General features: G+C 69.1%; 112 protein-coding genes and 1 riboswitch (1 of these 113 only partly in view). Of the genes, 44 read left to right on the plus strand and 68 right to left on the minus strand.

Annotated elements, in window-relative coordinates:
* Window positions 1-123 precede the first annotated feature (123 nt).
* The 12 genes from gshB to AVME950_RS22905 form a co-directional block, all read right to left on the minus strand.
* The gene (gshB, locus tag AVME950_RS22850; RefSeq protein WP_284431574.1) at window positions 124-1,077 is read right to left on the minus strand and encodes a glutathione synthase; all 954 of its coding nucleotides are present in this window, start codon (window positions 1,075-1,077) and stop codon (window positions 124-126) included.
* Window positions 1,078-1,100: 23 nt separating this feature from the next.
* The gene (locus AVME950_RS22855; RefSeq protein WP_284431575.1) at window positions 1,101-2,288 is read right to left on the minus strand and encodes a benzoate/H(+) symporter BenE family transporter; all 1,188 of its coding nucleotides are present in this window, start codon (window positions 2,286-2,288) and stop codon (window positions 1,101-1,103) included.
* Window positions 2,289-2,405: 117 nt separating this feature from the next.
* Window positions 2,406-4,274: a potassium transporter Kup gene (locus tag AVME950_RS22860; RefSeq protein ID WP_284401544.1), complete on the minus strand. Its 1,869-nt coding sequence runs from the start codon at window positions 4,272-4,274 to the stop codon at window positions 2,406-2,408.
* Between the two features lie 165 nt (window positions 4,275-4,439).
* A complete protein-coding gene (gshA, locus tag AVME950_RS22865) occupies window positions 4,440-5,735 on the minus strand; it encodes a glutamate--cysteine ligase (RefSeq protein ID WP_284431576.1) in 1,296 nt (431 codons plus the stop codon).
* 127 nt (window positions 5,736-5,862) lie between these two features.
* On the minus strand, window positions 5,863-7,329 hold the full coding sequence (locus tag AVME950_RS22870; RefSeq protein WP_272566776.1) for a TrkH family potassium uptake protein: 1,467 nt from the start codon (window positions 7,327-7,329) through the stop codon (window positions 5,863-5,865).
* 43 nt (window positions 7,330-7,372) lie between these two features.
* Window positions 7,373-8,863, minus strand: a complete 1,491-nt coding sequence (gene trkA, locus AVME950_RS22875; RefSeq protein WP_284431577.1) for a Trk system potassium transporter TrkA — start codon at window positions 8,861-8,863, stop codon at window positions 7,373-7,375.
* A gap of 45 nt (window positions 8,864-8,908) precedes the next feature.
* Entirely contained in the window at window positions 8,909-10,189 is a 1,281-nt protein-coding gene (locus AVME950_RS22880) for a glutamate-5-semialdehyde dehydrogenase (RefSeq protein ID WP_284431578.1), read from the minus strand.
* 160 nt (window positions 10,190-10,349) lie between these two features.
* A complete protein-coding gene (locus AVME950_RS22885; RefSeq protein WP_284431579.1) occupies window positions 10,350-10,952 on the minus strand; it encodes a nucleotidyltransferase family protein in 603 nt (200 codons plus the stop codon).
* Between the two features lie 8 nt (window positions 10,953-10,960).
* Window positions 10,961-11,710, minus strand: a complete 750-nt coding sequence (locus tag AVME950_RS22890) for an ABC transporter ATP-binding protein (protein ID WP_284431580.1) — start codon at window positions 11,708-11,710, stop codon at window positions 10,961-10,963.
* Complete coding sequence (locus tag AVME950_RS22895) at window positions 11,707-12,501, minus strand: ABC transporter ATP-binding protein (RefSeq protein WP_284407312.1); 795 nt, start codon at window positions 12,499-12,501, stop codon at window positions 11,707-11,709. Before AVME950_RS22895 ends, AVME950_RS22890 begins: the two co-directional genes overlap by 4 nt.
* Window positions 12,498-14,429 (minus strand): ABC transporter permease, encoded by a 1,932-nt coding sequence (locus AVME950_RS22900; RefSeq protein WP_284431581.1) that lies wholly within the window; start codon window positions 14,427-14,429, stop codon window positions 12,498-12,500. Before AVME950_RS22900 ends, AVME950_RS22895 begins: the two co-directional genes overlap by 4 nt.
* A gap of 52 nt (window positions 14,430-14,481) precedes the next feature.
* A complete protein-coding gene (locus AVME950_RS22905; RefSeq protein ID WP_284409524.1) occupies window positions 14,482-15,720 on the minus strand; it encodes an ABC transporter substrate-binding protein in 1,239 nt (412 codons plus the stop codon).
* Window positions 15,721-15,981: 261 nt separating this feature from the next.
* Here AVME950_RS22905 and AVME950_RS22910 point away from each other — a divergent pair, with 261 nt between their 5' ends.
* Window positions 15,982-16,371, plus strand: coding sequence for a nuclear transport factor 2 family protein (locus AVME950_RS22910; protein WP_284407315.1), 390 nt, complete (start codon window positions 15,982-15,984; stop codon window positions 16,369-16,371).
* A 129-nt stretch (window positions 16,372-16,500) separates the two neighbouring features.
* On the opposite strand, the gene AVME950_RS22915 is transcribed toward AVME950_RS22910, so the two are convergent.
* The gene (locus tag AVME950_RS22915) at window positions 16,501-18,282 is read right to left on the minus strand and encodes a sulfatase-like hydrolase/transferase (RefSeq protein ID WP_502869447.1); all 1,782 of its coding nucleotides are present in this window, start codon (window positions 18,280-18,282) and stop codon (window positions 16,501-16,503) included.
* Window positions 18,256-18,438: riboswitch (yybP-ykoY riboswitch) on the plus strand. (Overlaps the previous gene by 27 nt.)
* 15 nt (window positions 18,439-18,453) lie before the next feature.
* On the opposite strand from AVME950_RS22915, the gene mntP reads away from it, so the two are divergent.
* Both mntP and AVME950_RS22925 read left to right on the plus strand, forming a co-directional pair.
* A complete protein-coding gene (mntP, locus tag AVME950_RS22920) occupies window positions 18,454-19,020 on the plus strand; it encodes a manganese efflux pump MntP (protein WP_284407316.1) in 567 nt (188 codons plus the stop codon).
* A gap of 25 nt (window positions 19,021-19,045) precedes the next feature.
* A complete protein-coding gene (locus AVME950_RS22925) occupies window positions 19,046-19,348 on the plus strand; it encodes a hypothetical protein (protein ID WP_284431582.1) in 303 nt (100 codons plus the stop codon).
* Between the two features lie 34 nt (window positions 19,349-19,382).
* Here AVME950_RS22925 and AVME950_RS22930 read toward each other — a convergent pair whose 3' ends face one another.
* From AVME950_RS22930 to AVME950_RS22965, 8 genes are all read right to left on the minus strand, one after another.
* The gene (locus AVME950_RS22930; RefSeq protein ID WP_284431583.1) at window positions 19,383-20,690 is read right to left on the minus strand and encodes an NAD(P)/FAD-dependent oxidoreductase; all 1,308 of its coding nucleotides are present in this window, start codon (window positions 20,688-20,690) and stop codon (window positions 19,383-19,385) included.
* 49 nt (window positions 20,691-20,739) lie between these two features.
* Window positions 20,740-21,792, minus strand: a complete 1,053-nt coding sequence (gene holA, locus AVME950_RS22935) for a DNA polymerase III subunit delta (protein ID WP_284407319.1) — start codon at window positions 21,790-21,792, stop codon at window positions 20,740-20,742.
* Window positions 21,793-21,892: 100 nt separating this feature from the next.
* On the minus strand, window positions 21,893-22,393 hold the full coding sequence (locus AVME950_RS22940; RefSeq protein ID WP_272566755.1) for an LPS-assembly lipoprotein LptE: 501 nt from the start codon (window positions 22,391-22,393) through the stop codon (window positions 21,893-21,895).
* Between the two features lie 2 nt (window positions 22,394-22,395).
* Window positions 22,396-25,077, minus strand: coding sequence for a leucine--tRNA ligase (leuS, locus tag AVME950_RS22945; protein WP_284431584.1), 2,682 nt, complete (start codon window positions 25,075-25,077; stop codon window positions 22,396-22,398).
* A gap of 139 nt (window positions 25,078-25,216) precedes the next feature.
* The gene (locus AVME950_RS22950; protein ID WP_284431585.1) at window positions 25,217-25,690 is read right to left on the minus strand and encodes an ExbD/TolR family protein; all 474 of its coding nucleotides are present in this window, start codon (window positions 25,688-25,690) and stop codon (window positions 25,217-25,219) included.
* A gap of 30 nt (window positions 25,691-25,720) precedes the next feature.
* A complete protein-coding gene (locus AVME950_RS22955; protein WP_284407322.1) occupies window positions 25,721-26,407 on the minus strand; it encodes a MotA/TolQ/ExbB proton channel family protein in 687 nt (228 codons plus the stop codon).
* 17 nt (window positions 26,408-26,424) lie between these two features.
* Entirely contained in the window at window positions 26,425-27,273 is an 849-nt protein-coding gene (gene dapB / locus AVME950_RS22960; protein WP_284431586.1) for a 4-hydroxy-tetrahydrodipicolinate reductase, read from the minus strand.
* A gap of 58 nt (window positions 27,274-27,331) precedes the next feature.
* Window positions 27,332-27,880, minus strand: coding sequence for an outer membrane protein assembly factor BamE (locus AVME950_RS22965; RefSeq protein ID WP_284407324.1), 549 nt, complete (start codon window positions 27,878-27,880; stop codon window positions 27,332-27,334).
* Between the two features lie 92 nt (window positions 27,881-27,972).
* On the opposite strand from AVME950_RS22965, the gene fur reads away from it, so the two are divergent.
* On the plus strand, window positions 27,973-28,407 hold the full coding sequence (gene fur, locus AVME950_RS22970; RefSeq protein ID WP_272566748.1) for a ferric iron uptake transcriptional regulator: 435 nt from the start codon (window positions 27,973-27,975) through the stop codon (window positions 28,405-28,407).
* Window positions 28,408-28,453: 46 nt separating this feature from the next.
* On the opposite strand, the gene hprK is transcribed toward fur, so the two are convergent.
* From hprK to hpf, 3 genes are all read right to left on the minus strand, one after another.
* Window positions 28,454-29,407, minus strand: coding sequence for an HPr(Ser) kinase/phosphatase (hprK, locus tag AVME950_RS22975; RefSeq protein ID WP_272566747.1), 954 nt, complete (start codon window positions 29,405-29,407; stop codon window positions 28,454-28,456).
* 34 nt (window positions 29,408-29,441) lie between these two features.
* A complete protein-coding gene (locus AVME950_RS22980) occupies window positions 29,442-29,912 on the minus strand; it encodes a PTS sugar transporter subunit IIA (protein ID WP_272550568.1) in 471 nt (156 codons plus the stop codon).
* Window positions 29,913-30,034: 122 nt separating this feature from the next.
* Window positions 30,035-30,370 carry a ribosome hibernation-promoting factor, HPF/YfiA family gene (hpf, locus tag AVME950_RS22985; RefSeq protein WP_272566746.1) on the minus strand — a complete coding sequence of 112 codons (336 nt, stop codon included), beginning with the start codon at window positions 30,368-30,370 and terminating at the stop codon, window positions 30,035-30,037.
* 422 nt (window positions 30,371-30,792) lie between these two features.
* Here hpf and AVME950_RS22990 point away from each other — a divergent pair, with 422 nt between their 5' ends.
* Window positions 30,793-31,713: a phosphoribosylaminoimidazolesuccinocarboxamide synthase gene (locus AVME950_RS22990; RefSeq protein WP_272566745.1), complete on the plus strand. Its 921-nt coding sequence runs from the start codon at window positions 30,793-30,795 to the stop codon at window positions 31,711-31,713.
* 57 nt (window positions 31,714-31,770) lie between these two features.
* On the opposite strand, the gene AVME950_RS22995 is transcribed toward AVME950_RS22990, so the two are convergent.
* Together AVME950_RS22995 and trxA are read right to left on the minus strand one after the other, a co-directional pair.
* Entirely contained in the window at window positions 31,771-32,577 is an 807-nt protein-coding gene (locus AVME950_RS22995) for an META domain-containing protein (RefSeq protein WP_284431587.1), read from the minus strand.
* Between the two features lie 32 nt (window positions 32,578-32,609).
* Window positions 32,610-33,518 carry a thioredoxin gene (gene trxA, locus AVME950_RS23000; protein WP_284431588.1) on the minus strand — a complete coding sequence of 303 codons (909 nt, stop codon included), beginning with the start codon at window positions 33,516-33,518 and terminating at the stop codon, window positions 32,610-32,612.
* A gap of 93 nt (window positions 33,519-33,611) precedes the next feature.
* Between trxA and purE the strand changes: the two genes are divergently transcribed.
* The 4 genes from purE (at window position 33,612) to AVME950_RS23020 (ending at window position 37,350) form a co-directional block, all read left to right on the plus strand.
* Complete coding sequence (purE, locus tag AVME950_RS23005; protein WP_272566742.1) at window positions 33,612-34,109, plus strand: 5-(carboxyamino)imidazole ribonucleotide mutase; 498 nt, start codon at window positions 33,612-33,614, stop codon at window positions 34,107-34,109.
* The gene (locus tag AVME950_RS23010; protein ID WP_284431589.1) at window positions 34,106-35,278 is read left to right on the plus strand and encodes a 5-(carboxyamino)imidazole ribonucleotide synthase; all 1,173 of its coding nucleotides are present in this window, start codon (window positions 34,106-34,108) and stop codon (window positions 35,276-35,278) included. The genes purE and AVME950_RS23010 overlap by 4 nt, the downstream gene beginning before the upstream one ends.
* Window positions 35,279-35,297: 19 nt before the next feature.
* Window positions 35,298-36,308, plus strand: coding sequence for an L-threonylcarbamoyladenylate synthase (locus AVME950_RS23015; RefSeq protein ID WP_284407328.1), 1,011 nt, complete (start codon window positions 35,298-35,300; stop codon window positions 36,306-36,308).
* Between the two features lie 88 nt (window positions 36,309-36,396).
* Window positions 36,397-37,350 (plus strand): SGNH/GDSL hydrolase family protein, encoded by a 954-nt coding sequence (locus AVME950_RS23020; protein ID WP_284424362.1) that lies wholly within the window; start codon window positions 36,397-36,399, stop codon window positions 37,348-37,350.
* Window positions 37,351-37,435: 85 nt separating this feature from the next.
* Here the strand turns inward: AVME950_RS23020 and AVME950_RS23025 are convergent, their stop codons facing one another.
* The 3 genes from AVME950_RS23025 to dacB form a co-directional block, all read right to left on the minus strand.
* Window positions 37,436-38,107, minus strand: coding sequence for an OmpW/AlkL family protein (locus AVME950_RS23025; protein ID WP_284431590.1), 672 nt, complete (start codon window positions 38,105-38,107; stop codon window positions 37,436-37,438).
* Window positions 38,108-38,140: 33 nt separating this feature from the next.
* Window positions 38,141-39,298 carry an SGNH/GDSL hydrolase family protein gene (locus AVME950_RS23030; RefSeq protein ID WP_284407330.1) on the minus strand — a complete coding sequence of 386 codons (1,158 nt, stop codon included), beginning with the start codon at window positions 39,296-39,298 and terminating at the stop codon, window positions 38,141-38,143.
* A gap of 132 nt (window positions 39,299-39,430) precedes the next feature.
* A complete protein-coding gene (gene dacB / locus AVME950_RS23035) occupies window positions 39,431-40,891 on the minus strand; it encodes a D-alanyl-D-alanine carboxypeptidase/D-alanyl-D-alanine endopeptidase (RefSeq protein WP_284431591.1) in 1,461 nt (486 codons plus the stop codon).
* A 175-nt stretch (window positions 40,892-41,066) separates the two neighbouring features.
* Here dacB and AVME950_RS23040 point away from each other — a divergent pair, with 175 nt between their 5' ends.
* From AVME950_RS23040 to corA, 5 genes are all read left to right on the plus strand, one after another.
* Entirely contained in the window at window positions 41,067-41,375 is a 309-nt protein-coding gene (locus AVME950_RS23040) for a hypothetical protein (RefSeq protein WP_272550553.1), read from the plus strand.
* A gap of 151 nt (window positions 41,376-41,526) precedes the next feature.
* Window positions 41,527-42,255, plus strand: a complete 729-nt coding sequence (gene tsaB, locus AVME950_RS23045; RefSeq protein ID WP_284424365.1) for a tRNA (adenosine(37)-N6)-threonylcarbamoyltransferase complex dimerization subunit type 1 TsaB — start codon at window positions 41,527-41,529, stop codon at window positions 42,253-42,255.
* Entirely contained in the window at window positions 42,252-42,722 is a 471-nt protein-coding gene (gene rimI, locus AVME950_RS23050) for a ribosomal protein S18-alanine N-acetyltransferase (protein WP_284424366.1), read from the plus strand. Before tsaB ends, rimI begins: the two co-directional genes overlap by 4 nt.
* The gene (locus tag AVME950_RS23055; RefSeq protein WP_284431592.1) at window positions 42,719-43,516 is read left to right on the plus strand and encodes a uracil-DNA glycosylase family protein; all 798 of its coding nucleotides are present in this window, start codon (window positions 42,719-42,721) and stop codon (window positions 43,514-43,516) included. The genes rimI and AVME950_RS23055 overlap by 4 nt, the downstream gene beginning before the upstream one ends.
* A gap of 233 nt (window positions 43,517-43,749) precedes the next feature.
* Window positions 43,750-44,736: a magnesium/cobalt transporter CorA gene (corA, locus tag AVME950_RS23060; protein ID WP_092742874.1), complete on the plus strand. Its 987-nt coding sequence runs from the start codon at window positions 43,750-43,752 to the stop codon at window positions 44,734-44,736.
* A 304-nt stretch (window positions 44,737-45,040) separates the two neighbouring features.
* Here corA and AVME950_RS23065 read toward each other — a convergent pair whose 3' ends face one another.
* From AVME950_RS23065 to AVME950_RS23105, 9 genes are all read right to left on the minus strand, one after another.
* Window positions 45,041-45,802: a 5'-methylthioadenosine/adenosylhomocysteine nucleosidase gene (locus AVME950_RS23065; RefSeq protein ID WP_284431593.1), complete on the minus strand. Its 762-nt coding sequence runs from the start codon at window positions 45,800-45,802 to the stop codon at window positions 45,041-45,043.
* A gap of 67 nt (window positions 45,803-45,869) precedes the next feature.
* Window positions 45,870-47,549 carry a long-chain-fatty-acid--CoA ligase gene (locus tag AVME950_RS23070; protein WP_284424369.1) on the minus strand — a complete coding sequence of 560 codons (1,680 nt, stop codon included), beginning with the start codon at window positions 47,547-47,549 and terminating at the stop codon, window positions 45,870-45,872.
* A gap of 143 nt (window positions 47,550-47,692) precedes the next feature.
* Window positions 47,693-49,183 (minus strand): NAD(P)(+) transhydrogenase (Re/Si-specific) subunit beta, encoded by a 1,491-nt coding sequence (locus tag AVME950_RS23075; protein ID WP_284431594.1) that lies wholly within the window; start codon window positions 49,181-49,183, stop codon window positions 47,693-47,695.
* Window positions 49,180-49,524, minus strand: coding sequence for an NAD(P) transhydrogenase subunit alpha part 2 (locus AVME950_RS23080; protein WP_284431595.1), 345 nt, complete (start codon window positions 49,522-49,524; stop codon window positions 49,180-49,182). Before AVME950_RS23080 ends, AVME950_RS23075 begins: the two co-directional genes overlap by 4 nt.
* Before the next feature lie 70 nt (window positions 49,525-49,594).
* Complete coding sequence (locus tag AVME950_RS23085; RefSeq protein WP_284431596.1) at window positions 49,595-50,341, minus strand: hypothetical protein; 747 nt, start codon at window positions 50,339-50,341, stop codon at window positions 49,595-49,597.
* A 16-nt stretch (window positions 50,342-50,357) separates the two neighbouring features.
* On the minus strand, window positions 50,358-51,473 hold the full coding sequence (locus tag AVME950_RS23090) for a Re/Si-specific NAD(P)(+) transhydrogenase subunit alpha (RefSeq protein WP_284407340.1): 1,116 nt from the start codon (window positions 51,471-51,473) through the stop codon (window positions 50,358-50,360).
* A gap of 168 nt (window positions 51,474-51,641) precedes the next feature.
* The gene (gene fba / locus AVME950_RS23095) at window positions 51,642-52,706 is read right to left on the minus strand and encodes a class II fructose-bisphosphate aldolase (protein ID WP_092742855.1); all 1,065 of its coding nucleotides are present in this window, start codon (window positions 52,704-52,706) and stop codon (window positions 51,642-51,644) included.
* Between the two features lie 93 nt (window positions 52,707-52,799).
* On the minus strand, window positions 52,800-54,128 hold the full coding sequence (locus AVME950_RS23100) for a histidine kinase dimerization/phospho-acceptor domain-containing protein (RefSeq protein WP_284431641.1): 1,329 nt from the start codon (window positions 54,126-54,128) through the stop codon (window positions 52,800-52,802).
* A gap of 104 nt (window positions 54,129-54,232) precedes the next feature.
* Window positions 54,233-54,934, minus strand: a complete 702-nt coding sequence (locus AVME950_RS23105; protein WP_284424374.1) for a response regulator — start codon at window positions 54,932-54,934, stop codon at window positions 54,233-54,235.
* A 118-nt stretch (window positions 54,935-55,052) separates the two neighbouring features.
* Between AVME950_RS23105 and AVME950_RS23110 the strand changes: the two genes are divergently transcribed.
* On the plus strand, window positions 55,053-55,814 hold the full coding sequence (locus AVME950_RS23110; protein ID WP_284431597.1) for a phosphatase PAP2 family protein: 762 nt from the start codon (window positions 55,053-55,055) through the stop codon (window positions 55,812-55,814).
* The gene (locus AVME950_RS23115; RefSeq protein WP_284424375.1) at window positions 55,801-56,388 is read left to right on the plus strand and encodes a phosphatase PAP2 family protein; all 588 of its coding nucleotides are present in this window, start codon (window positions 55,801-55,803) and stop codon (window positions 56,386-56,388) included. The genes AVME950_RS23110 and AVME950_RS23115 overlap by 14 nt, the downstream gene beginning before the upstream one ends.
* Here the strand turns inward: AVME950_RS23115 and pyk are convergent.
* The 4 genes from pyk to AVME950_RS23135 all read right to left on the minus strand — a co-directional run bounded on the left by pyk (window position 56,321) and on the right by AVME950_RS23135 (window position 60,680).
* Window positions 56,321-57,757, minus strand: coding sequence for a pyruvate kinase (pyk, locus tag AVME950_RS23120; RefSeq protein ID WP_284401746.1), 1,437 nt, complete (start codon window positions 57,755-57,757; stop codon window positions 56,321-56,323). The genes AVME950_RS23115 and pyk overlap by 68 nt on opposite strands.
* Before the next feature lie 202 nt (window positions 57,758-57,959).
* Window positions 57,960-59,726 carry a hypothetical protein gene (locus tag AVME950_RS23125; protein WP_284431598.1) on the minus strand — a complete coding sequence of 589 codons (1,767 nt, stop codon included), beginning with the start codon at window positions 59,724-59,726 and terminating at the stop codon, window positions 57,960-57,962.
* Window positions 59,716-60,207 (minus strand): hypothetical protein, encoded by a 492-nt coding sequence (locus AVME950_RS23130; protein ID WP_284424377.1) that lies wholly within the window; start codon window positions 60,205-60,207, stop codon window positions 59,716-59,718. Before AVME950_RS23130 ends, AVME950_RS23125 begins: the two co-directional genes overlap by 11 nt.
* Complete coding sequence (locus AVME950_RS23135) at window positions 60,204-60,680, minus strand: hypothetical protein (protein WP_284431599.1); 477 nt, start codon at window positions 60,678-60,680, stop codon at window positions 60,204-60,206. The genes AVME950_RS23130 and AVME950_RS23135 overlap by 4 nt, the downstream gene beginning before the upstream one ends.
* Before the next feature lie 605 nt (window positions 60,681-61,285).
* Between AVME950_RS23135 and AVME950_RS23140 the strand changes: the two genes are divergently transcribed.
* The 3 genes from AVME950_RS23140 to AVME950_RS23150 are packed head-to-tail and all read left to right on the plus strand — an operon-like array spanning window position 61,286 to window position 64,914.
* The gene (locus AVME950_RS23140; protein WP_284431600.1) at window positions 61,286-63,496 is read left to right on the plus strand and encodes a TonB-dependent hemoglobin/transferrin/lactoferrin family receptor; all 2,211 of its coding nucleotides are present in this window, start codon (window positions 61,286-61,288) and stop codon (window positions 63,494-63,496) included.
* Between the two features lie 57 nt (window positions 63,497-63,553).
* Entirely contained in the window at window positions 63,554-64,078 is a 525-nt protein-coding gene (locus tag AVME950_RS23145; RefSeq protein WP_284431601.1) for an EF-hand domain-containing protein, read from the plus strand.
* Window positions 64,079-64,098: 20 nt separating this feature from the next.
* Window positions 64,099-64,914, plus strand: coding sequence for a DUF4198 domain-containing protein (locus AVME950_RS23150; protein WP_284431602.1), 816 nt, complete (start codon window positions 64,099-64,101; stop codon window positions 64,912-64,914).
* 16 nt (window positions 64,915-64,930) lie between these two features.
* Here the strand turns inward: AVME950_RS23150 and AVME950_RS23155 are convergent, their stop codons facing one another.
* Complete coding sequence (locus tag AVME950_RS23155; RefSeq protein ID WP_284431603.1) at window positions 64,931-66,322, minus strand: aminopeptidase P N-terminal domain-containing protein; 1,392 nt, start codon at window positions 66,320-66,322, stop codon at window positions 64,931-64,933.
* A 143-nt stretch (window positions 66,323-66,465) separates the two neighbouring features.
* On the opposite strand from AVME950_RS23155, the gene AVME950_RS23160 reads away from it, so the two are divergent.
* Window positions 66,466-67,215, plus strand: coding sequence for a hypothetical protein (locus AVME950_RS23160; protein ID WP_284431604.1), 750 nt, complete (start codon window positions 66,466-66,468; stop codon window positions 67,213-67,215).
* 33 nt (window positions 67,216-67,248) lie between these two features.
* Here the strand turns inward: AVME950_RS23160 and AVME950_RS23165 are convergent, their stop codons facing one another.
* A complete protein-coding gene (locus AVME950_RS23165; RefSeq protein WP_284431605.1) occupies window positions 67,249-68,034 on the minus strand; it encodes a nucleotidyltransferase family protein in 786 nt (261 codons plus the stop codon).
* Window positions 68,031-68,423, minus strand: coding sequence for an adenosylmethionine decarboxylase (speD, locus tag AVME950_RS23170; RefSeq protein ID WP_284407352.1), 393 nt, complete (start codon window positions 68,421-68,423; stop codon window positions 68,031-68,033). The genes AVME950_RS23165 and speD overlap by 4 nt, the downstream gene beginning before the upstream one ends.
* A 104-nt stretch (window positions 68,424-68,527) precedes the next feature.
* Here speD and tkt point away from each other — a divergent pair, with 104 nt between their 5' ends.
* From tkt to AVME950_RS23205, 7 genes are all read left to right on the plus strand, one after another.
* Window positions 68,528-70,582 (plus strand): transketolase, encoded by a 2,055-nt coding sequence (gene tkt / locus AVME950_RS23175; protein WP_284431606.1) that lies wholly within the window; start codon window positions 68,528-68,530, stop codon window positions 70,580-70,582.
* Between the two features lie 127 nt (window positions 70,583-70,709).
* A complete protein-coding gene (locus AVME950_RS23180; RefSeq protein ID WP_284431607.1) occupies window positions 70,710-71,144 on the plus strand; it encodes a hypothetical protein in 435 nt (144 codons plus the stop codon).
* A gap of 14 nt (window positions 71,145-71,158) precedes the next feature.
* Window positions 71,159-71,953, plus strand: coding sequence for a hypothetical protein (locus AVME950_RS23185; RefSeq protein WP_284431608.1), 795 nt, complete (start codon window positions 71,159-71,161; stop codon window positions 71,951-71,953).
* A gap of 52 nt (window positions 71,954-72,005) precedes the next feature.
* Window positions 72,006-73,007 (plus strand): type I glyceraldehyde-3-phosphate dehydrogenase, encoded by a 1,002-nt coding sequence (gene gap / locus AVME950_RS23190; protein ID WP_272550521.1) that lies wholly within the window; start codon window positions 72,006-72,008, stop codon window positions 73,005-73,007.
* A 320-nt stretch (window positions 73,008-73,327) separates the two neighbouring features.
* Complete coding sequence (locus AVME950_RS23195; RefSeq protein ID WP_284431609.1) at window positions 73,328-73,798, plus strand: DUF4398 domain-containing protein; 471 nt, start codon at window positions 73,328-73,330, stop codon at window positions 73,796-73,798.
* 96 nt (window positions 73,799-73,894) lie between these two features.
* The gene (locus AVME950_RS23200; RefSeq protein ID WP_284401668.1) at window positions 73,895-74,797 is read left to right on the plus strand and encodes an OmpA family protein; all 903 of its coding nucleotides are present in this window, start codon (window positions 73,895-73,897) and stop codon (window positions 74,795-74,797) included.
* 114 nt (window positions 74,798-74,911) lie between these two features.
* The gene (locus AVME950_RS23205; RefSeq protein WP_284431610.1) at window positions 74,912-75,469 is read left to right on the plus strand and encodes a DUF924 family protein; all 558 of its coding nucleotides are present in this window, start codon (window positions 74,912-74,914) and stop codon (window positions 75,467-75,469) included.
* A gap of 33 nt (window positions 75,470-75,502) precedes the next feature.
* Here AVME950_RS23205 and AVME950_RS23210 read toward each other — a convergent pair whose 3' ends face one another.
* Both AVME950_RS23210 and AVME950_RS23215 read right to left on the minus strand, forming a co-directional pair.
* The gene (locus tag AVME950_RS23210; protein ID WP_284431611.1) at window positions 75,503-75,910 is read right to left on the minus strand and encodes a YciI family protein; all 408 of its coding nucleotides are present in this window, start codon (window positions 75,908-75,910) and stop codon (window positions 75,503-75,505) included.
* Between the two features lie 22 nt (window positions 75,911-75,932).
* A complete protein-coding gene (locus AVME950_RS23215) occupies window positions 75,933-76,346 on the minus strand; it encodes a VOC family protein (RefSeq protein WP_284431612.1) in 414 nt (137 codons plus the stop codon).
* 88 nt (window positions 76,347-76,434) lie between these two features.
* Between AVME950_RS23215 and AVME950_RS23220 the strand changes: the two genes are divergently transcribed.
* The 3 genes from AVME950_RS23220 (at window position 76,435) to AVME950_RS23230 (ending at window position 79,502) form a co-directional block, all read left to right on the plus strand.
* Window positions 76,435-77,109 (plus strand): TetR/AcrR family transcriptional regulator, encoded by a 675-nt coding sequence (locus tag AVME950_RS23220; RefSeq protein ID WP_284431613.1) that lies wholly within the window; start codon window positions 76,435-76,437, stop codon window positions 77,107-77,109.
* A gap of 138 nt (window positions 77,110-77,247) precedes the next feature.
* Window positions 77,248-78,567, plus strand: a complete 1,320-nt coding sequence (locus tag AVME950_RS23225; RefSeq protein ID WP_284431614.1) for a putative DNA modification/repair radical SAM protein — start codon at window positions 77,248-77,250, stop codon at window positions 78,565-78,567.
* Window positions 78,567-79,502, plus strand: a complete 936-nt coding sequence (locus AVME950_RS23230; protein ID WP_284431615.1) for a TIGR03915 family putative DNA repair protein — start codon at window positions 78,567-78,569, stop codon at window positions 79,500-79,502. Before AVME950_RS23225 ends, AVME950_RS23230 begins: the two co-directional genes overlap by 1 nt.
* 78 nt (window positions 79,503-79,580) lie before the next feature.
* Here AVME950_RS23230 and AVME950_RS23235 read toward each other — a convergent pair whose 3' ends face one another.
* Window positions 79,581-79,928 (minus strand): HPF/RaiA family ribosome-associated protein, encoded by a 348-nt coding sequence (locus AVME950_RS23235; RefSeq protein WP_272566686.1) that lies wholly within the window; start codon window positions 79,926-79,928, stop codon window positions 79,581-79,583.
* Window positions 79,929-80,218: 290 nt separating this feature from the next.
* On the opposite strand from AVME950_RS23235, the gene AVME950_RS23240 reads away from it, so the two are divergent.
* The 6 genes from AVME950_RS23240 (at window position 80,219) to AVME950_RS23265 (ending at window position 86,870) form a co-directional block, all read left to right on the plus strand.
* Window positions 80,219-81,091 (plus strand): gamma-glutamyl-gamma-aminobutyrate hydrolase family protein, encoded by an 873-nt coding sequence (locus tag AVME950_RS23240; protein ID WP_272566685.1) that lies wholly within the window; start codon window positions 80,219-80,221, stop codon window positions 81,089-81,091.
* A gap of 260 nt (window positions 81,092-81,351) precedes the next feature.
* Complete coding sequence (locus tag AVME950_RS23245; protein WP_284431616.1) at window positions 81,352-81,993, plus strand: Csu type fimbrial protein; 642 nt, start codon at window positions 81,352-81,354, stop codon at window positions 81,991-81,993.
* 78 nt (window positions 81,994-82,071) lie between these two features.
* On the plus strand, window positions 82,072-82,665 hold the full coding sequence (locus AVME950_RS23250) for a spore coat protein U domain-containing protein (RefSeq protein WP_284431617.1): 594 nt from the start codon (window positions 82,072-82,074) through the stop codon (window positions 82,663-82,665).
* On the plus strand, window positions 82,662-83,510 hold the full coding sequence (locus AVME950_RS23255) for a fimbrial biogenesis chaperone (RefSeq protein ID WP_284431618.1): 849 nt from the start codon (window positions 82,662-82,664) through the stop codon (window positions 83,508-83,510). Before AVME950_RS23250 ends, AVME950_RS23255 begins: the two co-directional genes overlap by 4 nt.
* A complete protein-coding gene (locus AVME950_RS23260) occupies window positions 83,497-85,869 on the plus strand; it encodes a fimbria/pilus outer membrane usher protein (protein WP_284431619.1) in 2,373 nt (790 codons plus the stop codon). Before AVME950_RS23255 ends, AVME950_RS23260 begins: the two co-directional genes overlap by 14 nt.
* The gene (locus tag AVME950_RS23265) at window positions 85,866-86,870 is read left to right on the plus strand and encodes a Csu type fimbrial protein (protein WP_284431620.1); all 1,005 of its coding nucleotides are present in this window, start codon (window positions 85,866-85,868) and stop codon (window positions 86,868-86,870) included. Before AVME950_RS23260 ends, AVME950_RS23265 begins: the two co-directional genes overlap by 4 nt.
* Window positions 86,871-86,987: 117 nt before the next feature.
* On the opposite strand, the gene AVME950_RS23270 is transcribed toward AVME950_RS23265, so the two are convergent.
* From AVME950_RS23270 to AVME950_RS23325, 12 genes are all read right to left on the minus strand, one after another.
* Window positions 86,988-87,458, minus strand: a complete 471-nt coding sequence (locus tag AVME950_RS23270) for an FKBP-type peptidyl-prolyl cis-trans isomerase (protein WP_272566680.1) — start codon at window positions 87,456-87,458, stop codon at window positions 86,988-86,990.
* A gap of 129 nt (window positions 87,459-87,587) precedes the next feature.
* On the minus strand, window positions 87,588-88,049 hold the full coding sequence (locus AVME950_RS23275; protein ID WP_284431621.1) for a GNAT family N-acetyltransferase: 462 nt from the start codon (window positions 88,047-88,049) through the stop codon (window positions 87,588-87,590).
* Between the two features lie 80 nt (window positions 88,050-88,129).
* Complete coding sequence (locus AVME950_RS23280) at window positions 88,130-89,206, minus strand: pirin family protein (RefSeq protein ID WP_284431622.1); 1,077 nt, start codon at window positions 89,204-89,206, stop codon at window positions 88,130-88,132.
* Between the two features lie 330 nt (window positions 89,207-89,536).
* On the minus strand, window positions 89,537-90,034 hold the full coding sequence (locus tag AVME950_RS23285) for a GyrI-like domain-containing protein (RefSeq protein ID WP_284431623.1): 498 nt from the start codon (window positions 90,032-90,034) through the stop codon (window positions 89,537-89,539).
* A 42-nt stretch (window positions 90,035-90,076) separates the two neighbouring features.
* The gene (locus AVME950_RS23290; protein WP_284424404.1) at window positions 90,077-90,505 is read right to left on the minus strand and encodes a VOC family protein; all 429 of its coding nucleotides are present in this window, start codon (window positions 90,503-90,505) and stop codon (window positions 90,077-90,079) included.
* Between the two features lie 135 nt (window positions 90,506-90,640).
* Complete coding sequence (locus AVME950_RS23295) at window positions 90,641-91,012, minus strand: hypothetical protein (protein ID WP_272566674.1); 372 nt, start codon at window positions 91,010-91,012, stop codon at window positions 90,641-90,643.
* Window positions 91,013-91,092: 80 nt separating this feature from the next.
* Entirely contained in the window at window positions 91,093-92,142 is a 1,050-nt protein-coding gene (locus AVME950_RS23300) for an SDR family oxidoreductase (protein WP_284424405.1), read from the minus strand.
* A 267-nt stretch (window positions 92,143-92,409) separates the two neighbouring features.
* Window positions 92,410-92,661 carry a hypothetical protein gene (locus AVME950_RS23305; RefSeq protein ID WP_272566672.1) on the minus strand — a complete coding sequence of 84 codons (252 nt, stop codon included), beginning with the start codon at window positions 92,659-92,661 and terminating at the stop codon, window positions 92,410-92,412.
* 122 nt (window positions 92,662-92,783) lie between these two features.
* The gene (locus tag AVME950_RS23310) at window positions 92,784-93,926 is read right to left on the minus strand and encodes a mechanosensitive ion channel family protein (protein WP_284431624.1); all 1,143 of its coding nucleotides are present in this window, start codon (window positions 93,924-93,926) and stop codon (window positions 92,784-92,786) included.
* Window positions 93,927-94,294: 368 nt separating this feature from the next.
* Window positions 94,295-94,906, minus strand: a complete 612-nt coding sequence (locus AVME950_RS23315; protein WP_284431625.1) for a DUF1439 domain-containing protein — start codon at window positions 94,904-94,906, stop codon at window positions 94,295-94,297.
* A gap of 130 nt (window positions 94,907-95,036) precedes the next feature.
* Window positions 95,037-95,375 (minus strand): hypothetical protein, encoded by a 339-nt coding sequence (locus AVME950_RS23320; RefSeq protein ID WP_284431626.1) that lies wholly within the window; start codon window positions 95,373-95,375, stop codon window positions 95,037-95,039.
* Window positions 95,376-95,567: 192 nt separating this feature from the next.
* Window positions 95,568-96,443 (minus strand): PA4780 family RIO1-like protein kinase, encoded by an 876-nt coding sequence (locus tag AVME950_RS23325; protein ID WP_272566665.1) that lies wholly within the window; start codon window positions 96,441-96,443, stop codon window positions 95,568-95,570.
* Between the two features lie 137 nt (window positions 96,444-96,580).
* On the opposite strand from AVME950_RS23325, the gene AVME950_RS23330 reads away from it, so the two are divergent.
* On the plus strand, window positions 96,581-97,003 hold the full coding sequence (locus AVME950_RS23330; RefSeq protein WP_284431627.1) for a hypothetical protein: 423 nt from the start codon (window positions 96,581-96,583) through the stop codon (window positions 97,001-97,003).
* Window positions 97,004-97,051: 48 nt separating this feature from the next.
* Here the strand turns inward: AVME950_RS23330 and AVME950_RS23335 are convergent, their stop codons facing one another.
* A complete protein-coding gene (locus AVME950_RS23335; RefSeq protein ID WP_284431628.1) occupies window positions 97,052-97,624 on the minus strand; it encodes a hypothetical protein in 573 nt (190 codons plus the stop codon).
* Window positions 97,625-97,795: 171 nt separating this feature from the next.
* Here AVME950_RS23335 and AVME950_RS23340 point away from each other — a divergent pair, with 171 nt between their 5' ends.
* From AVME950_RS23340 to AVME950_RS23350, 3 genes are all read left to right on the plus strand, one after another.
* Window positions 97,796-98,416, plus strand: coding sequence for a DNA-3-methyladenine glycosylase (locus AVME950_RS23340; RefSeq protein ID WP_284431629.1), 621 nt, complete (start codon window positions 97,796-97,798; stop codon window positions 98,414-98,416).
* A 238-nt stretch (window positions 98,417-98,654) separates the two neighbouring features.
* The gene (locus tag AVME950_RS23345; protein ID WP_284431630.1) at window positions 98,655-99,314 is read left to right on the plus strand and encodes a peptidoglycan recognition protein family protein; all 660 of its coding nucleotides are present in this window, start codon (window positions 98,655-98,657) and stop codon (window positions 99,312-99,314) included.
* A 161-nt stretch (window positions 99,315-99,475) separates the two neighbouring features.
* Window positions 99,476-99,829 carry a hypothetical protein gene (locus AVME950_RS23350; RefSeq protein WP_284431631.1) on the plus strand — a complete coding sequence of 118 codons (354 nt, stop codon included), beginning with the start codon at window positions 99,476-99,478 and terminating at the stop codon, window positions 99,827-99,829.
* 40 nt (window positions 99,830-99,869) lie between these two features.
* Here AVME950_RS23350 and AVME950_RS23355 read toward each other — a convergent pair whose 3' ends face one another.
* From AVME950_RS23355 to AVME950_RS23365, 3 genes are all read right to left on the minus strand, one after another.
* Window positions 99,870-100,682 (minus strand): tRNA-uridine aminocarboxypropyltransferase, encoded by an 813-nt coding sequence (locus AVME950_RS23355; protein ID WP_284431632.1) that lies wholly within the window; start codon window positions 100,680-100,682, stop codon window positions 99,870-99,872.
* Window positions 100,672-101,526, minus strand: a complete 855-nt coding sequence (locus AVME950_RS23360) for a DUF6216 family protein (protein ID WP_284431633.1) — start codon at window positions 101,524-101,526, stop codon at window positions 100,672-100,674. Before AVME950_RS23360 ends, AVME950_RS23355 begins: the two co-directional genes overlap by 11 nt.
* Window positions 101,527-101,612: 86 nt before the next feature.
* Window positions 101,613-102,218: a class I SAM-dependent methyltransferase gene (locus AVME950_RS23365; RefSeq protein WP_272566652.1), complete on the minus strand. Its 606-nt coding sequence runs from the start codon at window positions 102,216-102,218 to the stop codon at window positions 101,613-101,615.
* Window positions 102,219-102,438: 220 nt separating this feature from the next.
* On the opposite strand from AVME950_RS23365, the gene AVME950_RS23370 reads away from it, so the two are divergent.
* Window positions 102,439-103,374 (plus strand): alpha/beta fold hydrolase, encoded by a 936-nt coding sequence (locus AVME950_RS23370; RefSeq protein WP_284431634.1) that lies wholly within the window; start codon window positions 102,439-102,441, stop codon window positions 103,372-103,374.
* Window positions 103,375-103,415: 41 nt separating this feature from the next.
* Here AVME950_RS23370 and AVME950_RS23375 read toward each other — a convergent pair whose 3' ends face one another.
* Complete coding sequence (locus AVME950_RS23375; protein WP_272566650.1) at window positions 103,416-103,799, minus strand: VOC family protein; 384 nt, start codon at window positions 103,797-103,799, stop codon at window positions 103,416-103,418.
* A gap of 314 nt (window positions 103,800-104,113) precedes the next feature.
* Here AVME950_RS23375 and AVME950_RS23380 point away from each other — a divergent pair, with 314 nt between their 5' ends.
* Together AVME950_RS23380 and AVME950_RS23385 are read left to right on the plus strand one after the other, a co-directional pair.
* Entirely contained in the window at window positions 104,114-104,686 is a 573-nt protein-coding gene (locus AVME950_RS23380; RefSeq protein WP_284431635.1) for a flavin reductase family protein, read from the plus strand.
* A 635-nt stretch (window positions 104,687-105,321) separates the two neighbouring features.
* Window positions 105,322-106,128: a hypothetical protein gene (locus AVME950_RS23385; protein WP_284431636.1), complete on the plus strand. Its 807-nt coding sequence runs from the start codon at window positions 105,322-105,324 to the stop codon at window positions 106,126-106,128.
* Window positions 106,129-106,172: 44 nt separating this feature from the next.
* Here the strand turns inward: AVME950_RS23385 and AVME950_RS23390 are convergent, their stop codons facing one another.
* The 3 genes from AVME950_RS23390 to AVME950_RS23400 all read right to left on the minus strand — a co-directional run bounded on the left by AVME950_RS23390 (window position 106,173) and on the right by AVME950_RS23400 (window position 109,148).
* Window positions 106,173-106,625 (minus strand): YiaA/YiaB family inner membrane protein, encoded by a 453-nt coding sequence (locus tag AVME950_RS23390; RefSeq protein ID WP_284412606.1) that lies wholly within the window; start codon window positions 106,623-106,625, stop codon window positions 106,173-106,175.
* Between the two features lie 54 nt (window positions 106,626-106,679).
* Window positions 106,680-107,909: a toxic anion resistance protein gene (locus tag AVME950_RS23395; RefSeq protein WP_284431637.1), complete on the minus strand. Its 1,230-nt coding sequence runs from the start codon at window positions 107,907-107,909 to the stop codon at window positions 106,680-106,682.
* A 339-nt stretch (window positions 107,910-108,248) separates the two neighbouring features.
* The gene (locus tag AVME950_RS23400; RefSeq protein WP_284431638.1) at window positions 108,249-109,148 is read right to left on the minus strand and encodes a LysR family transcriptional regulator; all 900 of its coding nucleotides are present in this window, start codon (window positions 109,146-109,148) and stop codon (window positions 108,249-108,251) included.
* Window positions 109,149-109,356: 208 nt separating this feature from the next.
* Here AVME950_RS23400 and AVME950_RS23405 point away from each other — a divergent pair, with 208 nt between their 5' ends.
* Window positions 109,357-110,505 carry the 5' portion of an amidohydrolase family protein gene (locus AVME950_RS23405; protein ID WP_284431639.1) on the plus strand. Its footprint extends 372 nt past the window's final position, so the window shows 1,149 of its 1,521 coding nt (coding positions 1-1,149); its start codon is at window positions 109,357-109,359; its stop codon lies beyond the right edge, outside the window.

Below are 110,505 nucleotides of genomic sequence, written 5' to 3' on the forward strand. Positions count from 1 at the left end.
ACTCAAAACCAACCTTTCTTGTCAGACTCTCCGAACAACTCAGTCATCCGTCTCACCTGCCAAGCCCGCAAGTATAGACCACTTTCCTCACCCCCGTAGGAGAAAGATGACAAAAAATTGTCATCAACCCCCTCCGCCAACCTCAGCCTCCAACGCATCCACGAACAACGCGGCCACATCGCATCCTGTTTGGTCGTAGATCTCCTGGAAACAGGTGGGGCTGGTGACGTTGATTTCTGTGACGCACGTACCGATCACGTCGACGCCGGCCAGCAGCAGTCCCCGGCTCTGAAGAACAGCGCCCAGCGATTGACCGATCTCCATGTCTCTTTCCGTCAAAGGCTTGGCGACGCCCTTACCGCCCGCCGCCAGGTTGCCCCGGACCTCCGTGCCCTGGGGAATGCGCGCCAAGCAATAAGGAACAGGCTTGCCCCCGATGATGAGAATGCGTTTGTCGCCGTCGACGATCTCCGGCAGGAATTTCTGCACCATCACGCTCTGCGAGCCCTCCTTATTGAGGGTTTCGATGATGCTTCCCAGGTTCAGGCCATCCTCCTTCACGCGGAAGATGCCCATGCCCCCCATGCCGTCGAGCGGCTTGAGGATGATGTCCCGGTGTTCCGCATGGAAGCGGCGGATGTCTTCAGCATCTCGCGTTACCAGCGTGGGGCCGATGAACTCCGGAAACTCCATGATCGCCAGCTTCTCCGGATGGTCGCGCAGCGCCCGGGGCTTGTTGAACACGCGTGCGCCCTCCCTTTCGGCCTGCTCCAGCAGGTGGGTCGCGTAGAAATACTCACTGTCGAAAGGAGGGTCCTTGCGCATGAGCACGCAACCGAAGCCCGCCAACGGCACTTCGCGGTGGCCCTGAACGGTAAACCACGCCTCGGGCTGCCCGGTGAGCACGATGTCCTGCACCCGCGCCATCACCTGCCCGCCGCGCTGCCACGCGATTTGCGAGGGCTGGCACACGGAAATCGCATGGCCGCGCCGCTGGGCCTCGCGCATCATGGCAAAGGTGGTGTCCTTGTAGATCTTGAAATGTTCGAGCGGATCGGCGATGAAGAGGATGTTCATGGTCTGCGAAAGGAAGGGATCGGCTATGCGCCCGGTGCGCGCTTGCGGCCGTACTGTTGCACAAATAGCGCGAGGCTGCCGGCCGCCACGCCCCAGAAGGCCGAACCGATGCCCGCAATGGCCACACCGCTCAGCGTGACGAGGAAGGTGATGACCGCCGCCTCCCGATGCGAATCCTCCTTGAGCGCCGACGCCAGGCCGGTGCCGATGGTGCCGAGCAGCGCCAGCCCCCCGATGGTGCTGACCAGCTCCTTCGGGAACGCGCTGAGCAACCCGGTGATGACCGCGCCGAAGATGCCGATCACGATGTACAGGAACCCGCAGGTGACGGCCGCGGTATAGCGGCGGGTGCGATCTTCATGCGCTTCGGGGCCCATGCACAGGGCGGCGGTGATCGCGCTGAAGTTGAGCGCGAAGGCCCCGAAGGGCGCGAGCACGAGCGTGGCCAGGCCGGTCAGGGTGACCAAGCGCGAAACGGGCAACCGGTAGCCGGTCGCGCGCATGACCGCCACGCCCGGCAGGTTCTGCGACGCCATGGTGACCACGAAGAGCGGCAGCGCCAGGCTGATCAGCGCCGGCAGGCTGAACTGCGGCGCCATGAACACGGGCGCGGCCAGCTCGAAGTGGACGGCGGACCAGGCCATCTGCCCGCTGCCGGCCGAAAAAGCCACGGCCACCGCGAGCGTCGCGACCACCGCATAGCGCGGCAGCAGCCGGCGCAGCACCAGATAGCAGACCAGCATGAGCAGCACCAGCGGCAGGGCGGTGTTGGCCGAGGAAAAGGCCTGCATGCCGAACCGGGCAAGCACGCCGGCCAGCAGCGCCGAGGCGATTTCCATGGGAATGCGGCCCATGATGCGCTCGAACCAGCCAGTGGCACCGGCCAGCGCGATCAGCACCGCGCAGGCCATGAAGGCACCGACCGCCTCCCCCATGCTGAACCCGCCCGCGAGCCCCGCGGTGGCCAGGACGGCCGCGCCCGGCGTGGACCAGGCCACCATGACGGGCTGGCGCAGCAGCAGCGACGGCACCAGCGAACACAGTCCCATCCCCAGGCCCAGGGCCCACATCCAGGAGGTGATCTGCGCCGGCGTGGCCTGGAACGCCTGCGCCGCCTGGAACACGATGGCCACCGAACTGGTGAAGCCCACCAGGACGGAAACGAAGCCCGCGGTGGCGGTCGAAAGGCTCAGGTCTTTGAAGAAGGACATGGGCCGCGATTCTGTCACCGGCCGCCGGCCCGACCTCGATCTGGTCGAATTGCTATTAACTTAATAGCATTAAGGGCAATCAAACCGCCGGCATGCGGCAGAAAAGCCCATGAATTCTCAAATCTCGATCTTGGAGCCCAGCTCCACCACCGCATTGCCCGGCAGGTTCAGGAAGCCGGCGGCGCCGCTCGCGTTGTGGTGCATCTGCGCGAAGAGCTTCTCGCGCCACGGTGCCATGCCACTGCCGATCGTGGGGATGACGACATCGCGCGACAGGAAGTAGCTGGTGGTCATGGGTTCCAGCTCGCAGCCGCGCCCGCGCATCAGCGCCAGGGCGCCAGGCAGGTCGGGATCGTTCTTGAAGCCGTAGTGCACGATCACCTGCCAGCAGTCGCCGCCCAGGGGTTCGACCTGCAGCCGCCGGTCCAGCCCGATCCAGGGGACCTCGTGGCTGCGCACGGTCACGAACAGGTTCTGCTCGTGCAGCACCTTGTTGTGCTTGAGGTTGTGCAGCAGCGCATTGGGCACCGAGCCCGTCTCGGCCGTCAGGAAGACGGCGGTGCCGTCCACCCGGGTGGGCGGGCTGACGAAGACGGCGGTAAGGAAGTCGCGCAGGTCCAGGGAGTCGTCGCGCAGCTTTTCGTTGAGCAGCTCGCGCCCGCGCTTCCAGGTCATCATCAGGGTAAAGACGATGCCGCCGATCAGCAGCGGGAACCAACCGCCCTGGAACAGCTTGAGCAGGTTGGAGCTGAAGAAGGCCAGGTCCACCACGAAGAACGAGCCCGTGGCCGCGACGCACAGGGCGAGCGGGTACTTCCAGCCGTACCGGATCACGAAGAAGGTGAGCACGGTGGTGATGAGCATGTCCAGCGTGACCGCGATGCCGTAGGCCGCCGCCAGGTTGCTGCTGGAGCGGAACATGACCACCGCCAGCACGATGGCAACGAACAGCATCCAGTTGACGAACGGGATGTAGATCTGGCCCGTGTCCCGCACGCTGGTGTGCAGGATGTTCAGGCGCGGCAGGTAGCCGAGCTGGATGACCTGCTTGGTCACGCTGAAGGCGCCGGTGATGAGCGCCTGCGAGGCGATGACGGTCGCCATGGTGGCCATGATGACCAGCGGGATCAGCGCCCAGTCGGGGGCCATCATGTAGAACGGGTTCTTCACCGCCTCGGGCTCGGCCAGCAGCAGCGCGCCCTGACCAAAGTAGTTGATGGTGAGCGCCGGCATCGCCACGCTGAACCAGGCCAGGCGGATGGGTTTCTTCCCGAAGTGGCCCAGGTCGGCGTAGAGCGCCTCGGCGCCGGTCACGCACAGCACCACCGCGCCCAGCACGATGAAACTGGTGCCCGGGTTGTTCCAGATGAAGCCCAGCGCATGGTGCGGGCTCAGGGCGCCCAAGATTTCGGGGTGGCCGATGATGTGCGGAATGCCCAGGGCGGCCAGGCTCAGGAACCACACCAGGGTGATGGGCCCGAAGTAGCGCCCGATGCCGCCGGTGCCGCGTTTTTGCACCGCGAACAGGCAAAACAGCACGACAAGGGTAAGCGGGATGACGGCCTTGCCGAAGTGCGGCGACACCACTTCGAGCCCCTCGACCGCTGACAGCACCGAGATGGCCGGGGTGATGACCCCGTCGCCATAGAAGAGCGAGGTGCCGAAGATGCCGATGCACAGCAGCACGCTGCGCAGCCGGGGCTTGTCCTTCACCGCCTGGGAGGCCAGCGCCAGCATGGCGATGAGCCCGCCTTCCCCGTTGTTGTCGGCCCGCAGGACCAGCACCACGTATTTGAGCGAGACGATGGTGGTCAGCGTCCAGAAGAAGATGGACAGGATGCCGTAGACGTTCTGGGGCGTGAAGGCCACGTGTCCCGAGCCGAACACCTCCTTGACCGCATACAGCACGCTGGTGCCGATATCGCCATACACGACGCCGATGGCGCCCAGGGTGAGCGCCGCGAGCGAGGACTTGGAACTTTGCACAGACTGGCCCGCTGGCACCGGGGCCAACCGGGATTCCGATATTGGGGGACCGCTATTGTGGCGCGGCTCGCCCCCGATGGTTCGGCCCCCGCCCGGCTGTTGCAATGCAGCAACTGAGGCGGCCACGGCCGCCCCCTCCCCTGCCCGAGCGTGGCCGCGGGGCCGTCAGTCGTAGATCTCGGCCTCGGGGTTGGTGGCTTCCAGCTCGTAGCTGGCGGCGAGCATCGCCAGGCGCGCCACCACGCCATACATATAGAAGCGGTTGGGCGCGCTGGCGCCGGGGCGGGCGCCGGGCTGGGGCAGGTGCGTGCTGTGCTCGAAGGCCAGGGGCACGAAGCTCGCGCCGGGGGCGTTGAGGTTCTCGTCCACGCCGCGCTCGGCATGCATGCGGTAAAAGCCCCCGACCACGTAGCGGTCCATCATGTAGACGACCGGCTCGGCCACGGCCTCGTGCACCCGCTCCTGGGTGAGCACGCCTTCCTGGATGATCACGTCGCTCACCGCCTGCCCGTCCTTGATGACGGCCATCTTGTTCCGGGTCTTGCGGTTGAGCGCGTCCAGGTCCTTGGCGTCGCGCACGGTCATGATGCCCATGCCGTAGGTGCCGTTGTCGGCCTTGACGAAGACGAAGGGCTTTTCGTTGATGCCGTATTCCTTGTACTTGCGGCGCACCTTGCCCAGCTGCGCATCGACGGCCGCGCGCAGCCCCTCCATGCCCGTGCCTTCGTTGAAGTCGACGCCTTCGCAGCGGCTGAACAGCGGGTTGATGAGCCACGGGTCGATGCCCAGCAGCTTGCCGAAGCGCTTGGACACTTCCTCGTAGCTCTGGAAATGGCGGCTCTTGCGGCGCACGCTCCAGCCGGCGTGCAGCGGCGGCAGCAGGTACTGCTCGTGGATGTCCTCCAGGATGCCCGGGGGGCCGGCCGAGAGGTCGTTGTTGAGCAAGATGGTGCAGGGGTCGAAGTTCTTGAGCCCCAGGCGCCCCTTGGTGCGGACCACGGGCTCGAGCGTGACGGAATCGCCGTTGGGCAGGGTCACCGTGGTGGGCTTCTTGATCTCGGGGCTGATGGAGCCCACGCGCACGTTGAGCCCCGCCATGTTGAAGATGCGCTGCAGCTGGATCACGTTCGCCAGGTAGAACGTGTTGCGGCTGTGGTTCTCCGGCACGATGAGCAGGTTGCGGGCCTCGGGGCAGATCTTCTCGATGGCCGCCATGGCCGCCTGCACGGCCAGGGGCAGCATGTCGGTGGTCAGGTTGTTCCAGCCGCCGGGAAACAGGTTGGTGTCCACCGGAGCGAGCTTGAAGCCGGCATTGCGGATGTCCACCGACGTATAGAACGGGGGCGTGTGCTCCATCCACTCCAGGCGGAACCACCGCTCGATCGCGGGCATGGAATCGAGAATGCGCTGTTCGAGCTCGTTGATCGGTCCCGTGAGGGCGGTGATGAGATGCGGAACCATGAAAAGCCCTCGGAAGACGAAAGACGCGTTGAATTGTAGGGATATGGGGACGCGCCCCGGCTTCGCAACCCCGGCCGCCGGCTTTCGCCAGCGGTGCGCCGCCCTAGCCCGCCCGGGCCGCCCCCGGCTACCGCCGCCAGAACGCCGGGGTGAGCAGCACCATGAAGCTCAGGATCTCCAGCCGCCCGAGCAGCATGGCCAGGGTGCAGACCCAGAGCTGGAACTCGGTGAGCACCGCGTAGGTGGCCGACGGCCCGAGCAGCCCCAGGCCCGGCCCCGTGCAGTTGACGCTGGCCAGCACGGCGGAGAACGCGCTCACCAGGTCCAGGTCGGTCAACAGCAGCACCATGCTCAGCACCGTGACCGTGGCGCCGTAGACCAGCATGAACGCCAGCACCGAGAAGATCATGCGGTGGTCCACCACCGCGCGGCCCAGGCGCACGGGCTGCACGGCGCGGGGGTGGGCCAGGCGCGTCATCTCGCGGCGGGCCTGCTTCAGCAGGATCAGCATGCGCACCATCTTGATGCCGCCGCCGGTCGATCCCGCGCTGGTGGCCACGCCCGACAGCATGAGCATGAAGATCGGCGCGAACACCGGCCAGGCCAGGTAGTCGGTGGTGGCAAAGCCCGTCGTCGTGGCGACCGACACCACATGGAAGAACCCGTGCCGCAGCGCCGCCAGCGGCGCATAGACGTCCTTGGCCCACAGCAGCAGCGCGACGAACAAACCGCCGCCCAGCAGCGTGAGCACGGTGGCGCGCATCTCGGGGTCGCACCACAGGCTGCGCCAGTGGCCCTTGCGCAGCGCGACGAAATACAGCGCGAAGTTGCAGCTGGCCACCACCATGAACACCACCGCGATGGATTCGAGCAACGGCGACTGGAAATGGCCGAAGCTGCTGTCGTGCGACGACAGCCCGCCCAGGCTCACCGTGGTGAACATGTGCATGACGGCATCGGCCGGCGGCATGCCGCCCAGCCAGTAGGCCAGCGCACACGCCAGCGAAAAGAGCACGTACACGCCCCACAGCCCCTTGGCGGTTTCGGTCATGCGCGGGGTGAGCTTGGTGTCCTTGACCGGGCCGGCGGCCTCGGCCTTGAAGAGCTGGCTGGCGCCCACGCCCAGCAGCGGCAGCACAGCCACCGCCAGGATCAGGATGCCCATGCCGCCCAGCCACTGCATGAAGGTGCGCCACACGTTGATCGACAGCGGCAGCGCATCCAGCCCCGTCAGCACGGTGCCGCCCGTGGTGGTCAGGCCCGAGACGGCCTCGAAGTACGCATGCGTGAACGATATCGGCCGGCCGATCTGGTGCATGGCCAGCAGCAGCGGCAGCGCGGCGAAGAGCGGCAGCACCACCCACACGAGCGCGACGAGGATGATGCCGTGGCGCGGCTGCAGTTCGCGCGCCTGGTGGCGCAGACCCGCCCACAGCCCGCCGCCGCACAGCAGCGTGGCCGCCAGGGCGCCGGCGTATTGCGGCCACAGGCCGTCGCCCGTCCACCAGGAGGCCGCCAGCGGCACGCCGAAAGCCAGCGAGAACAGGGCGAGCAGCGCGCCCAGCACGCGCAGAACGGGAAGAAGGTCCGCCATGGTGTCGGTGTGGAAGGAAACGAAGAGGGTCGGGGGCGCAGGCTCAGAAGAACGTCGCGCCCAGGCGGAAGGCCTTTTCCACATCGCGCACCAGCCGCTTGTTCGGCAGGAAGAACACCACGTGGTCCCCGCTTTCGATCACCGTGTGGCTGCGCGGGATGATGACCTGGGGTTCGGCGAAGGCGTCCGGGCCATCGCCATCGGCCGGCGCCGCATCCGCCCCCGGCTCCGCGCCGGACAGCCCCCGCACGATCAGCCCCATGTGCACCTCGGGCGGCAGGTGCAGGTCGCCGACCTTGCGGCCCACCACGCGCGAGCTCTTGCGGTCGCCGCGCGCCACGATCTCCAGCGCCTCGGCCACGCCCCGGCGCAGGCTGTGCACGGCCTGCACGTCGCCACGGCGCACGTAGGCCAGCAACTCGCCCAGCATGGCCTGCGCGGGCGACAGCGCGATGTCGATCTGCGTGCCGTGCATCAGGTCGGCGTAGGAGCGCCGGTTGATCAGCGCCAGCACGCGGCTCGCGCCCATGCGCTTGGCCAGCAGGCAGGCCATGATGTTGTCCTCGTCGTCGTCGGTGAGCGCGAGGAACAGGTCCACCTCCTCGACGTTCTCGTCGCCCAGCAGGTCTTCGTCCGTGGCATCGCCCTGCAGCACCAGCACCTCGGAGGGCAGCGTGGAGGCCAGCTCGACGCAGCGGTCCGGATCGCCCTCGATCACCTTGATGTGAAAGCGCCCCCGCTGCGCCAGCTGCCGCGCCAGGCGCAGGCCCACGCGGCCGCCGCCGGCGATCATGATGCGGCGCACCGCCCGCGCGGGCTGGCCGTCGCGCTGGTGCATGGCGGCCAGCACCTGGGGGATGTGCTCGCGCGCGGACAGCACGAAGACCTCGTCGCCCGCCGCGATGCGCGTGTCGCCGTCGCAGGCGATGAAGCGGTCGGGCTCTTCGGGAAAGCGGCGGTAGATGGCCACCATGCGCATGGCCACGTCCGGGATGCCGGCCCGCATGTCGGCGATGCGCACGCCCGCCACGGTCGCGCCGGCCCGCACGCGCACCGACACCAGGCAGGCCCGGCCGCCGGCGAATTCGCGCACCTGCAGCGCCTCGGGGTACTCCACCAGCTTGCCGATGTAGCGCGTCAGCGATTCCTCGGGGCAGATGATGCGGTCCACCGCGAAGCCGTCCTTGCCCAGCAGCAGCGCGGCCTGCTCGCGGTCGTGCTCGAAGCCGGAGGAGCGCACCCGCGCGATGCGCGTGGGCACGTTGAAGAGCAGCTGGGCGACCTTGCAGCACACGAGGTTGGTCTCGTCCTGCGCGGCGCAGGCGATCAGCAGGTCGGTGTCGCGCGCGCCGGCCTCGGCCAGCACCTCGGGGTCGATGCCGTTGCCCACCACGCCGCGCAGGTCGAAGCGCGATTCCAGATCGCGCAGGCGCTGGGCGTCCGTGTCGATGACGGTGATGTCGTTCTGCTCGGACACGAGGCTGTCGGCCACGCTACAGCCGACGCGGCCCGCGCCGAGGATGATGATTTTCATGTCAGTGTTTTGGGCTGGACCGGACCGCAGGCTCGATGGGGACCGTCAGCCGCGCACTTCGCCTTCGCCCAGCACCACGTACTTGAGCGAGGTCAGGCCCTCGATGCCCACCGGGCCGCGGGCATGGAACTTGTCGGTGCTGATGCCGATCTCGGCGCCCAGCCCGTACTCGAAGCCGTCGGCGAACCGGGTGCTGGCGTTGACCATCACGCTGGCCGAATCCACCTCGCGCAGGAAGCGCTGGGCGTGGCCGTGGTGGGTGGTGAGGATGGCGTCGGTGTGGTGGCTGGAGTAGCGGTTGATGTGGGCGATGGCCTCGTCCAGGCCGTCCACCACCTTCACGCTGATGATCGGGGCGAGGTATTCCTCGCTCCAGTCCTGCTCGGTGGCAGGCACCAGCTTCGCGCCCGGCACGCCGGCCAGCAGGGCGAGCGATTCGGGGCAGCCGCGCATCTCCACGCCCTTGGCGGCATAGACCGCGCCGATCTGCGGCAAAAAGGCGGCCGCCGCGCCGCGCGCCACCAGCAGGCTCTCGCTGGCGTTGCACGGGCTGTACTTGTTCGTCTTGGCGTTGTCGGCCACCTTCACCGCCATGGCGATGTCGCAGGGGTCGTCCACATAGGTGTGGCAGTTGCCGTCCAGGTGCTTGATGACCGGCACCTTGGCGTCGCGGCTGATGCGCTCGATCAGGCCCTTGCCGCCGCGCGGGATGATGACGTCCACGTACTCGGGCATGGCGATCAGGTGGCCCACGGCCTCGCGGTCGGTGGTCTGCACCAGCTGCACCGCGTCCTCGGGCAGGCCGGCCTCGGCCAGGGCCTGCTGCACCAGGGCCGCCAGGGCCTTGTTGGAGTCGATGGCCTCGGAGCCGCCGCGCAGGATGCAGGCGTTGCCGCTCTTGATGCTGAGGCTGGCGGCCTCGATGGTCACGTTGGGGCGGCTCTCGTAGATCATGCCGAACACGCCGATGGGCACGCGCATCTGGCCGACACGGATGCCGCTGGGCTGCTGGCGCATGCCGGTGATCTCGCCGATCACGTCGCCCATGGCGGCGAGCTGCTCGCAGCCGAGCGCGCAGGTTTCCAGCACCTTGGGGGTGAGCTTCAGGCGGTCGACCATGGGCTCGGCCAGGCCGGCGGCGCGGGCGCGCTCCAGGTCGCGGGCGTTGCTTTCCTGCAGCGGGGCGGTCTGCTCGCGCAGCAGGCGGGCCAGGGCGAGCAGGGCCCGGCTCTTGACCGCCGAGGGCGCCCGCGCCATCTGCGCGGAAGCCGCTTTTGCCTGGATGCCGAGGCCATGGGTGTATTCGGCGATGTGGAGCGCGTTCATGGGCGTGATTTTGACGCAGTTGCCGCGGCCGCGGAAACGCAGGGCTGTCGCGCCGCTCACCCTCGAGAGCGAAATCACTACCAAATTGATAGCACGATGCCCTAGTACTGATTGCACTGGAGCCCGGTTCGACCCCGAACCCTTTCCGGGACCGCTGCCGTCACCCCAGTCCGGCGGGCGTGTCCAGATCGCGCAGCACGCCAGGGTCGTCCACCGCGCAGCGCTGCGCGGCCGCCCAGTCGAGCGCACGGCGCACGCCGTCGTCGCCCGACAGTCCCTCCAGCCGGGGATACAGCACTGCCGGGATCAGCCGCGGATTGCCGGGCTGGCCGCCGAACACCGGCAGCACGGGCTGCCCCGGCTGGCGCTGCCAGGCCGCGATGAGCGCGCGCACGGTGGCCGCCCGCACGTCCCCCATGTCGGCCAGCGCGACCACGATGGCCGGCGCGCCGCGCACCAGCGGCAGGGCGGCCGACAGCGAGGCCGCCAGCCCATCGCCGCGCCGGAACGACCACGCCACCTCGACCTGCAGGCGGCGGCACCGCATCAGCCCCCAGGCATCGCCCGGCGGCAGCACGGCGACGACGCGCGGGCACACGGCCTGCAGCGGCGCGAGCGCGGCCTCCATCAGCGAATCATGGCCGGGCCAGGGCACGCGGCGCTTGTCGCTGCCGAAGCGCCGCGCGTGGCCGGCCGCCAGCAGCACGCCGACCACGCCGTGGGCCGGCGCCGTGGGCAGGGCTTCGTCGCAGGCGGTGTCCATGGCGCGGCCTACACCGCGAGGTACGCGCGGCGCACGTCCTCGTTGCGCGACAGCGCCTCGATCGGGCCCTCGTAGCGGATCTGGCCCTTTTCCAGCACATAGGCCCGGTCGGACACCATCTCGGCAAAGCGCACGTTCTGCTCGGACAGCAGGATGCTCGCGCCCCGGGCCTTGAGCTGCAGGATCGTCTGCGCCATCTGCTCGACGATCACGGGCGCCACCCCTTCGGAGGGCTCGTCCAGCAGCACCAGGTACGGGTTGCCCATGAGCGTGCGCGCCACGGTGAGCATCTGCTGCTCGCCGCCGCTCATCTGCCCGCCGGGCCGGTCCTGCATGGCGCCCAGGTTGGGAAAGAGCCGGTACAGCGCGGCGGGCGTCCAGGACGGCGCCTCGCTGCCGTCGGGCCAGTGCCGGGGCGGCTGGCGGCCGACCTCCAGGTTCTCGGTGACCGTGAGGTCGGCGAACACGCGCCGGTCCTCGGGCACGAAGCCCAGGCCCATCCGCGCGATCTCGTAGGGCGCCAGCCCCGCGATCGGGCGGCCGAGAAAATCCACCCGCCCCTGCCGCCGCGCGAGCAGCCCCATGATGGCCTTGAAGGTGGTGGACTTGCCCGCGCCATTGCGGCCCATCAGCGCCACGACCTCGCCGCGGCGCACCTGCAGCGACACGTCGAACAGGATGTGCGCCGCGCCATACCAGGCGTTCAGGCCGGAGACCTCCAGCAGCAGCGGCGGTGGCGTCGGCGCGGGGGCCGTCATGCCGCGCCCTCCGGCACCGCTTCCCGGTGCCCGCTCTTTTCCCCGAAGGTCGTGCCGGCGCCCAGGTACACCGCCTGCACCCCGGGGTGGTTGCGGATCGCGTGGGCATCGCCCTCGGCGATGAGCCGGCCCTGCGCCAGCACGATGATGCGGTCGGCATGGGCGAACACCACGTCCATGCTGTGCTCGGTGAACAGCACCGCCATGCGGCGCTCGGCCACGAGCCGCCGGGTGAGCGCCATGAGGTCGCTGCGCTCCTGCGGCGCCATGCCGGCCGTGGGCTCGTCCATCAGCAGCAGTTGCGGATCGTTGGCCAGCGCCAGGGCCAGCTCCACGCGCTTGACGTCGCCGTAGGCCAGTTCGCTGCACGGGCGGCCGGCCTGCGCGTCCATGCCGACCTGGGCCAGGAGCGCCATCGCCTCGGCGCGGTAGTGCGAGGCAGCAGGCCGCCAGAGCGCGAACACGCGCCGGTGGTGCGACAGCAGCGCCATCTGCACGTTCTCGACCACGGTGAGCGAGGCGAACGTGGCCGCGATCTGGAAGGTGCGGCCCACGCCCAGGCGCGCGATGGCGCGGGGGGGCAGGCCCAGCAGCTCGCGCCCCTGCAGCTGCACCGAGCCGGCCGTGGCCTTCGTCTGCCCGCCCACCATGTCGAAGGTGGTGGACTTGCCCGCCCCGTTGGGTCCGATGAGCGCGAGCAATTCCCCCGCCGCCAGGTCGAAGCCGATGCCATCGACGGCCTGCACGCCGCCATAGGATTTGCGCAGCCCGCGCACCTGGAGCAGCGTCATGGCGACGGCCCTTCGGGGATGGCGGGCGCCGCCGCCGGTCGTTCGGCCCGGCGCTGCGCGATCTGCTGCGCGAAGCCCGCGATGCCCTGCGGGAAGGCCAGCACCAGCAGCAGGATCACCCCGCCGAACAGAGCGCGCCAATACTCCGTGGCCCGCAGGATGGCGTCCTGCAGCACGCTGAACGCCGCCGCGCCGACGATGGGGCCCAGCAGGGTTTGCAGGCCGCCCAGCAGCACCATGACCAGCCCGTTCACCGACTGGCCCACGGCCACCGCCTCGGGCGAAATGCTGCCTTTGGAGAACGCGAACAAGCTGCCCGCCAGGCCGGCGAACCCGCCCGCGATCACGAAGGCCATCCACTGCACGCGCCGCACGTCGATGCCCACCGCCTCGGCCCGCAGCGCCGAGTCGCGCCCCGCGCGCAGCGCGTAGCCGAACGGCGCGAACAGCACGCGCCGCAGCGCGAACACCGACAGCCCCACCAGCGCCAGCGTGAGGTAGTAGTAGGCCGCGCCGCCCAGCCACGGCGCGGGCCACACGCCGATCAGGCCGTTGGAGCCGCCGGTGACGGCATCCCACTGGAACACCACCGACCACACGATCTGCGAGAACGCGAGGGTCAGCATGGCCAGATACACGCCCGACAGGCGCACGCAGAACCAGCCGAAGACCAACGCACCGCCCCCGGCCACCAGCGGCGCGAGCGCCATGGCCAGCGGCATGGGCATGCTGAAGGCCTTGAGCAGCACCGCCGCGCCGTAGGCGCCCAGCCCGTAGTAGGCCGCGTGGCCGAACGAATGCAGGCCGCCCGGGCCCATGATGAAGTGCAGGCTCACCGCGAAGAGCACGGCCACCAGCACGTCCTGCGCCAGCACCGTGGCATACGGCAGCCAGGCCGACAGCAGCGGCAGCGCGGCCAGGGCCGCCAGCACGGCCACCACCGCGGCCCGGAACAGCGGCGTGCCCGGGCGCAGCGGCGCCTCCGCCGGCGCCGAGTTGCGGCTCACGGCCTGGGGCCGCCCCATCAGCCCCCAGGGCCGGAACACCAGCACCAGGGCCATCACCAGGAACTCCACCACCAGCGTGAGCTTGGAGAACGACACCTCGACGCCGAACCACTGCACCGTGCCCAGCCCCACGCACAGCGCCTTGATCTCGGCGATCAGCAGCGCGGCCACGTAGGCGCCCGGGATCGACCCCATGCCGCCCACCACCACGATCACGAACGCCTCGCCGATGGCGCGCAGGTCCAGCGCCAGGCTGGCCGGCTCGCGCGGCAGCTGCACCGCGCCGCCCAGCCCCGCGAGCATCGCGCCCAGCGCGAACACGCCCGTGAAGAGCCACGCCTGGTTGACGCCCAGGGCGCCGAGCATTTCGCGGTCCTGCGTGGCGGCGCGCACCAGCGTGCCCCACCGGGTGCGCGTGAGCAGCAGCCACAGCAGGCCCAGCACCAGCGGGCCCAGGGCGATCAAGAACAGGTTGTAGGCCGGGTACTGCCGGCCCATCAGCTCGATCGAGCCCGCCAGGCCCGGCGCGCGCCGGCCCAGCAGTTCCTCTGGGCCCCAGAGCCACAGCACCGCGTCGCTCACCACCAGCACCAGCGCGAACGTGGCCAGCAGCTGGAACAGCTCCGGCGCGCGGTAGATGCGCCGCAGCAGCACCACCTCCACCAGCGCGCCGAAGGCGCCCACCGCCAGCGCCGCCAGCAGCAGGCCGAGCCAGTAGCCCAGCGGCCCGCCGGCCAGGCCCGCCATGCGCTCCACCAGCGAATACGCCAGGTACAGGCCCAGCATGTAGAACGAGCCGTGCGCGAAGTTGACGATGCGCGTCACCCCGAAGATCAGCGACAGGCCGGCCGCCACCAGAAACAGCGACGACGCCTCGGCCAGCCCGTTGAGCAGCTGGGTCAGGAAGCCGGAGAAATCCATCGCGGGCGGAACGGGGCGCGGCGGGGTCGCGGGCGATCGGCAGGCCGGCGCGTCAGGGCGCGGGGCGCAGCGCGCGCACCTCGGCCTCGGGCGGCAGCAGGGTATCGCCGGGCACGTAGCGGTAGTCGACCATCACGCCCTTGCCATCCTTGAGCGCGATCTTGCCCACATACACGCCCAGCGTGGACTGGTGGTCGATCGCGCGGTATTCGATGGGGCCGTCGGGCGTGGACACCTGGAGGCCGCTGAACGCCTTGGCCAGCGACTCGGCATCGGTCTTGCCGCCCGCGCGCTTCACGCCCGCGGCCAGGGACTGGATGGTGTCGTAGCCGATCAGCGCGCCCAGGCGCAGGTCTTCCTTGCCGTACTTGGCCTGGTAGGCCGCGACGAACGCCTTGTGGGCCGGCGTGTCGATGCTGTACCAGGGGTAGCCGGTGACGATCCAGCCCACGGGCGCCTCGTCGCGCAGCGGCTCCAGGTACTCGGGCTCGCCGGTCAGCAGGCTGACCACCGGGGTGCTCTTGAACAGGCCGCGCGTGGTGCCTTCGCGCACGAACTTGGCCAGATCGGGGCCGAACAGCGCGTTGAAGATGGCGTCGGGCTTGGCATCGGCGATGGCCTGGGCCACGCTGCCGGCGTCCAGCTTGCCCAGCGGCGCGGCCTGCTCGGTGACGAACTCGATGCCGGGCTGCTGCGCCTTCATGCGCTTCTTGAACGTGTCCACCGCCGACTGACCGTATTCGTAGTTGGGGTACACGATGGCCCAGCGCTTTTTCTGGAGCTTGAGCGCCTCGGGCACCAGGGCCGACGACAGCATGTGGGTGGACGAGCGCAGGCGGTACGTGTAGGCGTTGCCGTTGTGCCAGGTGATCTTGTCGGTGAGCGCTTCGCTGGCCAGGAAGAAGCGCTTCTTTTGCTTGGCGTAGTCGGACAGCGCCAGGCCGATGTGCGACAGGAAGCTGCCCGCCAGGATGTCCACCCGCTCGCGCGAGACCAGCTCGTCGGCCAGCCGCACGGCCTCGCCGGGGTTGGCGTTGTCGTCGCGCGTGACCAGTTCGAGCTTCCTGCCGCCGATGCCGCCCGCCGCATTGACCTCGTCCACCGCCAGGTGCATGCCCTTCTTGTAGGCCTCCAGGAACACCGGCTGGGCCTTGTAGCTGTTGATCTCGCCGATCTTGATCGTGCCCTGCGCCCAGGCGGGGACACCGGGAAAAGCGCCCAACACGGCGACACAGGCCGCAGCCAGCCAGCGCGCGCCGGCGCCCGCAACGAAACGGTGGGGAAAGCTCATGACAACTCCTAGCGAAATAAAGGGCAGGCCGACTTTTCCTGAGGGTCCACCGGCGCAACCCCCCGATGCTGGCACATCCACCGCAGGCCCAGCCCCGAAAATCGCAGCGATTCCATGGCCTTGCGGATCGCATTGTCCCGGGTAGCGGCCGGCCCGGGCGACCCCGGCGGGCGCCGGCCGTGTTAAACATGCCGGACCGTCTCGCCACCGCCCTGCCCCGTTCGGCATGGCGGCCTGTCCTTCACTGCTTTCGGAATCTCCATGCGCACGCCTTTCGAACTCATCACCGCCCACTACGCCGCCTCCGCCCGCCAGGACATCGCCGCCATGATGGCCGACATGGCGCCCGACGTGCAGTGGACCGAAATGGCGGGTTTTCCATGCGCGGGCACCTGGGTGGGGCCTCAGCAGGTGATCGACAGAGTTTTCAAGGTGCTGGGCGCCGACTGGATCGGCTACCGCTTCGATCTGGAGACGTTGATCGATGGCGGCGACCGCATCGTGGGCGTCGGCAGCTACTCGGGCACCCATGGCCGCACGGGCAAGGCCATGCAGGTGCGGGCGGCGCACGTGTGGCAGGTGCAGGGCGAGCGAATCGTGCGCTTCGAGCAGTTCACCGACACCCTGCTGGTCGATCGTGCGATGGCCTGATTCCGGGCGCGAAAGCGATGCCCCGGCAGATGCTATTAAATTAATAGCTACATGCCCTAGGTATTATTGCGGTGGAGCCCGATTGGGGCATGCATCCAAAAGCCAGAGGCATGCCCGCCTGCGCCGCCCTCACTCCGAAAACGACGGCACCGCCACGGGCAGCTGCGGCGCCACCCAGCGGTAGCGGTCGTCCAGCACGTTGCGCTCCGGCATGGCACCGGCCCAGCCGATGTGCAGCAGATCGGCCAGGGTCCAGGCCGCCCAGTCGGCGCGAAACGGCCGCTGCGCCGTGGCGGCGGACACCGGCTGCGCCGCCGCGCTGCGCCAGATCACCGTGGGAATGCGGTAGCCCGAGGCGGTCGCGGGGCTGTGGCCCGCGCGGTCGCTGCCGTGTCCGACCTCCTGGCCGTGGTCGGACAGGTACATCCACGCCCGGGACTCGCCCGGCCGCGCCCCGGCGCGCGCCAGCTGCAGCGTCTCGGACACCACGAAGTCGTGGTACAGCAGGGCGGCGTCGTACTGCTGGCGGTAGCGCCGCACCCAGGCCGAGCGGCCCTGGCCGGCCAGTTGCGCCTCGACCGCGTCCACGTGGTCGTCGAACGGGTTGTCGCCGCTCGGAAAGCGCAGCCGGTAGTGCGGGTGCGCGCCCATCAGGTGCACCACGATCAGCTTGCGCTCGGCGGGGTCGTCCAGCGCCTCCTGCACGCAGTCCAGCAGCTCGCCGTCCAGCGAGGCGCCCGCGCGGCCCGGCGTGCGGTTGACCATGTCCACCACGTCGGCCAGGCGCGCATGCTGCTGCTCGATCGCCACGTCGTCGTGGTTGCTCATCCACCAGACCTTGTAGCCCGCGGCGCGGGCCAGCGCCAGCACGTGCTGCCCGTCGGCCCGGCCCGGCTGCCCGAAGCCGAAGATGTTGGCCAGCGCGGGCAGCGTGCTGGCATCGACCGACCACGCATGGCGCAGCACGGCCATCTCCCCGCCCAGCACGCGCTGCTGCGCCTCCAGGCGCGGCGTGGTGGAGCGCGCGTAGCCGTACAGGCCCAGGTTGTCGCGGTTGATGCTGTCGGTCACCACCAGCACCACGGTGGACGGGCCGGGGCGCGTGACCGCGGGCGCCGCCTGCCGCGCCCGCTCCAGCAGGGCGCCGCGCTGGCGCTCCTGGTCGGCCCAGCCGCTGCGCAGGCCGTGGACCGCCGCGTTCCAGTGCATCCAGTAGGCGACCGGGTGCAGCCGGCGCCACGGCTTGCTGGCATAGCCCAGGGCGCTGAGCGCCAGCAGCGCGCACAGCAGCGCCACCAGGCTTCGCGGCCAGCGCACGGCGGTGCGCAGGCCCCGGCGCGCGCTGCGGCCCACCAGCCACGCGGCGACCACCAGCGCCGCCGACCACACGGCCACCGAGCGCCAGTGCATCGACAGGTATTCGGCGCTCTCGCGGCCCGTGGTGTTGGCGGCCGCGCCGAGCACCAGCGTGCTGTCGGGCGCGGCCTGGTAGGCGTCCAGCAGATACGCGCGTGCCACGCCGTCGAGCGCGAAGGCCATGGCCCACAGCCACACGGCGGCGGTGCGCAGCCGGTGCACGGCGTCGCTGCGCACCGGCCAGGCCAGCCACAGCAGGGCGGGCAGGGCCAGCGCCATCAATTGCGCCACGCGGCGGCCATCGTGCCCGAGGGCCACCAGCGCCAGCACCGTGGCGGTGGCCAGGCCCAGGGCGCGCAGCGCCTGCCGCGGCGCGGGCGGGGGGGCCGCGGAAAGGGAGGAAGGGTCTGGCACGTTCGGGATCCGGCTCGTCGGGGTGGCGCGGATTCTGACAGCGGGCCAAGCCCCCGCACGCGCCAGGGCCGGCACGGCCCCAGGCCGGCAGGGGCTTCTATAATCCGCGCTCCCTTGGGGAGTAGCCGGCTTTCGTGCCATGTCTTTCGAGCGTTGTACGAAGGCGCCTGCGTCAACACACTCGGCATGCTGCATGCCGTGGCGCCGGCAACCGTTGCGGTTGGCGAGACCATCGGCATGCCACCGCGACGAAAGGTCGGGCAGCGGGGGCGTGCCTTTGCGCTCGCCCGGCCGTACAACGACGTCCCCACCATGAATTTCGCCTCCACCGCCTTGCTCGCGCTGGCCATGTCCACCGACGCCTTCGCCGCCGCCGTCGGCAAGGGCAGCGCCCTGCAGAAACCCCGCTGGTCCGAAGCCCTGCGCACCGGCGCCATCTTCGGCGTCATCGAGGCCCTCACCCCGATCGCCGGCTGGGCGCTGGGCTACGCCGCCTCGGGCTACGTGAAGGAATGGGACCATTGGATCGCGTTCACGCTGCTGACCATCCTCGGCCTGCGCATGGTGTACGCGGCGTTCCAGGCGCCCGATGCCGAAACCGAAAAACCCGCCCGCCACGGCTTCTGGCTGCTGGCCGTGACCGGCTTTGCCACCAGCATCGATGCGATGGCCGTGGGCGTGGGGCTGGCGTTCCTCGACGTGGGCATCCTGCCCGTGGCGGCCGCCATCGGCCTGGCGACGTTTGCCATGGTCACGATCGGCGTGATGGTCGGCCGGGTGCTGGGCAACATCGCAGGCCGCTGGGCCGAGGCCGTGGGCGGCGTGCTGCTGATCGGCATCGGCTCGGTGATCCTTTACGAGCACCTGACCACGTTCTGATCCCGGCCCGCGCTACCCTTGCCGCATGACCCGTTTTTCCGACACCACCACCGCCCTCGTGCAACTGGCCACGCTGGACTCCGCCCTGGCCCGCTGCCGTGCTCCGGGCGGCAGCGCCACCGAACTGAGTAGCACGGCCCGCGCGCAGGACGCGCTGCTGGCCGCCCTGCCCCCGCGCTATGCCGAGGTGCTGCACGGCCTGCTCGACCGCCTCGAATCGAGCGCGCTGTTTTCCGAGGAAAGCTGCTCGTTCAGCCAGAAGGACCTGCTGGACAGCCTGCAGCAGTGGGTGGACAAGGCCGGGGACGTGCTGCGCCAGGCGGGCTGACCGGGCCGGACACCGCGCACCGTCCACCGCCCGGTCACCGCTCGGCGCGCCCTGCCCACTTCTCCCGGGCGATGTAGGCGCGCACGCCCAGGCCCAGGAACGGCGCGGGCGGCATGCGCGCAGGGGTGCCCAGCGCCAGGGCGTCGGCGATCAGCGGATGGTCCTGGCCCAGCGCCAGATCGGCCGCGAGCGCGCCCAGCACCGTGTGCTTGACGATGCCCACGCCGTTGCAACCCGCCACGCCGTGCACGTTGGAAGCAAAGCGCCCCCAGCGCGGCGCGCCGTTGCGCGTGATGGCGATGGCGCCTTCCCAGAAATGCGCGAGCGGCACGTCGGCCAGCTGCGGAAACCGCGCATCGAACACGGCCCGGTGCGCGCGCCGCACGCGCTCGCGTACGGCGGCGGCCACGCGAAAGCGCGGCGCGTATTCGAAGCCCTGGCGCACCAGCAGGCGGTGGTCGTCGGTGTAGCGCAGCGTGGCGCCGGCCACGGCGTTCACCGGCGTCACGCCCCAGCCCTGCGGTGCGCCCAGGCGCTCGCGCTGCGCGGGCGTGAGCGGCGCGCTCAGCGAGCCGAAGGTGGCCAGCGGAAAGGTCTCGCCCTGGAACAGGCCGAGCTGCTGCGCAAAGGCGTTGCTGGCCACGATGAGCTGCGGCGCCTCGATGCGCCCCTGCGCGGTGTGGGCCACCACCGCGTGCGGGGCGATGTGCAGCGCGTGCACGGGCGTGTTCTCGTACAGCGCGACCTGGGCGGGCAGCGCATCGGCCAGGCCCCGGCACAGCGCGGCCGGGTTGAGCAGCACCGTGCCCGGCGTGTACAGCCCGGCGGCGAAGTAGCGCGTGCCCAGGCGCGCGGCGAGCGCATCGCGGTCCAGCCGTTCGTGCGGCTCGCCCAGTGCGCAAAGCTCCTGGGCGTGGTGGTCCAGCGTGCGCCCGGCCGCGGGCGACACGGCACAGTGGTACTTGCCCGCGCGGCGCCACTGGCAGTCGATGGCGTGCGCGGCGATGTGCCGCTGCAGGTCGGCCATGCCCGCGGCCAGCAGGCGCTGGTAGTGCGCGGCCTGGCGCAGCTCTTCGAGCGAACTGCCCACGTTGTGCGGCACGTCGATGGCGAAGCCGGAGTTGCGGCCCGAGGCGTTGTCGCCCACCATGCCCGCATCGACCAGCACCACGTGCGCGTGCGGGCGCAGCTCGGCCAGGCGGCGCGCGGCGGCCAGGCCCGCGCAGCCGGCGCCCAGCACCAGCCAGTCGGCCCGCACGGGGCCCTGCAGCGCCGGGCGCGGCGCGCGCGCCGGCAGGATGGCCGACCAGCCGTTGGTGGCATCGTCGGCCGGCAGGCGCAAGGGAGTGGGACGCGGTGTCGGCAAGGCGATCGAAAGGCGCTGCGGGCGCTCAGCGCGCCCCGCAGGCCTTGCACAGCTGCAGCGCCAGCCGCTGCAGCGCCTGCCAGCCATCGGCGGGCCAGTCGGGCGCCTTGAGGCCCTTGACGATGCCGTCCACCGTGTGCGCGGACTGCAGCAGCCGGGCTGCAGCGGCGTCGGAAAAGCGCGGCGCGATGCGCTCGAACAGGCGCTCCTTGGGGCCCCAGATGCGGTTTTCGCGCAGGGCAATGGGCAGGGGCTTGCCGGCGTTGAGCGCGTCCTTCACGCGCTTCAAGGCGCGGATGTCCTCGGCCAGCGCCCAGTGCACCAGCACTTCGGCCTCGCCCTCGGCCTGCAGGCCATCGAGCATGCGCTGCACCCGGGCCACCTGGCCCGAGAGCACCGCCTCGGAGAGCTTGAACACGTCGTAGCGCGCCACGTTGAGCACCGCCGCCTCGACCTGCGCCCACGACAGCTCGCCGGGCGGGTGCAGCAGCGCGAGCTTGGCGATCTCCTGGTGCGCGGCAAGCAGGTTGCCTTCCACGCGGTCGGCGAAGAACTGCAGCGTGCGCTGGCCCTCGTCGCCGCCGGCCACGCGCTGGCCCTGCAGCGACAGGCGCTGGGCGATCCACTGCGGCAGCGCGGCGCGCTCCACCGGGTCGATCTGCACCGAGATGCCTCTGCCGTCCAGCGCGCTGAACCAGCCCCCGGTGCGGGTGGCCTTGTCCAGGCGCGGCAGCAGCACCAGGGTCAGCGTGCTGTCGTTGCCCTGCGCGGCCTCGGCGATCTGCTGCAGCGCGGCGCCGCCGTCCTTGCCGGGCTTGCCCGAGGGAATGCGGATCTCCACGATCTGCTTGTCGGCAAAGAGGGAGAGCGAGCCGCCGGCCGCCAGCACGGCGCTCCAGTCGAAGTGCGCGCCGGCCACGGTGTGGCTGCTGCGCTCGGTGTAGCCCTGGGCCCGCGCCGCCGCGCGGATGGCGTCGGCCGCCTCCTGCTGCAGGAGCGGCTCGTCGCCATGCAGGGTGTAGAGCGACCGCACGCCCTTTTGCAGGTGCGCGGCGAGCTGGTTCAGAGCGACTTGCATGGGAGCGGCCTGGGCAGGATCTTTGAATGAAACAGGCCGCACGCCCTAGAAAAACATGCGGCCGTAGCTATCAAATCAATAGCAATCAGGGTGCCAACCATCAAACCGGGCGCGCCGCGGCGAGCCGGCGCAGCAGCTGCTGCACGAGGTCGGTCTGCATGTTGCGGTACAGCAGCGCCTCTTCGGCCTCCTTGGCGAGCGCGATGCTTTCGTTGTAGCTCACGTCGCGCTGCTGCAGCAGCTCGGTGTCGGGGATCAGCTCCGCGCCCTGCTGGTTGCGCAGGCGAAAGTGGATGCGCAGGCGCAACTGCAACTCGCGCACCTGGCCCGAGGCGTTGTAGCCCACCACCACGCGCTCGCGCTGCTCGGACAGCAGCTCGAAAATGGCGTCGGCCGTGGTCTTTTGCGTGGGATCGCGCAGCACCGTGAGGTTGCCGCCCGCGCCCTGCAGCGTGCGCTGCAGCTCGCGCGCCAGGGGCGAGCCGCCGCCCGCCTCCACGTAGAGCGAGCGGAACTGGAACTCGGGCGCGCGGCGCAGGTGAAAGCCGCAGGCGGCCAGGGGCGCCACGGCCAGCAGCGACAGGAGGGTGCGTTTTTGCATTGTCAGATGACCACGTTGACCAGGCGGCCCGGCACGACCACGATCTTCTTGGGCGTGGCGCCGTCCGCCTGCTTGACGAAAGCCTCGCTCGCGAGGGCGGCGCGCTCGATCTCGGCCTTGTCGGCCGAGGCGGGCACGCGGATGGAGCCGCGCAGCTTGCCGTTGACCTGCAGCATCAGCTCCAGCTCGTCCTGCACCAGCGCATCGGCATCGGCCTGGGGCCACGGCGCATCGAGCAGGTCGCCCAGCGCGCCGGCGTAGCCCAGGCCGCTCCACAGGCTGTGCGCGATGTGCGGCGTGGCCGGGTACAGCACGCGCAGCAGGATGCCGAAGCCCTCGATCAGCGCCACGGGGGCGCCAGCGCTGTCCAGGGCCTTGAAGTCCTCCAGCGCGTTGATCATCTTCATCGCGCCCGAGACCACGGTGTTGTACTGCATGCGCTGGTAGTCGTAGTCCACCTGCTTGAGCACGGTGTGGATCTCCAGCCGCAGGGCCTTGGCCTCCTTGCCGAAGGGCACGTCCTTGAGGGTGGTGGCGCCGGCCACGCTGGCCAGCGCCGCGTCCTTGTCGAGGGCCGCGAGCTTGAGGCCGAAGTTCCACACCCGGCGCAGGAAGCGGTAGCTGCCCTCCACGGCCGCGTCGTTCCACTCCAGCGTGGCCTCGGGCGGCGCGGTGAACATGGTGTACAGGCGTGCGGTGTCGGCGCCGTAGCGCTCGATGAGGTCCTGCGGATCGACGCCGTTGTTCTTGGACTTGGACATGGTGCCCACGCCCTCGTAGTCGATGGCGGTGCCCGCAGGCAGGCCGCCGACGGCGTTCTTGAGCTTCGCGCCCACGATCTTGCCGCCCTCGTCCACCACGTGCTCGACGTCGTGCGGCCAGAAATACTCCTTGCCGCCCTGCTCGGTGCGGCGCGAGTAGATGTGGTTGAGCACCATGCCCTGCGTGAGCAGCTTGGTGAAGGGCTCGTCGATCTTCACCAGGCCCAGGTCGCGCATCACCTTGGTCCAGAAACGCGCATACAGCAGGTGCAGGATGGCGTGTTCGATGCCGCCGATGTACTGGTCCATCGGCATCCAGTAGTCGGCGCCCTCGGCCACCATGGCCTCGCTGTTCTTCGGGTCGCAATACCGCATGAAGTACCACGAGCTGTCCACGAACGTGTCCATGGTGTCGGTCTCGCGGCGCGCGGCCCTGCCGCAGACCGGGCAGGTCACGCCGGCGTGGAAGCCTTCGTGGTGGTGCAGCGGATTGCCCGAGCCGTCCGGCACGCAATCGGTGGGCAGCACCACCGGCAGGTCCTTCTCGGGCACGGGCACGGCGCCATGCTCATCGCAGTGGATGATGGGGATCGGCGTGCCCCAGTAGCGCTGGCGCGAGACGCCCCAGTCGCGCAGGCGCCAGGTCGTTTTGGTCTCGCCCAGGCCCTTTTGCGCGAGCGCATGCGCCACGGCCTGCACGGCCTCGGCGTAGGACAGGCCGCTGAAGCTGTCGGAGTTGACGGTGACGCCGCGCTGCTTGTCGCCGTACCAGTCCTGCCAGTGGTGGTAGTCGAAGGTCTCGCCATCGACCAGCACCACCTGCTTGATGTCGATGCCGTACTTGAGCGCGAACGCGAAGTCGCGCTCGTCGTGCGCGGGCACGCCCATCACGGCGCCGTCGCCATAGCCCATGAGCACGTAGTTGCCGATCCACACGGGCACTTCCTCGCCGGTGATCGGGTGCGTGACCACCAGCCCGGTGGGCACGCCCTTCTTTTCCTGCGTGGCCAGTTCGGCCTCGGTGGTGCCGCCGCTCTTGCACTCCTCGATGAAGGCGGCGATGGCCGGATTGCCCTGCGCCGCGCGCGCGGCCAGCGGGTGCTCGGGCGCCACGGCGCAGAAGGTCACGCCCATGATGGTGTCGGCGCGCGTGGTGAAGACGTACATGCGCCCGTCGCCGATCAGCGTGCCGTCGGCCGCGCGGATGTCGTGCGGGAAGGCGAAGCGCACGCCCTCGCTCTTGCCGATCCAGTTCTCCTGCATGAGCTTCACGCGCTCGGGCCAGCCGGGCAGCTGGTCGCCGGTGACGAAGCCCAGCAGCTCTTCGGCGTAGTCGGTGATCTTGAGGTAGTAGCCCGGAATCTCGCGCTTTTCCACCGTGGCACCGGTGCGCCAGCCCTTGCCGTCGATCACCTGCTCGTTGGCCAGCACGGTCTGGTCCACCGGGTCCCAGTTGACGACCTGGGTCTTGCGGTAGGCGATGCCCTTTTCCAGCATCTTGAGGAACAGCCACTGGTTCCAGCGGTAGTAGCTCGGGTCGCAGGTGGCGACCTCGCGCGACCAGTCGATGGCCAGGCCCATCGCCTGCATCTGCTTTTTCATGTACGCGATGTTGTCGTACGTCCACTGCGCGGGCGGCACGCCGTTCTTGAGCGCCGCGTTCTCGGCCGGCAGGCCGAAGGCGTCCCAGCCCATCGGCATCAGCACGTTCATGCCCTTCATGCGCAGCTGGCGCGCGAGCATGTCGTTGATGGTGTAGTTGCGCACGTGGCCCATGTGCAGCTTGCCGCTGGGGTAGGGCAGCATGGAGCAGGCGTAGAACTTCTTCCGGCCCGCATCCTCGGTCACGCGGTAGGCATCGGTGGCCGTCCAGTGGCCCTGCGCGGCGCGCTCGACCTCGGTGTGGTTGTATTTGTCTTGCATGGGTTGGCGGGGCCGCGGCGGTGCGGCCAGGAAAGAAAGTGAGCGGGGTGTCAGCCGGGGATTTTAGGCGCGATGCCGGCCGCGGGCGGCGCGAAGCGTTACACGGTGCGCGGTCCCGGCTGGTGCAGGGCCCGGCCGGTCAGCGGACAGCGGCAGCAGCAGCAGCGGGAGAGGCCGAAGCGGCGGAAGGGATGCCGGGCGCGGCCGGGTCCGCCACGAAGCCGATGCGCCGCAGGCCCGCGGCGTTGGCCGCCCCCATCACCTCGACCACCCGGCCATACGGCACGGCGGTGTCGGCGCGCAACTGCACCTCGGTGTCGGGCTGCTCCCTGGCCAGCTGCGCGAGGCGCGCGGCCAGCGCCTGCGGGGCGAGTGGTACGTCGTCCAGGTAGGCCTGGCCCTCCTTGTCGAGCACCACGGTGACCGACTGCGGGGGCGCGCCGGGCGTGGCGCCGTCAGCGCGCGGCAGGTCCAGCCGGATCGAGCTGGCCAGCAGCGGCGCGGTCAGGATGAAGATGACCACCAGCACCAGCATCACGTCCACCAGCGGCGTCATGTTGATGTCGCTCATGGGCTGCGGCCCGGTGGTGCGTTCGAGTCGGCCGAATGCCATGGCGCGTGCGGGGCGGGAGTCCGTCGCCGGTCAGTCGTTCGCCGCGGCGGGCGGGGCGATGCCGGATTCATCCAGCACCAGCTCGCGCAGGTCGCGCGCGAAGCCTTCCAGGTCGGCCTCGGTGCGGCCGATGAAGCGGCCGAACACGTTGTAGGCCAGCACGGCGGGAATGGCCACGGTCAGGCCGGCGGCCGTCATGACCAGCGCCTCGCCCACCGGGCCCGCCACGCGGTCGATGGTGATCTGGCCGGCCCCGGCCATGGCGGTGAGCGCATGGTAGATGCCCCACACGGTGCCCAGCAGACCCACGAACGGCGCGGTGGAGCCCACGGTGGCCAGCAGCACCTGCCCGAACTGCAGGCGGCCCAGCACCCCGTGCAGCGCATCGCGCAGGCCGCGCGTCAGTTGCTGGGACAGGCTGCCGCGCGCGGCCAGCGTGGCGGGGGCCTGGTTGGCGCCAGCCACGGCGCTGGCCGCCTGCACCAGCGGCATCACCAGGCCATCGCGGTCGAAGGCAGGCAGGCGCTCAGCCGCCAGGGCGATCGACGGGGCCTGCCAGAAGGCGGCGATGGCGCGGGCCGCATCACGGCGGGCACGGCGCATCAGCAGGGCCTTCCAGACGATCACGACCCAGCTGGCGACCGACATGGCCAGCAGCAGCAGCGCGCTGATCTGGGTGACCGCGTCGCCCTGACGCCACCAGTGCAGGCCGTCCATCGCGTGCGCGCCGGCCGTCAGGCGGCGTTCAGGCCCAGCACGTCGAACATGTCGAACAGGCCGGTCTGGTGCGCGGCGAGGAATCGGACGGCGCGCAGGCTGCCCTGGGCATAGGTCGTGCGGCTGGCGGATTTGTGGGTGATCTCGATGCGCTCGCCGGTGCCGGCGAACAGCACGGTGTGGTCGCCCACGATGTCGCCGCCGCGGATGGCGGAAAAGCCGATGCTCGACGGATCGCGCTCGCCCGTGATGCCCTCGCGGGCATAGACGGCGCAGTCCTTGAGATCGCGCCCCAGGGCCTGGGCGATGACCTCGCCCATCTTGAGCGCGGTGCCCGAGGGCGCATCCACCTTGTGGCGGTGGTGGGACTCGATGATCTCGATGTCGTAGCCGGTGGACATGGCCTTGGCTGCCAGCTCCAGCAGCTTGAGCGTGACGTTCACGCCCACGCTCATGTTGGGCGACAGCAGGATGGCGGTGCGTTCGCTGGCGGCGGCGATCTCGGCCTTTTGCGCGTCGGACAGGCCCGTGGTGCCGATGACCATCTTGACGCCCGTCTCGGCGCATACCGCGAGGTGGGCCATGGTGCCCTCGGGGCGGGTGAAGTCGATCAGCACGTCGGCATGGCGCAGGCCTTCGCGCACGTCGGCCGTGATGGCCACGCCGCTGGCATGGCCCAGGAAGGCGGTGGCGTCGGAGCCGATGGCGGGGCTGGCCGCCACGTCGAGCGCGCCGGCCAGCACGCATTCGCCGCCGGTGTCGCGGATGGCTTCGATCAGCATGCGCCCCATGCGGCCGGAGGCCCCGGCGACGGCCACGCGGCAAGGGGTGGAGGGGGATGCGTTCGGGGAAGTGGTGGCGGTCATGGAAAGATCAGCGGCTAAGCCGCAGGGCCGGTGTGCACCAGGCCCTGGCCGGCGGGAATCAGCGGGTCGACGATTCCAGCGGCGGGTAGCTGGACGGCGGCGTGGGCACGGGCGAATCGGCAGGTTCGGGCAGCGTGGCCGGTTTGGGGAACTTGGCCAGCTGGGCCTCGGTCGCCTCCAGCACCGGCACCTTGTTCTTGGGGGTCCGGGTGCCCAGGGTGGCGACGAACTCGGCCTCGGTGGGCATCTCGTCGCCCTCGGCGCGCTCGAACACGTCGCCGTTGAAGAACACGGTCAGCTTGCGCGACTGCACCTCGACGCCGGGGCGCTTGAGCGTGAAGACGTATTCCCAGCGGTCGGCGTGGAACAGGCTGGTCACCAGCGGCGTGCCGAGGATTTCCTTGACCTGCTGGCGCCCCATGCCGGGCTTGAGCGCCTCGACCTGCTCGCGGGAGACGAAGTTGCCTTGAACCACGTCCACCTTGTAGGGAGTGACCAGGCTGGCGACGCGGTTGCTGGCGCTGTCGAAGCTGCCGCAGGCCGTCAAGCTGGCGCCGATCAACAGGGTCAGGGCCCAACGGGCGCTGCAGCGGGCGGAAACGGACATGGAGTTAGGCATAGGCGATATGATCCGACCCATTGTAGCGGCAGCTTCTCCCGGGCTTTGGCACGCTGGTTTGGTACACGGAAACCCCTGTCATGACGAACATCGACGAACTCAAGAGCACCGGCCTGAAGGCGACCCTGCCGCGCCTGAAGATCCTCGAGATCTTCCAGAAGGGCGCGCAGCGCCACATGACCGCAGAAGACGTGTTCCGCGTGCTGCTGCAGGAGCGCTCGGACATCGGCCTGGCCACGGTGTACCGCGTGCTCACGCAATTCGAGCAGGCGGGCATCCTGAACCGCAGCAACTTCGAAAGCGGCAAGGCGGTGTACGAGCTCAACGAGGGCCAGCACCACGACCACTTCATCTGCACGGTCTGCGGCAAGGTCGAGGAGTTCTACGACCCCGAGATCGAAAAGCGCCAGCAACTGGTGGCCAAGTCGAAGGGCTGGGTGGTGCAGGACCATTCGATGGCGCTATACGGCCAGTGCGCCACCTGCGCCAAGCTGGCCACCACGCAGCACCGCTGAGCAGCGGGCGCGCGCCGCCCGGCGGGCCCGGGACGCGGCGCGATGGTCAGGAGCCGTCGCGCTCCATGGCGCGGCGGTGCCGCTCCACGAATTCCTGGTAGGTGTCGATCCCGCGCAGGTTCAGGATGGTGTTGCGCACGGCCGCCTCGACCAGCACGGCGATGTTGCGGCCCGCCACCACCTGGATCACCACCTTGAGCACCGGCACGCCCAGCACGTCCTGCGTGAGGGGCTCGTAGGGCATGCGTTCGTAGTCGCGCTCCAGCGTTTCCTTGCGCACCAGATGCACGATGAGCTTGAGCCGCATCTTGCGCCGCACGGCGGTCTCGCCGAAGATCGCGCGGATGTCCAGCAGGCCGATGCCGCGCACCTCCAGCAGGTTCTGCAGCAGGTCGGGGCACTTGCCCTCGATAGTGGTCTGGTTGATGCGGAACAGGTCCACCGCGTCGTCGGCCACCAGGCCGTTGCCGCGCGAGATCAGCTCCAGGCCCAGCTCGCTCTTGCCCAGGCCCGACTCGCCGGTGATCAGCACGCCCAGGCCCAGGATGTCCATGAACACGCCGTGCATGGTGGTGCGGTCGGCGAAGTGCTTGGACAGGTAGGCGCGCAGCACGTCGATGACGAAGGCCGACGACTCGTGCGTGGAGAACATCGGGATCTGCGCACGCTCGCACATGGACAGCAGCGCATCGGGCGCGACCTGGCTGTCGGCCAGCACCAGCACGGGCGGCTCCAGCGTGACGATGCGGGCGATGCGGCGCTTGCAGTCCTCGGGCGTCGCGTTGGTGAGGTAGGCGGTTTCGCGCTCGCCCAGAATCTGCACCCGGTACGGGTGGATGTAATTGAGGTAACCCACCAGGTCGGCGCCGGAGCGCGCGGAGCGCACGGCCACCTCGTCGAAACGCCGCTCGGAGGCCCCGAGGCCGGCGACCCACTCCCACTTCAGCGGGCCGCGGAACTCCTCGAACAGGACATCGGCGCTGACGACATTGGGTTTCACGGAAGGTTCAGCGTTTGCAGCGGCGGCGGCGGGGTCAGGCGGTGGCCTGGGCGGACTGCCAGCCGGCGATCAGGCCGTGCAGCTCGGCGGCATCGGTGCTGCCCTTGATGCGCTCGCGCAGCGAGCCATCGCTCAGCAGCTCGGCGATCTCGGACAGGATCTCCAGATGCTTTTGCGTGGCCGCCTCGGGCACCAGCAGGAAGATCAGGAGCCCGACGGGCTGCTCGTCCGGCGCATCGAAACCGATCGGGTGGGCCAGCTGGAAGACGGCGGCCATCGGCGCCTTCAGGCCCTTGATGCGGCCATGCGGGATGGCGACACCGTGGCCCAGCCCCGTGGAGCCCAGCCGCTCGCGGGCGAAGAGGCTGTCGGTGATGAGGGCGCGCGACAGGCCGTGCTGGCTCTCGAACAACAACCCTGCCTCTTCGAAAGCGCGCTTTTTGCTGGTGGCGTCGACGCTCACGAGCACTTGAGCGGCAGGCAGGATGGAGGCAAGACGGTTCATGGTGAAGGGTTGCGATTATGCACCCCCTAGCATAAACCCTGAGCACTTTCCGGGGGGCATAAAAAAACCGCCCCTCGGGGCGGCGTGGCGAAGGGCCTGGCTGCTCAGGCCCCTGGCGCGAATCAGGCCACGAGTTCGCGCTTGATGGCGCCATGGTGGTGGTTCTGGATGCGGTCCTTGTGCCGGACGACTTGGCGGTCCAGCTTTTCCACCAGGTCGTTCACGGCCACGTACAGGTCGGAATGGGAACTCTCGGCGAACAGATCACTGCCCTTCACATGCACGTTGCATTCCGCGCGCTGGCGTTTTTCCTTCTCCTTTTGCTTCTCGACGGTGAGCAGCACCTTGACGTCGACCACCTGGTCGAAATGCTTGCTGATGATGTCCAGCTTTTCCGTCACATGGGCGCGCAATGCGGGAGTGACTTCGAGGTGGTGACCGCTGATCGTCAGGTTCATAAAACTGGCCTCCTGGGCTTGCGTTGAAGAAGCGCCGTCCTCAAAGGTCTGGTGGAAGGACGGCCCGGCGAAAGGTCAACTCATGCATGTGTTGGATTCACTATGCGCCCGCCCCCGGGCAATTGCAAACGCATACCGAAGTCGGCTGTCGGGTCTTGCCCTCCCAGGTGCCAAGGGCCGAAAAACGGCGCAAAATAGCTTGGCTTTGCTCCGCGGCACACAGCGCAGACGCCTTTGCGGGGCGCACCGCCTGCACGACGCCCTGCCGACCCGATGGTCCGCCGTCCGCTGCGGTCCCGACCCACGCCCCACCCTCCCGACCGCCCTGCACCGGCCATCCCGGCTCGCGCCCTAAAATCGCGGGCTGGCCGGCCCTGCCGCCGAAAGCCGCGGCTTTCCCGTTCGCAATCGCTTCACCCACCATGACCCTGCCCCTTTCCTCCGCACTGCACACCTCCGCCCTCACGTCCCTGCCGCTGCTCGCGCGCGGCAAGGTGCGCGACAACTACGCCGTGGGCGACGACCGCATCCTGATGGTGGCCAGCGACCGCCTCTCGGCCTTCGACGTGATCATGGGCGAGCCGATTCCGGGCAAGGGCGAGCTGCTCACGCAGATGGCACTGTTCTGGTTCGACAAGCTGGGCCACCTGTGCCCCAACCACCTGACGGGCGACGACCCCGAGAGCGTGGTGACGCCGGACGAAGCACCCCAGGTGCGGGGCCGCTCGATGCTGGTGCAGCGCCTGCAGCCGATCCCCGTGGAGGCGGTGGTGCGCGGCTACCTGGCCGGCAGCGGCTGGAAGGAATACCAGGAATCGCGCGCCGTGTGCGGCGTGCAGCTGCCCGAAGGCCTGACCAACGCGGCCAAGCTGCCGCAGCCCATCTACACCCCGGCCGCCAAGGCCGCGATGGGCGAGCACGACGAGAACATCACCTTCGAGCGCACGGTGGAGATGATCGGCATCGAGCTGGCCACGAAGATCCGCGACCTCAGCATCGCCATCTACCAGGAGGCTGCGGCCATCGCGCTGGAAAAGGGCATGATCATTGCCGACACCAAGTTCGAGTTCGGCCTCGCGCCCGACGGCACGCTGGTGCTGATGGACGAGGTGCTCACGCCCGACAGCTCGCGCTACTGGCCCGTGGAAGGCTACGAAAGCGCTCTGGCCGCCGGCGAGAACCCGCCCAGCTACGACAAGCAGTTCGTGCGCGACTGGCTGGAGCAGACGCAGATCAACGGCAAGCCCTGGAACAAGACCGCGCCCGCCCCGCGCCTGCCGCGCGAGGTGGTCGAGAAGACCGCCGCCAAGTACCGCGAGGCGCTCGAGCGCCTGGTGGGCTGAACGGCCCTGCCGCGCGCGCCAGGGAGCGCAGCGGCATCGGGCGGCCGTGTGGCCGCCTCACTCCAGCTCGATGGCCTCCAGCCGCAGCAGCACGCGCGCCTCTTCGCCGAACAGCAGCAGTTGCCGCCCTTCCTGGCGGTAGGTCCGGACTTCGTCCAGCGCGTGCAGGAAACGGCCCTCCAGGGTGGCCGTCTGCAGGCACAGCTGCAGGGTCGTGTTGATCTGCGTCATCCGCAGGCGCACGCCATCGACCGCGTAGCTCGCCAGAAAGCGGTTGCAGCCCCCTGCCCCGCGCGCTTGTCCCCCTTCGCTGTCCAGCACCAGATGCGGCTCGGGCGCGCCAGCGGGGGCCGGCGGCACGGCCGTGTCGTCGATTTCCACCAACCGCCAGTAGGTCTGCCGCAGCGGCACCTCGGCCTGCGCGGTCGCCTTGTCCAGAGGCAGGCGGTGCAGCTCGACATCCACGCGCCGATAGGCCGGGTCCGGCGGCAGCGGATGGATGCCATCGGAGGCGAACCGCACGTAGCCTTGCAGGGACAGCGAGGCGCGAACCCGGTAGCGGCCCGGCAGCAGCGGCTGCGTGAGCGCGGACCGGAAAGGAATCTGCAACTGGTACGGCGGCGGCCCCGGCAGCTCGATGCGCTGGCGCCCGAGCACCGTGGGCGGCGCATCGGGGCGCGAGACGTCGAGCAGCGCCGCCTCGAACACGGCGGGCTCGTCGGGCGGCACGTAAAGGCGCTCACGCGAGAACACCGTGCCGATGACCATGGCATCGGGCGGGGGCGATGTGGCGCAGCCCGCCAGGGCGAGAGCCAGCACCGAGGCCACGGCCAGGGCGGCCGCACGGGCCCGTTCAGCGCCCATGGACCGGGCGGCTTCGGTGGCTGGGGCGCCGGTCAGCTCAGCACCACGCTGGACAGGCGGCGGCGGTAGGTGGCGACCGTCGGGTCTTCCGGCGGGATCTGGCCTTCGGCCACCTTCACCCGAGGCGGCTCGATGATCTCGAGCACGGCCACGTAGGTCTTGCGCGCGGCCTCGTCGCTCCAGGCCTTGTCGCGCATGAGGATTTCCAGCAGTTCGTCCATGGCCTCGGTCCAGCGCTGGTGCGCGATGAACCAGCGCGCCCGGCCGAAGCGGGCGTCGAAATCGCGGCGGTTGGCGGCAATCCCGGCATCGAAATCGGCCAATGCCGAAGGGCCGTTTGCCTCCCTGGCCACGAAATCGATCGCATCCATCCAGGCCTTGAGCGCACCCAGCTTGCGCGATGCCGGGGCCTTGGCGATCACGGGGGCGAAGGCGACCTTGGCGTCGTCCTCGCGGCCCAGCTGCAGCAGCAGCTTCACGTAGTCGAAGCGGGCGTCGTCGTTGGCGGGGTCGGTGGCGACCGCGTGCTGCAGCTTTTCCAGCGCGGTGTCGGTATCGCCGTCGGCCAGCGCGTCCTGCGCCAGCTCCTCCTCCTGCTCGGCCAGGGCCGCCTCGGCGGTGGGCACGTGCTTGTCGAGGAAGGCCCGCACCTGCCCCTCGGGCTGGGCGCCCATGAAGCCATCGACGGGCTGGCCGTTCATCAGCAGCACGCAGGTGGGAATGCTGCGGATGCCGAACATGCCGGCGATCTGCTGCTCCTGGTCGGAGTCGATCTTCACGAGCTTGAAGCGGCCCTCGTACTCGGTCTCCAGCTTCTCCAGGATGGGCCCGAGCGACTTGCACGGGCCGCACCAGGGCGCCCAGAAGTCCACCAGCACGGGCACGTCCATCGAGGCGGCGATGACTTCGGTTTCAAAATTTTCTACGGTGACGTCGATCATGTGTTCAGGCCCGGTGGGTGCGCTCGGCACACAAAAAGTAAAATCGCGGGTTCCACTTCGGCGGGCGGCCGGTTCGGCCAGCGCCCCACTCACATGAAACCCATCCAGATCGGTGTGGTCATGGGCTCCAGCAGCGACTGGGAGACCATGCAGCACGCAGTGCAGATTCTCCAGCAATTCGGCATCGCCCACGAAGCCCGCGTGGTCTCGGCCCACCGCATGCCGGACGACATGTTCGCCTATGCCGAGGCAGCGGCCGGCGCGGGGCTCAAGGCCATCATCGCCGGTGCGGGGGGCGCTGCCCACCTGCCGGGCATGATCGCCGCCAAGACCACCGTGCCGGTGCTCGGCGTGCCGGTGGCCAGCCGCCACCTGCAGGGCGTCGATTCGCTGCACAGCATCGTGCAGATGCCCAAGGGCATTCCGGTGGCGACGTTCGCCATCGGCACGGCGGGTGCGGCCAATGCGGCGCTGTTCGCCGTGGCCCTGCTGGCCACCGAGGACCCCGCCCTGCGCGAGCGGCTCGAGGCCTTCCGCGCCGAGCAGACCGCCGCGGCGCGCGCCATGGCCCTGCCGCCGGTGTCCGCATGAGCGCGCAGCCTACGCCCCCGCTGCTGCCCGGCAGCACGCTCGGCGTGGTGGGCGGCGGCCAGCTCGGCCGCATGTTCGTGCACGCGGCGCAGGCCATGGGCTACTTCACGGCCGTGCTGGATGCCGACGCCGACAGCCCCGCCGGCCGGGTGAGCCACCACCACATCCGCACCGCCTACGAGGACCCGGACGGCCTCGCCCGGCTGGCCGGCCTGTGCGATGCCATCACGACCGAATTCGAGAACGTGCCGGCCCAGGCGCTGCGCACGCTGGGCGCCGAGCGCCCGGTGGCGCCGGCGGCGAGCGCCGTGGCCATTGCGCAGGACCGCGCCCAGGAGAAGGCCCATTTCGTGCGCTGCGGCGTGCCCTGCGCGCCCTACGCGGTGATCGAGACCGCCGCCGATCTGGCGGCCGTGGCGCCCGATCTTCTGCCCGGCATCCTGAAGACGGCGCGCATGGGCTACGACGGCAAGGGCCAGTCCCGCGTGAAGACGCCGGCCGAACTCGCCGCCGCGTGGCAGGCCATGGGCGGCGTGCCCTGCGTGCTGGAAAAGATGCTGCCCCTGGCCCTCGAATGCTCGGTGATCGTGGCGCGCGGCGCCGACGGCACCTGCGTGCACCTGCCCGTGCAGCGCAACCTGCACCGGGACGGCATTCTGGCGGTCACCGAGGTTTACGAGGGAAATGTGCCTCATGCCCTAGTGGAACATGCCGTCGACGCTTCCAAATCGATAGCAAACGGCCTGAATTACGTGGGTGTGCTGTGCGTGGAGTTCTTCGTGCTCGACGGCGGCGAACTGGTGGTCAACGAGATCGCCCCGCGCCCGCACAACAGCGGCCACTACAGCCAGAACGCATGCGACGTCTCGCAGTTCGAATTGCAGGTGCGCACCATGGCCGGCCTGCCGCTCACGCAGCCGCGCCAGCACAGCCCCGCCGTCATGCTCAACCTGCTGGGCGACCTGTGGTTCACGCACGGCCCGCACGCCCGCACGCCCGCCTGGGACGCGGTGCTGGCGCTGCCAGGCACGCACCTGCACCTGTACGGCAAGGCCGACGCCAAGCCCGGCCGCAAGATGGGCCACCTGAACGTGACGGCCCCGACCGCCGAGGCCGCGCGCGCCACGGCGCTGCAGGCGGCGGCGCTGCTGGGCATCGAAGCCTTCTGAACGCGGGCCCGCACACGACATGATCCTCGACGGCCAACGCCCCGAATCCATCGCCGCCGCCGCGCGCGCCCTGCGCACGGGCGCGCTGCTGGGCCTGCCCACCGAGACGGTGTACGGCCTGGCCGCCGACGCGGCCAGCGATGCCGCCGTGGCGCAGATCTTCGCCGCCAAGGGCCGGCCGAGCGACCACCCGCTGATCGTGCACGTGGCCGATGCCGGCGGCATTGCCCACTTCGCCAGCGAAGTGCCGGCGTTCGCGCAGGCGCTGGTCGATGCGTTCTGGCCGGGCCCGCTCACCCTCATCCTGCCGCGCCGGCCCGGCGTGGCCACGGCCGCCACGGGCGGCCAGGACAGCGTGGGCCTGCGCTGCCCCGCCCACCCCGTCGCCCAGGCCGTGCTGCGCGCCGGCGCATCGGACGACCCGGCGCTGGAGGGCCGCCCCGTGTGGGGCGTGGCCGCGCCCAGCGCCAACCGCTTCGGCCGCGTGAGCCCCACCACCGCCCTGCACGTGCAGGACGAGCTGGGCGAGGCGCTGCTGGTGCTGGACGGAGGGCCCTGCGGCGTGGGCATCGAATCGACCATCGTCGATTGCACGCGCGGCGTGCCGGTGCTGCTGCGGCCCGGCGCCATCACCCGCGCGCAGATCGCCCAGGCGTGCGGCCTGGCGCCGCTGTCGAAAGACGACCTGCCCGCGCACACCCCGCGCGCGTCGGGCACCCTGGAGGCCCATTACGCCCCGGCCGCCAAGGTGCGGCTGATGGAGGCCAAGGCGCTGCAGACCGGGCTGGACCTGCTGGGCGCCGATGCCGCGCACCTGGCCGTCTATGCGCGCAGCCCGCTGCGCTCGCGCTCGGCCAAAGTCCAGGTGCGGCGCATGCCCGACGACGCCACGGCCACCGCCCAGCAGCTCTTTGCCGTGCTGCGCGCCTTCGATGACGACGGTGTGAAGCTGATCTGGATCGAAGCCCCGCCCGCCACCCCCGAATGGGAAGGCGTGCGCGACCGCCTGCAGCGTGCCGCGGCCGCATAACCCGGATTGCATGTCCCGCGGCACGCCCTGTTGCAGGCCGTGCCGCGCCAGTCGTTAAACTCTCGCCACATTTTCTGGAGAAAAACCCATGGCAGCAAATTGGATGCGCCGCACCCTCGTGGTCGCCGCTTGTGCAACGGCCACGTTGCTCGCGGCTTGCGGTTCGAGCACAACCGAGTCGGCCATCACGCCCGACCGGTTCATCACGTTCGGTGACGGCTTCACCGACATCGGCCAGAACGGGGCCCGCTACACGGTCAACGACGGCAGCATCAACAACTGGGCCCAGCAGATCGCCAACAACTACGGCAAGAGCTTCACCGCCGCCGCGGCGGGCGGCACGGGCTACGCGCAGGGCAACGCCCGCGTGACGGCCACCACCGACGCCGCCGGCCGGACCACCACTCCGTCCGTCACCCAGCAGATCGACACCTTCCTGTCCAAGGGCGGCTTCGCCGACAACGACCTGGTGCTGATCAACGGCGGCATCAGCGACGTGATCGCCGGCATGGCCGCGGTGAACGCGGGCACGCAGACCAGCGCGCAGTTCCTCACCAACGCGGCCACGGCCGGCAAGGAACTGGCCGCGCAGGTGCGCCGCCTGTCCAACGCGGGTGCCAAGCACGTGGTGGTGACCGGCACCTACGACCTGGGCAAGAGCCCCTGGGCCGTGGGCATCAACCAGACCACGCTGCTGAGCAACGCCAGCACGCAGTTCAACCAGGCCCTGCTGGTGAACATCGAAGACCTCGGCACCACGGTGCTGTACGTCGATCTGGCCTACTACGGCAACGTGTTCGTGGGCTCGCCTTCGGGCTACGGCTTCACCGACAAAGACAACGCCGTCTGCACCTCGGTGGACCCCAACAACGGCATCGGCATCGGCGCAGGCCAGGTCAACTCGCTGCTGTGCAACGCCTCCACGCTGCTGACGGGCGCCGCCCAGGACAAGTACGTGTTCGCCGACCGCGTGTACTTCACGCCCTCGGCCCAGCGCCAGTTCGGCACCTACGCGTACGACCGCCTGCGCGCCCGCTGGTAAGCGCCTCGCAGCCCACGCGAAAAAGCCGACCCTCGGGTCGGCTTTTTTGATGGTGCCGCGGGCTCCGTGCGGCACGGCTGGGGCCTCAGAACCGGTAGCCGATCCCGACCGCGAACACGTTGGGGTTGAGCTTGATGTCGATGTTCTGCCCGCTCGACAGGCGTGTGGTGGTCTTGAGGAAGCCTTTGTAATAGGCCGCGTCCAGGAACCAGCGCTCGTTGAACTGCCATACGAAGCCGACTTGCGCGGTGACGCCCCACTTGTCGTCGATCGACGCGGTGGTGGGATTGGTCGGCGTGCCGCCCGTCAGCCCGTTCAGCGTGGCGGTGGTGCGCTCCTTGAAGAACTTGGCGTAGGTCACGCCCAGCCCGGCATACGGCCGGAAGGCCGCGTTGGCCTCCTGGAAACGGTACTGCGCGAACACCGTGGCGGGCACCACCTTGGTCTCGCCCACCTTGCCCACGCCGCCGATGGCGCCGTCACCGTAGAACGAATGCTTGAACGGCAGGCCGATGGGCACGTCCACCGCCCAGTGGTCGGTCAGCATGTAGTTCAGGCCGCCGGTCAGGGCCGTGGCGGAATGCACGTCCACGCGGGTGCCGGGAAAGCTCGGCGCGCTCAGGTTGCCGCTTTTGACTTGGGGCGAGATTTGGGTCACGCCGGCGCGCAGGCTCAGCGTGCCGGCGACTTGTGCGCTGGCCGTGCCGCAGACGGCAGCCGCGGCGATCGCCACGCAGGCCCAGGAAAATGGCTTCATGAAAACTCCTCGAAGGGGATGGGGCCTGGGCAATCAGAGCCAGCCGGCGGTGGACAGGGAACGCGACACCAGTTGGGCGACCAGCTGGTGGCCGTACGGCGTGGGGTGGAAACTGTCGGCGAAGCCGTAGGACTTCCACCAGTCGGCACCGCCCGTGGCGCCTGCAGGGGGCGTGCGGGCCGACAGGGCGGCCGACGTGCAGGTCGGGAAGGAGTAGGTCGGCAGGCCGTCGCTGCCCACGCCGGTGGCCGGGCAGGCAGCGGTCGACACGTTGGTCAGCTGGTACTGGGCCGGGTTGGTGGCCTGGTCCTTGAACGAGCTGTAGAAGTCCACCAGGGCCAGGCGGCTGTCGGTCCCCAGGCTGGTGGCCAGGCGGGCGTTGTAGGCCTGGATCCAGCCGTCGAACAGGGCTTCGGCCTGGGCGGCGGCGGCCGCGCCGTTGGCGGCCGCGATGGAGGCCACCACCAGGCGGAACCGCGGGGTGAGGGTGATGCCCGGGGCGTTGAGCACCGCGACGCGCTTGGCGCCCTTGTCCAGCGTGTTGGTCTTGATGGTGGCCGCGAAACGCGTGGCCAGCGTCTGCATGTACAGCCCGCCCACCTGCGCCATGCCGGTCGCGCCGCCGGCCAGGGCGGTGTTCACGGTGTTGGCGTCCAGCAGCGTGCCCAGCACGGCGCGGTAGGTGGCGCCGCCGTCGCTCGAGGCGCGCAGGTAGGCGCCGATCAGGTCGGCCGCGTCGTTGGCGCCGCCGTCGATCAGCACCAGGTCGGTGTCGGTGAATCCGGCGGCGCCGGCATCCTGGATCTGCTTGGTGATGGAGACCGGCGAGGTGGGCGCCGTGAAGTTGTTGATGCGCCCGCCGCCCACGGCGTAGTTGGTGCATTCCGCCCGCGTGCCGAACGTGGTGCCGGTCGACTGGTAGTGCGCGCACAGCGTCTGCCCGTAGCTCGTGGCGACGCGCTCGGGCCAGACGGAACTGGAGCCGGCGCCCGTGGCCGCCGTGCCCTGCACGGTGAACTTGAAGCCGAACGTGCCGCTGTCGGCCAGGCTGTCACCCATGACCTTCACGGACTTCACGCTCACGGCGGGCGTCGTGTCCGAGCCGCCGCCCCCGCAGGCCGCCAGCAAAGCGGCTGCCGCCAATGCCGTCACCGCCCAGGAAGCTCTGTTTTTAGTGGTTTTCGAGATCAAGGTGTTCTCCGTCAGGTTGAAAATAGCACGGTCGTGCGTTTTACTGAGGCCCATCGTAAACCCGCACCGCCCGGGGCCGCACAGGGGAACTACCGATAGCCGCGCCGCGCGCAGGCGCCCGTCCGGGGCGCTTCAGCGGTCATGGGCCACCCAATCGACCAGGGCCTCGATGGCCGGGCGCGCCGCGGCCGCGTTCGGGTGGTTGGCGATGGCCACCATCACGTAGCGGCGGCCGCTGGCGGCGTGCACGTAGCCGGCCATGGCCGAGACGTCGCGCAGGCTGCCGGTCTTGAGGTGGGCCGCGCCCACCGAGCGTCCCTGGGCCCGGCGCAGGGTGCCGTCCACGCCGGTGATCGGCAGCGACGACACCAGCTCGGGCATGACAGGCGAGAGCCATGCCGCCTGCAGCATGCGCGCCAGGGCCTGGGCGCTGATGCGTGCCTCGCGGCTCAGGCCCGCGCCGTTGTCCAGTACGGGCGCCTCCGTGCCGGGAAAGCGCTGGCGCCACCACTGTCCGACCACGGCGCGCGCACCGTCGAAGGTGCCGCGGCCGTTCTTTTGCAGCGCCAGCGTGAGGAACACCTGCTGCGTCATCACGTTGTTGCTGTACTTGTTGATGTCGCGCACCACCTCGGCCAGCGCGGGCGAGGACGTGCTGAAGGCCGGGGCCAGGCCGGCGGGCACCCGCCCGTCGCGCACGCTGCCGGTGAGCTTGCCGCCCAGGTCGCGCCACATGCCTTCGATGGCGCGCGCCGCGTAGCCGGCAGGATCGGCCGGCGCCACCGCCCAGGTGCGCTCGCCACAGGCCGCTGGGTACACGCCCTGGAAGGCGATGCGGGCGGGGTCGGCCAGCTCGGCCTTGAGGGCCGTGCGCCAGTCGCCGCACTCCGCGCCCGCCGCTGCGAGCGGCACGGTGGCGGGCCACTGCACGCCGGCCAGCGGCGGTTCGTACTGCACGCGCGCCAGCCCGGCCGGGCCATCGGGCACGAAGGTCATGGCGATCGACTTGTAGTTGACCAGCAGCGCGTCCGGCGCGGCGTTGTAGGGGCGCAGGGGCTCGCCGTCGAAGCGCGCGGCATCGTGGTCGGGCACGTCGAAGGCGCTGCGGTCCAGCACGATGTCGCCGACGATCACCTGGATGCCCTGCGCCTGCAGGCGCCGCATCAGCAGCCACAGGCGCTCCACCACGAGCTTGGGGTCGCCCTGCCCCTTGATGTACACGTTGCCCTGCAGGCTGCCCGACCGGGGGCGGGCGTCCAGGTACACCGGCGTGTCCCAGGTGAAGGCCGGCCCCAGCTGGTCCAGCGCGGCATAGGTGGTGACCAGCTTCATGACCGAGGCGGGATTGACCGGCACCTGCGCGCGGTAGGCGAGCCGGGGCGCCTGCCGGCCCTCCGCATCCACCACCAGCACCGACAGGGCCTCGCGCGGCAGCTTGGCGCGCTGCAGGGCGGCCTCGACCGCGGGCGGCAGGGCGGCGGCCTCGGGCGTGGCGGGAGACTGGGCCAGGGCCGGCAGCGCCGCCCCCGCAAATGCCACGAGCGTGGCCGCGCGCACGGCCAGACGCCGGCGCCATGAAAAGACTTGCAACATGGCGGACGAGTCTAGCGATGCACGCTGGCGCCATTGCCCTGGCGCGCTGCCAGCGGCCGAGGATCGGCCTTCGTCCTACAGATCGATGCGCTCGCGGGGAGGTCCGGCGGCCTTCGGGTTCACCCTAGGATGGCCTCCAATCTTGAAGTCCCGGCCTCCGGGGAGAAAGGCAACTGTGAGCACTTGGTACAAATTGGCTCTCGGCAATGACCAGGACGCGTTCGAGCCCGCGCGCCAGATCCAGCAGATCTTCATGGCGAAGTTCCTGATGACGCCTCCCGGCTCGGGACGCGCCCTTTTCTCCAGCTACGACCTCGCCAGCGACAACCTCTGGCTGTATTTTTCGCCCGCGGCGCGCGACATCGCCACCCGCGTGGCCGCCCAGCCGTGCGACAAGCCCGCCCCCGACGCCCCCCTGGGCCTGCTGGCCGGCGAGGGCGATGCCCTCGCCCAGCCGGCGGCGCTGGAAGCCGCGGCCGCCTGACGCCATCACCGCGCGCTGGGGTTGCGCGCGGCGGGAAGGCAGCCGCCGGCCGGGGCGCCGATAATGCGCACCGGCTCCCCAGCACCGGGTGCGGCGCACGGCTGCGGTTTCGCAGACCCGGCGCTTCGGGCGGGCCACCCACCCTCACCCCATGAACCTGCTCGCCTTCGATACCAGTACCGACACCCTGTCCATCGCCGTCCAGCGCGCCGATGCGACCTGGGAGCACAGCGGGCCCGGCGGCGCGCAGGCATCCGCCACGCTGCTGCCGGCGATCCGGGCGCTGCTGGCCGAGGCCGGCCTGTCGTTCGACACGCTGGATGCCGTGGTCTTCGGGCGCGGCCCGGGTTCGTTCACCGGCCTGCGCACGGCGTGCTCGGTGGCGCAGGGACTGGCGTTCGGTGCGCGCGGCGGCGCGGGCGTGCCGGTGCTGCCGATCGACACCCTGCTGGCCGTGGCCGAGGCGGCCCGCCATGCCCACGGCTGCACGCGCGTGGTGGCGGTGCTCGACGCCCGCATGGACGAGGTCTACACCGCGCCCTTCGAATTCCAGGCCGACGGCACATGGCGCGGAGGCGACGATTTCGGCCTGTGCGCGCCGCAGTCCGTGGCCGTGCCGCCCGGCTACACCGTGGCCGGCAATGCCCGCGCGGCCTATGGCGAGCGGCTCGCACCCGACGCCCCCCACGTGTTCGCCCTGCCGACCGCTCTGGCCCTGCTGCACCTGGCCCCCGCGCGCATCGCTGCGGGGGGCGCGCAACCGGCCAGCGAAGCCCTGCCGCTGTACGTGCGCGATAAAGTGGCGCAAACCACGGCGGAGCGCCTGGCGGCGAGGCAGGCGGCCGCAGCCGCCCTGCCTCCCATTCTGAGTGCCCCATGAGCGCCGTTCCCCACACCCCCGAAGAAGCCCGGTTCGAGCCGCTCACGCTCGCGCGGCTGGATGCGCTGCTGGCGATCGAACAGGTCGCCTACACGCACCCCTGGACGCGCGGCAACTTCATCGATGCCATGGCGGCCGGCTACGAAACCCAGCTGCTGATGGCCGGCGATGAACTGATCGGCTACTTCGTGGCCATGAAAGGCGTGGACGAAGTGCACCTGCTCAACCTGACCGTGGCACCCGCCCACCAGCGCCAGGGCTGGGCCCGGCTGCTGCTGGATGCACTGGCCCTGTGGGCGCGCGGCTGCAACGCGCAATGGCTGTGGCTGGAAGTGCGCGTGAGCAATGCGCGGGCACGGTCGATCTACGAAGCCCGGGGCTTTCGCTTCGTGGGCGAACGCAAGCGCTACTACCCCGCCCACGGCGGCGAACGCGAGGATGCCGTCGTGATGAGCCTGCCACTATGAGCCTGGACCTGGACGCACGCCAGCGCGCCATGCTGGCCGAGATGGGCATCACCGTGTGGGCGCCGGCTCCGGCCTCCGTGGCGGTGCAGGAGCCGGCCGTGGCCAAGACTCCGGCGGCCGAATCCACGGACACCCCCCCCTCCTCCGCCGTGCCGGCCGCGCCCCGATTGGCGCCAGCACCGCAGGCCCCGACTCCCACCATGGCCCGCCCGGCCCCGGTGCCCATGCCTGCGCCCGCGGCGGTGCCACCGGCGCGAGACGAGGCCGCGGGCACCGCCGCCGCCCTGCAGGCGCCGCTGCCGCTGTACCCGCAGGCCGACCCGTCGGCCACGCCGGTGGACCTCGGCTCGGGCTGGCTGGTGCTGGCCGAAAGCGCCACGCCCGACGCCCCGCTGACCGGCGACGCCGGCAAGCTGCTGGACAACATGCTGCGCGCCATGCGCCTGCACCGCCATCCCCGCGTGTTCTTCGCCGCCGTGCAGCGCACCGGCGCGGCGGGCCCTGGCGATGCCGGCATCGCGCACGCCCTGCAGGAGGCGCTGGCCACCCTGCGCCCGGCGATGGTGCTGGTGCTCGGCCTGGGTGCGGCCCGCGCCGTGCTGGAGAGCCGCGAACCCCTGGGCCGGCTGCGCGCCGGCCTGCACGCCCTGCCCGGCGGCACGCCGGCCATCGTCACCTACGACCCGGCCTACCTGCTGCGCGCGCCCGAGGCCAAGGCCGCCGCCTGGGCCGACCTGTGCCGCGCCCTCGCCACGGTGCGGGCGGCGGGCACCCGCGCGCCCGAGGCGGGCTGACGGAAAACAAAGCCTTACCGCTACTGCGCCCACGGGCTGCCAGGCCCCGCCGGCCCTCGGCGGGTGTCATGGGATTGACGCAGCGCAATGCCATAATCCGCGGCTTGCATTTTTGGAGATTCCTCCGTGGAAACCTACCCCAGTTGGTAGCTTTCAGCTCCCGGCCTGCCGAGGGTTGAAAGCCGCCCCATCCCTCGCAGAAAAAGCCCACCACACACCGGGAGTGAGCCCACATGCTCAACATTTTCACGCTCGCCAACGGCCGGCTCGTCCAGGAAGAAATCGAATCCCTGGAAGAGCTGGCGCAGTTCCAGCCCATCTGGGTCGACCTGGAGTCGCCCACCCTCGAAGAAAAACGCTGGGTCAAGCAGCACTACGGCCTCTTCATCCCCGAAGACGCCATGGACGAGGACATCGAGGAATCCGCCCGCTTCTATGAAGAAGACAACGGCGAGCTGCACATCCGCAGCGACTTTCTCATCGACGACGAAGACGACCCGCGCTCGGTGCGCGTGGCCTTCATCCTGAACCTCGTCAACGACACGCTCAAGAGCAAGGGCGTGCTCTTTTCCATCCACGACGAAGACGTGCCCGTCTTCCGCCTGCTGCGCATGCGCGCGCGCCGTGCGCCGGGCCTGATCGAGGATGCGAAGGAGGTGCTGCTCAAGCTCTTCGACGCCGACGCCGAATACTCCGCCGATACCCTCGAAGGCATCTACGACGACCTGAAGAAGGTCAGCGTGCAGGTGCTGGCCGGCGACGTGACCGATGCCCGCGCCGGCGAGGTGCTGGCCGCCATCGCGCGCCAGGAGGACCTGAACGGCCGCATCCGCCGCAACGTGATGGACACGCGCCGCGCCGTGAGCTTCATGATGCGCAGCAAGATGCTCAACGCCGAGCAGTTCGAGGAGGCGCGCCAGATCCTGCGCGACATCGAATCGCTCGATAACCACACGGCGTTCCTGTTCGACAAGATCAACTTCCTGATGGACGCCACGGTCGGCTTCATCAACATCAACCAGAACAAGATCATCAAGATCTTCTCGGTGGCCAGCGTCGCCCTGCTGCCGCCGACGCTGATCGCCAGCGTCTACGGCATGAACTTCAAGTTCATGCCCGAGCTGGACTGGTCGCTGGGCTACCCCTACGCGCTGGCACTGATGGTGGCCAGCGCCCTGGGCCCCATGTGGTACTTCCGAAAGCGCGGCTGGTTGAAGTGACCCCCCCCTGAGCCGCTGCGCGGCCTCCCCCCAGGGAACGACGCCAGTGGCCCGGCGGAGCCGGTTCCACGGCGTCTGCTGGCTTGAAGGCAGGCGCGCTGCCGAGAAGCGGCGGTCTAGCGTCGAATCGACCCCCAGCGCAATCAGTACTAGGGCATTCTGCTATTTATTTCGCAGCAATCGAATGCCAGGAGCACGCCGCGCGGCGTCTGCGGGCCCTCAAGCACGCGCCCTGCTCCAAGTGCCCATTGAGAGCCAAACGGCCCTCCAGCACAATGGTCACTAGGGCATGTAGCTATTATTTTTATAGCATCCTGAGAAACCGCCCGATGATGCCATCGGCATACTGGCTGGCCACGGCCTGCACGAAGCGGGGGAAGTCCACGTGTGCGGCGTCGTCCGCGCGGTCGGAGACCGTGCGCACGGCGGCGAAGGGCACGCCGTAGTCGCTGCAGACCTGGGCCACGGCGGCGCCCTCCATCTCCACCGCCAGCACCGCATGGCCGGCGGCGGTGAACGCGTCGCGCAGCGCCTGCGATTCCTGCACGGTCGACACGAAGCGGTCGCCGCTGGCGATCAGGCCCCAGTGCACGCGCGGAGCGCGCAGGGGCGGCGGCAGTCCGGCGCCGTCCAGCAGCGCGGCCGCGCCGCCGGCCAGGCATTCGCCGGCGGCATCGGCCAGCCGGCCGGCCAGCGCGTCATCGCACGGCAGCCGGGTGCGGCCGTAGCCGGGCAGCTCCCAGCGGGGGAACAGGGGCGAGGCGTCCATGTCGTGCTGCAGGAAGTCGTGCGCCACGACGACGTCGCCCACCTGCACGTCCGCGCCCAGGCCGCCGGCCACGCCGGTGAACACCACGCGTGCCGCGCCGAAGCGCTCGATCAGCGCGGTGGCGGTGGTGGCTGCCGCGACCTTGCCGATGCCCGAGAGCGCCAGCACGACCTCGCACCCGTGCAGGCTGCCGCTCCAGAACGTGCGGCCGGCATGCAGGGTGCGGCGCCCCCGGGAGAGCGCGTCGATGAGGCCCTGCTGCTCTTCGGCCAGGGCGCTGAGGATGGCGGTTGTCACGGCCGCAACGCCCCCAGCGGTTGCGCCCGCGCCGAGGTGGCCCGGAGCCAGGACGGGACGGGCCGCACTAGCGCTTGTCGCGCAGCTCGCGGCGCAGGATCTTGCCCACCGGAGTCTTGGGCAGCGATTCGCGGAACTCGATCACGCGGGGCTGCTTGTAGCCGGTGAGGTTGGCCTTGCAGAACTCGCGCACCTGCGCCTCGGTGAGGTCGGTGCCGCGCTTGACGATGACCAGCTTGACGGCTTCGCCCGTCTTCTCGTCGGGCACGCCCACCACCGCGCACTCGAGCACGCCGGGCAGCGTGGCCACCACGTCCTCGACCTCGTTGGGGTAGACGTTGAAGCCGCTCACCAGCACCATGTCCTTCTTGCGGTCCACGATCTTGAAGTAGCCGCGCTCATCGATCACGCCGATGTCGCCGGACTTGAAGTAGCCGTCGTCCGTCATGACCTTGGCGGTCTCGTCGGGCCGCTGCCAGTAGCCGGCCATGACCTGCGGGCCCTTGATGGCGATCTCGCCGCGCGCGCCCGGCTCGGTCACGTCGCGGCCATCGTCGTCGATGAGCTTCATGTAGGTGCTGGAGATCGGCACGCCGATGGTGCCGGTGAACGCCTTTTCCGTGGCCGGATTGCAGGCGACCGTGGGGCTGGTCTCCGACAGGCCATAGCCTTCGCAGATGGGGCAACCGGTCTTTTCCAGCCAGAGCTTGGCCACCGCGCCCTGCACGGCCATGCCGCCGCCCACCGACACCTTGAGGTTCTTCCAGTTCACGGTGTTGAAGTCGGGGTGGTGGGCCAGGCCGTTGAACAGTGTGTTCACGGCCGGGAAGCTGTGGAAGGTGTGCCGTGAAAGCTCCTTGAGCACCGCCGCCAGGTCGCGGGGGTTGGGCAGCAGGATGTTCTTGGCGCCCGTGCGCATGCTCATCATCATGTTCACGGTGAAGGCGAAGATGTGATAGAGCGGCAGCGCGCACACGGTGGTGGGCTGCTCGTTGGCCGGCACGGTCTGCATCACGGGCAGGTTCCAGGCCTCGGCCTGCAGCACGTTGGCGATGATGTTGCGGTGCAGGAGCACGGCGCCCTTGCTCACGCCCGTGGTGCCGCCCGTGTACTGCAGCAGGGCCACGTCGTCGGGGCGCAGGTCGGGAACCTTGAGCGTGCCGCGCGCGCCCTGCGACAGCGCGTCGTTGAAGCGCACCGCGCCGGGCAGGTTGAACGGCGGCACGAGCTTCTTCACGCTGCGCACCACGTAGTTGACGATCAGGCCCTTGGGGAAGCCCAGGCGGTCGCCCATGGCGCACAGCACGACGTGCTTGACCTGCGTGGCGCCGATGCACGCCTGCAGCGTGGCGGCGAAGTTCTCGATGATGACGATGGCCTTGGCGCCCGAGTCCTTGAGCTGGTGCTCCAGCTCGCGCGGGGTGTACAGCGGGTTCACGTTCACCACCACGAAGCCCGCGCGCAGGATGGCGGCCACGGCCACGGGGTACTGCGGCACGTTGGGCATCATCACCGCGACGCGGTCGCCCTTGGCCAGCCCCAGACCCTGGAGATAGGCCGCAATGTGGCGGCTTTGCACGTCCGTCTCGCCGAAGCTCACATCCTTGCCCATGTAGCTGTAGGCCACGCGGTCGGCGTATTTGCCGAAGCCCTCTTCCATCAGGGCGATGAGCGAGGGGTACTGCGCCGGGTCGATGTCGGCCGGCACCCCGGGTGGGTAGGCGGCAAGCCACGGGCGGTCATTCATGCTGTGTGTCTCCAAACCTGCTGTTACAAAAAGGAGCCCGCATTGTCGTCGCGGGCGAAGGCGCCAGGGGCCTGTAGTTTCCCTAAACCGTGCTGCCCCTGCCGCAGCGGCCACCAGCGGGCGGCGCCGGAGGACGCGCGGGCCTATTCGATGGCCTTGCCGATGTCCTCCACGACTTTCTTCGCGTCGCCGAAGACCATCATGGTCTTGTCCATGTAGAACAGTTCGTTGTCCAGGCCGGCATAGCCCGCCGCCATGGAGCGCTTGTTCACGATCACGGTCTTGGCCTTGTAGGCCTCCAGGATGGGCATGCCGTAGATGGGGCTGCCCTTGGTGTGCGCGGCAGGGTTCACCACGTCGTTGGCGCCGAGGATGATGGCCACGTCCACCTGTCCGAATTCGCCGTTGATGTCTTCCATCTCGAACACCTGGTCGTAGGGCACCTCGGCCTCGGCGAGCAGCACGTTCATGTGGCCCGGCATGCGCCCGGCTACCGGGTGGATGGCGTATTTGACGGTGATGCCCTTCTCGGCCAGCTTGGCGGCCAGCTCCTTGACCGCATGCTGGGCGCGCGCCACGGCCAGGCCGTAGCCGGGCACGATCACCACGGTCTCGGCGTTGCCCAGCACGAAGGCGGCGTCGTCGGCGCTGCCGCTCTTGACGCTGCGCTGCGCCTGCGCGCCGCCGGCCGAAGCCGCCGCCGCATCGCCGCCGAACCCACCCAGGATCACGTTGAAGAACGAGCGGTTCATCGCCTTGCACATGATGTAGGACAGGATGGCGCCAGAGCTGCCCACCAGCGATCCGGCGATGATGAGCATGCTGTTGTTCAGGCTGAAGCCGATGCCCGCCGCCGCCCAGCCCGAGTAGCTGTTGAGCATCGAGACCACCACCGGCATGTCCGCGCCGCCGATGGGAATGATGATGAGCACGCCCATCACGAACGCCAGCGCCAGCATGGCGAAGAAGGCGGTCCAGCTCTCGGTGGCCATGTAGACCAGCCCGAGCCCGATGGTCGCCAGGCCCAGCACGAGGTTGAGCAGGTGCTGGCCCTTGAACTGCACCGGCGCGCCCTGGAACCAGCGAAACTTGTATTTGCCCGACAGCTTGCCGAAGGCGATCACCGAGCCGCTGAAGGTGATGGCGCCGATGGCCGCGCCCAGGAACAGCTCCAGCCGGTTGCCGAACGGGATCGGTAGCCGCGCGAAGCCTTCCACCAGCACGGTGCCCTCGGGTGTGGCGGCGCTGGCCAGGGCCGGAACAGGGGGTGGCACGATGCCGAAGGCCCAGGGCTCGGCCACCGCGGCGACGGCGATGAACACGGCCGCCAGGCCGATCATGCTGTGCATGAAGGCGACCAGTTCGGGCATCTTGGTCATCTCCACCCGCTGGGCCATCACCGTGCCGGCAGCGCCCCCGACGAGCAACCCGAGCAGCACCCAGGCCAGGCCCATGGGCGCGCCGCGCGTGACGCTCCAGATCAACGCGGCGGTGGTGAGCACGGCGATCGCCATGCCGGCCATGCCGAACAGGTTGCCCCGGATCGAGGTGGTGGGATGCGAGAGCCCCTTGAGCGCCTGGATGAAGCAGACGCTGGCCACCAGGTACAGCAGCGTGACAAGGTTCATGCTCATGGCGCGGCCTTGTCGGAAGCGGCGCCGGCGCCAGCGGAGGCCGCGGGCTTGCGCTCCTTCTTGCGGAACATCTCCAGCATGCGCCGCGTGACGAGGAAGCCCCCGAACACGTTCACCGCGGCCAGCGCCACTGCGAGCACGCCCATGGTCTTGCCCAGGGTGGTCTCGGTGAGGGCCGCGGCCAGCATGGCGCCGACGATCACGATGGCCGAGATCGCATTCGTCACCGCCATCAGCGGCGTGTGCAGCGCCGGGGTCACGGTCCACACCACGTGGTAGCCGACATAGATGGCCAGCACGAAGATGATCAGGTTGATCAGCGTGGGGGAAACGGCATCCATGGCAGCACTCCTTGAAGGTGAAGGGGCGAACGGGGCGAAGGAACGGACGACTGGCGGAACGGCGGAATGGCTACTGCGGCGGGGCGACCGGGAACGGCGGCACGATCAGCCGGCCGTCCATCATCGCGGTGCTCAACCGCGCGGCCTGCGCCATCTTGTCGCCCCACTCCAGCGCGGGGCGGCCGGCGCGCAGGAAGGCCTCGTTGTCGCGCGTGGGCGGGCGCAGCAGGCGCTGATCGACCAGTGCATCGATGGTGACGATGGCGCCGCCGTTGGTGGTATAGCGGAAGAACACGTGCGAGTACGGCTTGGCGGGCGCCGCCTGGTTCATGGACAGCCACTGCGCCACGGCGGGGCGGTTCTTGGCCAGGTAGTCCTCGGTATCGGCGCGGCGCTTGTAGCGCAGGCAGTCGATGCGCGCGGGGCTGCCCTGGGCCTTGTCCTCGACGAACACGCCCTGCTGCTGGGGGCACGGGGCCGTCCACAGCGTGGTGTCGCGCGGGTAGTTGGTGCTGTTGGTCTGCACCAGCAGCACGGCCAGCAGCGGCCGGTCCTTGCCCGGACCGCGCAGGCCCATGGCGGTCATCTGCGTGGGCAGGTCGGCGGAGGTGTCGTCGGGCAGCACGTCGATCACCTCGTCGCGGCGGCCCAGCGCCTCCCAGTCGCCGGGCGGCAGTTCCAGCTGCGCACGGCCCACGTGCGGCAGCGCGGGCTGCACGGGCGCGCAGGCGGCCAGGGTGAGCAGCGAGGCGATGGCCAGCAGCGGGCCGCCAAGGCGGGGGGACAGGGGGAGCAGGGATGAAAGCCGGGTCTTCACAGGAATGCTTGTCTTGTCATGCGCGGGTGACCGCGCCTTCATGGGCCACGAGGCAGGCGGCGACGATGTCGTCTTGCCGGTCCACGTGCAGGGCCCCTTCGGGGTGGATGATGAGCTTGAGGAAATCGAGCACGTTGCGCGCGTAGAGTGCCGAGGCATCGGCCGCCACCAGCGCGGGCAGGTTGGTTTCGCCGACCAGCGTCACGCCATGGCGCACCACGGTCTGGCCGGCTTCGGTCAGCGGGCAGTTGCCGCCCTGGGGAGCGGCGATGTCGACGATCACCGAGCCCGGCTTCATGGACTGCACCATCGCCTCGGTCACCAGCACCGGTGCGGGCCGGCCGGGAATGAGGGCGGTGGTGATGACCACGTCGGCCTGGGCCACGCGCTTGGCCACCTCCACCTTCTGGCGTTCCAGCCAGCTGGCCGGCATGGCGCGCGCATAGCCGCCGGAGCCCTGGGCGGCCTCTTTCTCTTCGTCGGTTTCGAAGGGCACGTCGATGAACTTCGCGCCCAGCGATTCGACCTGGTCCTTGACCGAGGGCCGCACGTCGGAGGCCTCGATCACCGCGCCCAGCCGCTTGGCTGTGGCGATGGCCTGCAGGCCGGCCACGCCCACGCCCAGCACCACCACGCGCGCGGCCTTCACCGTGCCGGCGGCGGTCATGAGCATGGGAAAGAAGCGCTGGTAGCGGTCGGCCGCGATCATCACGGCCTTGTAGCCGGCGATGTTGGCCTGGGAAGACAGCACGTCCATGCTCTGGGCGCGCGTGGTGCGGGGCGCGGCCTCCAGCGCATAGGCGGTGACGCCCGCCTGCGCCAGCCGCTGCAGGCCGGCCGCATCGAAGGGGTTGAGCATGCCGACCAGCGTGGCGCCGGGGCGCAACAGGGGCGTTTCAGATTCGGTGGGGCAGCGGACCTTGAGCACGAGGTCGGCGCCCCAGGCGCTGGCGGTGTCCACGATCTCGGCGCCGGCCGCGGCATAGGCGGCATCCGGCACGCTGGCGGCCACGCCGGCACCCGCCTGGATGCGCACCGCATGGCCCTGGGCCTTGAGCTTCTTGACCGTCTCCGGGGTCGCGGCGACCCGGGTTTCTCCAACCATGGACTCGGCTGGTACACCTATCTGCATGTTGTCTGTCTCCCGGCTGGCGTGTGCTCGGCGATCTCCGCTCACTGGGCCCGAGCTTACCCGATGCGCTCCGCGGCATCGGCACGCCCCCATGACGAAGGCCCGGCGCACGCGAATGCGCCGGGCCTTGGCGTGCGGGGGCGCCAGCGCCCCCGCGCGGCGCAGGGGTCAGTTCACCACCTGGGCCAGCGCGCCCGCGGCGTACTGGCCGGCCACGACCTGCAGGCTGTGGCCCTTGATCTTGGGTGCCTGGCCTTCGCAGCCGAACTCGATGTAGCGCTGCTTGCAGATGGCCTTGGCGGCCTCGCGCGCGGGCTTGAGCCATTCGCGGGCATCGAACTTTTCGGGGTTCTCGGCCAGGAACTTGCGCACGGCGCCCGTCATGGCCAGGCGGATGTCGGTGTCGATGTTGATCTTGCGCACGCCGATCTGGATGGCCTTCTGGATTTCCTCGACGGGCACGCCATAGGTTTCCTTCATGTTGCCGCCGTACTGGCGAATGATCTCCAGCAGTTCCTGCGGCACGCTGGAGCTGCCGTGCATCACCAGGTGGGTGTTGGGGATGCGGCGGTGGATTTCCTGGATGCGGTCGATGGCCAGGATGTCGCCCGTGGGCTTGCGCGTGAACTTGTAGGCGCCGTGGCTGGTGCCGATGGCGATGGCCAGCGCATCGAGCTGGGTGCGCTTGACGAAGTCGGCGGCCTGCTCGGGATCGGTCAGCAGCTGCTCGCGCGTCATGGTGGCGTCGGTGCCGTGGCCGTCTTCCTTGTCGCCTTTCATGGTCTCCAGCGAGCCCAGGCAGCCCAGTTCGCCCTCGACCGTGACGCCGACCTTGTGCGCCATGTCCACGACCTTGCGCGTCACGTCCACGTTGTATTCGTAGCTGGCGATGGTCTTGCCGTCAGCCTCGAGCGAGCCGTCCATCATCACGGACGAAAAACCCAGGTCGATCGCGCCCTGGCACACGGCGGGGTTCTGGCCGTGGTCCTGGTGCATGACCAGGGGAATGTGGGGGTAGGCCTCGACGGCGGCCTGGATCAGGTGCTTGATGAAGGCTTCGCCGGCGTACTTGCGGGCGCCGGCGCTGGCCTGCAGGATGACCGGGGCGCCCGTCTCGTCGGCGGCGGCCATGACGGCCTGGACCTGTTCCAGGTTGTTCACGTTGAAGGCGGGAATGCCGTAGCGGTTTTCGGCGGCATGGTCGAGCAGTTCGCGCATCGAGACGAGAGGCATGGGATGGGTCCGTTCAATGGTGGGCAGTGGGGAAGGCACGCAGGCCCTGAAGGGCCGTCGGCCGCGGTGGTAACCGCTTCGTAACCGGCGATTTTATCCGGTCGGCCCCGCCGGGGAATCCATGAATTCCAGACGGTAGCAGGTGGTGAATGGCGGCGGCACGGCGCCCGGGCCGAAGCGCGCGCCGTGCGCCTCCGCCACGCGCGCGACAATCTCGTGCCCCAGGTGCAGGCTGTCCACCGGTGCGGGCGCAGCGCCCTGGGCATGGTGCCGGGCGCCGTCGTCCACCACCTGCAGCCAGGGGCCGCCGTGCTCGGCCTGCCCCAGCTGCACCTCGATGCGGGTGCCGTGCGGCGTGTGCTTGAGGGCGTTCTCCAGCAGGTTGCGCAGAGCGATCTCCAGCAGCACCGCGTTGCCGTGCCAGACCAAGGCGCCGGGCGCCGCGACGGCGATGCTGTCCTCGCGCGCCCAGGCCGCCTGGGCGTAGTCGGCGCTCACGCCGCGCGCCAGTTCGGCCAGATCGACGGGCGCGGCCGCCTCGTGCAGCTGGGTGCGGCTGGCGCGTGCCAGGGCGAGCAGCTGGTTGAGCACGTGCCCGGCGCGCAGCGCATCCTGCCCGATCCGGGCCAGCGCCTGGGCCTGCTCCTGCGCCGACAGCCCCCCGTCCAGCGCCCGCGCCTGCAGCACGATGGACGACAGCGGCGTGCGCAGCTCGTGCGCCACCTCGTTGGCCAGCCGCCGCTCGCGCGCCAGCGCCGCCTGCTGGCGGTCCAGCAGGGTGTTGATGGACACGACCATCGGGTCGAGTTCGCGCGGGGCGTTGCCGGCGTCCAGCCGCTCGGCCCGCACCACGTCCAGCCGGGCCACGGCGTCCGACAGCGAGTACAGCGGCCGCAGCCCGCGCCGCACCGCCAGGCCCAGCGCCAGCGCCACCACCGGCAGCAGCCACAGCCCGGGCTCGATGATCTGGCCGGCGATGTCGTCGGCCAGGTCGTCGCGCTCGTCCAGGTTGAGCAGCACCATGATCTTGCGTTCGTGGGCCGCATCCCACTGCGAGAACCCGCGCCAGGACACCGACGGCTCGCCCAGCTCCAGGTCGGCGAAGCCGTCCGGCAGGTCGAACGCCGGCAGCGGCGCGCTGCCCGTGCGCGACAGCAACTGGCCGTTCGCTCCCCACAACACCACGCTCAGCGATTGCTGGTAGTCATGCGCCTTGAGCCAGGGCGTGGGGGCGCGTCGCGTGGCCAGTGACGGCTCGACCCCGTCGGAGGCGCGCAAATTGAGCAGCAGCGCGGCGACGCTGGCCAGGTGCCCGTCGGTCAGTTCGTCGGCCTCGTGCACCCCGGTCTGGTAGCCCAGCCCGACGAAGGTGCCCCACACGACCACCAGCGCGCCCAACGTCCACAGCAGCAGGCGCCGCATGAGCGAGCCCCTGCGCACAGGTGGCACAGGTGGCACAGGTGGCACGGGCGCCGCGGCGATGTCGGCGGGCTCGGGGATCGGTGGGTCGGTCGGAAGGACGCGGCTCATGGCGTGTCCTCCAGCGGCATGAAGTAGCCCACGCCGCGCATGGTCTGGATGCGCCCGCTGCCGAGCTTGCGGCGCAGATGGTGGATGTGCACTTCCACCGCATTGCTCTCCACCGCGCTCTGCCAGCTGTAGAGGCTTTCCTCGATCTGCTGGCGCGACAGCACCCGGCCGCGCGACTCCAGCAGCACCAGCAGCACCGAAAACTCGCGTGGGGACATGTCCACCTGCTGTCCGGCGCGGCGTACCGTGCGCGCGGCGGGGTCCACCTCCAGATCGCCATGGCGGATGGTGGGCGATGCCCGGCCCGCAGCCCGGCGCAGCAGGGCGCGCAGGCGCGCTTCCAGCTCGTCCACGTCGAACGGCTTGGCCAGGTAGTCGTCGGCCCCTTCATCCAGGCCCGCGATGCGCTGGTGGACCTGGTCCCGGGCGGTGAGGATCAGCACCGGCAGGGCCGGATCGGGCAGCGCGGGCGCGCCCGGGGCACCGGGCGGGCTGTGGCGCAACCGGCGCAGCAGCTGGGCGCCATCGCCATCGGGCAGGCCCAGGTCCAGCAGCACGGCATCGAACCGCTCCATGCGCAGGGCGCTCCAGGCGGCCGCCACGCTGGAACACACGTCCACCGCATAGCCGCGCTGGTGCAGGTTGGTGCGCAGGCCGTCGGCAATGCCTGCATCGTCTTCGACCACGAGGATTCGCATGGGGGCGATTGTCACCGCGATGCGGATTCGCCAGAGCCCGCCCGTCCGGCGGACCGACAAACATGGCGGGGACCACCGTTAAGACGGCGTTAAGAGCGGCTGCCTATCGTCCGCCCCCATGCCGACTTCCTACTCCCCTGTCGCTGCGCCTGCCGCATCGCGACTCTCCGCTTCGCTTCCACCGCTGGCCTGGGCGCTGGGCGTCCTGGCGGTGCTCATCGCCTGGGACAGTTCGGGCCTGGACCTCGATCTGGCCCGGGTGTTCGGCTCGGCACAGGGCTTTCCCCTGCGCGACCACTGGCTTTTCGTGCACGTGCTCCATGAGGGCGCGCGGCGGCTGGGCTGGGTGCTGGTGCTGGTGCTCGCTGTCGGCGTGTGGTGGCCGGTGGGCGTGCTGCGCCGCCTGGCCCACGGCGAGCGGGTGCAGATGGCGATCAGCGCCCTGCTGTCGCTGGGGGTGATTGCCCTGCTCAAGCAGAGCAGCACCACCAGTTGCCCCTGGGACCTGGCGGAGTTCGGTGGCGTGGCGCGCTACGCCTCGCATTGGGCCCTGGGCGTGACGGACGGCGGCGGCGGCCACTGCTTTCCCGCAGGGCATGCCTCGGCCGGCTTCGCGTTCCTCGGTGGCTATTTCGCCCTGCGCCGCAAGGCGCCACGCGCCGCGCGCTGGTGGCTGGCCGGCGCCCTGGCCGCCGGTGTCATCCTCGGACTGGCGCAGCAGGCACGCGGCGCCCACTTCACCAGCCACACGCTGTGGACTGGCTGGTTCTGCTGGATGACGGGCTGGCTGTGCGACCTCGGGGGACAGTGGATGCGCCGGCATTTCCCGGAACTGGACAGCCACCTGACCGCCGAAGCCGACGCCCATGCTGTCCATTGAACTGGCCCTGTTCACGGCCGTGAACGCCACGGCAGCGACCCCGGCCGGCATCGTGACCGCCGCGCGCTGGCTGTCGCAGGGGTTCCCCATCCTTGCAGGGCTGCTGGTGGCCGCGGGCCTGGCCTTTGGCAGCCCCCGGCTGCGCCAGGCCCTCATGCTGAGCCTGGTGGCCGTAGTAGTCGCCTGGTGCGCCGCGCACGGCATCCGCGCATGGTTTCCCATGCCCCGCCCGGGGCAGCTGGGCCTCGGCGTGCAGTGGATCGAGCACGGCGTCCGCGCGGGCTTTCCCAGCATGCATGCCACCGGCGCGTTCGCGCTGGCCCAGGGGTTGGCCCTGGGGCTGCACCGGCGCCACGCGCCCTGGCAATGGCTGGCTTTCGGACTGGCGGCGGCCGTGGCGTGGAGCCGTGTCTGCCTGGGTGTGCACTTTCCCGCGGACGTGCTGGCGGGCGCACTGACCGGCTGCGCGAGCGCCCTGTTCGCCAGGGCCCTGCTGCGGCACGCGCTCAGCTGGCGCGGCAGATCTTCAGCATATTGGTTCCGCCCGGCGCGCCCATCGGCTCGCCGCACGTGATCGCGTACAGGTCGCCCTGCTGCACGATGTTGCGGCTCTTGAGGTGGCCTTCGGCCTGTTCCAGCGCGGTGTCGCGGTCGGCGCTGGTGTCCATGAGCAGTGGGCGCACGTTGCGGTACATGGCCATCTTGCGCTGCGTGGCCACCTTGGGGGTGAGCGCGTAGATGGGAATGTGGATGCGGTGGCGGCTCATCCACAGCGCGGTGGAGCCGCTCTCCGTCATGGCCACGATGGCCTTGGCCCCCAGGTGGTGGGCCGTGAAGAGCGCGCCCATGGCGATGGACTGGTCGATGCGGCCCAGGGTCTGGCCGGTGAAGTCGGAATCGCGCTCGGGGTCTTCCGCCGCCTCGGCGGCGGCGCAGATCTTGGCCATCTCCTCGACCGTCTCCAGCGGGTATTTGCCTGCAGCGGTCTCGGCGCTCAGCATCACGGCGTCGGTGCCGTCCAGCACGGCGTTGGCTACGTCGCTCACCTCGGCGCGCGTGGGCACGGGATTGGTGATCATGCTTTCCATCATCTGCGTGGCGGTGATGACGACCTTGTCCATGTCGCGCGCCATGCGGATCATCTTCTTTTGCAGCGCCGGAACGGCCGCGTTGCCCACCTCCACGGCCAGGTCGCCCCGCGCCACCATGATGCCGTCGGACACGCGCAGGATTTCCTCCAGGCGCGGCACGGCCTCGGCCCGCTCGATCTTGGCGATCAGGCCCGGCTTGTGCCGGTACTCGGCTGCAGCCACATTGCACAGCTGGCGCGCCATTTCCATGTCGGTGGCGTTCTTGGGAAAGCTCACGGCCACGTAGTCGGCCTGGAAGCTCATCGCGGTGCGGATGTCCTCCATGTCCTTGGCGGTGAGGGCCGGTGCGGTGAGGCCGCCTCCCTGCTTGTTGATGCCCTTGTTGTTGGACAGCTCGCCACCGATCTTGACGGTGGTGTGCACTTCCTCACCGCGCACGGCGTTCACCACCAGCACGATCAGGCCGTCGTTGAGCAGCAGCACGTCGCCGGCCTTCACATCGCGCGGCAGTTCCTTGTAATCGAGGCCCACGCCGTTGTCGTCGCCCGGAATGGTGCGCGACGCGTCGAGGATGAAGGACTGGCCCTGCTGCAGCTGCACGCGGCCTTCGGCGAACTTGCCCACGCGGATCTTGGGGCCCTGCAGGTCGGCCATGATGGCCACCTCGCGGCCCGCGCGCTGTGCGGCCTCGCGCACGGCGATGGCGCGATCGATGTGGTCCTGCGCCTTGCCGTGGCTGAAGTTCAGCCGCACCACATTGACCCCGGCACGGATCATCTGCTCCAGCAGTTGCGGGTCGCTGGAAGCGGGCCCGAGGGTGGCAACGATCTTGGTGGCGCGGCGGATCTGCATGGCGGTTCGGTCTCTCTGCATGGATGTAATCGGGTTTCAATTTTGCATGAAAAGAGGTTACATCACCTTCAGGCAGACCCCGACTGCGCGCCATGGCCAAAGCAGGTCTGCACTGGCAGGGCTGCAGAGGGCCACCCCCGCTGCGGCAGACCTTGGGCCGCCCTCGATGCCCGGGCGGTCCATCCGCCCGGGCATCGAAACCTCAGACCTGTGCGTCGCCTTCCGGATGGGGCCGGCGCTGCCGCAACCCGACCTGGGGAGCAACGCCGGCATTGCGAGCCTCGGCCTCGGCTTCCCAGCGGACCGCACGCACCGCGCCCTCTGCCTGCCAGCTTCCTCCGATGGCCGCGTACCCCAACCCCGCCAACATGCCGGCGAGGGAATTGCTCAACAAGTCCTGCTGACTTAGCGTCCCCCCGCGGTTCACATTCCCGAGGATGTTGAAGACGGCATTCCCCGCCGAGATGGCGGTGATGCGCGCAGGCGTCTGGTCCAGCAAACGGCCATAGTCCGTTCCCGTGACGCGAGGATTCCATTGCTGCACCGTACCGGACTGCAGCGCCTCCTGCTGGGTGACGGATATCCAGTCCGCGGTCTCCACCGCCCAGTTGATGGCGGCCTTGATGGCGGACACCCCTGCAATGTCGCCCCACGCATCGCTTCGGGCGCCACTGCTGCTGGCCCCATCCAACAGCACGGCGCGGGCGGCAGCAGTATCCCCTCCCAGAATCGGAAGCTGGGACCACGCGTTGTTGCCCACGACGTTGGCCAGTCCATAGAACAGGCTGGCCGAGTTGAGGTGGCTGCCGCTCACGCCGCCGGACGTTTCCTCCCGCGTGCCGACCATGCTGAAGGACGCCTGAATGAAGTCGCGTGCGAAGGAATACGCAACGGTCTTGATGTCCCCTGCAAGCACATCGGTGGCCATGCCCACGTTGCCGGTGAGCGTGCCATGCAGCGACAGCCCGATTGAGGCCATGGACGCACCGATCTGCTCCAGCGTCACGATGCGCGACATGAGCTGCTGCGTCTGGCGCATTGACGCGCGCTGATCGTCCGAACATTCGGCCCATTGCTCCGCGGTCATCGCATGAAAACCCCGCGCGGCCGTGTCCGGATCGCGTGCCTCGCGCCGTTCCCGCATCACGGCCATGCCGATGTTGAGCAGCCCCACGCCCACCTGCATGCCCAGGACCATGTTGGGCGGTGTGGCGCGAAACGCGACCTTCATGGACTCTCCCATCATCTCGCGCAGAAAGGTGGGCACGAAGACCGAAGCCGCCTGGTGGATGCCATGGCCCAGTACCGCGCCCATGATGCGCTGGCTGGGCAGCATCGAACCCACGGCCTGCACCGTGGTGGACTCCGAGACCGCGGTGCGGGCCGCAGTGGCCGCCTCCCCGAGCCGGTGCAAGGCCGCCCCTCCGGTTTCCATCGCGCCGATGCCCAATTGCCGCAGCATCGCGTTCCAGCTCTGCGGCTCAGGCACCGCCGGCTCCTCGTGTTCCTGCAGCTCTGGCATATCGACCCGGCGACTGGCGCGCAGGAACCGGTCCAGCGGGATATCAACGAGCTCTTCCAGCGCCGGCAACTGGCCCATGGGCGAGAACGACGCATTGGCGTTTGAAACCTCGGTCATCGCCGTTCCCTCACCGAAACCACCGGCGTTCGGAGTAACGGGTTCGCTGCCAATCCAGCGACGGCTGCCTCCGGATAGAGGGGTATGGAAGGATTCGGAACGCGTAGGACTGGACAGCAGGGAGAAGGAATCCCCTTCTTGAAGCGCCTGGCGCGGCGGCATCGTCTGCGGATGCGCATGGGAAAGGCCTCGCCGGCCGGTCAGCGACTCGTGCTGAAGGCGTCCGGAAATGCTGGCGCCCGAGGAGCGGGCCTGGGGCGTCTGAGGTTCAGGGGAAAGTGTGGGGCGGATCGGTGTGGTCGAACCGGACGCGTTCGTTTTATTGAGCATGGGTACGCTCCTTGTGGCCGCCGGAGGCTTCGGGTGCCGCGCAGGGAACGCCCGCCTGCACGGCATTGGCCAGCGCAGCCAGTTGCAGAATGTGCCGAGCGACGACCTCCGCCGAGGCGTTGCCCAGTGGACACCGGCACAGCAGTTGCGGCCCCGCGAAACCGCGGGCAAAAACGGCTCCAAGGCTGAGCATCAGCTGCGTGGATGCCTGCAGCGCAGCCACGCGCCGGGCCGGATCGTCCAGGCAGTCTGCGAGCAAGGGCGCTGTCATGATCAGCGCCTCCTCGTCCACGTCGGGCACCAAGGCAATGGTGCGGCTTTCCAGGGCGATGGTTCCGGTGCGCGAGGCATCCTTTGCCTGCTCCTGCGATGCGCCCAGGAACAAGGCCGTGTCCCTGACCAGCGCCAGAACGCGGGATGACGCTTCGAACTCCTGCACAGGGGCGGGTGGCTGCGGGCGGGGTGCGAGAACGGCGCTCATTGCACACCTCCTTTGCGCGGCGAGGCTGCGCCCAGTGCCAGCACCCCCTCCCGGGTGGCTTGGCACATGGCCAGCAAGCCGCCAAGCTGCGCGGCAAGAAGCTGCTCGTTTTCCTGCTGCGTCTCCAGGCGGCGCACCAGCACGGCATCGCCGTTGTCTTCCATGCCATAGCCCCAGTCGGAGCTGAGCATCGACTGCCCGTTGGCGACCAGCAGCGCGTCGGTCCAGGTTTCCGCCGGAACATGCTCGGGCCGGGCCATCGTGGCAATGGCGGCCCATGGGCCATTGTCCCGATGGCTCAGGGGTGCCACGCGCAGCGTGAACGGCCCCACTTTCGCTTCGCCCGTTTCTCCAAAAATCCGGGCAGTGGCCTCGTCGGCCCCCAGTTGCAGGGCTGCGTCCCTGGCACAGGCCTTGCGCCGGGATGACAGTGCGGGGCCACGCACGGGTGGCTTCGGTTTTGCGTTTTTCATCGTCGTTCTTTCAACCGTTATCGCTTATATATTTCCGCGCGACATGCGGATTTGGTGCCCTTTACACCAGCCGGCAGTCGTCTCTGAAAATGTGCCGGCCGTTCCATCGTTGAATGTGCGAAGGCGCCACATGCCTCGACAAGCGAAGCGATTGGCCGGGTTGCGAAAAACAAAGTTGACAGGAACGCGCGACATTGAACCTTGGCAGGCGCGCCGGATCATGCCCCCCCGCCGAGCGGCCTGATTCCATCAGGCCGCAAGGTGCATCGCGCAGCGTGGAATCCTTCCATTCAATGCACCAACGCAAATGAGAAATATTCTCATTTGTGTGACAATGTGCGCCGTGAGCCAGACAACCTGCAGGGACGACGGTGCCGCGATCGGCAGTGTCCAGACCGCGCGAGAGGGTATCCAGCAGACAACCCTTTTCGACGCACTCCATGGTTCACTGCCTGCACCTCCGGCCTGTTTCTCTTGCGCACGGCGCCCTGCGCTTCGCCCCCATTCCGCATGCCCTTCGCCCGCTGGCGGGTGCTGCGCTCCTGGCGGTCCTCGCCGCCCCTGCCGCGCCGGCGTGGGGACAGGGCACCGGCACCCCAGGCGCCGTGAGGACGGCACTGCTGCCGCAGGTGGACGTGGTGGACGAGGCCGAACGCAGTCCGGGCACCTCCACCGTCGTCAGCGGCGAGGCACTGGAGCAGGCTGGCAGCATGAAGGACGTGGTGCGCAACCAGCCGCTGGTCTCGGCCCCGGGCACCGCTGCGGGCACCACCCGCAATCGCAGCAGCTTCGACCGCTCCGGCACGACGGGCTACAACATCCGCGGGATCGAAGGCAACCGCGTGGGCATGGACGTGGACGGCGTGGAAATGCCCGACGCCACCACCCGCCCCTACGTGAGCCGCGTGGGCGCGAACACCTTCGGCATCGGGCGCGACTTCATCGACCCCGAGATGTTTTCCTCGGTCAACATCCTGTCCGGCACCACCTCCGCCAAGCGCTCCGCCGGCGGCATCGGGGGCGCCGTGAGCTTCAAGACCAAATCGGCGAGCGACTACCTGCGGGGCGACCGGACCTCGTACCTGGGCGCCAAGATCGGCTACGACTCAGCCGACCGAGCATGGAACGAGAGCTTCACCGGCGCCGCCCGCAGCGGCGACCTCGATGGCCTGATCGCCTATTCGCGCCGGGACGGCCACGCGGCGCGCAACCACAGCGACGTGGTGAACAGCTACCCCGACGACTGGCACTCGGACGCCCTGCTGCTCAAGGGCGGCCTGCGCTTGGACGGCAGCAACCGGCTGGAACTCTCGGCCGACCTGTACCGCCGCAAGAATGACACCTTCTTTCACGGGTGGAACACCACCAACACGGCCATCACCGAGCAGTCCCGCCAGGCCAGCGACACGGAGCGCAACACGCTGCAGCTGACCCACCAGTGGACGCCGCGCAATGCCTGGGTGGACCACGCGGACACCCGCCTGTACTTCCAGGACACGGGCACCACGGACGTGACCGACACCACCACGCTGGCCACCGGCGCCCTGGTGCGCAATCTTTCCGAGAACCAGACCCGCACCTGGGGCGCGTCCACCACGGCGGACAAACGCATCGGCCGGCACCAGCTGAGCTTCGGCGCCAATGCCTCCACCCAGGACGTGGACCGCCCCTGGAACGTGGCGGGCTACATGAAGCCCCAGCCCGACACCACCACCCGGCGCCTGGGCGCCTTTCTCCAGGACGACATCGCCTTCGATGCGGGCGGCAAGCGGCTTGCCGTGATTCCCGCCCTGCGCGTGGACCGCATCGACATCCAGACCCGCAACCTCGGCAACTTCGTCTCCGGCGTGCTCACTGAGCAGGACGTGAGGCGCCTGTACGGCAATGCGCCCTCCACCACCCTCTGGAGCCCCAGCCTGGGCCTGACCTATGACCTCGCGCCGCGCTTCATCACGTATGCGCAGTACAAGCGCAGCGGCCGCGCGCCGTCGCCGGGCGAGATCTTCGGCTCGTGGAACATGGCCAGCAACTACGCCACGGGCAACCAGTACGCGCTGATCGGCAACCGCGACCTGAAGGAAGAGTCGAGCAACGCGTTCGAGGTGGGCGTCAAGGGATCGCCGGCCGACGGCGTGACGCTCAACAGCTCGGTCTTCTACACGCGCTACCGCGATTTCATCGCCTACACCCGCTACACGCGCGCCAGCGCGCCCAGCCTGTTCACGAACGTGCCTGCGCACATCGGCACCATCTACCAGGCCGAAAACCGCGACGAAGCCACCATCTACGGCCTCGAATTGAGCGCACGCCTGGAACACGGCCAGTGGAGCCCGGCGGCCCGCGGCCTGTACACCACCTGGGCGGTGGGCCTGAGCAAGGGCACGTCGCGGTCGCACTACGCCGGCGACAAGGATGTGGCGCTCGACTCCGTGCTGCCACGCAAGGCCATCGTCGGCGTGGGCTACGACGCGCCCATGAAGCAATGGGGCGTGAACTTCACCGGCACCTTCGTGGCCGCCAAGCGGGCAGAGGCCACCAACCGCGACAGCTACACCAACGCGGGCTCGGCGCTCACCGACGCCACCACCCAGCTGTTCCGCGTGCCCGGCTATTCCGTGCTCGACCTGAGCGGCTACTGGCAGGTGAACAAGAGCGTGCGCCTGCAGGCCGGCATCTACAACCTGACCGACAAGCGCTACTGGGACTACGCCAGCGCCCGCAGCCTGCAGCCTTCGGTGGCGCGCGACCAGCGCGACATCGAACTGCTCACCCATGCCGGCCGCACGGTGGCGGTGTCGATGTCCGTCGCGTTCTGATCCGCCCGCGCCGGCCTCAGCCGGCCTTCTTTTTCCCCATTCCACAGGAGTCTTCCCATGCCACACCCACTGTCCCTCTTTTCCCGCCGTCCTCGCGCCATCCGCCGGGCCGGCATCGCCACCGCCGCCAGCGTGGCGGCACTGCTCGCGGCCTGCGCGGCCCCATCGGCCCCTGCCGGCGACGGCCCGGCGCGGCCGGCAGGCGGCCACGGCAATGCCGCCTTCATCGGTGGCTACGACGCCAACCAGGACGGCCAGGTCACCCGCGCCGAATACGACGCGATGCGCAAGCAGCGCTTCGCGGCTGCCGACACCAACCGGGACGGCTGGCTCAGCGAAGCCGAATACGTGGCCGAGTTCGAGGGGCGCCTGCAGCAGCAGTACGCCGCCCAGAAGCGCCCGCCCGACGCGGCCCACGCCGCGTCGATCCAGCAGGCCCATGTGCGATTTGGCATCCTGGACAAGAACAAGGATGGCCGCCTGACCGAGGACGAAGAACTCGCCATCGCCGACCGGACCTTCAAAGGCGCGGACACCAACGGCGACGGCGTGGTCAATGCCGCCGACGCCAAGAAGCCTTGAGGCCGCCATCCATGCCTGCCATGCACACCGCCCCTCTCTTGCCGTGGCTGCGGCGCGCCGGCCTGGCGCTGGCCCTGGGCCTTTGCGGCCTGGCCCGCGCCCACACGCCCTACCTGCTGCCCGCAAGCTTCGACATCGAGCCCGGCTCCACCGTCAGCGTGGACGCCGGCTTCACCGAGAAGTTCTTCCTGCCTGACGTGGCGTTCGGCGACACGCGCTTTGCCATCACCACGCCCGATGGTGGCACGCTGCCGTTCAGCGACGTGCGCCAGTTCAAGACGCGCACCGTGGCCGAGCAGAAGCTGCCCGGCGCCCAGGGCACGTACCGGCTCAGCACCGGCCCGCGCCTGGGCGCGATCTTTCGCAGCTGGGAGCACGGCGGCAAGGTCGAGGTGGCACGCGACCCCGCCACGCCGATGCCGTCCGGCGCCAGGCTGCTGAGCCACTACCAGTCGCTATCCATCTCCGAGGCCTATGTGACCGCGGGCCCCCCCACGCGGGCCGCGCTGGCGGGCTCGGGCAAGGGGCTGGAGATCGTGCCCGCCACGCACCCGAGCGATCTGTTCGCCAAGGAAGCCTTCGACTTCGCCGTGCAGTTCGACGGCCAGCCGCTGGCCGGGCAGAAAGTGGATCTCTACCGCTCGGCGATGGACCTCGCCAGCCAGCACAGCGCCGAGAGCCTGAAGACCGATGCGCAAGGCCGCATCCACTACGTGCCGCCACAGCCCGGCGTGTACCTGGCCCTGGTGCGCCACCGTGCGCCCGCGCCGCAAGGCGCGGCGGCCCCGATGTACGGCCACAACTACACGCTGACCTTCCGGGTACTGGCCCCGTAGCGCGGGGTGAGGGGCGTCAGCCCCGCATCAACGCCTCGATCTCGTCCGCCTTCACCGGCACGCCGCGCGTGATCAGCTCGCAGCCGCCGTCGGTGACGATGGCGTCGTCCTCGATGCGGATGCCCAGATGATGGAAGGCCTCGGGCACGCCCGGGGCCGGGCGCACGTACAGGCCCGGCTCGATCGTCAGCACCATGCCGGGACGCAGGATGCGGCTGGGGCGGTTGGCGATGGTCTCACCCGAGAGCGGGTCCTTGCGTTCGCTGACCTGCCCGACCTCGGACGGCTCCACGTAGCTGCCGCAGTCGTGCACGTCCATGCCCAGCCAGTGGCCGGTGCGGTGCATGTAGAACTGGAAGTAGGCGCGGCTGTCGATCACGTCCTGCGCCGTGCCCACCGTGTTCCTGTCGAGCAGGCCCAGGTCCAGCATGCCCTGCGCCAGCACGGCCACCGTGGCGTCGTGCGGGTCGTTGAAGCGGGCGCCGGCCTTCGTCGCCGCGATGGCCGCGTCTTGGCTTGCCAGCACCAGGTCGTACAGCGCGCGCTGCGGCCCGGTGAAGCGGCCGCTGGCAGGAAAGGTGCGCGTGATGTCGCTGGCGTAGCCGTCGAGTTCGCAGCCCGCATCGATCAGCACCAGTTCGCCATCGCGCACCGGGGCGGCGTCGGCGCGGTAGTGCAGCACGCAGGCATTGGCGCCGGCGGCGACGATGGAGTTGTAGGCCGGGCACTGCGAGCCGGCTTCGCGGAAGGCATGCAGCAGTTCGGCGTCCAGGTGGTACTCCCGCACGTCCTCGCCCGCGCGCAGCATGCGCGCGCTCCGCTGCATGGCGCGGATGTGGGCCTGGGCGCTGATGGCCGAAGCGCGGCGCATGGTGTCCTGCTCGTGCGCGTCCTTCACCAGCCGCATTTCGTCGAGCAACGTGCACAGGTCGTCCTGCTGCGCCGGGCACAGCGCGCCGTAGCGCACCCGTGCGCGCACCTGGTTCAGCCAGCCCTCCACGCGCGCGGCCAGGCCGGTGTGGATGGCGAATGGGTACCAGACCCGGGTGCGGTTTTCGAGCAGGCGGGGCAGTTGCGACTCCAGCACGGCGGCCGAGTGCGCGGCGTCCACGCCCAGCGTGCCCACGGCGGCCTCGGGGCCCAGGCGGTAGCCGTCCCAGATCTCGCGCCCCAGGTCCTTGGGCTGGCAAAACAGCGTGCTCTGGCCCTGCGCCGTGATCACCAGGCAGGCGCCCGGCTCGGTGAAGCCGGTGAGATAGTAAAAATAGCTGTCGTGCCGGTACAGGAAGTCGCTGTCGCGGTTGCGCGGGCGCTCCGGGGCGGTGGGCACGATGGCGATGCCGCCTTCGCCGAGCATCGAAGCAAGGCGGGCGCGGCGCTGGGCATAGAGGGAGTTCTGTGGGCTCATGCAGGCATTCTCAGGGCATCGGCTGGGGAGCATTTGCAATTCCACCGGGCAAATTACATTTCGAATCACTGCAGGCACGCACCGCCCCGGCGGTGCCCACAAAGCGTTCGAGAATGGCGGGCTCCCCCTCTCCTGGATCGCGCATGTCCGGTTTCGCCCCGCTGCAGTTCATTTTGACGACCTTCCTGCCGCTGCTGGGCCTGGGGTTGACGGTGGCCCTGCTGGGCTACGGCGCCTATGCCCTGTGGGTCGATGTGCCGCAAAAGCTGGTGCTGTCGCGCCGGGCCCTGCTGGTGCTGTGCGGCGTGGCGCTGCTGTGCAACGCATGGCTGGGGCTGCGCCTGTACCTGTCGCACAGCGAGCGGCAGGAATGGAAGGACGGCGCCGTGTACCGCGCCAGCCGCGAGCGCTTCGCGCTGGCGCAGGATTTCCAGTACGGCGAGTTGCTGATCCCGGCCGGCAGCCTGGTCAACCGCCAGGACCCGTTCGACAAGGGCGAGCCGTCGCGCCCCGTGGCGCTGCATGGGCTGGAAGCGGTGCGGTTTTCGCAGCCGGTGCTGGTGGCCGGGGTGTGGGCCAGCGCGCTGCAGGTCAACCCGCTGCGCGTGGAGCTGGCGCAGGACCAGCGCATCGGCCCGCTCTACCGCTACGACGCGTCCAGCCAGGGCTGGGTGGTCAACAAGCTGGTGCCCGCGCTGGCCTGCAAGAAGGGCCAGATGGCCGTGTTTCAGGTGCCGCACATTCCCTACGACGTGCCGGCGGAGGTGGGCAAGCCGCCACCGGACGGCCCTGCCGCGCGCTTTCTGCCCAGCCAATGGCTGTTCCGCAACTGCGAGGCGGCGCCACCCATTGCCGTGCAGCCCGCAAACGGCGGCACCGCACCGGCCCAGTGATCGCAACGCGCCGAAAAAGGCCGCCCCGACCCCTCAGCGGTTGAGCTGCGCCAGCCGCTGCGGCGTGCCCACATCGGTCCAGCGGCCGGTGTAAAGCGATGCGGTGACGCGGCCCGCATCCATGGCCCGGCGCAGCAGCGGTGCCAGCGCGGCGCTGATCCCCGTCGGATTGCCGGCGGGCACATCGCACCAGGGCGCGCCGAACAACTCCGCCCGCAGCAGTGCGAGGGTGCTGTAGGTGTAGCGCGGCGCGGTGCTGTCGGCCGGCAGGTTCAGCGCCAAGCCGGCGTCCGACCGGCCGAAGTCCCCGCGCGGGTGGTGCTCCGGGTTGGGCACCAGCCACAGATGGGCCAGCGCGGTGCTGGCGGCAAAGCGCTGCGCGGCATCGGTCGCGAACACGAAATCGGGCGCGAACACATCGCCCGCCGCCAGCCAGAAGACGGGCCCCAACTGCGGCAGCGCCCGCGCGATGCCGCCGGCGGTCTCCAGCGCACCACCGAAGTCGCGGCCTTCGTGCGAGTATGAAATCGATAGCAGGCTGCCGGCGGATTCATTGCCCTGGAGGCCGAAATGCCCCCCAAACCGCTCGCTGATCTGCTCGCCCAGCCACGCCGTGTTGATGACGGCGCGTGGCACGCCCGCCTGGGCCAGCGCACGCAGGTGCCACTCCAGCAGCGGCACGCCCTGCACCGCCAGCAGCGGCTTCGGGCACGCATCGGTCAGCGGGCGCATGCGCTCGCCGCGGCCGGCGGCCAGCACCATGGCGGGAATCTGCGCGCCTCCCTGGACCGGCAATGGGGTCTGCACGGCCGCGGTCATGCCGCAACGCCCTGGGCCACCGCACCGCGCTGCAGCGCATGCCGCTGCGCCCGTGCCGGTTCGAACAAGGCCAGCAGCGCGGCCATCAGCGACTCGGCCTTGGCCGAATGGTCGCCGCCGAAATTGCACACGTACACATCCAGCGTGACGGCGCCCAGTTCGGGCCAGGTGTGCACGCAAAGGTGCGACTCGGCCAGCAGCAGCGTTGCCGTCACGCCGCCCGGCCCCTGCGCGGTGGCCGGGAAGGTGTGGAACAGCTGCCCCACGGCCTGCAGCCCGGCCGCCTGCACGGCGCCGGCGCAGGCGCGGCCCAGCGCGGCAGCATCGGTCAGCCAGTGCGGCGCGCAGCGGCATTGCTGGAGATCGGCGGTGAGGTGCAGGCCTTGCATGGGGCTGCACTGTAGTGCATCGGGGCCCGGGGACGGAGCCCCGGGGGCCGCCCCGGTAAAATGCCGGGTTTTCCCCCCACCGCCCCCTTCCGGAGCCGCCCCTGATGGCCAATTCTCAACAAATGGCGAATGCGATCCGCGCACTCGCAATGGATGCAGTTCAACAGGCCAATTCCGGCCACCCCGGCGCCCCGATGGGCATGGCCGACATGGCCGTCGCGCTGTGGGGCCGCCATCTGCGGCACAACCCCACCAACCCGCACTGGCTGGACCGCGACCGCTTCGTGCTGTCCAACGGCCACGGCTCCATGCTGCTGTACGCGCTGCTGCACCTCACGGGCTACGACCTGCCCATCCAGGAGCTGAAGAACTTCCGCCAGCTGCACAGCAAGACGGCCGGCCACCCCGAATACGGCATCACGCCCGGCGTCGAGACGACCACCGGCCCCCTGGGCCAGGGCATCACCAACGCCGTGGGCTTCGCGCTGGCCGAGAAGCTGCTCGCCAAGGAATTCAACCGCGACGGCCATGCCGTGGTGGACCACCACACCTACGTCTTCCTGGGCGATGGCTGCCTGATGGAAGGCATCAGCCAGGAAGCGCTGTCGCTGGCAGGCGCCTGGAAGCTCAACAAGCTGATCGCGCTGTATGACGACAACGGCATCAGCATCGACGGCCAGGTCGCCCCCTGGTTCGTGGACGACACCCCGGCCCGCCTGCGCGCCTGCGGCTGGAACGTGATCGGCCCCGTGGACGGCCACGACGTCGAGGCCGTGGCGGCCGCGGTGCAAAGCGCCAAGACCTCCACCGACAAGCCCACGCTCATCGTCTGCAAGACCGCCATCGGCAAGGGATCGCCCAACCGCGCGAACACCTCCAAGGCCCACGGCGAACCCCTTGGCGCCGACGAGATCACGCTCACGCGCAACGCCATCGGCTGGAGCCACGTGCCCTTCGAGATCCCGGCCGAGGTCTATGCCGACTGGAGCGCCAAGGACACCGGCGCCCAGGCCGAAGCCGAATGGCAGCAGCGCTTCGACGCCTATGCCGCCGCCTTCCCCGAACTGGCCGCCGAGTTCACCCGCCGCATGGCCGGCGACCTGCCCAAGCACTTCGCGCAGACCGCCGTGGACACCGTGGTCGGCATGCACACCAAGGGCGAAACCGTGGCCAGCCGCAAGGCCAGCCAGCTGGCCCTGGAAGCCTTCACCGCGCAACTGCCCGAGCTGCTGGGCGGCAGCGCCGACCTGACCGGCTCCAACCTCACCAACACCAAGAGCACGCCGGCCCTGCGCTTCGACGAACACGGCGACGTGCAGCAGGTGGAAGTGAACGTGGGCGCCGAGACGGTGCGCGTCGGCGGGCGCCACATCAACTACGGCGTGCGCGAATTCGGCATGGCCGCGATCATGAACGGCATCGCCCTGCACGGCGGCTTCATCCCCTACGGCGGCACCTTCCTCACGTTCAGCGACTACAGCCGCAACGCCATCCGCATGGCCGCGCTGATGAAGCTTCGCGTGGTGCACGTGTTCACCCACGACTCCATCGGCCTGGGCGAAGACGGCCCGACCCACCAGTCGATCGAGCACGCCGCCAGCCTGCGCCTCATCCCGAACCTGGACGTGTGGCGCCCGGGCGATACGACCGAAACCGCCGTCGCCTGGAGCGTGGCCCTGTCCAACCGCACCCAGCCCACGGCCCTGCTGCTGTCGCGCCAGAACATCGCCTATGCCCCCAAGCGCGACCTGGGCGACATCAGCCGCGGCGCGTACGTGCTGTCCGAGCCGGCCGACGTGGGCATCAAGAAGAAGGCACAGGCCGTCATCATCGCCACGGGTTCGGAAGTGCAACTGGCGCTCAAGGCGCAGCAACTGCTTGCCACGCGCAAGATCGCCGTGCGCGTGGTGTCCATGCCCAGCACGACGACCTTCGACCGTGAAGACACCAAGTACAAGCAATCCGTGCTGCCCGCCGGCATCCCCCGCATCGCGGTGGAGATGGGCGTGACCGACGGCTGGTGGAAATACGGCTGCGCCGCCGTGGTCGGCATCGACACCTTCGGCGAATCGGCCCCGGCGCCGGTGCTGTTCAAGCACTTCGGCTTCACGGAAGAGAACGTGGCCGATACGGTGCAGGCGGTGCTGCGCAAACGTTGATCGATCCAACCCTGCGCGATGGGGGATTCTGCCGACCTGCTCCAGATTGGCAGAAAACTCCCGCCGCGCTTGAAAACATCAGGAACCACCTGCCGGAATGAAGAGCGCGTCCAGAGCTACCAAAATCATGGCTGCCGTTGCAGGTGGCCTGCTGCTTTGCGGCGCGGCTGGGCTTTTCATGGCGGGTGAATTGTTCGAGTCCAGCGGGGTGGATCGAGGTTCTTTCGTGTACCGCCTTGGCGCGCCCGAATACCTTCGATCGGTGGAGATTCTGGACGAATGCCAAAAACCGAGATACCGGTGGAAGGGCCGTGACGGCGAGAGCAGCCCTTATTCGTCAGTCACCTACGGCAGTCTGAAGAGCTCGGCTGATTTAGTGCAATCGTATCGAAGCGCTTTCGATAAAAAATCATGCAAAGTGAAAGACGAAATCCAGAGCGTGGGCAACAAAAATCATTTGGCGCTCGTTTGCGCGCAGCAGGATTTCTTATCGGTTGACCTATTCATCACCGACGCAGGCGGTTGCAAAGAAGTCACTCTCGATTTCCTGGAAAACTATTAATCCGCTGGAGACGAATGAGCAAGCGCGAAGATATTGTGGACGGGAGCGAAGCCGCGGCGAAAGCCTATGGCCTCGTATACACCTGCCATCTGGGCTGGCTGGATCTGGGCCATATGGATCCCAAATCCACCCGTGCGCACACGGGAGCTTCCGCGCTTTGGAAAGAAATCAACGCGGGAGGTCCCGATGTGCGGCACTGCATGGGCACCCTTCGGCAGATCTGCACGCTGCCGGCGCTTTCGAATGTCTATCCTGCGGCGAAATTTCCCGACCAGTCTTCCACTGGCTTCAAGCTGACGTACAAGCAGGACATGGGCAAGCGCGTGTTCGGCGCCAACCTGTCGACAGGCGTATCGCGGGAATACATCGTTCGCCACCACCTGTCCACCGACGAAAAGAAATCCGTGGCATTGGCGATCTTCATGGAAGTCAGCCTGGAATTCGAAAATTACCAGGAATACTTTCCCAAATTCATCACGGACAGCGGGTTCAGCCAGGAAGACCTGGTTTCCAACCTGATCGGCTTTCACATCGCGGTCGGCACCGTGACCAAATCGCAGGTGATCGCCATGGCCAAACCCGTCTCCAAAGCCACGGCTTTGGCCATCTGGGATCGCAACGGGGCCGTGGGCGCCAACAAGAACAGGGGCTTCAAGCCCATGCTCAGCCCGGACACCTCGGCGATGACCGACACGGCGTGCATCAACGAGTGCGGCGGCCTGACGCCCCGGGTGCCCGATTTTCTGAAAAGCATTCTCCCGGCGAGAAAGGGCGAGCTTTTCATGAACAACGTACTGGGTAGCTCTTGAGGTTCATTCAAGGGCTTTTTATCAATCTTTTCTTTTTACTGAGGATAGTTCCATGACGATCAAGATTGGCATCAATGGCTTCGGCCGCATCGGCCGCATGGTGTTCCGCGCCGCCGTGCAGAACTTCTCCGACATCGAGGTCGTTGGCATCAACGACCTGCTGGAGCCCGACTACCTGGCGTACATGCTCCAGTACGACTCGGTGCATGGCCGCTTCAAGGGCACCATCGCGGTGGAGGGGAACACCCTGGTCGTCAACGGCAAGAAGATCCGCCTCACGCAGGAACGCGACCCGGCGCAGCTCAAGTGGAACGAGGTCGGCGCGGACGTCGTGATCGAGGCCACGGGCCTGTTCCTGACCAAGGAAACGGCGCAAAAGCACATCGACGCGGGCGCGAAGAAGGTCATCCTGTCGGCACCGTCCAAGGACGACACGCCGATGTTCGTGCATGGCGTGAACTGCAATTCCTACGCCGGCCAGCCCATCATCTCCAACGCCTCGTGCACCACCAACTGCCTGGCCCCCGTGGCCAAGGTGCTGAACGACAAGTGGGGCATCAAGCGCGGCCTGATGACCACCGTGCACGCCGCCACCGCGACGCAAAAGACCGTGGACGGCCCGTCCAACAAGGACTGGCGCGGTGGCCGCGGCATCCTGGAAAACATCATCCCCAGTTCCACCGGCGCCGCCAAGGCCGTGGGCGTGGTGATCCCGGCGCTCAACAAGAAGCTGACCGGCATGTCGTTCCGCGTGCCCACCTCCGACGTGTCGGTGGTGGACCTGACCGTCGAGCTGGAAAAGCCCGCCACGTACGCCGAGATCTGCGCTGAAATGAAGTCGCAGTCGGAAGGCGCGCTCAAGGGCATCCTGGGCTACACCGAAGACAAGGTGGTGGCGACCGACTTCCGCGGCGAGAGCTGCACCAGCGTGTTCGATGCCGATGCCGGCATCGCCCTCGACGACACCTTCGTGAAGATCGTGTCCTGGTACGACAACGAATGGGGCTACTCCAACAAGTGCCTGGACATGGTGCGCGTGGTGTCTTCCCGCTGAGACAGCAGCGCCCGCTCGCCGGACCATCGGAACGCGCCTTCGGGCGCGTTTTTCTTTGGGCGAATGGTTTGTGCCGCCATTGGCCGCTTCGCCTCCGCCCATCGGCATGAATATGAATGGCATCCGCAGGAACGCGCTCGCAACCGTTGCTTTCGGATGCATTGCTCACGTTTCGTCGGACATTGCCCACGCGGCCTGCTGCGATGGGCCTACGCCGAGTGGCAGGCCCAGCCCGAACAATCGGAACCCTGTCGCCAGGGGCTCCCGTCACCGGGACCCGCCCCAAAGCGCCATTCCATCCCTGTCCGGAGAAAAACACCATGCCGACCTTCACCTTGATCCGAACTGCCACTGCCGTGCTGGCGCTGGGCGCGCTTGCCGCCTGCTCCTCCACCCCCAAGCCCACCGAGCAGATGGCCGTGAGCCGCACTGCCGTGGACCGCGCGACCACCGCGCCCAAGGTGGCCGCCAACGCCCCCGTGGAACTGCAGAGCGCCCGTGACAAGTGGACCCAGGCCCAGCAGGCCCTGGACAGCAAGGACTACACGCGGGCGCGCCGCCTGGCCGCCGAAGCGGAAGCCGACGCCCGCGTGGCCGAGACGAAGGCCGAAGCCACGGACAACGCCGCCACGCTGCAGCAGGTCAAGACCAGCATCCAGTCGCTGCAGGACGAAATCACCCGCCGCGCGCCGCCCGTCCCCGGTGCCATGCCGCCGCCCCCTCCCGCGCCAGTGCCCATGGCCGCCCCCATGCCAGCACCCATGCCCGGTGCCATGCCTCCGGCCCGCTGAGGCGCCGGGCCTTCGGGCCCGCCTCCCTGACCGGCCGCCGACACCCACGCGCCACCGCGGCGCGGCCGCCCACCCCCCGATTTGAAGGACACCACCATGCAGTCATCCAACCTCCGCCGAACCTCCACCCTGGCCGCTGCCCTGCTCGCCGCCGGTCTGCTGGCCGCCTGCGCGTCGCCGGGCCCCCTGCCGGCCGTGGAGCAGGCCCGCTCCGCCGTGAACCGCGCCGCCACCGATCCGGCTGTGAACCAATACGCCCAGCTTGAACTGAAGGCCGCCACCGACACGCTGGCCCGCGCCGACCATGTGCTGCGCGACGAGAAGGACGAGTCCGAAGCCAACCACCTGGCCTACCTGGCCACGCAGCGCGCCGCCATCGCCACCAACACGGCCCAGGCCCGCCGCCTGGACGCCGAGATCAAGCAGGCCGGCAGCGAGACCGACCGCCTGCGCCTGGAAGCGCGCACCCGCGAGGCCGAAGCCTCGGCCCGCAATGCGCAGGTCGCCCAGGCCCGAGCCATGACAGCCGAGCAGCTCGCCGCGCAGCAGCAGGCGCAAGCCCGGGCCGCGCAGGACCGCGTGCGCCAGCTCGAAGCGCAGCTGCGCGAGATCGAAGGCCAGCAGACCGAGCGCGGCCTGCTGGTCACGCTGGGCGATGTGCTGTTCGCCTTCAACAAGGCCGACCTGTCGGCCCAGGCCGGTCCGCGCCTGGACAAGCTGGCCAACTTCCTCAAGCAGTTCCCCGAGCGCAAGCTGCTGATCGAGGGCTACACCGACAGCGTGGGCTCGGACAGCTACAACCAGGAACTGTCGGAGCGCCGCGCCCAGGCCGTGCGTGACGCGCTGGTGCAGCGCGGCGTGGACACCAGCCGCATCACGGCACGCGGCTACGGCAAGTCCTACCCCGTGGCCGAGAACGGCTCGCCCGAAGGCCGTGCCATGAACCGCCGCGTCGAGATCGTGATCGCCGACGCACAGGGCAACCTCAAGGGCCGTTAAAGTCCGACCGATCCGCGGGCGGGACACCGCCCGCACCGACCGCCGCCGTTTCCCTGCATCTGCCGGGCACGGCGGCTTTCTTTCGTCTCCCACCCTTTCTGGATCCGATCCGCCATGCACCCCGACTTGCCCGATGCCGCACGCCATGTGCTGACCTTCTGGTTCGAGGAAACCACGCCCCAGCAATGGTTCGCCAAGGACGCAGCGTTCGACGCCGCCATCCGCGACCGCTTCGCCCGCCTGCACCACGAGGCGGCGCAAGCCGAGCTGTGGGACTGGCGCGCCACGCCGCAGGGCCGGCTGGCGGAGGTGATCGTGCTGGACCAGTTCTCCCGCAACCTGCACCGCGACAGCGCCCAGGCGTTCGCGCACGACGGCATGGCCCTGGTGCTCGCGCAGGAGGCGATGGCGGCCCAGGCCGACGCCGCCTTGCCGCCCGCGTGGTGCGCGTTTCTCTACATGCCTTACATGCACAGCGAGTCCGCTGCGGTGCAGGCGCGATCGGTCGCGCTGTTCACGCAGCTCGACAACGCCAACAACCTCGACTTCGCGGTGCGGCACCGGGACATCGTGGCGCGCTTCGGCCGCTTTCCGCACCGCAACGCCGTGCTGGGCCGCCCTTCGACGCCGCAGGAGACGGCCTTCCTGCAGGAGCCCGGCAGCGCGTTCTGAGGGGCGCTGTTGCGGGGCACGCCTCTGCGCCCCTCAGCGCCCCTGCATTTCGGTGAAGCCCTTGGCGGCCTCCTGCACATCGGGCGGGAAGTCCGACAGCTCCTGGATCTGCCGCACCTCGATGGTTTCGTTGTCCGACGCCGGGCAGCGCGAGGCCCAGGCGATCGCGTCCTCCCGGGAGGCCACCTCGATGATCCAGAACCCGCCCAGCACCTCGGCCACGCCGGGAAAGGGCCCGGGCTGCACCTGGGGGGCGCCGCCTTTGAAGGTGATGCGCACGCCCGCCGACGGCGGGTGCAGGCCTTCCAGCGACCGCAGCACGCCGGCGGCCTGCAGGCTTTCGTTGTAGGCCATCATGGCCGCGACGGCATCGGCCTCGGGCACGGTGCCGGGCGCGGCGGATTCGTAGCCGTGGGGAATCATCAAGAGCATGAATCGCATGGCGGGGCCTCCGGGGCAGGGGTCAGGACTCGGTGGGGGGAATGGCGCCGGGCTCCATGAACATGACCTCCCACAGGTGCCCGTCCGGGTCTTCGAAGCCGTGCTGGTACATGAAGCCGTGGTCCTGCGCCGCGCGCGGCGCCTTGCCGCCGGCGGCGACCGCCTGGCGCACGATCTCGTCCACGGCCGCCCGGCTGTCGCGCGACAGGCAGATCAACACTTCGGTGGAGCGATGCGCGTCGCTCACGGGTTTGTCGGTGAAGGTCTGGAAGAACGGCTGCGTGAGCAGCATGACGAAGCTGTGCTCGCCCACGATCATGCAGGTGGCCTTGTCGTCGGTGAATCGCGGGTCGAAGCGAAAACCCAGCGCGGTGAAGAACGCGACGGACCGGGGCAGGTCCTGGATGGGCAGGTTCACGAACATCTGGGTGGCCATGGACATCTCCAAAAAAGGACGGGGCTTGTGTACGCCGTTCAAAAACCTTAGCAGACACAATGGACAGCGTCCACATCGACAAACCCGCATGATCGAACCCGCCCCGCAGGCCCCGAACCCGCCCCCTAACGCCATGCCGCAGCGCCAGACCTACCGCCACGGGGATTTGCGCCGCGCCCTGCTGGACGCGGGCGTGGCGCTGGCGCGCGAGGGCGGCCCGCAGGCCGTGGTGCTGCGCGAGGCCACGCGCCGGTCGGGCGTGGCGCCCAACGCGGCCTACCGCCACTTCGCCAATCGCCAGGACCTGCTGGAGGCCGTGCGCGCCGTCGCGCTGGCCCGCGTGGCGCGGGCCATGGAAGCCGAGCTGGCCGCCATCCCCGCCGGCCTGGCGCCGCCCGATCAGGCCCGGCGCAGCCTGCGCGCGGTGGGCACCGGCTACCTGCGCTTCGCGCGCGAGGAGATGGGCCTGTTCCATGCCGCCTTCGCCGCTTCGGGCGACATCGGCCCCGAAACGCCGCACCATGCCGACAAGGGCGGCGCGGCCGGGCTCGACCCCTTCCAGCTGCTGGGCGCCACGCTGGACCGCATGGTGGCGGCCGGCGTGCTGCCCGCCGAGCGGCGGCCCGGGGCGGAGTTCCTGGCCTGGTCGGCGGTGCACGGCCTGGCCCTGCTGGTGATCGACGGCCCCCTGGGCCGCGCGGTGGGGCCGCAGATGGACCGGATGGCCCAGCGGCTCCTGGACATGGTGGAAAAAGGCCTGTGATCGGCAGGCCTTTCCAGCCTGCAGGGATCATGGCCCGATCGGCCTCCAGCGCATATGTTGCTAGGGCATCGTGCTACATTTTTAGTAGCACAGCAGATTTTCATTGCGGCCCGCCGCACATCACTGTAAATTCATACAGTGATTCTCGACGCCAAACTCGCCATCCTCGCCGACGCCGCCAAGTACGACGCCTCGTGCGCCTCCAGCGGCGCGGCGCCACGCAACTCCGTGGGTGGGCGCGGCATCGGCTCCACCGAGGGCTCGGGCATCTGCCACAGCTACGCGCCGGACGGGCGCTGCATCTCGCTGCTCAAGATCTTGCTCACAAACTTCTGCCTGTACGACTGCCTGTACTGCGTGAACCGCGTGAGCAGCAACGTGCAGCGCGCGCGGTTCACGGTGCAGGAGGTGGTGGACCTCACGCTCGACTTCTACCGGCGCAACTGCATCGAGGGGCTGTTCCTGTCCAGCGGCATCATCCAGAGCCCCGACTACACCATGGAGCTGGTGGTGGAGGTGGCCCGCGTGCTGCGCGAGGAGCACGACTTTCGCGGCTACATCCACCTCAAGACCATTCCCGATGCCTCGCCGGAGCTGATGCAGCGCGCCGGCCGCTACGCCGACCGCCTGAGCATCAACGTGGAGCTGCCCACAACGCAGGGCCTGGCGGCGCTGGCGCCCGAGAAGGACGGCGCCGCCATCCGCCGCTCGATGGCGCGCATGGCCGGACACATCGCCGATGCCCGGCAGGCCCGGCGCGAGCAGCAGGGCGCCGCGCAGGTCGTCTCGCTGCCCGGCCGCACGCGGCGGGCCGCCGCGCCGCATTTCGCCCCGGGGGGCCAGAGCACGCAGATGATCGTGGGCGCGGATGCGGCGGACGACCGCACCATCCTGGCCACGAGCGCCCAGCTGTACGGTGGCTTTCGCCTTCGGCGCGTGTACTACTCGGCCTTCAGCCCCATTCCGGACGCCTCGCGCGCGCTGCCGCTGGCCGCCCCGCCCATGGTGCGCGAGCACCGGCTGTACCAGGCCGACTGGCTGATGCGCTTTTACGGCTTCGCGCACGAGGAGATCGTGCCCGCGCGCCAGGGCGGCATGCTGTCGCTGGACATGGACCCCAAGCTCGCCTGGGCCATCGCGCACCCGGAGCGCTTCCCCGTCAACCTCAACACCGCCCCGCGCGAGATGCTGCTGCGCGTGCCCGGCCTGGGCGTGGGCTCGGTGGACCGGCTGCTGGCCTCGCGCCGGGTGCGGCGCGTGCGGCATGCCGACCTGTCGCGCCTGCGCGTGCCGCTCAAGAAGGTGCTGCCGTTCGTCGAGACGGTGGACCATCGGCCGGGGCGCCTGCTCGATTCGGTGCACCTGCAGGCGTTCTTCGCCACGCCGGCACGGCCGGTCCCGCTGGCGGGCGCCCCCGCCGCCCCCGCGCCGCCCGTGCAGGCCTCGCTGTTCGGCTGATGGACGACGCCACCACCACAACCACCGGTGCGGTCACCACCGTGACCCTGGGCCACGCCACCGACTGGGCGGGCTTTCGCGCGGCGGCGCGCACGCTGCTGCAAGGCGGCCACCCGCCGCAGCAGGTGCAATGGTTCACGGCCGCGGACGCGGCGGGCGACCTGTTCGCCGAGGGGCCCGGAGAGGCCGGCCCGGCGACAGCGGACGATGCCGCGCGCCCTCCGGGCGCACCCCTTTCGCCCGATGCACCGCCGCCCGCCTCCCCGCTGCGGGTGCCACGCGAGTTCCTACAGCGGTGCGAGCGCGTGGTGCTGCACCGCGACCCCGGCCGCTTCGCGCTGATGTACCGGCTGCTGTGGCGGCTCGCGCAGGAGCCGGGCCTGCGCCACGACCCGCTGGACCCCGACCGCCTGCGGCTGCAGCACCTGGACCGCGCCGTGAAGCGCGACATGCACAAGATGCGCGCCTTCGTGCGGTTCCGGCCCGTGCCCGAGCCCGACGGCGGCACGCTGCACATCGCCTGGTTCGAGCCGGACCACTGGATCACCGAGGCCAACGCGCCGTTCTTCGCGCGCCGCTTCACCCAGATGCGCTGGGCCATCCTCACGCCGGACGCCAGCGTGCACTGGGACGGCCAGCGGCTGCACCGGGGCCCGGCGGCGCAGCGCAGCGACGCGCCGCCACCGGATGCGGGCGAGGCGCTGTGGCTCACCTACTACCGGAACATCTTCAACCCCGCGCGCCTGAAGCTGGACATGATGCGCAAGGAGATGCCCACGCGCTACTGGAAGAACCTGCCCGAGGCCACGCTGATCGGCGAACTCGCACAGACGGCGCAGGCCCGCAGCACGCGCATGGTGGAGGCGCCTGGCACCGTACCGCGCCGGCGCATCGCTGCAGGCCCCGGCCGCGCCGCCGCCAGGCCTGCGGAATAAAAAAGCCCCGCGAAAGCGGGGCCGTGGCGGTTCGATGCCCGGAGGGCCGGGGCCCGCGCAGGCCCGGCCCTGCCGGACTCACTCGGTCGCGGTGCGGATGGTCTCGCGGCCGTGGCGGTCCTTGAGGCGGCCCAGGTCGGTGTCGAGGGCGCGGGCCGCCTTTTCAACCGCGCTGGTGAAGGCATCGGCCAGCTTGTCCGCATCGGCGCTGGCGGCGACGGGTGGGCGACCCGCCGCGCGGGCTTCCACCACGCAGCGCTTGTCGGCCGCGCCGGACTTGCCGGCATCCACATCGGACAGGAAGACCTCCACGCGGGTCAGGTGGTCGCGAAAGCGTGCAAGCCGGCTGTTGGTCTCGTCATGGATCCACTGGGCCAGCGATTCGCCGCCCTGGATGTAGTCGTCGGTGTGCACCTGTACTTGCATAGCGTTGCTCCTTTTTTCCAATGGCGCCCGGCAGGGGCCGGGCAAGACGAAAGGGCGGGACCGGCGCGTGGATGCCGCGTTCCGGCCACCACCCGGGGGCATCGTCGCACATCGCAGCGCCGGGCCACCGCAGCGCGCGGCGCCGCCGGGCTGTCGGGCAGGCGCCCACGGCGGGAGCGGCCGGTTCCTACAGCCGGTGCCGGGGGCGGGTGTTACAACGTTCGGATGCCTTTTGCCCTGACCTGCGGCGCATCCATTCGCCGCCGATTCTCCTTCGCGGACCGCTGAGCATGTCCACTTCCAAGCGCCTCAAGATCGGCCTGTCCGCCTGCTTCTCCCACGCGGACCCCGCCCGCTCGCTGTTCACCAACAAGACGCTGCAGTACGTGGAGCAGTCGATCGCCCACTGGATCATGTCCGCCGGCGCGATGGTGGTGATGGTGCCCTGCCCCACCGGCGAGACCGCGCGCGGCGACGTCACCCTGGCGCACTACGCGGACTGGCTCGATGGCGTGGTGATGCACGGCGGGTCCGACGTGTGGCCCGGCACCTACGGCGAGGTCCCGCTCAAGGACGCCTGGCTGGGCGACCGCATCCGCGACCTGTACGACCTGGCCGTGGTCGAAGCCTTCGAGCAGGCCGGCAAGCCCATCTTCGGCGTGTGCCGGGGGTTGCAGCTGATCAACGTGGCCTTCGGCGGCACGCTCTACCAGGACATCGAAACCCAGCACCCCGGCGCCCAGCAGCACCGCAATGCGGTGACCTACGACCAGCATTTCCACGAGGTGGAGCTGGTGCCCGGTACCCGGCTGTCGCAGATGTACCCAAGCCAGCAGCGCGTGGTGGTCAACAGCATCCACCACCAGGGCATCAAGAACCTCGCACCGGGCTTCGAGATCGAGGCCTGGAGCCATCCCGACGGCGTGCCGGAGGCGATCCGGCGGCGCCCGCAGCGTGGGCGCGGGTACATCGCCGCCACCCAGTGGCACCCGGAATTCTTCAAGCCCGGCTCGTCGCAGACCATGGACGACGCGCCCATTCTGGAGGACTTCCTGGCGGCCTGTTCGCGCTCCAAAGTGCGTCCATTGCCGGGCCACAGCCCCTTCCAGATCCGGGATCGTGCCGCCCGACTGCTGCGGCAGGCCCTTTTGCTGCGCCGCTGAGGGGCGCGCGCTACCTCAACCGTACCTATCAAAAACGATAGCGCCACCGCCAGACGGCACAGCGGTGGGGTCGCTGTTTCGCGTTGCAACAATCAATGCGCGCCTTTCCGACCGATTGTTACCATTTGTTAGCAATGCGAAAGCTCTCCCTGTAAATGTGCAATAACCGTGTCCGGAGACAGTGCAGCTTGGAGAGCTGCAAGACGACGTAAACCACTGTCCCATCGAAATTTTCTTCCTGCAACGAATAGGGGAAAGCGATGCCAACGAGACCGTCAGCCGCAGGCGCCACGCCGCGCGGAATCCACACCGACCCGTCCCCCAGACTGCCGTTGCGCGCGATGCCTGCCGCGGTGGCCTTGTCCTGCCTGGCCCTCGTGGCCGGGCCCGGCACCGCGGCGGCGGACACCCTCACCGGCAACCTGCAGGCGACCATGCGCATCAGCACGGGCTGCGTCATCTCGGGCAGTTCGGGCGGGCAGTCCGGCGTGAGCTTCGGCACGCTGGACTTCGGCACCCAGCCCGCGACGTTCACGGGAACCGTGAGCGCGGCCCCCACGGGCGGCGCCGGCGGGGCGGGCACCACGCAGATCCTGTGCTCGCCAGAGATCACCGTCATCAGCGTGACGGTGGGCGGCGGGCTGCATGCCGGCCAGGGCGCCGGGGTGGGCGTGGGCACGCGGGCGATGAACTCCGCGTCGGCCTACATCCCCTACGAGGTGTACCAGGACGCGAGCCACACCACGCCCTACCCGCTCAACACGCCGGTGGCGAATGTCGCCATTCCCACGGCGGGAGCGGCGTTCAATCTGCCCATCTACGGGCAGGTCAACAAGACTGGCAGCCAGTCGCTGCCCTTCGGCGCCTACACCGACACGCTCGGGGTCACGCTGACGTTCTGACAGCTTGGCGGCCGGCCACGCGCCCGGCCCGCCCGGAGGACACCCATGATGCAAGCCATCGGACGGCATGGTGGGCCCATGCACGCCCTGAAAAGCCCTGTGCACCTTTTCCGCAGGCCGCACCCCACCCCGGCGCGCGTGCGCCAAGCCGCCTCGGTGGCGGTGCTCGCGGCGTTGCCGGCGTGGGTCGCCGCGCCCGCCGAGGCCGCCACGCCCATCGCCACCACGGCCACGATTCCGGTGAGCGCGACCGTAGCCCGCGGCTGCCAGATCTCGGGCAGCGCGCAGACCACCGGGCTGTCGTTCGGCCTGCTCGACTTCGGCGTGCATTCGCCCGTGCGCACCGGCACGCACAGCGTCATGGCCACGGGCGGCTCCGGCACGCAGGCCCAGGTGCTGTGCACGCCGGGCACCACACTGCGGGTGACGGTGGGCAGCGGCCTGCACGCCAGCGGCGCGCAGCGCCGACTCTCCAACGGCTCGCAGTTCATTCCCTATGCGCTCACGCTGGTCGCGGCCGGCTCGCCGGCCCTGTTGCCCAACGTGGCGGCGGACATGGCGCTGGGCGCCACACCCACGGCGCTGCCCATCCAGGCCACCGCGACGTTCCCGGGCTCCGGGCTCAGCGCCGGCACCTACACCGACACCGTGCAGGTGACCTTGTCGTGGTGACGCTGCACCGTTTCCTCGCGCTCGCCCTGGCCCTGATCTGCCTCTGCGGCATCGGCCCGGCGGCCGCACCGGCGCATGCGGCCACGCCGATCATGATCTGGCCTGTGGACCCGGTCATCACCGGCCCGCAGCGCGCGGTGGCGCTGTGGCTGGAAAACCGCGGCGCCGAGCCCGTGTCGATGCAGGTGCGGGTGTTCCAGTGGCGCCAGGCCGACGGACAGGACCGCTTCGAGGCGCAGCGCGAGGTGGTGGCCAGCCCGCCCATCAGCCAGATTCCGCCGGGCCAGCGCCAGATGGTGCGCCTGCTGTCCACGCAGCCGGTGCCGGCGCGCACCGAGCAGGCCTACCGCGTGCTGGTGGACGAACTGCCCGCCGCGACACCCCCGCCGCCCCCGGACCCGCCCGCGCCAACACCTCCCTCGGCCGGCGCATCGCGCACGCCCCAAGCGCTGCCCAGCGACGCGGCGGTGGCCGTGCGCCTGCAGATCCGCTATGCGATCCCGCTCTTCGTCTACGGGCCGGACACGCTGCCGCAGCGTCTGGCCGACACCCGGTCGCTGGTCGATGGCACCACCGTCATCACCCCCGAACTGTCGTGGGCCCTCACGGGCGCTGGCCGCACCGGCCAGGTCGTGGTGCACAACCATGGCGCGTCGCACGCGCGCATCACTTCCGTCGCCTGGGCGCGCGGCGGCAGCCGTGCGGCGCCGCCCAAGGACGTGCTGAACTACGTGCTGCCCCATGGCCAGATGCCGCTGGACCTGGCGCCGCCGCCCTCACCCGACCACGACCTGATGGTGACGGTCAACGGGCGCGAAGCCCAGCTGCCCCGTGCATCGCAATGAACCGCGCCCCTCTCCGCTGCGCACCCGCATCGCCCGGTGGGGGGTGCTGGCGGCATGCCTGCCGCGCCTGCTCAGCGCCAGCGACTATCCGGTGCCGGACGCGCATGCCGGCGCCCCGGTCACGCTGTTCCTGGAGATCGTGGTCAACGGAAGGACCACCGGCGAGGTCGTCAAGGTGCAGCACAGCGGCCCCCATTACGAGATCGACGCGGAAACGCTGCGCGAGCTGCACGTGCAGACCCCCGAGCCGGATGGCGCTCCCGTGGCGGTGGACACCCTGCCCGGCGTCTCGGCCCAGTACGACAGCCTGGGCCAGCGCCTGCTGCTGCAGGTGCCGCCAGAATGGCTGCCGATGCAGGACCTGGCCGACCACAGCCGCACGCAGCTGCCGCTGGGCGGAGGCAGCGGCGTGCTGTTCAACTACGACGCCTACGCCATGACCACGCAGGGCCGCACCACCTCGTCGGTCTGGTCCGAGGCCCGGTACTTCGGCGAGCCCGGCGTGGTGTCCAGCACCGGCATCCTGCGCAGCGGCGCCACCGGCATGTCGACCGGCTACGTGCGCTACGACACGCAGTGGACCCGGCCCGAGACGCAGGAGGCCACGCAGACCGTGTACGGCGACGTCATCACCGGCTCGCTGCCGTGGAGCACGCCGGTGCGCATGGGCGGCGTGCAGTGGTCGCGCAACTTCAGCATCCGGCCCGACCTGGTGACCTATCCGCTGCCCGCCTTCTCGGGCCAGGCGGCCGTGCCCTCGGCGGTGGACGTGTTCATCAACGGCTTTCGCGCGGCCAACCGGGCCGTGGCGCCGGGCCCGTTCACGCTGGGCGAGCTGCCCACGGTGAACGGCTCGGGCACGGCCTCGGTGGTGACCACCGACGCGCTCGGGCGGCAGGTGCTGACCTCGGTGCCGTTCTACGTCAACACGCAGCTGCTGCGCCCGGGCTGGACCGACTACTCGCTGTCGCTGGGGGCGCTGCGGCGCGCCTACGGCTTTCGCAGCCTGTCCTACGGCCGGCCCCTGGCCTCGGGCGTGTACCGCCAGGGCATCACCGAGGCGTTCACCCTCGAAACCCAGGCGCAGGCGGGCCGCGGGCTCGGCGTGGCCGGCGCGGGCGGGCTGCTGCGGCTGGGCCTGCTGGGGGTCGCCAATGCCTCCGTCACGCGGGGGCAGGCGCAGCGCGACCGCAGCGGCTGGCAGCTCGGCCTGGGCTACCAGTTCCAGAGCACGGGCGGCGGCATCTCGCTGCAGCAGCTGCAGCGCACGCCCGGCTACGGCGATGCCAGCACCTACGCCGACGACGGCTTTCAGCTGCCGCGCCGCACGCGGCAGCTCGATGCCAGCCTGAACGTGGCGCGCGGCTCGTTCAGCGTGGGCTGGGTGGACCTGCAAAGCCGAGAGGGCCAGCGCAGCCGGCTGGCCTACGCCGGCTACAGCACGCCGCTCGGGGACCGCAGCTACCTGTCGTTCACCGCCGGCCGCACGCTGGAGACGGGCCAGACGCAGATGCGCCTGCAGCTCACCTACGTGCTCGGGCCCCAGTCGAGCGCGCAGACCGCCGTGGCCCGCTACGGTGACGGCACCACGCAGGCCCAGGCCAGCGTGCAGCGCACCGTGCCATCGGACGGCGGCTTCGGCTGGAACCTGGGCCACACCGTGGGCGGCCAGGCGAACCGCTACAGCCAGGCCTCGGCGCTCTACCGCGGCGACACCATGACGGTGCAGGGCGGCGCCTACGGCATGGCCGGCCACGGCACGCGCTTCGCGGGCGCGGCCGGATCGATCGGGCTGATGGACGGCTATGCCTTCGCCTCCAACCGCATCAGCGACGGCTTCGCGCTGGTGTCCACGGACGGCATGGCGGACGTGCCGGTGCTCTTCAACCACCAGCGGGTGGGCCGCACCAACGCCCGCGGCTACCTGCTCGTGCCGGAGGTGCCGGCCTACTACGAAGGCCGCTACGAGATCGACCCGCTTTCGCTGCCGGCGGACGTGCACACCCCCAGCCTGGAAAAGCGCGTGGCGGTGGCGCGCGGCACCGGCACCCTGGTGCGGCTGCCGGTGATGCGCGTGCGCACCGCCACCATCACGCTGGTGGACGGCCGGGGCGCGCCGCTGCCAGCCGGCACCGCCGTGGTCCACGAGCAGGGCAACGTGCCCACGGTGGTGGGCTGGGACGGCGTGGTGTACCTCACCGCGCTGCAGGCCCGCAACACGCTGGTGGCCCGCCTGCCGGACGGAGCCGTGTGCCGCGGCGCATTCAGCGAACAGGCCTACGCCGGCACGCGCGACCTGCGCGTGGTGTGCCGCACGGGCGACGCGCCGGCCGACGCCGGCCCGGAGATGCAATCGTGAGCCCGTCCGGCCGCCGGCCCTCTCCCTTCGCCGGGCCGGGGCAGGCCGTGCGCAGCCTGCTCACCCTGGCAACCCTCGCCGCCGGCGCACCGGCGTTCGCCGCCGTCTGCACCTATGCGGAAACCGGCGCCTCGCTGGGCGCCGCGTCTTCCTTCGCCGTGCGCGACGGCAGCCTGACCACGCCAGGCAGCTTCTCCATCACCTGCGGCTCCGGGCTGCTGTCGCTGCTGTCCACCGACAGCGTGCTGCGGGCCACGCTCACCAGCGACAACGGCTTTTTGCTGCGCAACATCAGCGACAGCACCAAGGCCATCGGCTACCAGGCGGGCAACGGCAGCGGGCTCACCTATTCGTCGGGCCTGCTGGTGATCAACGCCACCGGGGCCAACATCCTCACCCTGCTGCCCAACCGCAAGGCCACCGTGCCGGTGCAGATCGCCACGCTGAACGCCAACGTCCCGGCCGGCACCTACCGCGACACCCTGCGGCTGGCCTGGACCTACAACCTGTGCGACGGCGCGGGCCTGCTCGCCACCTGCCTGGGCACGGTGTACGCCGGCACGGCCACGCGCACCGTGACGGTGGAACTGCAGGTGAACAACGACTGCCTCATCACGCCCGGGGCCATCAACTTCGGCAGCGCCGCGCTGCCCACGGGCTTCGGCGAGGCCGCGTCGCAGGTGGCGATGGTGTGCACCAGCGGCATGGTCTACACCGTCGGCCTGGGGCCGGGCAGCAACCCGAGCGGCGGGCGGCGCCAGATGGCCAACGGCAGCAACCGGCTGGCCTACGACATCTTCTTCGGCGCGGGCACCACGCCCTGGGGCACGACCGTCGGCTCCCGCGTGTCCAGCAGCCAGGCCACGTCCGGCCCGGCGGGCGGCATCGCCAACGGCACGGGGTCGCACGTGTTTCCGTACCGCGCCCGCGTGTACCCCGACCAGGCCGCGCCGGTGGAGGGCACCTACCTGGACAACGTGGTGGTGGACGTGCAGTTCTGAGCCGCACCACCCATCCAGCCCGTCCGTCCCGAAAATCCAGCCGAACAGGCCGCCAGCGCAATCAACACTAGGGCATTTAGCTATATTTTTAATAGCAAATGCCCATGAACGCCCCGATCAGTGGTGGTGGCCGTGCCCGCCGTGCACGTGGCGGTGCACCACTTCTTCCGGCGAAGCCGGCCGCACCTCGGTCACCTTGCAGGAAAAGCGCAGCGCCTGGCCGGCCAGCGGGTGGTTGCCGTCCAGGTGCACCTCGGGGCCCTTGATCTTGACCACGTTGAACACGTGCTCGCGCCCGTCGTTGCCCGCGCCGCGCAGCTGGCCGCCCACCTTCACGCCGGGCGGGAACTCGCTCTTGGGGATGGTGCGCACCAGGCTTTCGTCACGCTCGCCGAAGGCCTCGGCCGCGGTCAGGTCCAGCGTGGTGGCAAAGCCCGTGGCCTGGCCGTCCAGCACGGCCTCCACCTTCGGAAAAATGCCGTCGTAGCCGCCGTGCAGGTATGCCATGTGGCCGGAATCGAGCGGCTTGCCCTGCGGCGTGGTGACCTTGTAGCTCAAGGTGACGGCGGTGTCTTTGGAGATGTTCATGGAGGGAGGGTCCGGACAGGTCGGTGAATCGGTCGAAGCCGGGCGGCGTGCGCCCGGCGGTGCAGGCCTGCATTGTCGAGCAACGCGCGCACGGATCCCAGGAGGCCCGCCACGGCGCGATGGCCACCATCAGGCATCGTTGCCGTAGACGATGAAGCCGGCGTGCCGCCCCACCTGGTCGTACAGCCGGCGCCCCGCCGCGTTGGTCTCGTGGGTCTGCCAGTACACGCGGCGCACGCCGGCCGCCTGCGCCGCCGCGTACACCCCTTCGATCAGCTGCCGCCCCACGCCCTGCCCGCGCGCGGCCGGCGCGGTGAACAGGTCCTGCAGATAGCAGGTGGGCTCGATGCGCGTGGTGCTGCGGTGAAACAGGTAGTGCACCAGACCGCACAGCGTGCCCCCGGACTCCGCCACCAGCGCGAAGACCGGCTCGGCCGGATCGAAGAAGCGCGCCCAGGTCGTGCGCGTGATCTCGGCCGAGAGGGCCGTCGCGCCCTCGCGGCCATAGAAGGCGTTGTAGCCGTCCCAGAGCGGCTGCCAGGCCGCCCGGTCATCGGGGCGAAGGGGGCGGATCAGAACGGGGCTGGGCATGGCGGTCGGGCAAAGCGTGTGGAAAAGGGGCCGCAGTATGCCGCAGCCGCGCCCCCAACGCCGCCAGGCGGCCGCACGGCTCAGGCCTGCACGGCGGCCGGCCGGGCCGGGGCCTCGCCCACCGGCGCGGGCACGTCCGGCGCCGCGCCCGGCCGCTGCGCGAACCGGCCCAGGGTCGGCCCGTGCACCGGCGCCGCATCGCCCCAGGGCCAGCCGCCGAAGCCGGTGCGGCGGTAGTCGGCCAGGGCCTCGGCGATTTCCTGCTGCGTGTTCATCACGAAGGGGCCGTACTGCACCACCGGCTCGGCCAGGGGCCGGCCCTGCAGCAGCAGGAATTCGGCGTCGGCCGTGCCGCCGTTGTGCAGTGCCACCGCCTCGCCCGCGCGCAACTCCAGCGCGGCGTGGTCCACCGGGCGGCCCGCCAGCGTGACGCCGCCGCCGGCAAAGAAGTACAGCATGCGCCGGGTGCCCTCGCCGGTGGCAGCGGGCAGCGTGAAGCGCGCGCCGGGCTCCAGGCGCAGCGTCCAGATGGCCACGTCGGCATCGGCCTGCGCGGCCCACGATCCCGGCGGGGGCGTCAGGGGCGCGGCCTCGCCCAGCCGGCCAGCCACCACGGCCACGTGGGTGGCGCCGCCGCCGTCCGTGCCGGGGTCCACCACGCGCGGAATGTCACCGGACCAGAACATGGTGAAGTGCGGATCGACCCGCTTGGAACGCGCCGGCAGGTTGAGCCAGATCTGGAACAGCTCCAGCGGGTTGGGCCCGGTGCGGTCCAGCAGCGGGAACATCTCGGAATGCACCACGCCGTCGCCGGCGGTGAGCCACTGCACGTCGCCCTGGCCGAAGCGGGCGGCGGCGCCCAGCGAATCGGCATGGTCGATGAGGCCCTTGCGCACGATGGTCACCGTCTCGAACCCGCGGTGGGGGTGCGGCGGGAACCCGGGCACCACGTCGCCGTGGTACATGCTCCAGCCGTCCCGGCGCGAGAAGTCCTGCCCGATCTGCCGGCCGTCCAGCGGCGCATCGGGCCCCAGTTCGGCATTGCCGGGCGGATAGGCGTCGTCGTGGTGGGCGCAGAACAGGAACGGGTCCACCGTGGGCCACAGCGGGCCCAGGGGCTGGGTGTTCAGGATGGGGGTGTCGGCAACGGCTGGCATGGAAAGCTCCTGGGTGGCGCCGCGCGCGGCCCCGGCGGCCGGCATGCACGGTGGGGTGCGGCCAGCGTGGCGCGGGCCATGCGGCGGCATGGTCTGTCACTGCACATGGGGGCGGCCGGCGGCGCTGCAACGCGGGCGTGGCAGAACGGACTGGTGCGGGGATGGAACAGTGGCCTGCGCGCGGATCATGCCGCAGGGACGGGACGGGTCCGCACTGCCATGCCATTCCAAGCCTGCATTTCAAGGAAAAACCAGTCCATGCCGGCGATTTGCATGCCCGCATTGATATCGATTCAATAGCAATCCGCCCCAACGCAGCTGGCAGGCCGCTCAATCCTGCAGCGGCTGGTTCAGCTCCGTGCGCCAGGCGGTGGGGTCCGAGCCGGTCTCGGGCCCGGTCAGGTAGCACTCCCACAGCTCGCCCGTGGGCGTGAGGCCCTCGCCCTCGATCCATTGCAGGAACTCGCCCCAGGCGCCGGCCAGGTCTTCATAGCGCCCGCGGTGCACGGTGCGGGCCACGCGCATGGCGGGCCACTCGCCGGGCTGCATGCGGCCGTGCGGGCCGATGGGCGTGGCCAGGGGCACGCTGATCTCGAAGTCGAAGGTGTCCGTGGGCCGGCGCCGGTGGTGGGTGAACCAGGGGCCGGCGGGCGATGCGCCCTGGGCGGCGACGGCGTCCATGAGGTCGCGCACGCCCTGGCCCATGACGTGCTGGATCTCCTCGCGGGTGCAGGTGACGTGGATGAACGCCGTAGGGCGGGCGGGCAGGTCGGCGATGTGGGGCGTGTCGATCATGGGCTGAGCGGGCGCGGGGGCCGTGGTGGTCAATCGGAGGGACGATGGCACGCGTTCGGCATCAGGGCGGGCCGGTCAGGCAGCGGGCGTGCACACCACCATCCACGGCACCCCGAACCGGTCGGCCACCATGCCGAACGCGGGCGAGAAGAAGGTGGGCGACAGCGGCATCTGCACTTGGCCGCCCTCGGACAGCGCGGCGAACAGACGCCGGGCCTCGGCCTCGTCGGCCGGGTTGAGCGACAGCGACACGCCCTGGAAGACGGGCTGCCCTCCGTTCATGCCGTCAGAGGCCATGAGCGTGGTCTCGCCGATGCGGAACGCGGCGTGCATGACCTTGTCGCCCGGCGGCGGGGCCGCGCCCGCGCAACCGGACGCATCGGTCGGGGCGGGACTGTCCGAAAAGCGCATCAGCGCGGTGACCTCCGCGCCCAGGGCCGTGCGGTAGAACGCCAGCGCTTCCTCGCACCGGCCGTCGAAAAACAGGTAGGGTTCCACTTTCATGCGTCGTCTCCTGGCGGCCCGCGCCGGGGCCGGGTGCGGCGCCCATCACGATTGTGAACACCGTTCACAAACCATAGCCGGCCTGCCGGACAGCGTCCACCGGGGATTCCCGGACCCGGGGCGCAGGGCCATCGGTCAGATATCGGCGGCGATGGCCGGCTCGCCATGGCCGAGCGCATCCAGGCTGATCTGGATCTGCGGCACGTCGCTCAGGTCCGGGCTGCGGCCATCGGACAGGTCTTCGAGCGCGGTGAACTGCCCGTCCAGGTACAGGAAGGTGACGGTGCCGGCGATGTCCGCCAGCGCGTCCTCGGGGCTGGGAAACCCGTCTCGCGCCACCTGGTCGCCGCCATCCAGCGCATAGCCGTAGCGGCCCTGGGCCTCGGTCAGCCCGCCCAGGTCGATGAGCTTGTCGCGCACGTTGCTGGCGTACACGCGGCCGCCGGCCGCATAGAGCGTGAAGGTCTGCGCGGCGCGCGCGGCCTGGGAGAGCGAGGAAGCGGTCATGGACTCATCCTTTCAGTTCCAACGAAACGGGGGCCACCCGGGACTTGCGCACAGGCCCCTGCGGTGCGTGGCGCGTCAAGTCAAGGCTGCCGGCCGGTGCCGTCGCTGCCGGTCTCGCGCGTGGCCAGCCACCAGCCGCAGACCAGGCCCGCCACGCCGAGCGCGGCCACGGCGGCCAGCCGGCTGTCGCGGTGATCGCGGTGGCCGCCGTCGATGGCGGTGCCGCGCGACGGCTTGAACAGGTTGCCTTCGGACGCGGGCACTTCGCGCGCCCGCCGCAGCGCCGCATCGGCGAGCCAGCGCATCGCGCGGCCCACGCTGGCCGGCGCCAGCGCGTGGGCCAGGCGGCCGGGCAGCGCGGGCGCGCCGAGCCAGGTCACGTCGCGCGGGCGGGTGGACAGGCCCACGATGGCATCGGCCACGCGGCGCGGGTCCACCATGGGCAGCGGCGGCCGGATGCTGCGGCCCGTGTAGTTGGCGCCGTGCGAGAGGCCCGGCGAATCGACGAAGGTGGGGGCCACGTCGCACACGTGCACGTGGGGCAGGTCGGACACCTCGGCGCGCAGGCTTTCCGACAGCCCGCGCAGGCCGAACTTGCTCGCGGTGTAGGCCGCCGCATAGGGCGCGGGCACCCAGCCGCCCATCGAGATGAGGTTGACCAGCGTGCCGCGGCCACGTTCGCGAAAGTGCGGCAGCACGACGTGCGCGCCGTGCAGGTGGCCCAGCAGGTTGGACTCCAGCACGCGGCGGTGCGCGGCCACGGGCACGTCTTCGAAACGCCCCACGGCGCCCACGCCCACGCTGTTCACCCACACGTCGATGTGGCCGAAATGGCGCAGCGCCTTGGCCCGCAGGGCCTGTACGGCCTGGGGATCGGTCACGTCGGTGGGCACGCCAATGGCGGTGCCGCCCTCGGCCCGGCAGGCCAGCGCCACCGCCGACAGGGTGCCCGCGTCGCGCGAGGCCAGCACGATGCACGCGCCGCGCCGGGCGAAGGCCAGCGCCGTGGCGTGCCCGATGCCGCTGGACGCGCCCGTGATGACGACGACCGTGCGCTCGGGCAGGGGCGCGGCCGGGGCCTGGTCGGCAGACGTTTCGGGATCGGGGGTCGGGGAGCGGGCAAAGAGCATGGGGCCGGGATTCCTTGGGGTCGTCGTTGCTGCGAACGGCGCGGGCGCCTGAATGCAGTGACCCACCCAGACGCGAAGGCGCCGCCTTCCAATGGCCGTTGTATCCCCCGATCGCGGGCCCGGGCGTAGGACGGTGCCGGAAAGGCGGCCGCACGGGCCACCCTACGGAGCACGGCATGGCGACTCCTGCAGGCCGCCAGCGCAATATCCACTAGGGCATCACGCTATTTATTTAATAGCATCCGGCGGCCACGCCTTGGCAGGCTTTCAGCGCCCCACCACGGACCAGCCGGCGCGCTGGTCGGTCTTGTCGTTCTCGTACTCCCACGCCGTGCCGCAGCGGTCGCATTGGTAGCGGGTGATGGTGACGAGGCCGTGGTCGCGCTCTTCCTTGCGGTTGCCGCGCTGCACCAGCTCGGCATGGCCGGGGGCGCGGCGCCAGTTGCGCTGGATGCCGGCGCAGCCATCGCACAGCTCCATCTTCTTCAATTCGCTCTGTCGAGCCGGGTCCTGGGTCATGGGGTTTTCTGCCGCGTTGGGGATCGAGGGCGCCTGTGGGGGCGAGGGCCGCTACTTTAACCAACGGGGCCCGCAAGGGCCACGGCGCCCTGCCGCGCCGGCTCGCACCAACCGCGCCGGGCTCAGGCCGTCGCCGGCTGCTGCACGCGCAGAAAGCCCCCGGGCGGCGGCCCGCCCGCCGGCGCGGCCAGTTGCACCGTGCGCGCCGGCACGGCGAAGTCCACGCCCAGCGCTGCGAGTTCGCGCATCAGCGACAGGTTGATGCGCTGCTGCAGGTCCATGTACACGTTGTAGGCCGGGTCCAGCACGATGTAGACCACCTCGTACTGCAGCCCGTTCTCGACGAAGCCCTGCAGGTGCGCGCGGTCGAAGCGCGCCTGGTCTTCGGCCTCGATGATGCGGCGCACGGCCTGCGGCACCGCCTCGGCCTGCTCGGCCGTGGTTCCGTAGGGCACGCGAAACTGGAACACGATGCGCCGCTCCTGCAGGTAGCGGTAGTTGTTGATGGTCTGCTTGAGCAGGTCGGTGTTGCTCATCACCACCTGCTCGCCGCCCAGGCTGCGGATGCGCGTGGTCTTGAGGCCGATGCGCTGCACCGTGCCCGCGACGCCGCCCACCACGATGAAATCGCCTGCATCGAACGGCTTGTCCACCGCGATCGCCAGCGAGGCGAACAGATCGCCCAGGATGCTCTGCACCGCCAGCGCCACCGCGATGCCGCCCACCCCCAGGCTGGCCACGAACGCCGTGATGTTCACCCCCAGATTGGACAGCATGGCCAGCAGCACCGTGGCCCACAGCAGCGTGCGCAGCCCCCAGGACAGCAGCGTGGCCGACGCGCTGAACGGCGCCGCGTCGCCCGCGGCGGCCAGGCCGTGGTGCATGCGGTAGCGCGCGATCCCCAGGGCCACCGCGCGCGTGCCCCACAGCCCCACCTGCAGCGCCAGTGCCAGAAACCACAGCTGCCCCACGCGCGTGGCCCAGCGGCCCGGCAGATCGAGCATGCCCACGCCCACCAGCACGGCCGCCACGAACACCAGCAGCCGGCTGGTGCCGGCCAGCAGCTCGTACACCACGCCTGCCGTGCGGTGGCTGCCGCCCTGCGCTTCGGCCAGGCGCCGCGCACGCCGCACGGCCACGCCCAGCAGCAGCGACATGGCCAGGTACGCGCCCAGCGCGGCGGCCAGCGCCAGCGCAAGGCTGACCAGGGACAGGCCCCAGAGCGTTTCGGTCTGGAACCACGAGGTGAAGGATGGCGTGTTCATGGAGCTCCTTGAAAAGAAGGACCGGGCCGCGCGCGAGGCGCCGCCGGTGGCATGAAAGGAATGGGGCGGAAGGGGCCGGTGGCCCCTGCGGGCACGGCGGGACCGTGCGCAACGGCGCTGCGTGGCCGCGCCGGAAAGCACCCATCGTAAAAAACGCCGGGCCGGACCGGGGTAGGACCACGCCGCACCTGCCCTGCGGCGCGCCGGGCCCGGCGCTCAGAACATCTCCAACGCGGGATACAAGGCGCGGTGCGCCGCCAATGGCAGGGGCTTGCGTGCAGACGCGGCAACGCGGCAAACCGCCCGGAAAGGCCCTGGCCCCGCGGGTAGAAGAGCCATCCCCGAAAAAGCGGTGAACACTTTCCTTTCTAAGGTGCGGCCTTGGGCTCGAAGCGCACGACCAGCCCCTTGTCCGTCACCGTGATGCTGCTCGGCTGCATGCCCAGGCCATCCGGCACGGCCAGGTCCTGCGGCCGCAACTGGTGCAGCACCACCTCGCTCAGCGTCTGCTGGGCCAGCTGCGGGCCATAGATGTCGAGCATTTCCGCGGCCTGCGGCTGCAGCCCCTCCAGGCGCAGCGCGTTCACATGCAGCTGGTGCGCGCGGATCGTGCGGTCCGATGGCTCGTAGCGCAGCGCGAAGTCCACATCGAACGCGCCGGCGTAGCGGCGCTGCAGCAGCGGACCCGAGGCGGTCACGTCCATGTCGGCGTTCAGCCGGTTCTGCTGCGGTAGCAGCCGCAGCCGGGGCGCCTGCACATCCAGGTTCATCAGGCCGCCCAGCGCATAGCGGCGGGGGAACTTCTCGGCCACGGCGCCCTGCATCTGCTCGGCGGAGATCGTGTAGCTCTGCGCCCAGGCCTGGGGCGCCACGGCGCAGGCGGCCAGGGCGAGCGCGGCGCAGACGGCCCGGAAAACGCCACGGGGTGCTGTGGAGGGCTTGGAGTGCGCGGGGTGCGGAATCGAACGGAAAGCAACCATCGTGGCGGACACCCTCATGTGCAGAAAAGAAAAGACCAGCAACGGCAGTGACTGACCGTGGGCAGGCCGATCAGTTCCCGGCCGGCGGCGCAGGCGGGCGATGGCCAGCCCCATGGCCCCGGCCCGCACGTCAGCCCCACCAGCGTTGCCACCAGGGCGACTGCGGGGCGGTGACGGCCTCCGCAGCCCCGCCCAGCGGCGCCGGGGCGGACAGGGCCTGCAGCGCGCTTGCAGCCTGCGCGCCGGCATGCAGGCGAAGGGCCTGCACTGCATCGTGACAACGCCATGCGGCGCGCTCACGGGCCCGGGCCAGGTGCTCCGCGCAAAAATAGGCCAGACCGGGCGCCCGGCTTCCAGGCTCGGGCAGCGCGTGGTTGTCGTGGTCGGCAAACGCGACCCAGTCGCCATAGGCGCCCTCGGCCGCATCGTCCAGGGGCTGGCCGCAGATCGCGCAGGTGGCTGGGTTCATGGGTGAGGCTCCGGTGGTGTCATCGCCAAGGCACGGCAGGGCCGTGCGCGGGCTCGGCGGCGGCCCCCAAGGCGGCGCGCGCCTGGGAAGTCCGGCCATTTCGCCCGGTCAACGATTTTGCAGGGCAACCCCCGTGCGCGTGCGCCTGTTTTGTGAAGGTTTGTGAGCCCCGCCCCGCGCGCGCCCTTGCCGCTACCCGCCCGCCATGCGCAGCCGGCGCGCCGCATCCTCGGCCCGCGCATCGTCGATCTCGCGCATCACCGCCTGCAGGTCCACATCCGCATGGCGGCGCTCGTAGCGGCCGGTGAGCGGGGTCTCGTTCGTGAGCTGGCCACTCTGGTACAGGGTCCATATCTCGGGGCCGTACTCAGTGGCCCGCAACTCGGGCGCGAACTGGCCGAAGAAATCGCGCAGGTTGGCCACGTCGCGCAGCAGCATGCGCGGCGCATGGTTGTTGCCCGCCGCATCCACCGCCTGGGGCAGGTCGATGATGACCGGGCCCTCGGCGCCTTCGTCCGCACCGGCGCCAGGCAGGTGGGCGAGCAGGATGTTGAACTCGGACAAGTCCCCGTGCACCACGCCCGCGCACAGCATGCGCACCACCTCGGCGATCAGCGTGGCATGGTGCGCCCGGGCCTGCTCGGGCGTGAACGCCACGTCGTTCAGTCGCGGCGCCGCATCGCCGTGCGCGTCGGTCACCAGCTCCATGAGCAGCACGCCCTCGTGGAAGTTGAACGGCTGCGGCACGCGCACGCCGGCTGCCGCCAGGCGGTAGAGCGCATCGACCTCGGCGCTCTGCCACGCGGCCTCCTGCGCTTGCCGGCCGAACTTGCTGCCCTTGGCCATCGCACGGGCCGAGCGGGAGTTCTTGACCCGGCGGTTCTCGGTGTAGTCCACCGCCTGCCGGAAGCTGCGGTGCGTGGCCTCCTTGTAGATCTTGGCGCAGCGCGTTTCGTCGCCGCAGCGCACCACGTACACCATGGCTTCCTTGCCGCTCATGAGCTGGCGCACCACGGTGTCGATGAGGCCTTCCTCGATGAGGGACTGGAGTCTGGGGGGAGCTTTCATCGGGGCATTTTGCCCCCTGGCAAGACCGTCTATGCTTCTGCGCCGGGCGCATCCATGAAGCACTCTCCACGTCCATGCCAATGATCTTGAAGACAACCAATCCCCGGCGCCGGAAACGCGGCGTTCATGGCGTGGCGATGCTGGGCATCGCCTGGGCGCTGTGCGGAACGAACACGGCGCAGGCCGACGCGCCCACCGCCGCACAAGCTATCCACGCCATCGGCCACCCCTCTGCGATTCACATCCACAAGGGCGCCGCACACAGCATGCAAGGCGGGGATGCGAACTGCGAAAACCTTTCCATCGACACCCGCCGGGTGGCCTATTTTTGGCAGCATGCCGTCCGAAGCGCCCGGTACAACTACCTCCAGAGTCTGGACCAGGGCGACTGCCAGGCCGAAGCGCAACTGCAACTGACGAACCGGAAAAAAGGCCGGCTGTCGCTGGACAACGCGACGGGCTGGGGTGTGCTGCAAATTCACCAGACCACGTACTACCTCTACTGCGAGGCCTGTGAAGGGCTGATGGGCGCAGACTTCACCTTTCCTTCCGTCAAGTGAACAGGCCTCCAACCTCGGTGCATTAGCTGCACCGCAACGCGGGCCGTGTCAGCCCCCGGCACCGGCCCACACCGGATTGAGCAAACGCTCCAGCCGCTGGTGCGAAGCCTCCACGCGCTGCAATGCTGCATCGACCAGAGCAGGCGTCATCACGATGCGCTTGCCGTCGGCCTCGAACGGCTTGCCGCGCGAGATCGGCACCAGCGAGGCGCGAAACGCCTTGTCCTTGGCCAGCACGTCGTCGGGCGCCAGGTTGCGCGCCTTCAGCATGGCCAGCCGGTCCTTCAGGGCCGCCTCGTAGCGCGGATTCACCACGGGCTTGCGCTGCTTCATGCTGGCCTGGTAGCTCAGTGCTGTCGCGCGCTCGTACTCGATCGAATTGCGCATGGCCGCGGCCAGTCGGTCCTGCGCGGCCTCGGTGGCGGCGGCGTCGGAGGCGTCCACGCCCGCCCAGAAGTCGCGGTGCACCTGCTCGGTGAGCACGGCGTCTTCCTTGAACATGGACATCAGCAGCGCCTGCCGCTTGGCGCTCAGCTCGGCCGCCCAGGGTGCGCTGGACAGCAGGCAGGCGAGGACCAGCGCGAAGCCGGCGCGGAGCCATCGGTGGGACGGAAAATTCATGGCATGCCTTCGTGGTCGGGTTCGTTGGTTGAAGAAACAAGGGGAGACGCTGGACCCGGCAGAACGCCGGCCGGGCGGAGGCGTTCGGCCCGCCAGTATCGCCGTGGCGTGCCGCCCCCATGACACAGGGCCCGGCCGTCGCCGGCCGCTGCGGGTCGTAGCATCACGCCCATGCCCCACGACCTGCCCCTGGCCCTGACCCTTGCCGACATCGACTTCACCGCCCCAGCGCACGAGGTGGCACGCCGGCTCATCGGCGTGACGCTGCTGGTCGACGGCGTGGGCGGCCGCATCGTGGAAACCGAGGCCTACGACCAGACCGACCCGGCCTCGCACACCTTCGGTGGCCCCACGGCCCGCAACGCGGCCATGTTCGGCCCGCCGGGCTGCGCCTACGTGTACCGCTCCTACGGCCTGCACTGGTGCGTCAACACCGTGTGCCGCGAAGCGGGCCATGGCGCAGGCGTGCTGCTGCGGGCCATCGAGCCCACCCACGGACTGGACACCCTGCGCGAACGGCGCGGCCTGCAGGACGCCCGGCTGCTATGCGCCGGCCCCGGACGGCTGGCGCAGGCGCTGGGCATCGACGCACGCCTGGACGGCGAGTCCCTGCACCTGCCGCCGTTCGCGCTGCTGCAGCCTTCGCCGGGCCACCCGGCGCCCGACGTGATCGCCGGGCCGCGCATCGGCATCTCCAAGGCGGTCGAAGTGCCCTGGCGGTTCGGGGAGAAGGGTTCGCGGTTTCTGAGCCGGCCGTTTGGACGAGACAACAGACACCTATCTGATCTGTAATCGCGCGAACCTCCACCAAACTTGGTTTGACGATTTTTCACACCGAGATTTCCTCTCGCAGATAGATTTCCCCGTCATGGAAGCGTTTGACGCCCGCCGGGAATTTTGGCGATCCGTCCAATTCGGGCCGATGGCTGGCAGCAGCTTCACAATCAGACAGCAACACACGATTGACGCATCGCAGATCATGGGGCGATCGGAATTTCATAAATCCTGCTATTGAAAAAGGGAGAAGAGATTGCTCAACTTAGACGCACAAGGGATGGTTGTTCACGCACGAGTCATAGCACGACGTTATTCACAGATTGAGCGGCAACCTTTCACTGAAATCGAGGGAATCATCGTTCATCAAACAGGTGCTGCCACGTCTGCAAGCGCTTTCAACAGCTACGGCAACGCCAATGCCAATGGCGCCCATTTCCTCATCGACAAAGATGGCGCCATTTATCAAACGGCATCCGTTAAAAAGCGCACCAATCATGTCGGCCCCTTGCTGGCGCGCTGCCTGGTTGAGTTCAAATGCCAACCTGCTGAATTCAAGCAGTCGAAGCAGTTTCCTCAGTCCAGCGTCCCCGACAGGATGCACAAGATAGAAATGCAGAAGTCGGTGCCAGTCCGCTACCCGTCCAATGTCGACAGCCTTGGCATAGAAATCGTGGGGCGCCCCTCCCTGCCTCCGGGGAAAAATCCACCAGGGAATGCAACGCCAAAGCAGCGCGAAATCTTCTTCAATCAAAACGCGGTTTATGAGCCCGTCAACAACGCTCAAAACGCTTCCTTGCAATGGCTGCTCGACGAGCTGGCCATGTCGCTCTCCATTCCAAAAACCGAGGTGTTCCGCCATCCCACCGTCAGCCGGAAAAACCCAACCGAAGCGAGCACGGCAGCATGGCAATGACAACGCCCCCTGAGATTGCCACGCTGGCAGGGCTGATGTTGGCCACACTGGCCCATTCGGCACCAACGAGCCAACAACCACAGCCTGTTGCGCCGCCAAAGGCAGAGTCCGCCGTATCGACGGCCGCCGCAGCCCCAGAGTTGGAGGAAGACCGCCGCCGAATGGAAGCCCGCGCCTACGTCATCGGCCCGTTGCGCCGCATCACGTTGTCCAGTGCGCGATTCTTCGATGCGGAAGGCAAGCCATGCACGGCCGATCCGCCGCCGGCCCGCGTCACTGAGCGGTATGTGCGCAACTTCCTGCGGCAGGCCATCCCCATCTCGCAGGTGGCGGTGATGAACTATTACGGATCCTTCGGCGAATGCACCAGCGATCCCGTGGACGTGCAATTCAAGGACGGCCGGCAGGTGCGCCTTTCGTTCGCGGCCGACAGCGGCGTGGGCTATCTGTCGCCGGTGGTCAAGGGCCGGGAGGAAGACGTTTACTTCTACTACTGCGAGGTTTGCAAGCGGTGAAATGAAGGAGGCAGGAGCGCGCCGCCAAGCCGCCGCGCCCTCATCCGTCTTGCTGCGCGGCTCCCTGCGCCGCAGCGCCCGGCGCCGGCGTCCGAAGGGCCCGCAACCGGCGGTGCGCCTCGCCGTCCATCTCCACCGGCAATTGGTGCTTGGCCTGCAGGTAGTGGTGGGTGAACACGTCGAGATAGGCCTCCAGTGTCTGCGCTGCGTACGACTCGCCCGCCAGTTCAAGGCAGATCGCCGCCACCTCGGAGGTGCAGAAATGGTCGTCGCGCTGGGAGCGGCGCAGCCGGTAGCGCGACAGCTGCTCGGGCTGCAGGCTGAGCACCGGCAGGTGGTTCAGGTAGGGGCTCTTCCTGAACATCTTGCGCGCCTCGGTCCAGGTGGCATCCAGCAGCACGAACAGCGGGCGCAGGGGCGGCGGCGTCATGCCCTGCGCTGGAACCTCTGTGGGCTCCACCCGGGTCACCACCCGCGAAGGCTCTGCGAACTCGCCAGGAAACACCACATATGGCTGCCACTGCGGGTCGCGCAGCAGCGCCAGCAGGGCCGGGTCCACCACCGTGCGCGCCCAGCCGAAGGCGAAGGTGTCCGGCACGACGTCGGCGATCAGCCAGCCCGTGTTGCTCGGCTTGAGCGGCTCGATGTCGGCCATCAGCAGGCACATGCCGGCCTGGGTGGCGACCTGGGGCCGCACGGCGCACAGGCAGTGGCTGGGCACCAGCCGGCAGCCGGGGCAGCGCTCGCCGCGCGGGCCGCCTCGGGCGAGGAACGGCTTGGAGCTGCGCGCCAGGCGCTCGGTGCGCAGGCGGGAGACGGCGTGGGGAACATCCCCATGTGGTTCAACGGGCATCGAAATCCAATGGCATCTGCTCTCCGGGCAACCAGGGTGGCAGCCGGCGCTTGAGCAATCTTTCAGCGCATCGGCAACTCAGCGCGGCCATTGTTTCGAAATACATCAAAACCAACATGAATGCACCCAAAACGAAGAGTCCGATCCGCTGTTCCAGCAGGGCCTTTCGGGCGAATTCCCGAAACTCCTGCTTTGGCAGCATTTCGCAGAGCAGGGCGACATCGCTCGCTGAAAAGCCCAATCGCTGGACTGCAGCAGCCTGCTCTTTGGCGCAATCTTTTGCTTTCAAAGTAGGCGCGTTCAGCAGCGGCCACACGGTCCGGATCTCAACCTCCGACGCCAGAAAGTGCTGACCACTCTCTTTCAGGGTCAGCCCCGCATAGGGGAGGGTGATCAACTGCCAAGAAATCGCAGCCACTACCAGCGACACCATGGCACAAATGCCCCACACGTTGCCCTTGATCCGTAGCAACCGCGGGCTCGCCTTGATGGTGCGCGTCTCCAGATCGAAGTACTGCCCGCACCGCCGCAGTATCTCCAGCCGGACATCGTGCGCGCGGCACCACGCCATCAGGGTGTGCGCCTCGGCCAGCGTGGTCACCGGCATGCCAACGAACACCCGGAATGCCGTCAGGTTGGTCTGCTCTTCCACATAGCTCTGCAAGGCCGGATCGGTGATGCCGCCCTTGCCGTGCACCAGTTGCCAGGTGCGCCGCCGCAGCAGGTGCCACGACTCGGAGCGCAAGATCACCCACCCAAACATCACGAGCAGGAGGAGCGGCAATGCCAACGGCAGCCACGCCACAATGCCTTTGGACAACTCGCCGATCCCTGCGTTTTCCATCACCTCTCCCTTCGCTTTTTATTGAATCTTCCAGGGTGCCGGCGCCCTACATCGCCAACCGCTCGACTTCCTCCACCGGCGCCCCGCTAACCGCCCACGTGCTCCAGCTCGAACAGCGGCACCTCGGCCTGGCGGCTCAGCCACAGGCCGCCGCCCAGCTCCAGCGCGCCCTCGCGCAGCCCGCGCCGGTACAGCGTGGCGGAGTGCCGGAAGATGCGCGCATCGGTCAGGTCTTCGTCGATGATGTCGCGCTCGTAGTCCTCTCGGGACACGGCCTCGACATACAGCGCGCCACGGCTCAACTGGCCCAGGTTGCGCAGGGCGGCCTTCAGATCGGGCGGGCTCAGGTAGGGCAGCACGCCCTGGCAGATGACCAGGTCGAACGGCTCGCTGGCCTGGTAGTCCACCACCGAGCCCTGCTGCCACCCGTAGCGCTCGCACAGGTAGGGGCTGAACTCCACGCCCTGGTAGCTGGCCGCGGGAAAGTGCTGCGCCACGATGCCCTTCCACAGCCCGATGCCGCAGCCCACGTCCAGCACGCGCTGCACCGGCACCCGCAGGTACTTGAGGTAGCTGCACACGAAAGTGCCCAGGCGCTCCATGTGCTGCGGGTCCACCACGCTGGTCTTCTTGTCGTAGTAGAAGCGCTGGTAGTACGCCTCGTCGAAGGTGCTTGCGCTGGCTGATTTCAAAGAGGCGGTCCTTGCAGGGAAGTGGAAAAGAAGGGAGGGGCTGGGGGGGGCGACGCCAAAACGGTGGCAGCGAGTATCCCGTATCGCCACGGCCACGCGCCCTCTGCATGCCCACCGCCGTGTGCGCCGCAGGACAGGCCGGCGCCGTCCGGCGTCGGCGATACGGCATGGCACGGCACTGCATCACCCGATTCGAATGGACGCGACACAATGGTCCGGCATGAGCGCAGCCCCCTCCTCCACGCCCCTTTCCGCACCACCCGGTCCCGCCCCGTCCGACCACTGGATCGCCACCGCGCACGGCCGCCTGTTCGCGCGGCGCTGGGCCGCCGGGCCCGCGCCCTGCCCCGACCCATCCGCGCCGCCGCCCATCGTCCTCTTCCACGACTCGCTGGGCTGCGTGGACCTGTGGCGCGAGTTTCCTGCGGTGCTGTGCCGCGCGACGGGCCGCGGGGTGATCGCGTACGACCGCCTGGGCTTCGGCCGCTCCGACGCGCGCACGGGCCTGCTGCCGCGGGACTTCGTGGAAGACGAGGCGCGCACCAGCCTGCCGGCGCTGCGCGCGCACTTCGGCGTGCAACGCTTCGTGGCGCTGGGGCACAGCGTGGGCGGCGGCATGGCGGCCCATTGCGCGGCAACGCGGGGCACGCCGGGTGACGGCCCCGGCGGCGCGGCGGGCAGCGACTGCGACGCGCTCATCACCATCGCCGCCCAGGCCTGCGTGGAAGAGCGCACGCTGCAGGGCATCCGCGAGGCGCGGGACCAGTTCAACCAACCCGGCGCCCTGGAGCGCCTGGCCCGCTACCACGGCGCCGACCAGGCGCGCTGGGTGCTGAGCGCGTGGGTGGACACCTGGCTGCACCCGGGTTTTGCCGATTGGTCGCTCGCCGAGGCCATGGCGCGCGTCACCTGCCCCGTGCTGGCCCTGCATGGGGACCGCGACGAATACGGCTCCACGGAACAGCCCGAGCGCATCGCCCGCTGGGCCGCCGGGCCGGCGCGTGTGGACATCCTGCCCGGCGTGGCGCACGTGCCCCACCGCGAACAGCCCGACGCGGTGGCCCAGCGGATCGCGGGGTTCCTGGCCGGCCTGCCCGCGGGCCCGGCGGACGGCACCGGCCATCCCCCGCAGCAACCGCCCTCAACGCCGGGCTGACGCCTGCCGCGCTGAAAACCGTCCCGACCGCAGCGAGCGCCTCACGCCTTGGGCGGCCGATGCAGTGCGCAGAGCTTGTTGCCGTCCGGATCGCGCAGATACGCCAGGTACAGCGCGCCGCTCGGGCCCTCGCGAAAGCCCGGCGGGTCTTCGCAGGTCGTGCCACCGTGGGCGACGCCCGCGTCGTGGAACGCCTGCGCCTGTTCCGGCGACTGCACGGTGAACCCGATGGTGCTGCCGTTGCCGTGGCAGGCCGGCTCGCCGTTGATGGGCGTGGAGATCGCGAACGTGCCCGTGGGGCTGCGGTAGAAATAGCGGTTCTTGTGGGCGGACCCGGGGGCGATGCCCAACGTGCCGAGCACCGCGTCGTAGAACCGCTTGGACACTTCCAGATCGCTCACACCCAACATCACATGACTGAACATGGCTTTTGTCTCCGTGGCACCCGTCGCCGGGCAAAAAAGGGATCGGACGATGGTAGCGGCCGCCTGCCCGCGTGCGGGTCGCCCGCGGGCGCTGCGCGCCGCCTTGGCGACATCCCGGAGGGGTTCGGGCCGGTGGGGGAAGACCCTCCGGGTCCGCGCTGATAAACCAAGCATCAAAATGGCCACCAGCACAATTGGCACTAGGGCATATTGCTATCAAAAACAGAGCATTACCTTGCAACCCCACGCCAGCCGCTGCCTCCAACCCAGTCCCATCTCACCTCATCCCCATCCACCCTGCCGCCCCTCCCGCCATGCCACCCACCCACTTCACCCCCGTCCCGCTCGACAAGGCCTACCGCCTGCTCAACCACGGCCCCACCGTGCTCGTCTCCGCCCACCACTCCGGCACCGACAACGTGATGGCCGCCGCATGGGCCTGCGCGCTGGACTTCAGCCCGCCGAAGGTCACCGTGGTGATCGACAAGGCCACGCGCACGCGCGAGCTGGTGGAAGCCAGCGGCCAGTTCGCGCTGCAGCTGCCCACCCAGGCCATGGCCGCGCTCACCGTGGGCGTGGGCACCGACAGCGCCAAGGCGCGGCCCGACAAGCTGCAGCACTACGGCGTGGAGTTGTTCCACGCGCCCGGCCACGCCACACCCCTGGTGCAGGGCTGCGCGGCTTGGCTGGTGTGCCGCGTGGTGCCGGAGCCGCACAACCAGCAGGCGTATGACCTGTTCATCGCCGAGGTGGTCGCCGCGTGGGCGGATGACCGCGTGTTTCGCGACGGGCACTGGCACTTTGACGAAGCGCCGGAAGGACTGCGCACGCTGCATTACGTGGCGGGTGGGCAGTTTTATGCGACGGGGGCGTCGGTGCGGGTGTGAGCGCGGGGTGGGAAGGCTGCTCTTTTGGCTTTGAAAAGGCCTGAAGATGCTGTGGTTCTTCGATAAATTTCCGAGCCCATCTATAGAAATGCGACTCTGGAGGCGAGCAATTGCGTTCAGCCAGCATCCCAAGCTATGCGGCGATTAGCCCATTGATTCACCGCACAATTTGCGGCGAATAAGACGCGCCCGTCGCGCGTCGGAAAATTTCATTTCCGCCAAACTGAGCGTCAAGGGATTATTTCTCGACGAGTTGAATCTGGACATAGGAGCGAGGCCGCCGATGGCGCTAGCCAGCCCATCTCCTAGTTCCACCGCCTGCTTGCACAATCTATCCAAGACCCTGCCCGCCACTAGTCACTGGAGACGGCGGGAAAAGTGGTTTTCTCGGTCTACAGGAGTCTCGTCAACGAGAACTGTGAGGTTTTTGGGAGGGCTCTGGTGCAACTGTCGCAACGCAATTGTGACTATCCGGCAAATCAGGAAGCCCCAACAGGCCTTTGACACATCAATCCCTCCAGGCCGATTTGATTCAAGACCACACCATCTGGAGCGTCGTGCTTGCGTTTACGGTCCGGCGCTCTTGTAATCTTCGCTCTTGCAACTGCCCGCTTCCACCTGTCAGGGCCCTTTTGATGAACTCTCCCAACAACGATTCACGCTTTGTGGCCGGTGACGGCCCTGTCAACCGGCGCACGGCGCTGCTGCAGGAGCGCCAAGCCCGCGCCACCGATGAGCCACAAGCCGACACCCAGTTGACCGAGCGGCTGCACAGAGCGCATGCCCGCACCCAATTGGGCACGACACTGGCTGAGTACTTTGCCACGCCACCACAGGCGCATGTGGCGCCATCGTCGCTGCATATCGCCTCCAGCGTGCTGGCAGCAGGCGGTGCAATCGTGGCATTGTTGGGCTTGATCCAATCAGCGGTACTGCCACTGGCGGGGGGCACGGGCGTCACCCTGCTGGGTGCCGTGGGCTGGTGGCGCACACGCCCCGCCCAACCCGCCAGTAGTTCCCCACCGGCGGCAGCGTTGTTTGATACGGAAGCCCTGCAAACCTTTGATCGCTGCCTGGAGGCCGCCGCGCCCGAGTTGGGCGAGAAAGCCACGCAGCGCATGCTGGAGATCAAGATGGCCTTCAAACGCATGGGCCACGAGCGCCCCACCCACGACGAGCACTTCACGGTGGAGGACCGCCTGTTTCTGCGCGAATGCTTGCGCCGCTACCTTCCCGACACCCTGCAGGCTTATCTTCGTGTGCCACCTGCGCAACGCAGCCAAACGTTGCACGATGGCCAGACTTCGGCCCACGACGGGTTGCTACAGCAACTGGCACTGTTGCAAACTGAAATTCAGGCCCGGGAAAACAAAATCGGCCGCAGTGCGGCCGAAGTGCTGACAAGGCAGCAGCGGTTTCTCGAATCCAAGAAATCGCGCTGAGAGCAGTGCCCGCCTATTCACTGGCAGACTGGCTGCACTATGGTTCAGGACGCGTCGCTTCCTTCACGGGCGCGCGCGGCGCGGCGCTCCAGCAGATCGGCTTCTTGCCCGTCGCGCACGGTCTTGGACAGCGTGAAGGTAGAGCTGACCAGGAACAGCCAACTCACCAGCATGTAATACCGCTGCCACTCCTCGATCTTCATGCGCCACAGGCCCCAGCCAGTCAGCAAAATAGCAGCCGCAAACGCCACCCACACGGTGATGATCCACTGCGACGTGTCCACAACTCCATCGCGGTTGTCGCGCTGAGTCTTGGCCACGGAAAAGGTGCTGAACAGACAGAAGAACATGCCGATGGCGAGAAAGGCACGGTCTAGCTCCTGGCCGGGAAGGTTGATCACGCCAATGGCAGTGCACAGCACCGACAGGGCAAAAGAGATTCGCACTTGCAGACGCCACGCGGTGGTGTCGCGTTGAACCATGTACCGGGATGCCATTTCAGTTTTCCTTCATCAAGTTAAAAGCCAAGGTACGCAGGATGACTAGCATGCTCACAGCTTCACGGGGCCGCTGAGCTCCGCAGAAGTGGCCTTCTTGACCTGCTCCATGCGCACCTTGTCGATGTATTGCCCGGCCCGCTGAATTTCGGACGCGATCATGGCGTTGTTCTGCCCCATGACCACAATGGCCTTGGAGCGGAAGTCGTCCATCGCATCCATGGCCTTGAAGGTCTGTTCGAACATTTCCTTGAGCTTGTCGATGCCAACCATGGGGCTTTGCGCAAACTGCGTAGTCTTGTCCACATGGCTATTGAGCTGGCGGCCGGTTTCGGCAATCAGGTTTTCGATGGTGCTGTTCACGCCCGTGAGCATGTCCATCACCTTGATCTGGTTTCCCGTGGCGCGGGCCACGGTTTGGGCCACGGCCAGGGCGCTCATGCCGGTGGTAGCAACGCGCGAGCAACCGTTCATCATCTCGCGCCCAGTCTTCTTGAGCACGTCCAGCGCCAGGTAGCCATTGGTGCAAACGGCCTGCTGGGTCAGCATGTCTTGCAGGTTCTGACGGGCGTAAAACAGCACCTCTTGCTCCAGTGCCTTGGCGCGTTGCGGTTCGCTGGCCTTGAGGGTATCCACCTTGGCCATGAGCCGCTCATCAAGCAACTGCGCAAAGTGCATGGCGCCAGTGAGCTTTTGCATGGCATCCCACAGCTTGGTCCGGGTGGCCTCGATCTCGACGACATCGCGCTGCATGTCGTCGCGTGCGGCGTAGAGTTGCTCCATGCTTTTTTGCAGCTGGCTGCCTGCGCCTTCAAAGCGGCGGAAGTAGTTCTGTAGCCGGTTGCCAAAGGGAATGAAGCCCAGCAACTTTTGCGGCTGGAACAGGTCGCCCTCTTTGCCAGGGTTCAGCGCATCGAGCTGGCGGCGCATGTCCTGGATGGCCCGAAAAGCGGTGCCGTCTTCCACGCCCACAAAATTGCGCTCCATGAAGCGCCCTTGCATCAGGCTGGCCGCCACCGAAATTTCTTCACGCCCCAGGGCAAAGGCGCTGTCGAGCTTGGCACGAAATCCTTCGCTCTGCACGTCCTCGGCCATAAGGCTGTCGACAAAACGACTTACCTGGTCCTCTACAGCGCGCGCTACTTCGGGGGCCAGGGGCACGGCCGTGCTGGCCACCTCGTTGCTGACGGGCTGCACCACCTCGGGTGGGGTTAGCTTAAAGGTGCTTGCAGCGGCGGCACCGGGCGCAGGCTGTGCGGTCTGAACGGGTGTCAGATTGGACATGCTTCTCCTCCATTTTTCGTGATTCTAAGAGTCATCCCTGTTGCCGACGGCAAGAAACAGCCTCTGCGTTCTAGCGAGCAAGGGGGAGGCCTACGGATGCTCTGCACGAATCGTTTAGGCTGGTGTTTCAGCCCGTCTGAAGTCCCGCGGACCACGTCTCTACAGAATTCAATGTTTCTCCAGTGAGTAGCAGCCGTCGCCAGCGGAGCGAAGCCAAGCCGACATGGATAACGCTCTCATCGGGTAAAGGCTGCACATTGCGACGACGGAGCGACTGTCCAACGAGCAATCGTGCAGTTCATGTTGATTGACCGGCTGAGGCGGTTGGCCCCATAACCTTCATTTCGGCGCGTCGTCCAGTTCTTCGTGGTCCACCGAGTCGATGAACAATTGGACAGCTGGGCTGTCCAACTGCATGTGACTGATCATGACCAGATCTAAGACGGGGCCGAGACGATCGACCGGACGGCTAACAAGGCCGGGCAATTGGGCATCCATCTCGAAGGACGGCACGATCGTGATCGCCAAACCCGTCGCCACATGCGACAGCACCGCCATGGCGCTGTTGGCACGCACCATCTTGACTGGCATCGTGCCAAGCAACCGCGCTAGCGGATGCGCATAAAGTAAATCCGACGCCTGTCCAGCGTAGGTCACGAAGGTTTGATGCGCCAACATACGAGGGTGTACGACGGCCTCGCTGGCCAACGGATGATCTGTGGCCATGAGTATCTGCCAATCCATGGGCCACGCGCGATGAACGATGAGCGGTTCCGGCAACGCCGGCGTGAGCCGCGCCGTGTAGCCCAGGTCAAGATCGCGCTGACGGATGGCTTCGTACTGGTCCACTGGGCCCATCTCGCGCAAGATGAGATCCACATCCGGATAGCGCATATGAAACGCCCTGATGTGCTGCTTCATCTGACCGGTCACCCCCTGACTGCCAGTGAACCCGATGCGGATCCGGCCAAGCTCTCCACGCAGGCGGCGCCTCACTTCGTCCCGTAACGATGTTGTCTGCTCTACGAGCGCACGTGCACCCAGCACAAGGGTACTTCCGGCATCCGTCAGGTCCACACGCCTCGTGGTTCGATGGAACAAGGGGCCGCCAAGTTCCTCCTCCAGCTGCCGGATCTGCATGCTCAAAGCAGACGGCACGATGTTCAGCCGCTCCGCGGCTTTGCCGAAATGGCCTTCCTCCGCCAGAGTAAGCACAGCGCGAAGTTGCCGCAGCTCCATGGTGATTGATCAATTAATTTGATGAATTGGTCATTTTATAACGTTTGTTTTGACTGAAGGTGGGTTACATACTCCGAGCCCTGGAAGGGACGCCATCGGCCGGTTAGGCGGGGCATCTAGCCGGATCGACGTTATCCATTTGCATTCAATCCCCTGTTATTTCACGCGGCTGTGGCGGCCGAGTTCAACCAAGAAGCTGGAGCACCAAGTGCGGATCAAGACAATTTCGGTAGCGATTCTGGCGGGCATCGCCGTAACGGCCTGCAATTCCCATGAGGATATGACCGTCAGCGAAGGCGTTGTGCTGCGCAACGCGTCAATTGTTAACACGACGGACGGTTCCGTCAGCACTGGACGCAACATCATCGTCAACGCCGGCCGGATTACGGCCATCACCGGTGATCGGGTTAATGTGACAGGCACGGCACAATCCGTCGATGCAAGCGGGAAGTTCGTCGTGCCTGGGTTCAATGACATGCACAGTCACGCCATGGGCGACGCAGATGAGGTACCCGCACCGTGGCCTTTGTTCATCGCTAATGGCATCACGGGCCTCCGCCAGATGAGCGGCGACGCCGCCACTATCGCCAAGGCGCGTCAGCTGAATCTGGACAGCGCTGCTCACAAGTTGGAGGCACCCGAGATCCTGCTCGTGCCCTCGGATATCTTCACTGGCCTTCAGGGTACGACGGCAGCGGCGGGCGCGGCGTTCGTTGACAAAAACGTGGCGGACGGCGCCGATTTCGTCAAGGTCGTGGGCGGTAATCGCGACGCGGTTCTGGGGGTCCTTGCGCAAGCGAAAGCGAAGGGCCGCCACGTCGCCGGCCACATGGTGCCTGCGTTGGCGACGACGGATGCTGTGCAAGCGGGCTGGTTCGCCATCGAACATTTGGGCGGCAATTTCGGCTTCATGCTCGACTGTTCGAGCGCCTCCTCGCCTATTCGACAGTCGCTGTTGGCCAGTCCGCCGTTTCAGCCGCCAGTCAGCTCACCCGCTGCTGCCGTCACCTATCTACTGAATCCTCGCGCGTTCGACGGAACGGCGCTTGCGCCGACGTTTCAAAAAATCCTCGACACGTATGACGAGGCCGCGTGTAAGTCGCTAGTCAACCAGTTCTCATCTGCCCGCACCTGGCACGTGCCAACGCTGATCCGCTTGCGCACCCAGAGCTTCGGGAACGACCCAGCCTACATGCAAAACCCCGATCTTCAATATACGGACAAGACGACGCGCGCGCTTTATCAGCAGACTGGGCAGCTGTTCGCAGCACAGGGCCCGGCAGTGGTTGCCACGATGGAAGCCTTCTACGGTCTGGAGGAAAAGCTGGTGAAGATGCTAGACGACTCCAACGTTCCC

Source organism: Acidovorax sp. SUPP950 (assembly GCF_030158935.1).
GTDB lineage: Bacteria > Pseudomonadota > Gammaproteobacteria > Burkholderiales > Burkholderiaceae_C > Paracidovorax.

Excerpts from the sequence above, each read along its gene's own strand:
- gshB (WP_284431574.1), bottom strand. The coding sequence starts at position 1,077 with ATGAACATCCTCTTCATCGCCGATCCGCTCGAACATTTCAAGATCTAC.
- AVME950_RS22855 (WP_284431575.1), bottom strand. The coding sequence starts at position 2,288 with ATGTCCTTCTTCAAAGACCTGAGCCTTTCGACCGCCACCGCGGGCTTC.
- gshA (WP_284431576.1), bottom strand. The coding sequence starts at position 5,735 with ATGGTTCCGCATCTCATCACCGCCCTCACGGGACCGATCAACGAGCTC.
- AVME950_RS22870 (WP_272566776.1), bottom strand. The coding sequence starts at position 7,329 with ATGGCGGACCTTCTTCCCGTTCTGCGCGTGCTGGGCGCGCTGCTCGCC.
- trkA (WP_284431577.1), bottom strand. The coding sequence starts at position 8,863 with ATGAAAATCATCATCCTCGGCGCGGGCCGCGTCGGCTGTAGCGTGGCC.
- AVME950_RS22880 (WP_284431578.1), bottom strand. The coding sequence starts at position 10,189 with ATGAACGCGCTCCACATCGCCGAATACACCCATGGCCTCGGCATCCAG.
- AVME950_RS22885 (WP_284431579.1), bottom strand. The coding sequence starts at position 10,952 with ATGGACACCGCCTGCGACGAAGCCCTGCCCACGGCGCCGGCCCACGGC.
- AVME950_RS22890 (WP_284431580.1), bottom strand. The coding sequence starts at position 11,710 with ATGACGGCCCCCGCGCCGACGCCACCGCCGCTGCTGCTGGAGGTCTCC.
- AVME950_RS22895 (WP_284407312.1), bottom strand. The coding sequence starts at position 12,501 with ATGACGCTGCTCCAGGTGCGCGGGCTGCGCAAATCCTATGGCGGCGTG.
- AVME950_RS22900 (WP_284431581.1), bottom strand. The coding sequence starts at position 14,429 with ATGGATTTCTCCGGCTTCCTGACCCAGCTGCTCAACGGGCTGGCCGAG.
- AVME950_RS22905 (WP_284409524.1), bottom strand. The coding sequence starts at position 15,720 with ATGAGCTTTCCCCACCGTTTCGTTGCGGGCGCCGGCGCGCGCTGGCTG.
- AVME950_RS22910 (WP_284407315.1), top strand. The coding sequence starts at position 15,982 with ATGCGCACGCCTTTCGAACTCATCACCGCCCACTACGCCGCCTCCGCC.
- AVME950_RS22915 (WP_502869447.1), bottom strand. The coding sequence starts at position 18,282 with ATGGCACGAAAGCCGGCTACTCCCCAAGGGAGCGCGGATTATAGAAGC.
- mntP (WP_284407316.1), top strand. The coding sequence starts at position 18,454 with ATGAATTTCGCCTCCACCGCCTTGCTCGCGCTGGCCATGTCCACCGAC.
- AVME950_RS22925 (WP_284431582.1), top strand. The coding sequence starts at position 19,046 with ATGACCCGTTTTTCCGACACCACCACCGCCCTCGTGCAACTGGCCACG.
- holA (WP_284407319.1), bottom strand. The coding sequence starts at position 21,792 with ATGCAAGTCGCTCTGAACCAGCTCGCCGCGCACCTGCAAAAGGGCGTG.
- AVME950_RS22940 (WP_272566755.1), bottom strand. The coding sequence starts at position 22,393 with ATGCAAAAACGCACCCTCCTGTCGCTGCTGGCCGTGGCGCCCCTGGCC.
- leuS (WP_284431584.1), bottom strand. The coding sequence starts at position 25,077 with ATGCAAGACAAATACAACCACACCGAGGTCGAGCGCGCCGCGCAGGGC.
- AVME950_RS22950 (WP_284431585.1), bottom strand. The coding sequence starts at position 25,690 with ATGGCATTCGGCCGACTCGAACGCACCACCGGGCCGCAGCCCATGAGC.
- AVME950_RS22955 (WP_284407322.1), bottom strand. The coding sequence starts at position 26,407 with ATGGACGGCCTGCACTGGTGGCGTCAGGGCGACGCGGTCACCCAGATC.
- dapB (WP_284431586.1), bottom strand. The coding sequence starts at position 27,273 with ATGACCGCCACCACTTCCCCGAACGCATCCCCCTCCACCCCTTGCCGC.
- AVME950_RS22965 (WP_284407324.1), bottom strand. The coding sequence starts at position 27,880 with ATGTCCGTTTCCGCCCGCTGCAGCGCCCGTTGGGCCCTGACCCTGTTG.
- fur (WP_272566748.1), top strand. The coding sequence starts at position 27,973 with ATGACGAACATCGACGAACTCAAGAGCACCGGCCTGAAGGCGACCCTG.
- AVME950_RS22980 (WP_272550568.1), bottom strand. The coding sequence starts at position 29,912 with ATGAACCGTCTTGCCTCCATCCTGCCTGCCGCTCAAGTGCTCGTGAGC.
- hpf (WP_272566746.1), bottom strand. The coding sequence starts at position 30,370 with ATGAACCTGACGATCAGCGGTCACCACCTCGAAGTCACTCCCGCATTG.
- AVME950_RS22990 (WP_272566745.1), top strand. The coding sequence starts at position 30,793 with ATGACCCTGCCCCTTTCCTCCGCACTGCACACCTCCGCCCTCACGTCC.
- AVME950_RS22995 (WP_284431587.1), bottom strand. The coding sequence starts at position 32,577 with ATGGGCGCTGAACGGGCCCGTGCGGCCGCCCTGGCCGTGGCCTCGGTG.
- trxA (WP_284431588.1), bottom strand. The coding sequence starts at position 33,518 with ATGATCGACGTCACCGTAGAAAATTTTGAAACCGAAGTCATCGCCGCC.
- purE (WP_272566742.1), top strand. The coding sequence starts at position 33,612 with ATGAAACCCATCCAGATCGGTGTGGTCATGGGCTCCAGCAGCGACTGG.
- AVME950_RS23010 (WP_284431589.1), top strand. The coding sequence starts at position 34,106 with ATGAGCGCGCAGCCTACGCCCCCGCTGCTGCCCGGCAGCACGCTCGGC.
- AVME950_RS23015 (WP_284407328.1), top strand. The coding sequence starts at position 35,298 with ATGATCCTCGACGGCCAACGCCCCGAATCCATCGCCGCCGCCGCGCGC.
- AVME950_RS23020 (WP_284424362.1), top strand. The coding sequence starts at position 36,397 with ATGGCAGCAAATTGGATGCGCCGCACCCTCGTGGTCGCCGCTTGTGCA.
- AVME950_RS23025 (WP_284431590.1), bottom strand. The coding sequence starts at position 38,107 with ATGAAGCCATTTTCCTGGGCCTGCGTGGCGATCGCCGCGGCTGCCGTC.
- dacB (WP_284431591.1), bottom strand. The coding sequence starts at position 40,891 with ATGTTGCAAGTCTTTTCATGGCGCCGGCGTCTGGCCGTGCGCGCGGCC.
- tsaB (WP_284424365.1), top strand. The coding sequence starts at position 41,527 with ATGAACCTGCTCGCCTTCGATACCAGTACCGACACCCTGTCCATCGCC.
- rimI (WP_284424366.1), top strand. The coding sequence starts at position 42,252 with ATGAGCGCCGTTCCCCACACCCCCGAAGAAGCCCGGTTCGAGCCGCTC.
- AVME950_RS23055 (WP_284431592.1), top strand. The coding sequence starts at position 42,719 with ATGAGCCTGGACCTGGACGCACGCCAGCGCGCCATGCTGGCCGAGATG.
- corA (WP_092742874.1), top strand. The coding sequence starts at position 43,750 with ATGCTCAACATTTTCACGCTCGCCAACGGCCGGCTCGTCCAGGAAGAA.
- AVME950_RS23070 (WP_284424369.1), bottom strand. The coding sequence starts at position 47,549 with ATGAATGACCGCCCGTGGCTTGCCGCCTACCCACCCGGGGTGCCGGCC.
- AVME950_RS23075 (WP_284431594.1), bottom strand. The coding sequence starts at position 49,183 with ATGAGCATGAACCTTGTCACGCTGCTGTACCTGGTGGCCAGCGTCTGC.
- AVME950_RS23080 (WP_284431595.1), bottom strand. The coding sequence starts at position 49,524 with ATGGATGCCGTTTCCCCCACGCTGATCAACCTGATCATCTTCGTGCTG.
- AVME950_RS23090 (WP_284407340.1), bottom strand. The coding sequence starts at position 51,473 with ATGCAGATAGGTGTACCAGCCGAGTCCATGGTTGGAGAAACCCGGGTC.
- fba (WP_092742855.1), bottom strand. The coding sequence starts at position 52,706 with ATGCCTCTCGTCTCGATGCGCGAACTGCTCGACCATGCCGCCGAAAAC.
- AVME950_RS23100 (WP_284431641.1), bottom strand. The coding sequence starts at position 54,128 with ATGCGGCGCCTGCTGCTGTGGACGTTGGGCGCGCTGGTGGTCGTGTGG.
- AVME950_RS23105 (WP_284424374.1), bottom strand. The coding sequence starts at position 54,934 with ATGCGAATCCTCGTGGTCGAAGACGATGCAGGCATTGCCGACGGCCTG.
- AVME950_RS23110 (WP_284431597.1), top strand. The coding sequence starts at position 55,053 with ATGCCGACTTCCTACTCCCCTGTCGCTGCGCCTGCCGCATCGCGACTC.
- AVME950_RS23115 (WP_284424375.1), top strand. The coding sequence starts at position 55,801 with ATGCTGTCCATTGAACTGGCCCTGTTCACGGCCGTGAACGCCACGGCA.
- pyk (WP_284401746.1), bottom strand. The coding sequence starts at position 57,757 with ATGCAGATCCGCCGCGCCACCAAGATCGTTGCCACCCTCGGGCCCGCT.
- AVME950_RS23125 (WP_284431598.1), bottom strand. The coding sequence starts at position 59,726 with ATGCTCAATAAAACGAACGCGTCCGGTTCGACCACACCGATCCGCCCC.
- AVME950_RS23130 (WP_284424377.1), bottom strand. The coding sequence starts at position 60,207 with ATGAGCGCCGTTCTCGCACCCCGCCCGCAGCCACCCGCCCCTGTGCAG.
- AVME950_RS23135 (WP_284431599.1), bottom strand. The coding sequence starts at position 60,680 with ATGAAAAACGCAAAACCGAAGCCACCCGTGCGTGGCCCCGCACTGTCA.
- AVME950_RS23145 (WP_284431601.1), top strand. The coding sequence starts at position 63,554 with ATGCCACACCCACTGTCCCTCTTTTCCCGCCGTCCTCGCGCCATCCGC.
- AVME950_RS23150 (WP_284431602.1), top strand. The coding sequence starts at position 64,099 with ATGCACACCGCCCCTCTCTTGCCGTGGCTGCGGCGCGCCGGCCTGGCG.
- AVME950_RS23155 (WP_284431603.1), bottom strand. The coding sequence starts at position 66,322 with ATGAGCCCACAGAACTCCCTCTATGCCCAGCGCCGCGCCCGCCTTGCT.
- AVME950_RS23160 (WP_284431604.1), top strand. The coding sequence starts at position 66,466 with ATGTCCGGTTTCGCCCCGCTGCAGTTCATTTTGACGACCTTCCTGCCG.
- AVME950_RS23165 (WP_284431605.1), bottom strand. The coding sequence starts at position 68,034 with ATGACCGCGGCCGTGCAGACCCCATTGCCGGTCCAGGGAGGCGCGCAG.
- speD (WP_284407352.1), bottom strand. The coding sequence starts at position 68,423 with ATGCAAGGCCTGCACCTCACCGCCGATCTCCAGCAATGCCGCTGCGCG.
- tkt (WP_284431606.1), top strand. The coding sequence starts at position 68,528 with ATGGCCAATTCTCAACAAATGGCGAATGCGATCCGCGCACTCGCAATG.
- AVME950_RS23180 (WP_284431607.1), top strand. The coding sequence starts at position 70,710 with ATGGCTGCCGTTGCAGGTGGCCTGCTGCTTTGCGGCGCGGCTGGGCTT.
- AVME950_RS23185 (WP_284431608.1), top strand. The coding sequence starts at position 71,159 with ATGAGCAAGCGCGAAGATATTGTGGACGGGAGCGAAGCCGCGGCGAAA.
- gap (WP_272550521.1), top strand. The coding sequence starts at position 72,006 with ATGACGATCAAGATTGGCATCAATGGCTTCGGCCGCATCGGCCGCATG.
- AVME950_RS23195 (WP_284431609.1), top strand. The coding sequence starts at position 73,328 with ATGCCGACCTTCACCTTGATCCGAACTGCCACTGCCGTGCTGGCGCTG.
- AVME950_RS23200 (WP_284401668.1), top strand. The coding sequence starts at position 73,895 with ATGCAGTCATCCAACCTCCGCCGAACCTCCACCCTGGCCGCTGCCCTG.
- AVME950_RS23205 (WP_284431610.1), top strand. The coding sequence starts at position 74,912 with ATGCACCCCGACTTGCCCGATGCCGCACGCCATGTGCTGACCTTCTGG.
- AVME950_RS23210 (WP_284431611.1), bottom strand. The coding sequence starts at position 75,910 with ATGCGATTCATGCTCTTGATGATTCCCCACGGCTACGAATCCGCCGCG.
- AVME950_RS23215 (WP_284431612.1), bottom strand. The coding sequence starts at position 76,346 with ATGGCCACCCAGATGTTCGTGAACCTGCCCATCCAGGACCTGCCCCGG.
- AVME950_RS23220 (WP_284431613.1), top strand. The coding sequence starts at position 76,435 with ATGATCGAACCCGCCCCGCAGGCCCCGAACCCGCCCCCTAACGCCATG.
- AVME950_RS23230 (WP_284431615.1), top strand. The coding sequence starts at position 78,567 with ATGGACGACGCCACCACCACAACCACCGGTGCGGTCACCACCGTGACC.
- AVME950_RS23235 (WP_272566686.1), bottom strand. The coding sequence starts at position 79,928 with ATGCAAGTACAGGTGCACACCGACGACTACATCCAGGGCGGCGAATCG.
- AVME950_RS23240 (WP_272566685.1), top strand. The coding sequence starts at position 80,219 with ATGTCCACTTCCAAGCGCCTCAAGATCGGCCTGTCCGCCTGCTTCTCC.
- AVME950_RS23245 (WP_284431616.1), top strand. The coding sequence starts at position 81,352 with ATGCCAACGAGACCGTCAGCCGCAGGCGCCACGCCGCGCGGAATCCAC.
- AVME950_RS23250 (WP_284431617.1), top strand. The coding sequence starts at position 82,072 with ATGCACGCCCTGAAAAGCCCTGTGCACCTTTTCCGCAGGCCGCACCCC.
- AVME950_RS23270 (WP_272566680.1), bottom strand. The coding sequence starts at position 87,458 with ATGAACATCTCCAAAGACACCGCCGTCACCTTGAGCTACAAGGTCACC.
- AVME950_RS23275 (WP_284431621.1), bottom strand. The coding sequence starts at position 88,049 with ATGCCCAGCCCCGTTCTGATCCGCCCCCTTCGCCCCGATGACCGGGCG.
- AVME950_RS23280 (WP_284431622.1), bottom strand. The coding sequence starts at position 89,206 with ATGCCAGCCGTTGCCGACACCCCCATCCTGAACACCCAGCCCCTGGGC.
- AVME950_RS23290 (WP_284424404.1), bottom strand. The coding sequence starts at position 90,505 with ATGAAAGTGGAACCCTACCTGTTTTTCGACGGCCGGTGCGAGGAAGCG.
- AVME950_RS23295 (WP_272566674.1), bottom strand. The coding sequence starts at position 91,012 with ATGACCGCTTCCTCGCTCTCCCAGGCCGCGCGCGCCGCGCAGACCTTC.
- AVME950_RS23300 (WP_284424405.1), bottom strand. The coding sequence starts at position 92,142 with ATGCTCTTTGCCCGCTCCCCGACCCCCGATCCCGAAACGTCTGCCGAC.
- AVME950_RS23305 (WP_272566672.1), bottom strand. The coding sequence starts at position 92,661 with ATGACCCAGGACCCGGCTCGACAGAGCGAATTGAAGAAGATGGAGCTG.
- AVME950_RS23310 (WP_284431624.1), bottom strand. The coding sequence starts at position 93,926 with ATGAACACGCCATCCTTCACCTCGTGGTTCCAGACCGAAACGCTCTGG.
- AVME950_RS23315 (WP_284431625.1), bottom strand. The coding sequence starts at position 94,906 with ATGGTTGCTTTCCGTTCGATTCCGCACCCCGCGCACTCCAAGCCCTCC.
- AVME950_RS23320 (WP_284431626.1), bottom strand. The coding sequence starts at position 95,375 with ATGAACCCAGCCACCTGCGCGATCTGCGGCCAGCCCCTGGACGATGCG.
- AVME950_RS23325 (WP_272566665.1), bottom strand. The coding sequence starts at position 96,443 with ATGAAAGCTCCCCCCAGACTCCAGTCCCTCATCGAGGAAGGCCTCATC.
- AVME950_RS23330 (WP_284431627.1), top strand. The coding sequence starts at position 96,581 with ATGCTGGGCATCGCCTGGGCGCTGTGCGGAACGAACACGGCGCAGGCC.
- AVME950_RS23335 (WP_284431628.1), bottom strand. The coding sequence starts at position 97,624 with ATGAATTTTCCGTCCCACCGATGGCTCCGCGCCGGCTTCGCGCTGGTC.
- AVME950_RS23340 (WP_284431629.1), top strand. The coding sequence starts at position 97,796 with ATGCCCCACGACCTGCCCCTGGCCCTGACCCTTGCCGACATCGACTTC.
- AVME950_RS23350 (WP_284431631.1), top strand. The coding sequence starts at position 99,476 with ATGGAAGCCCGCGCCTACGTCATCGGCCCGTTGCGCCGCATCACGTTG.
- AVME950_RS23355 (WP_284431632.1), bottom strand. The coding sequence starts at position 100,682 with ATGCCCGTTGAACCACATGGGGATGTTCCCCACGCCGTCTCCCGCCTG.
- AVME950_RS23360 (WP_284431633.1), bottom strand. The coding sequence starts at position 101,526 with ATGGAAAACGCAGGGATCGGCGAGTTGTCCAAAGGCATTGTGGCGTGG.
- AVME950_RS23370 (WP_284431634.1), top strand. The coding sequence starts at position 102,439 with ATGAGCGCAGCCCCCTCCTCCACGCCCCTTTCCGCACCACCCGGTCCC.
- AVME950_RS23375 (WP_272566650.1), bottom strand. The coding sequence starts at position 103,799 with ATGTTCAGTCATGTGATGTTGGGTGTGAGCGATCTGGAAGTGTCCAAG.
- AVME950_RS23380 (WP_284431635.1), top strand. The coding sequence starts at position 104,114 with ATGCCACCCACCCACTTCACCCCCGTCCCGCTCGACAAGGCCTACCGC.
- AVME950_RS23385 (WP_284431636.1), top strand. The coding sequence starts at position 105,322 with ATGAACTCTCCCAACAACGATTCACGCTTTGTGGCCGGTGACGGCCCT.
- AVME950_RS23390 (WP_284412606.1), bottom strand. The coding sequence starts at position 106,625 with ATGGCATCCCGGTACATGGTTCAACGCGACACCACCGCGTGGCGTCTG.
- AVME950_RS23395 (WP_284431637.1), bottom strand. The coding sequence starts at position 107,909 with ATGTCCAATCTGACACCCGTTCAGACCGCACAGCCTGCGCCCGGTGCC.
- AVME950_RS23400 (WP_284431638.1), bottom strand. The coding sequence starts at position 109,148 with ATGGAGCTGCGGCAACTTCGCGCTGTGCTTACTCTGGCGGAGGAAGGC.